At 56.8% G+C, this 109,691-nt stretch carries 118 protein-coding genes, 2 tRNA genes and 4 pseudogenes (2 of these 124 cut by a window edge); 68 read left to right on the forward strand and 56 right to left on the reverse strand.

What is annotated here, in order from left to right:
- Both AC0V61_RS06280 and AC0V61_RS06285 read right to left on the reverse strand, forming a co-directional pair.
- A protein-coding gene (locus AC0V61_RS06280) for a [protein-PII] uridylyltransferase (protein WP_486156413.1) crosses the window boundary here: on the reverse strand, positions 1 to 1,922 show its 5' portion. Its footprint begins 850 nt before the window's first position; the window shows 1,922 of its 2,772 coding nt (coding positions 1-1,922); it begins with the start codon at positions 1,920 to 1,922; its stop codon lies off the left edge, out of view.
- 33 nt (positions 1,923 to 1,955) lie between these two features.
- The gene (locus tag AC0V61_RS06285) at positions 1,956 to 3,671 is read right to left on the reverse strand and encodes a class I adenylate-forming enzyme family protein (protein ID WP_486156414.1); all 1,716 of its coding nucleotides are present in this window, start codon (positions 3,669 to 3,671) and stop codon (positions 1,956 to 1,958) included.
- Between the two features lie 253 nt (positions 3,672 to 3,924).
- Between AC0V61_RS06285 and lgt the strand changes: the two genes are divergently transcribed.
- From lgt to AC0V61_RS06300, 3 genes are read left to right on the forward strand one after another with little or no spacing between them, the layout of a single operon-like run.
- Positions 3,925 to 4,836 (forward strand): prolipoprotein diacylglyceryl transferase, encoded by a 912-nt coding sequence (lgt, locus tag AC0V61_RS06290; RefSeq protein ID WP_486156415.1) that lies wholly within the window; start codon positions 3,925 to 3,927, stop codon positions 4,834 to 4,836.
- Positions 4,737 to 6,977 carry a class I SAM-dependent methyltransferase gene (locus AC0V61_RS06295; RefSeq protein WP_486156416.1) on the forward strand — a complete coding sequence of 747 codons (2,241 nt, stop codon included), beginning with the start codon at positions 4,737 to 4,739 and terminating at the stop codon, positions 6,975 to 6,977. The genes lgt and AC0V61_RS06295 overlap by 100 nt, the downstream gene beginning before the upstream one ends.
- Before the next feature lie 56 nt (positions 6,978 to 7,033).
- A complete protein-coding gene (locus AC0V61_RS06300) occupies positions 7,034 to 7,465 on the forward strand; it encodes a DUF2147 domain-containing protein (protein WP_486156417.1) in 432 nt (143 codons plus the stop codon).
- Here the strand turns inward: AC0V61_RS06300 and AC0V61_RS06305 are convergent.
- From AC0V61_RS06305 to AC0V61_RS06315, 3 genes are read right to left on the reverse strand one after another with little or no spacing between them, the layout of a single operon-like run.
- Entirely contained in the window at positions 7,462 to 9,000 is a 1,539-nt protein-coding gene (locus AC0V61_RS06305) for an ABC transporter permease/substrate-binding protein (protein ID WP_486156418.1), read from the reverse strand. The two genes, AC0V61_RS06300 and AC0V61_RS06305, sit on opposite strands and share 4 nt — an antisense overlap.
- Positions 9,000 to 9,770, reverse strand: coding sequence for an ATP-binding cassette domain-containing protein (locus AC0V61_RS06310; RefSeq protein WP_486156419.1), 771 nt, complete (start codon positions 9,768 to 9,770; stop codon positions 9,000 to 9,002). The genes AC0V61_RS06305 and AC0V61_RS06310 overlap by 1 nt, the downstream gene beginning before the upstream one ends.
- Before the next feature lie 46 nt (positions 9,771 to 9,816).
- Positions 9,817 to 10,275, reverse strand: a complete 459-nt coding sequence (locus AC0V61_RS06315; protein ID WP_486156420.1) for a hypothetical protein — start codon at positions 10,273 to 10,275, stop codon at positions 9,817 to 9,819.
- 158 nt (positions 10,276 to 10,433) lie between these two features.
- Between AC0V61_RS06315 and AC0V61_RS06320 the strand changes: the two genes are divergently transcribed.
- The 4 genes from AC0V61_RS06320 to AC0V61_RS06335 are packed head-to-tail and all read left to right on the forward strand — an operon-like array spanning position 10,434 to position 12,741.
- The gene (locus AC0V61_RS06320) at positions 10,434 to 11,603 is read left to right on the forward strand and encodes an isovaleryl-CoA dehydrogenase (protein WP_486156421.1); all 1,170 of its coding nucleotides are present in this window, start codon (positions 10,434 to 10,436) and stop codon (positions 11,601 to 11,603) included.
- Between the two features lie 27 nt (positions 11,604 to 11,630).
- Entirely contained in the window at positions 11,631 to 12,056 is a 426-nt protein-coding gene (locus AC0V61_RS06325) for a hypothetical protein (RefSeq protein ID WP_486156422.1), read from the forward strand.
- Positions 12,053 to 12,370 (forward strand): DUF1330 domain-containing protein, encoded by a 318-nt coding sequence (locus tag AC0V61_RS06330; protein WP_486156423.1) that lies wholly within the window; start codon positions 12,053 to 12,055, stop codon positions 12,368 to 12,370. The genes AC0V61_RS06325 and AC0V61_RS06330 overlap by 4 nt, the downstream gene beginning before the upstream one ends.
- Complete coding sequence (locus AC0V61_RS06335) at positions 12,370 to 12,741, forward strand: hypothetical protein (protein WP_486156424.1); 372 nt, start codon at positions 12,370 to 12,372, stop codon at positions 12,739 to 12,741. Before AC0V61_RS06330 ends, AC0V61_RS06335 begins: the two co-directional genes overlap by 1 nt.
- On the opposite strand, the gene AC0V61_RS06340 is transcribed toward AC0V61_RS06335, so the two are convergent.
- Positions 12,738 to 13,556, reverse strand: coding sequence for a hypothetical protein (locus tag AC0V61_RS06340; RefSeq protein ID WP_486156425.1), 819 nt, complete (start codon positions 13,554 to 13,556; stop codon positions 12,738 to 12,740). The two genes, AC0V61_RS06335 and AC0V61_RS06340, sit on opposite strands and share 4 nt — an antisense overlap.
- Before the next feature lie 65 nt (positions 13,557 to 13,621).
- Between AC0V61_RS06340 and AC0V61_RS06345 the strand changes: the two genes are divergently transcribed.
- The 4 genes from AC0V61_RS06345 to AC0V61_RS06360 all read left to right on the forward strand — a co-directional run bounded on the left by AC0V61_RS06345 (position 13,622) and on the right by AC0V61_RS06360 (position 17,234).
- Complete coding sequence (locus tag AC0V61_RS06345) at positions 13,622 to 15,229, forward strand: carboxyl transferase domain-containing protein (RefSeq protein ID WP_486156426.1); 1,608 nt, start codon at positions 13,622 to 13,624, stop codon at positions 15,227 to 15,229.
- A gap of 4 nt (positions 15,230 to 15,233) precedes the next feature.
- On the forward strand, positions 15,234 to 15,608 hold the full coding sequence (locus AC0V61_RS06350; RefSeq protein ID WP_486156427.1) for a hypothetical protein: 375 nt from the start codon (positions 15,234 to 15,236) through the stop codon (positions 15,606 to 15,608).
- 214 nt (positions 15,609 to 15,822) lie between these two features.
- The gene (locus AC0V61_RS06355) at positions 15,823 to 16,452 is read left to right on the forward strand and encodes a lysophospholipid acyltransferase family protein (RefSeq protein WP_486156428.1); all 630 of its coding nucleotides are present in this window, start codon (positions 15,823 to 15,825) and stop codon (positions 16,450 to 16,452) included.
- Positions 16,453 to 16,592: 140 nt separating this feature from the next.
- Positions 16,593 to 17,234, forward strand: coding sequence for a hypothetical protein (locus AC0V61_RS06360; protein ID WP_486156429.1), 642 nt, complete (start codon positions 16,593 to 16,595; stop codon positions 17,232 to 17,234).
- Positions 17,235 to 17,240: 6 nt separating this feature from the next.
- On the opposite strand, the gene AC0V61_RS06365 is transcribed toward AC0V61_RS06360, so the two are convergent.
- The 5 genes from AC0V61_RS06365 to AC0V61_RS06385 all read right to left on the reverse strand — a co-directional run bounded on the left by AC0V61_RS06365 (position 17,241) and on the right by AC0V61_RS06385 (position 23,838).
- Positions 17,241 to 18,032 carry a M50 family metallopeptidase gene (locus AC0V61_RS06365; RefSeq protein ID WP_486156430.1) on the reverse strand — a complete coding sequence of 264 codons (792 nt, stop codon included), beginning with the start codon at positions 18,030 to 18,032 and terminating at the stop codon, positions 17,241 to 17,243.
- 3 nt (positions 18,033 to 18,035) lie between these two features.
- Entirely contained in the window at positions 18,036 to 19,238 is a 1,203-nt protein-coding gene (locus AC0V61_RS06370; RefSeq protein ID WP_486156431.1) for an AI-2E family transporter, read from the reverse strand.
- A 79-nt stretch (positions 19,239 to 19,317) separates the two neighbouring features.
- Entirely contained in the window at positions 19,318 to 20,142 is an 825-nt protein-coding gene (locus AC0V61_RS06375) for an FkbM family methyltransferase (protein ID WP_486156432.1), read from the reverse strand.
- Positions 20,143 to 20,172: 30 nt separating this feature from the next.
- Positions 20,173 to 22,740 (reverse strand): DNA topoisomerase (ATP-hydrolyzing) subunit B, encoded by a 2,568-nt coding sequence (gene gyrB, locus AC0V61_RS06380; RefSeq protein ID WP_486156433.1) that lies wholly within the window; start codon positions 22,738 to 22,740, stop codon positions 20,173 to 20,175.
- A gap of 84 nt (positions 22,741 to 22,824) precedes the next feature.
- Positions 22,825 to 23,838 carry a PIG-L family deacetylase gene (locus AC0V61_RS06385; protein ID WP_486156434.1) on the reverse strand — a complete coding sequence of 338 codons (1,014 nt, stop codon included), beginning with the start codon at positions 23,836 to 23,838 and terminating at the stop codon, positions 22,825 to 22,827.
- A gap of 154 nt (positions 23,839 to 23,992) precedes the next feature.
- Between AC0V61_RS06385 and AC0V61_RS06390 the strand changes: the two are divergent.
- The 5 genes and pseudogenes from AC0V61_RS06390 to AC0V61_RS06410 all read left to right on the forward strand — a co-directional run bounded on the left by AC0V61_RS06390 (position 23,993) and on the right by AC0V61_RS06410 (position 30,028).
- Positions 23,993 to 25,557: pseudogene (locus AC0V61_RS06390) on the forward strand (class I adenylate-forming enzyme family protein).
- Between the two features lie 1,008 nt (positions 25,558 to 26,565).
- Positions 26,566 to 28,140, forward strand: coding sequence for a glutamine-hydrolyzing GMP synthase (gene guaA, locus AC0V61_RS06395; protein ID WP_486156435.1), 1,575 nt, complete (start codon positions 26,566 to 26,568; stop codon positions 28,138 to 28,140).
- Positions 28,141 to 28,254: 114 nt separating this feature from the next.
- Positions 28,255 to 28,872, forward strand: coding sequence for a YceI family protein (locus tag AC0V61_RS06400; RefSeq protein ID WP_486156436.1), 618 nt, complete (start codon positions 28,255 to 28,257; stop codon positions 28,870 to 28,872).
- Between the two features lie 18 nt (positions 28,873 to 28,890).
- Complete coding sequence (locus AC0V61_RS06405) at positions 28,891 to 29,340, forward strand: hypothetical protein (protein ID WP_486156437.1); 450 nt, start codon at positions 28,891 to 28,893, stop codon at positions 29,338 to 29,340.
- The gene (locus AC0V61_RS06410) at positions 29,330 to 30,028 is read left to right on the forward strand and encodes an endonuclease III domain-containing protein (RefSeq protein ID WP_486156438.1); all 699 of its coding nucleotides are present in this window, start codon (positions 29,330 to 29,332) and stop codon (positions 30,026 to 30,028) included. The genes AC0V61_RS06405 and AC0V61_RS06410 overlap by 11 nt, the downstream gene beginning before the upstream one ends.
- A 2-nt stretch (positions 30,029 to 30,030) precedes the next feature.
- Here the strand turns inward: AC0V61_RS06410 and gloA are convergent, their stop codons facing one another.
- Genes gloA through AC0V61_RS06425 form a run of 3 tightly spaced genes read right to left on the reverse strand, consistent with a single transcriptional unit; the run spans position 30,031 to position 32,030 of the window.
- Positions 30,031 to 30,519, reverse strand: coding sequence for a lactoylglutathione lyase (gene gloA, locus AC0V61_RS06415; RefSeq protein WP_486156439.1), 489 nt, complete (start codon positions 30,517 to 30,519; stop codon positions 30,031 to 30,033).
- Between the two features lie 58 nt (positions 30,520 to 30,577).
- Positions 30,578 to 31,543, reverse strand: coding sequence for an oxidoreductase (locus AC0V61_RS06420; protein ID WP_486156440.1), 966 nt, complete (start codon positions 31,541 to 31,543; stop codon positions 30,578 to 30,580).
- A gap of 10 nt (positions 31,544 to 31,553) precedes the next feature.
- Positions 31,554 to 32,030, reverse strand: a complete 477-nt coding sequence (locus AC0V61_RS06425) for a hypothetical protein (RefSeq protein ID WP_486156441.1) — start codon at positions 32,028 to 32,030, stop codon at positions 31,554 to 31,556.
- A 90-nt stretch (positions 32,031 to 32,120) separates the two neighbouring features.
- Here AC0V61_RS06425 and AC0V61_RS06430 point away from each other — a divergent pair, with 90 nt between their 5' ends.
- The gene (locus AC0V61_RS06430) at positions 32,121 to 33,146 is read left to right on the forward strand and encodes an NAD(P)H-dependent flavin oxidoreductase (RefSeq protein WP_486159467.1); all 1,026 of its coding nucleotides are present in this window, start codon (positions 32,121 to 32,123) and stop codon (positions 33,144 to 33,146) included.
- A 609-nt stretch (positions 33,147 to 33,755) separates the two neighbouring features.
- On the opposite strand, the gene AC0V61_RS06435 is transcribed toward AC0V61_RS06430, so the two are convergent.
- The 3 genes from AC0V61_RS06435 to AC0V61_RS06445 all read right to left on the reverse strand — a co-directional run bounded on the left by AC0V61_RS06435 (position 33,756) and on the right by AC0V61_RS06445 (position 35,139).
- Positions 33,756 to 34,205, reverse strand: coding sequence for a hypothetical protein (locus tag AC0V61_RS06435; protein WP_486156442.1), 450 nt, complete (start codon positions 34,203 to 34,205; stop codon positions 33,756 to 33,758).
- Between the two features lie 102 nt (positions 34,206 to 34,307).
- Positions 34,308 to 34,853, reverse strand: a complete 546-nt coding sequence (locus AC0V61_RS06440) for a DUF4402 domain-containing protein (protein ID WP_486156443.1) — start codon at positions 34,851 to 34,853, stop codon at positions 34,308 to 34,310.
- A 79-nt stretch (positions 34,854 to 34,932) separates the two neighbouring features.
- Positions 34,933 to 35,139 (reverse strand): zinc-finger domain-containing protein, encoded by a 207-nt coding sequence (locus AC0V61_RS06445; RefSeq protein WP_486156444.1) that lies wholly within the window; start codon positions 35,137 to 35,139, stop codon positions 34,933 to 34,935.
- 148 nt (positions 35,140 to 35,287) lie between these two features.
- Between AC0V61_RS06445 and AC0V61_RS06450 the strand changes: the two genes are divergently transcribed.
- The 5 genes from AC0V61_RS06450 to AC0V61_RS06470 all read left to right on the forward strand — a co-directional run bounded on the left by AC0V61_RS06450 (position 35,288) and on the right by AC0V61_RS06470 (position 40,995).
- Complete coding sequence (locus AC0V61_RS06450; RefSeq protein ID WP_486156445.1) at positions 35,288 to 36,238, forward strand: ABC transporter ATP-binding protein; 951 nt, start codon at positions 35,288 to 35,290, stop codon at positions 36,236 to 36,238.
- A gap of 425 nt (positions 36,239 to 36,663) precedes the next feature.
- Positions 36,664 to 38,277, forward strand: a complete 1,614-nt coding sequence (nadB, locus tag AC0V61_RS06455) for an L-aspartate oxidase (protein WP_486156446.1) — start codon at positions 36,664 to 36,666, stop codon at positions 38,275 to 38,277.
- An 89-nt stretch (positions 38,278 to 38,366) separates the two neighbouring features.
- On the forward strand, positions 38,367 to 39,305 hold the full coding sequence (locus AC0V61_RS06460) for a TraB/GumN family protein (RefSeq protein WP_486156447.1): 939 nt from the start codon (positions 38,367 to 38,369) through the stop codon (positions 39,303 to 39,305).
- Positions 39,306 to 39,309: 4 nt separating this feature from the next.
- The gene (locus tag AC0V61_RS06465) at positions 39,310 to 40,065 is read left to right on the forward strand and encodes a hypothetical protein (protein ID WP_486156448.1); all 756 of its coding nucleotides are present in this window, start codon (positions 39,310 to 39,312) and stop codon (positions 40,063 to 40,065) included.
- A gap of 15 nt (positions 40,066 to 40,080) precedes the next feature.
- Positions 40,081 to 40,995 carry an alpha/beta fold hydrolase gene (locus tag AC0V61_RS06470; RefSeq protein ID WP_486156449.1) on the forward strand — a complete coding sequence of 305 codons (915 nt, stop codon included), beginning with the start codon at positions 40,081 to 40,083 and terminating at the stop codon, positions 40,993 to 40,995.
- On the opposite strand, the gene AC0V61_RS06475 is transcribed toward AC0V61_RS06470, so the two are convergent.
- Complete coding sequence (locus tag AC0V61_RS06475; protein ID WP_486156450.1) at positions 40,992 to 41,267, reverse strand: hypothetical protein; 276 nt, start codon at positions 41,265 to 41,267, stop codon at positions 40,992 to 40,994. The genes AC0V61_RS06470 and AC0V61_RS06475 overlap by 4 nt on opposite strands.
- A gap of 506 nt (positions 41,268 to 41,773) precedes the next feature.
- Between AC0V61_RS06475 and AC0V61_RS06480 the strand changes: the two genes are divergently transcribed.
- The 4 genes from AC0V61_RS06480 (at position 41,774) to AC0V61_RS06495 (ending at position 44,880) form a co-directional block, all read left to right on the forward strand.
- Positions 41,774 to 43,780 carry a ribonucleoside-diphosphate reductase subunit alpha gene (locus tag AC0V61_RS06480; protein WP_486156451.1) on the forward strand — a complete coding sequence of 669 codons (2,007 nt, stop codon included), beginning with the start codon at positions 41,774 to 41,776 and terminating at the stop codon, positions 43,778 to 43,780.
- Positions 43,781 to 43,947: 167 nt separating this feature from the next.
- The gene (locus AC0V61_RS06485) at positions 43,948 to 44,319 is read left to right on the forward strand and encodes a PilZ domain-containing protein (RefSeq protein WP_486156452.1); all 372 of its coding nucleotides are present in this window, start codon (positions 43,948 to 43,950) and stop codon (positions 44,317 to 44,319) included.
- Between the two features lie 78 nt (positions 44,320 to 44,397).
- A complete protein-coding gene (locus tag AC0V61_RS06490; protein ID WP_486156453.1) occupies positions 44,398 to 44,583 on the forward strand; it encodes a hypothetical protein in 186 nt (61 codons plus the stop codon).
- A gap of 9 nt (positions 44,584 to 44,592) precedes the next feature.
- Positions 44,593 to 44,880 carry a hypothetical protein gene (locus AC0V61_RS06495; protein WP_486156454.1) on the forward strand — a complete coding sequence of 96 codons (288 nt, stop codon included), beginning with the start codon at positions 44,593 to 44,595 and terminating at the stop codon, positions 44,878 to 44,880.
- A gap of 6 nt (positions 44,881 to 44,886) precedes the next feature.
- On the opposite strand, the gene AC0V61_RS06500 is transcribed toward AC0V61_RS06495, so the two are convergent.
- From AC0V61_RS06500 to AC0V61_RS06515, 4 genes are all read right to left on the reverse strand, one after another.
- The gene (locus AC0V61_RS06500) at positions 44,887 to 45,846 is read right to left on the reverse strand and encodes a phosphatidate cytidylyltransferase (RefSeq protein ID WP_486156455.1); all 960 of its coding nucleotides are present in this window, start codon (positions 45,844 to 45,846) and stop codon (positions 44,887 to 44,889) included.
- Positions 45,843 to 46,454, reverse strand: a complete 612-nt coding sequence (locus AC0V61_RS06505; RefSeq protein ID WP_486156456.1) for a lysophospholipid acyltransferase family protein — start codon at positions 46,452 to 46,454, stop codon at positions 45,843 to 45,845. The genes AC0V61_RS06500 and AC0V61_RS06505 overlap by 4 nt, the downstream gene beginning before the upstream one ends.
- Positions 46,451 to 47,107 (reverse strand): CDP-alcohol phosphatidyltransferase family protein, encoded by a 657-nt coding sequence (locus AC0V61_RS06510; protein WP_486156457.1) that lies wholly within the window; start codon positions 47,105 to 47,107, stop codon positions 46,451 to 46,453. Before AC0V61_RS06510 ends, AC0V61_RS06505 begins: the two co-directional genes overlap by 4 nt.
- Positions 47,108 to 47,252: 145 nt before the next feature.
- The gene (locus tag AC0V61_RS06515) at positions 47,253 to 47,819 is read right to left on the reverse strand and encodes a hypothetical protein (RefSeq protein ID WP_486156458.1); all 567 of its coding nucleotides are present in this window, start codon (positions 47,817 to 47,819) and stop codon (positions 47,253 to 47,255) included.
- Positions 47,820 to 48,103: 284 nt separating this feature from the next.
- On the opposite strand from AC0V61_RS06515, the gene AC0V61_RS06520 reads away from it, so the two are divergent.
- A complete protein-coding gene (locus AC0V61_RS06520) occupies positions 48,104 to 49,144 on the forward strand; it encodes a ribonucleotide-diphosphate reductase subunit beta (RefSeq protein WP_486156459.1) in 1,041 nt (346 codons plus the stop codon).
- Positions 49,145 to 49,284: 140 nt separating this feature from the next.
- Positions 49,285 to 49,923 carry a hypothetical protein gene (locus tag AC0V61_RS06525; RefSeq protein ID WP_486156460.1) on the forward strand — a complete coding sequence of 213 codons (639 nt, stop codon included), beginning with the start codon at positions 49,285 to 49,287 and terminating at the stop codon, positions 49,921 to 49,923.
- Positions 49,924 to 50,316: 393 nt separating this feature from the next.
- Here the strand turns inward: AC0V61_RS06525 and AC0V61_RS06530 are convergent, their stop codons facing one another.
- The 5 genes from AC0V61_RS06530 to AC0V61_RS06550 form a co-directional block, all read right to left on the reverse strand.
- Positions 50,317 to 50,709 carry an endonuclease domain-containing protein gene (locus AC0V61_RS06530; protein ID WP_486156461.1) on the reverse strand — a complete coding sequence of 131 codons (393 nt, stop codon included), beginning with the start codon at positions 50,707 to 50,709 and terminating at the stop codon, positions 50,317 to 50,319.
- Between the two features lie 242 nt (positions 50,710 to 50,951).
- Positions 50,952 to 51,647, reverse strand: a complete 696-nt coding sequence (locus AC0V61_RS06535; protein ID WP_486156462.1) for a hypothetical protein — start codon at positions 51,645 to 51,647, stop codon at positions 50,952 to 50,954.
- Positions 51,648 to 51,814: 167 nt separating this feature from the next.
- Positions 51,815 to 52,180, reverse strand: coding sequence for a DUF4870 family protein (locus AC0V61_RS06540; RefSeq protein WP_486156463.1), 366 nt, complete (start codon positions 52,178 to 52,180; stop codon positions 51,815 to 51,817).
- 95 nt (positions 52,181 to 52,275) lie between these two features.
- Positions 52,276 to 52,842, reverse strand: a complete 567-nt coding sequence (locus AC0V61_RS06545) for a thermonuclease family protein (RefSeq protein WP_486156464.1) — start codon at positions 52,840 to 52,842, stop codon at positions 52,276 to 52,278.
- Between the two features lie 95 nt (positions 52,843 to 52,937).
- Positions 52,938 to 53,279, reverse strand: coding sequence for a BufA1 family periplasmic bufferin-type metallophore (locus tag AC0V61_RS06550; RefSeq protein ID WP_486156465.1), 342 nt, complete (start codon positions 53,277 to 53,279; stop codon positions 52,938 to 52,940).
- 217 nt (positions 53,280 to 53,496) lie between these two features.
- Between AC0V61_RS06550 and argB the strand changes: the two genes are divergently transcribed.
- From argB to AC0V61_RS06580, 6 genes and pseudogenes are all read left to right on the forward strand, one after another.
- Positions 53,497 to 54,402 (forward strand): acetylglutamate kinase, encoded by a 906-nt coding sequence (gene argB / locus AC0V61_RS06555; RefSeq protein WP_486156466.1) that lies wholly within the window; start codon positions 53,497 to 53,499, stop codon positions 54,400 to 54,402.
- A 134-nt stretch (positions 54,403 to 54,536) separates the two neighbouring features.
- Positions 54,537 to 54,830, forward strand: a complete 294-nt coding sequence (locus AC0V61_RS06560) for a YggT family protein (RefSeq protein WP_486156467.1) — start codon at positions 54,537 to 54,539, stop codon at positions 54,828 to 54,830.
- Positions 54,827 to 55,719: pseudogene (gene folD / locus AC0V61_RS06565) on the forward strand (bifunctional methylenetetrahydrofolate dehydrogenase/methenyltetrahydrofolate cyclohydrolase FolD). The gene AC0V61_RS06560 and the pseudogene folD overlap by 4 nt, the downstream one beginning before the upstream one ends.
- Before the next feature lie 31 nt (positions 55,720 to 55,750).
- Positions 55,751 to 56,524: a hypothetical protein gene (locus tag AC0V61_RS06570; protein ID WP_486156468.1), complete on the forward strand. Its 774-nt coding sequence runs from the start codon at positions 55,751 to 55,753 to the stop codon at positions 56,522 to 56,524.
- Positions 56,525 to 56,540: 16 nt separating this feature from the next.
- The gene (locus AC0V61_RS06575) at positions 56,541 to 57,167 is read left to right on the forward strand and encodes a MarC family protein (protein WP_486159469.1); all 627 of its coding nucleotides are present in this window, start codon (positions 56,541 to 56,543) and stop codon (positions 57,165 to 57,167) included.
- A gap of 57 nt (positions 57,168 to 57,224) precedes the next feature.
- On the forward strand, positions 57,225 to 58,289 hold the full coding sequence (locus AC0V61_RS06580; protein ID WP_486156469.1) for a serine hydrolase domain-containing protein: 1,065 nt from the start codon (positions 57,225 to 57,227) through the stop codon (positions 58,287 to 58,289).
- A gap of 5 nt (positions 58,290 to 58,294) precedes the next feature.
- On the opposite strand, the gene AC0V61_RS06585 is transcribed toward AC0V61_RS06580, so the two are convergent.
- Positions 58,295 to 58,906: an LON peptidase substrate-binding domain-containing protein gene (locus AC0V61_RS06585; protein WP_486156470.1), complete on the reverse strand. Its 612-nt coding sequence runs from the start codon at positions 58,904 to 58,906 to the stop codon at positions 58,295 to 58,297.
- Between the two features lie 11 nt (positions 58,907 to 58,917).
- Positions 58,918 to 59,843, reverse strand: a pseudogene (locus tag AC0V61_RS06590) (tetratricopeptide repeat protein).
- A gap of 244 nt (positions 59,844 to 60,087) precedes the next feature.
- Here AC0V61_RS06590 and AC0V61_RS06595 point away from each other — a divergent pair.
- Positions 60,088 to 60,162: transfer RNA gene (locus tag AC0V61_RS06595), tRNA-Gly, on the forward strand.
- Positions 60,163 to 60,239: 77 nt separating this feature from the next.
- Here the strand turns inward: AC0V61_RS06595 and AC0V61_RS06600 are convergent.
- Positions 60,240 to 60,680, reverse strand: a complete 441-nt coding sequence (locus AC0V61_RS06600; RefSeq protein WP_486156471.1) for a MerR family transcriptional regulator — start codon at positions 60,678 to 60,680, stop codon at positions 60,240 to 60,242.
- Positions 60,681 to 60,763: 83 nt separating this feature from the next.
- Here AC0V61_RS06600 and AC0V61_RS06605 point away from each other — a divergent pair, with 83 nt between their 5' ends.
- Genes AC0V61_RS06605 through AC0V61_RS06615 form a run of 3 tightly spaced genes read left to right on the forward strand, consistent with a single transcriptional unit; the run spans position 60,764 to position 62,097 of the window.
- On the forward strand, positions 60,764 to 61,405 hold the full coding sequence (locus AC0V61_RS06605) for a cation efflux transmembrane domain-containing protein (RefSeq protein ID WP_486156472.1): 642 nt from the start codon (positions 60,764 to 60,766) through the stop codon (positions 61,403 to 61,405).
- A gap of 1 nt (position 61,406) precedes the next feature.
- Positions 61,407 to 61,769 carry a DUF3703 domain-containing protein gene (locus AC0V61_RS06610; RefSeq protein ID WP_486156473.1) on the forward strand — a complete coding sequence of 121 codons (363 nt, stop codon included), beginning with the start codon at positions 61,407 to 61,409 and terminating at the stop codon, positions 61,767 to 61,769.
- Positions 61,687 to 62,097: a hypothetical protein gene (locus tag AC0V61_RS06615; protein WP_486156474.1), complete on the forward strand. Its 411-nt coding sequence runs from the start codon at positions 61,687 to 61,689 to the stop codon at positions 62,095 to 62,097. The genes AC0V61_RS06610 and AC0V61_RS06615 overlap by 83 nt, the downstream gene beginning before the upstream one ends.
- 85 nt (positions 62,098 to 62,182) lie before the next feature.
- On the opposite strand, the gene AC0V61_RS06620 is transcribed toward AC0V61_RS06615, so the two are convergent.
- Positions 62,183 to 62,259 (reverse strand) — tRNA-Arg (locus tag AC0V61_RS06620).
- Positions 62,260 to 62,461: 202 nt separating this feature from the next.
- On the opposite strand from AC0V61_RS06620, the gene AC0V61_RS06625 reads away from it, so the two are divergent.
- The 15 genes from AC0V61_RS06625 to AC0V61_RS06695 all read left to right on the forward strand — a co-directional run bounded on the left by AC0V61_RS06625 (position 62,462) and on the right by AC0V61_RS06695 (position 75,696).
- Positions 62,462 to 62,839 (forward strand): hypothetical protein, encoded by a 378-nt coding sequence (locus AC0V61_RS06625; RefSeq protein ID WP_486156475.1) that lies wholly within the window; start codon positions 62,462 to 62,464, stop codon positions 62,837 to 62,839.
- A gap of 47 nt (positions 62,840 to 62,886) precedes the next feature.
- The gene (locus AC0V61_RS06630) at positions 62,887 to 63,393 is read left to right on the forward strand and encodes an MmcB family DNA repair protein (RefSeq protein ID WP_486156476.1); all 507 of its coding nucleotides are present in this window, start codon (positions 62,887 to 62,889) and stop codon (positions 63,391 to 63,393) included.
- A 111-nt stretch (positions 63,394 to 63,504) separates the two neighbouring features.
- Positions 63,505 to 64,215, forward strand: a complete 711-nt coding sequence (locus AC0V61_RS06635) for a sterol desaturase family protein (protein ID WP_486156477.1) — start codon at positions 63,505 to 63,507, stop codon at positions 64,213 to 64,215.
- Positions 64,212 to 64,649: a DUF2141 domain-containing protein gene (locus AC0V61_RS06640; RefSeq protein ID WP_486156478.1), complete on the forward strand. Its 438-nt coding sequence runs from the start codon at positions 64,212 to 64,214 to the stop codon at positions 64,647 to 64,649. The genes AC0V61_RS06635 and AC0V61_RS06640 overlap by 4 nt, the downstream gene beginning before the upstream one ends.
- Positions 64,650 to 64,783: 134 nt before the next feature.
- Complete coding sequence (locus tag AC0V61_RS06645; protein ID WP_486156479.1) at positions 64,784 to 66,583, forward strand: PAS domain-containing protein; 1,800 nt, start codon at positions 64,784 to 64,786, stop codon at positions 66,581 to 66,583.
- Positions 66,584 to 66,676: 93 nt separating this feature from the next.
- Complete coding sequence (locus tag AC0V61_RS06650; protein ID WP_486156480.1) at positions 66,677 to 67,636, forward strand: alpha/beta hydrolase; 960 nt, start codon at positions 66,677 to 66,679, stop codon at positions 67,634 to 67,636.
- A 46-nt stretch (positions 67,637 to 67,682) separates the two neighbouring features.
- On the forward strand, positions 67,683 to 69,050 hold the full coding sequence (locus AC0V61_RS06655; RefSeq protein WP_486156481.1) for a M48 family metalloprotease: 1,368 nt from the start codon (positions 67,683 to 67,685) through the stop codon (positions 69,048 to 69,050).
- A 10-nt stretch (positions 69,051 to 69,060) separates the two neighbouring features.
- Positions 69,061 to 69,780, forward strand: a complete 720-nt coding sequence (locus AC0V61_RS06660; RefSeq protein ID WP_486156482.1) for a DsbA family protein — start codon at positions 69,061 to 69,063, stop codon at positions 69,778 to 69,780.
- Positions 69,781 to 69,845: 65 nt separating this feature from the next.
- The gene (locus AC0V61_RS06665) at positions 69,846 to 70,790 is read left to right on the forward strand and encodes a M48 family metalloprotease (RefSeq protein ID WP_486156483.1); all 945 of its coding nucleotides are present in this window, start codon (positions 69,846 to 69,848) and stop codon (positions 70,788 to 70,790) included.
- A gap of 156 nt (positions 70,791 to 70,946) precedes the next feature.
- Positions 70,947 to 72,164, forward strand: coding sequence for a sensor histidine kinase (locus AC0V61_RS06670; RefSeq protein WP_486159471.1), 1,218 nt, complete (start codon positions 70,947 to 70,949; stop codon positions 72,162 to 72,164).
- Position 72,165: 1 nt separating this feature from the next.
- Complete coding sequence (locus AC0V61_RS06675) at positions 72,166 to 72,966, forward strand: LytR/AlgR family response regulator transcription factor (RefSeq protein ID WP_486156484.1); 801 nt, start codon at positions 72,166 to 72,168, stop codon at positions 72,964 to 72,966.
- 57 nt (positions 72,967 to 73,023) lie between these two features.
- Positions 73,024 to 73,890, forward strand: coding sequence for a carboxylating nicotinate-nucleotide diphosphorylase (gene nadC, locus AC0V61_RS06680; protein WP_486156485.1), 867 nt, complete (start codon positions 73,024 to 73,026; stop codon positions 73,888 to 73,890).
- Complete coding sequence (locus AC0V61_RS06685; RefSeq protein WP_486156486.1) at positions 73,887 to 74,321, forward strand: hypothetical protein; 435 nt, start codon at positions 73,887 to 73,889, stop codon at positions 74,319 to 74,321. Before nadC ends, AC0V61_RS06685 begins: the two co-directional genes overlap by 4 nt.
- Positions 74,318 to 75,055, forward strand: a complete 738-nt coding sequence (locus AC0V61_RS06690; RefSeq protein ID WP_486156487.1) for a ribonuclease T2 family protein — start codon at positions 74,318 to 74,320, stop codon at positions 75,053 to 75,055. Before AC0V61_RS06685 ends, AC0V61_RS06690 begins: the two co-directional genes overlap by 4 nt.
- 86 nt (positions 75,056 to 75,141) lie before the next feature.
- Positions 75,142 to 75,696: a hypothetical protein gene (locus AC0V61_RS06695; protein WP_486156488.1), complete on the forward strand. Its 555-nt coding sequence runs from the start codon at positions 75,142 to 75,144 to the stop codon at positions 75,694 to 75,696.
- Here AC0V61_RS06695 and AC0V61_RS06700 read toward each other — a convergent pair.
- Positions 75,693 to 76,220 (reverse strand): nucleoside deaminase, encoded by a 528-nt coding sequence (locus tag AC0V61_RS06700; protein ID WP_486156489.1) that lies wholly within the window; start codon positions 76,218 to 76,220, stop codon positions 75,693 to 75,695. The genes AC0V61_RS06695 and AC0V61_RS06700 overlap by 4 nt on opposite strands.
- Before the next feature lie 150 nt (positions 76,221 to 76,370).
- Here AC0V61_RS06700 and rpmB point away from each other — a divergent pair, with 150 nt between their 5' ends.
- Positions 76,371 to 76,658, forward strand: coding sequence for a 50S ribosomal protein L28 (gene rpmB, locus AC0V61_RS06705; protein WP_486156490.1), 288 nt, complete (start codon positions 76,371 to 76,373; stop codon positions 76,656 to 76,658).
- Positions 76,659 to 76,725: 67 nt separating this feature from the next.
- On the opposite strand, the gene AC0V61_RS06710 is transcribed toward rpmB, so the two are convergent.
- Genes AC0V61_RS06710 through xseA form a run of 4 tightly spaced genes read right to left on the reverse strand, consistent with a single transcriptional unit; the run spans position 76,726 to position 80,408 of the window.
- Complete coding sequence (locus AC0V61_RS06710) at positions 76,726 to 77,688, reverse strand: esterase-like activity of phytase family protein (RefSeq protein WP_486156491.1); 963 nt, start codon at positions 77,686 to 77,688, stop codon at positions 76,726 to 76,728.
- Positions 77,689 to 77,707: 19 nt separating this feature from the next.
- Positions 77,708 to 78,664 (reverse strand): M23 family metallopeptidase, encoded by a 957-nt coding sequence (locus AC0V61_RS06715; protein WP_486156492.1) that lies wholly within the window; start codon positions 78,662 to 78,664, stop codon positions 77,708 to 77,710.
- A 14-nt stretch (positions 78,665 to 78,678) separates the two neighbouring features.
- Positions 78,679 to 78,882, reverse strand: coding sequence for a DUF2093 domain-containing protein (locus tag AC0V61_RS06720; RefSeq protein ID WP_486156493.1), 204 nt, complete (start codon positions 78,880 to 78,882; stop codon positions 78,679 to 78,681).
- A 23-nt stretch (positions 78,883 to 78,905) separates the two neighbouring features.
- Positions 78,906 to 80,408: an exodeoxyribonuclease VII large subunit gene (gene xseA, locus AC0V61_RS06725; protein WP_486156494.1), complete on the reverse strand. Its 1,503-nt coding sequence runs from the start codon at positions 80,406 to 80,408 to the stop codon at positions 78,906 to 78,908.
- Between xseA and purD the strand changes: the two genes are divergently transcribed.
- Together purD and AC0V61_RS06735 are read left to right on the forward strand one after the other, a co-directional pair.
- A complete protein-coding gene (gene purD, locus AC0V61_RS06730; protein ID WP_486156495.1) occupies positions 80,407 to 81,675 on the forward strand; it encodes a phosphoribosylamine--glycine ligase in 1,269 nt (422 codons plus the stop codon). The two genes, xseA and purD, sit on opposite strands and share 2 nt — an antisense overlap.
- A gap of 55 nt (positions 81,676 to 81,730) precedes the next feature.
- Positions 81,731 to 82,084 carry a c-type cytochrome gene (locus AC0V61_RS06735; RefSeq protein ID WP_486156496.1) on the forward strand — a complete coding sequence of 118 codons (354 nt, stop codon included), beginning with the start codon at positions 81,731 to 81,733 and terminating at the stop codon, positions 82,082 to 82,084.
- A gap of 316 nt (positions 82,085 to 82,400) precedes the next feature.
- Here AC0V61_RS06735 and AC0V61_RS06740 read toward each other — a convergent pair whose 3' ends face one another.
- Positions 82,401 to 83,414, reverse strand: coding sequence for an adenosine kinase (locus AC0V61_RS06740; protein ID WP_486156497.1), 1,014 nt, complete (start codon positions 83,412 to 83,414; stop codon positions 82,401 to 82,403).
- A 188-nt stretch (positions 83,415 to 83,602) separates the two neighbouring features.
- Here AC0V61_RS06740 and AC0V61_RS06745 point away from each other — a divergent pair, with 188 nt between their 5' ends.
- From AC0V61_RS06745 to AC0V61_RS06755, 3 genes are all read left to right on the forward strand, one after another.
- Complete coding sequence (locus AC0V61_RS06745) at positions 83,603 to 84,295, forward strand: EI24 domain-containing protein (protein ID WP_486156498.1); 693 nt, start codon at positions 83,603 to 83,605, stop codon at positions 84,293 to 84,295.
- Entirely contained in the window at positions 84,295 to 84,702 is a 408-nt protein-coding gene (locus tag AC0V61_RS06750) for a hypothetical protein (RefSeq protein ID WP_486156499.1), read from the forward strand. The genes AC0V61_RS06745 and AC0V61_RS06750 overlap by 1 nt, the downstream gene beginning before the upstream one ends.
- Before the next feature lie 67 nt (positions 84,703 to 84,769).
- Positions 84,770 to 85,738, forward strand: coding sequence for a hypothetical protein (locus tag AC0V61_RS06755; protein WP_486156500.1), 969 nt, complete (start codon positions 84,770 to 84,772; stop codon positions 85,736 to 85,738).
- 29 nt (positions 85,739 to 85,767) lie between these two features.
- On the opposite strand, the gene AC0V61_RS06760 is transcribed toward AC0V61_RS06755, so the two are convergent.
- From AC0V61_RS06760 to AC0V61_RS06810, 11 genes are all read right to left on the reverse strand, one after another.
- Complete coding sequence (locus AC0V61_RS06760) at positions 85,768 to 86,130, reverse strand: HesB/IscA family protein (protein WP_486156501.1); 363 nt, start codon at positions 86,128 to 86,130, stop codon at positions 85,768 to 85,770.
- Positions 86,130 to 86,591 (reverse strand): SUF system Fe-S cluster assembly protein, encoded by a 462-nt coding sequence (locus AC0V61_RS06765; RefSeq protein ID WP_486156502.1) that lies wholly within the window; start codon positions 86,589 to 86,591, stop codon positions 86,130 to 86,132. Before AC0V61_RS06765 ends, AC0V61_RS06760 begins: the two co-directional genes overlap by 1 nt.
- Positions 86,592 to 86,598: 7 nt before the next feature.
- Positions 86,599 to 87,846: an aminotransferase class V-fold PLP-dependent enzyme gene (locus AC0V61_RS06770; protein WP_486156503.1), complete on the reverse strand. Its 1,248-nt coding sequence runs from the start codon at positions 87,844 to 87,846 to the stop codon at positions 86,599 to 86,601.
- Positions 87,816 to 88,244 carry a hypothetical protein gene (locus AC0V61_RS06775; protein WP_486156504.1) on the reverse strand — a complete coding sequence of 143 codons (429 nt, stop codon included), beginning with the start codon at positions 88,242 to 88,244 and terminating at the stop codon, positions 87,816 to 87,818. The genes AC0V61_RS06770 and AC0V61_RS06775 overlap by 31 nt, the downstream gene beginning before the upstream one ends.
- Positions 88,241 to 88,996 carry a SufD family Fe-S cluster assembly protein gene (locus AC0V61_RS06780; protein WP_486156505.1) on the reverse strand — a complete coding sequence of 252 codons (756 nt, stop codon included), beginning with the start codon at positions 88,994 to 88,996 and terminating at the stop codon, positions 88,241 to 88,243. Before AC0V61_RS06780 ends, AC0V61_RS06775 begins: the two co-directional genes overlap by 4 nt.
- Positions 88,993 to 89,757 carry a Fe-S cluster assembly ATPase SufC gene (sufC, locus tag AC0V61_RS06785; RefSeq protein ID WP_486156506.1) on the reverse strand — a complete coding sequence of 255 codons (765 nt, stop codon included), beginning with the start codon at positions 89,755 to 89,757 and terminating at the stop codon, positions 88,993 to 88,995. The genes AC0V61_RS06780 and sufC overlap by 4 nt, the downstream gene beginning before the upstream one ends.
- A 133-nt stretch (positions 89,758 to 89,890) precedes the next feature.
- Positions 89,891 to 90,448, reverse strand: a complete 558-nt coding sequence (locus AC0V61_RS06790; RefSeq protein ID WP_486156507.1) for an endonuclease domain-containing protein — start codon at positions 90,446 to 90,448, stop codon at positions 89,891 to 89,893.
- Positions 90,445 to 90,624, reverse strand: a complete 180-nt coding sequence (locus tag AC0V61_RS06795; RefSeq protein WP_486156508.1) for a hypothetical protein — start codon at positions 90,622 to 90,624, stop codon at positions 90,445 to 90,447. The genes AC0V61_RS06790 and AC0V61_RS06795 overlap by 4 nt, the downstream gene beginning before the upstream one ends.
- Positions 90,624 to 92,114, reverse strand: coding sequence for a Fe-S cluster assembly protein SufB (gene sufB / locus AC0V61_RS06800; RefSeq protein WP_486156509.1), 1,491 nt, complete (start codon positions 92,112 to 92,114; stop codon positions 90,624 to 90,626). The genes AC0V61_RS06795 and sufB overlap by 1 nt, the downstream gene beginning before the upstream one ends.
- Positions 92,111 to 92,557, reverse strand: a complete 447-nt coding sequence (locus AC0V61_RS06805) for an SUF system Fe-S cluster assembly regulator (RefSeq protein ID WP_486156510.1) — start codon at positions 92,555 to 92,557, stop codon at positions 92,111 to 92,113. Before AC0V61_RS06805 ends, sufB begins: the two co-directional genes overlap by 4 nt.
- 91 nt (positions 92,558 to 92,648) lie before the next feature.
- Positions 92,649 to 93,632: a helix-turn-helix domain-containing protein gene (locus AC0V61_RS06810; protein WP_486156511.1), complete on the reverse strand. Its 984-nt coding sequence runs from the start codon at positions 93,630 to 93,632 to the stop codon at positions 92,649 to 92,651.
- A gap of 198 nt (positions 93,633 to 93,830) precedes the next feature.
- Here AC0V61_RS06810 and AC0V61_RS06815 point away from each other — a divergent pair, with 198 nt between their 5' ends.
- The 3 genes from AC0V61_RS06815 to AC0V61_RS06825 all read left to right on the forward strand — a co-directional run bounded on the left by AC0V61_RS06815 (position 93,831) and on the right by AC0V61_RS06825 (position 98,663).
- Complete coding sequence (locus AC0V61_RS06815; RefSeq protein ID WP_486156512.1) at positions 93,831 to 94,898, forward strand: quinone-dependent dihydroorotate dehydrogenase; 1,068 nt, start codon at positions 93,831 to 93,833, stop codon at positions 94,896 to 94,898.
- Positions 94,899 to 94,908: 10 nt separating this feature from the next.
- On the forward strand, positions 94,909 to 96,672 hold the full coding sequence (gene ggt / locus AC0V61_RS06820; protein ID WP_486156513.1) for a gamma-glutamyltransferase: 1,764 nt from the start codon (positions 94,909 to 94,911) through the stop codon (positions 96,670 to 96,672).
- A gap of 161 nt (positions 96,673 to 96,833) precedes the next feature.
- A complete protein-coding gene (locus tag AC0V61_RS06825; protein ID WP_486159473.1) occupies positions 96,834 to 98,663 on the forward strand; it encodes an AMP-dependent synthetase/ligase in 1,830 nt (609 codons plus the stop codon).
- A gap of 409 nt (positions 98,664 to 99,072) precedes the next feature.
- Here the strand turns inward: AC0V61_RS06825 and AC0V61_RS06830 are convergent, their stop codons facing one another.
- Positions 99,073 to 99,603 carry a hypothetical protein gene (locus tag AC0V61_RS06830; protein ID WP_486156514.1) on the reverse strand — a complete coding sequence of 177 codons (531 nt, stop codon included), beginning with the start codon at positions 99,601 to 99,603 and terminating at the stop codon, positions 99,073 to 99,075.
- Positions 99,604 to 99,701: 98 nt separating this feature from the next.
- Positions 99,702 to 100,681 (reverse strand): annotated as a pseudogene (thiS, locus tag AC0V61_RS06835) (sulfur carrier protein ThiS).
- A gap of 28 nt (positions 100,682 to 100,709) precedes the next feature.
- Here thiS and AC0V61_RS06840 point away from each other — a divergent pair.
- The 4 genes from AC0V61_RS06840 (at position 100,710) to rpsI (ending at position 103,356) form a co-directional block, all read left to right on the forward strand.
- The gene (locus tag AC0V61_RS06840) at positions 100,710 to 101,840 is read left to right on the forward strand and encodes a COX15/CtaA family protein (RefSeq protein ID WP_486156515.1); all 1,131 of its coding nucleotides are present in this window, start codon (positions 100,710 to 100,712) and stop codon (positions 101,838 to 101,840) included.
- Positions 101,837 to 102,163, forward strand: coding sequence for a divalent-cation tolerance protein CutA (gene cutA / locus AC0V61_RS06845; RefSeq protein WP_486156516.1), 327 nt, complete (start codon positions 101,837 to 101,839; stop codon positions 102,161 to 102,163). Before AC0V61_RS06840 ends, cutA begins: the two co-directional genes overlap by 4 nt.
- 195 nt (positions 102,164 to 102,358) lie before the next feature.
- Positions 102,359 to 102,838, forward strand: a complete 480-nt coding sequence (gene rplM, locus AC0V61_RS06850) for a 50S ribosomal protein L13 (RefSeq protein WP_486156517.1) — start codon at positions 102,359 to 102,361, stop codon at positions 102,836 to 102,838.
- The gene (gene rpsI, locus AC0V61_RS06855; RefSeq protein ID WP_486156518.1) at positions 102,838 to 103,356 is read left to right on the forward strand and encodes a 30S ribosomal protein S9; all 519 of its coding nucleotides are present in this window, start codon (positions 102,838 to 102,840) and stop codon (positions 103,354 to 103,356) included. The genes rplM and rpsI overlap by 1 nt, the downstream gene beginning before the upstream one ends.
- A gap of 76 nt (positions 103,357 to 103,432) precedes the next feature.
- Here rpsI and AC0V61_RS06860 read toward each other — a convergent pair whose 3' ends face one another.
- From AC0V61_RS06860 to AC0V61_RS06870, 3 genes are all read right to left on the reverse strand, one after another.
- Complete coding sequence (locus AC0V61_RS06860; protein WP_486156519.1) at positions 103,433 to 103,630, reverse strand: hypothetical protein; 198 nt, start codon at positions 103,628 to 103,630, stop codon at positions 103,433 to 103,435.
- A 147-nt stretch (positions 103,631 to 103,777) separates the two neighbouring features.
- Positions 103,778 to 104,521, reverse strand: coding sequence for a metallophosphoesterase family protein (locus AC0V61_RS06865; protein WP_486156520.1), 744 nt, complete (start codon positions 104,519 to 104,521; stop codon positions 103,778 to 103,780).
- Between the two features lie 52 nt (positions 104,522 to 104,573).
- Positions 104,574 to 104,717, reverse strand: a complete 144-nt coding sequence (locus AC0V61_RS06870; protein WP_486156521.1) for a hypothetical protein — start codon at positions 104,715 to 104,717, stop codon at positions 104,574 to 104,576.
- 370 nt (positions 104,718 to 105,087) lie between these two features.
- Here AC0V61_RS06870 and AC0V61_RS06875 point away from each other — a divergent pair, with 370 nt between their 5' ends.
- A complete protein-coding gene (locus AC0V61_RS06875) occupies positions 105,088 to 105,408 on the forward strand; it encodes a UrcA family protein (protein ID WP_486156522.1) in 321 nt (106 codons plus the stop codon).
- Positions 105,409 to 105,621: 213 nt separating this feature from the next.
- On the opposite strand, the gene AC0V61_RS06880 is transcribed toward AC0V61_RS06875, so the two are convergent.
- The 3 genes from AC0V61_RS06880 to fumC form a co-directional block, all read right to left on the reverse strand.
- Complete coding sequence (locus AC0V61_RS06880) at positions 105,622 to 106,395, reverse strand: LytR/AlgR family response regulator transcription factor (protein WP_486156523.1); 774 nt, start codon at positions 106,393 to 106,395, stop codon at positions 105,622 to 105,624.
- 3 nt (positions 106,396 to 106,398) lie between these two features.
- On the reverse strand, positions 106,399 to 107,658 hold the full coding sequence (locus AC0V61_RS06885) for a sensor histidine kinase (RefSeq protein ID WP_486156524.1): 1,260 nt from the start codon (positions 107,656 to 107,658) through the stop codon (positions 106,399 to 106,401).
- Between the two features lie 130 nt (positions 107,659 to 107,788).
- A complete protein-coding gene (gene fumC, locus AC0V61_RS06890; protein WP_486156525.1) occupies positions 107,789 to 109,249 on the reverse strand; it encodes a class II fumarate hydratase in 1,461 nt (486 codons plus the stop codon).
- A gap of 218 nt (positions 109,250 to 109,467) precedes the next feature.
- On the opposite strand from fumC, the gene AC0V61_RS06895 reads away from it, so the two are divergent.
- Positions 109,468 to 109,691: the 5' portion of a protein-L-isoaspartate O-methyltransferase family protein gene (locus AC0V61_RS06895; protein ID WP_486156526.1), read on the forward strand. The gene runs 406 nt beyond the window's last position; 224 of the gene's 630 nt are visible here — the first part of the coding sequence; its start codon is at positions 109,468 to 109,470; its stop codon lies off the right edge, out of view.

Genomic DNA, 109,691 nt, shown 5'->3' on the forward strand with positions numbered 1-109,691 from the left:
TCACCCAGAAGCTGTCCCTTCCAGCTGTTCCAAGTGCCGGGGCCCACTGCGCGAATATCAACGCAGGTCAGGATCGAGAGGTTGCGAAGGCGCTCCACCGATTTCACCTCGCCCACAAAATCCTCAATAGTTTTGGGATCGGTGAGGTCGCGTTTCTGCGCTGTTGAACTCATCAGCAAGTGTTGCAAGATCAGCCAAGAGACAAGCTCCGTTTCTTTCTCATCGAGGCCAAAACGCGGGCACAGCTTGTGCGCGATCTCAGCGCCGATAACCGAATGATCGCCCCCGCGCCCCTTGCCAATATCATGCAGCAGCACCGCCACATAAAGCGCACGGCGCGAGCTAATTTTGTGGATTTGCTCGCTCGCGCGCGGGTGGTCGGCTTTAAGGAGGCCGCGCTCAATCTGGCTTAAGAGACCAATCGCGCGGATCGTGTGCTCATCGACTGTATAGTGGTGGTACATGTCGAACTGCATTTGAGCGTTCACACGGCCAAAATCAGGCACAAAGCGCCCAAAGACGCCCGCCTCATTCATCCACCTCAGCGCGCTTTCGGGGTCCTTGCGACCGCCAAGCAAGTCGAGGAACAGAGCGTTGGCGCGTGGGTCGTTTTTGACACTTTTGTCGATCAATTTTTGATCGCGGTCTGCCTGACGCATGGTTTCAGGGTGGATTTCCACCCCTTGTGCCTCAGCAATCTGGAAAATTTCGATGAGGCGCACAGGGTCTTCTTTGAACCAGGTGTCGCTTGGCGCTTTGATCCGGCCGGCCTCAATCACATAGCCTTTGTGCATACGCGGCTTTGAGGCAAACCCTGCAAAGAAACCGCTGCCCACGCGTTTCTTGGCGAGCTTTGTGTCGAGGTGCGAGAGGAAGACGCCAGTGAGGTTGCCCACCCGTTTGGCTTGCAGGAAATAATACTGCATGAACCGCTCAACCGCGCTTTTGCCGGTGCGGTCTGCAAAGTTCATCGCTTCGGCCACTTGGCGCTGTAGATCGAAGGTCAGGCGATCCTCAGCGCGTCCCGTGATCGAATGCATATGGCAGCGTACAGCAAGCAAGAACCCTTCAGCGCGGCGAAAGCTGCGATATTCCGCCTTTGTAAAAAGCCCCACATCGACAAGCTCAGAGGCGCTTTCGACGCGGTGCATGAATTTGCCGATCCAATAGAGCGTTTGGAGGTCGCGAAGCCCCCCTTTGCCCTCTTTCACATTGGGTTCGACCACATAGCGGCTGTCGCCCATGCGTTTGTGGCGCGCATTGCGCTCTTCCAATTTGGCTGCATGAAAGGCGCGCTCATTGCCTTTGACAACCTCTTGCCAAAAGCGCTGGCGCAGTTCCTCATATACGCCTTGATCGCCCCAGATTAAGCGCGATTCAAGGAGGGCAGTACGGATCGTTAAATCCTCTTTCGCCATGCGCATGGTGTCGCCAACAGTGCGGCTGGAGTGCCCAACCTTAAGGCCCAAATCCCATAGGAGATAAAGCATCGCCTCGATCACCTGCTCGCACCAGGGCGCGCGCTTCATTGGCGTGATAAAGGCGATATCGACGTCGGAATGCGGCGCCATTTCCGCGCGGCCATACCCGCCCACCGCCAGCACGGCGAGACGTTCAGCCACCGTGCGATTGGCGATGGGAAATACATGTTCGACCACATAATCGTGGATCACGCGGATGAGCTGATCGGTGAGAAATGCATAGCCAAGCGTGATCTCATGGCCTGCCGATGGTTTTTCTTTAAGCCGTCGTTCAAGCTCTTCATGACCCGCCTCAAGCGCGGCCTTTAATTCAGCCAGAACATGCGGGCGCGCCTTGTCACCATGGCTCTGCGCAAAATCATTGACCGCGCCGGTCAGAGCCCGACGGTTGATGATTGCGCGTTGGCGGGGAACGCGGTTAGGCAAAGCCCAATCGGTCATAGCGCTCCCCTCATGTAGATGCGCAGGCGATCCTCAAGCAGCGACTTGCTCAGTGTAGTGCGCGCGCAAGGTTTTCTTGTCGATCTTCTGCGTTCCAAGACGGGGGAGTGCTTCATTGACGACCCAGATATGCTCTTCCAAGGGAACCTTGAAGGGGGCAATGTTGGAAAGCAAAAATTCCCTAAGCTCGCCCGCGCTCAACGCATCGCGGCCTTCTTTCACATTGAAGACACACGCGGGCACTTCGCCCATTCGTTCATCGGGCAGGCCAAAGACCGAGCATTCGGCCACATCGCTGTGCGCGTAAATGGCATCTTCGACCTCGATGCAGGTGATGTTTTCACCACCCCGGATGATGATGTCCTTCTTACGGTCGACGATGTAGAGGTAGCCATCTTCGTCGAGATAGCCGAGGTCGCCGGTGCGGAAGAATTGGTCTTTGGTGAAGGCCGCCTCAGTCGCTTCATCATTGCGCCAATAGCCTTTGAAATTGGCAACCGTGCGGATGCACACCTCGCCAACGCCGCCTTGAGCGACCGCGTTGCCGTCATCATCAAGGATGCCGACTTCAACCAGCGGCTGCGAGGCTTTACCCGTGGAATTGGGCTTTGCCAGGTAGTTTTCATTGAAATTGCCACAGCCGACCGCGTTTGTTTCAGTGAGGCCATAGCCCAGAAGCGGGAAACCACCGGGCAGCGCCTCTTTGATGCGCGTCACATGCTCCACCGGACGCGGCGCGCCGCCAGCGGCAAAACTCTTACATGCGGAAAGGTCATACTGCCCAAGGTCAGGGTGCATCGCGATCTCATAGCTCATCAGCGGAACGCCGACGAAATATGTGACCTTCTCATCATGCATCAATTGGATCGCCCGCAGCGCATCCCATTTGGGCATAAGGACAAGCTTACGCGCAATCGCAAAGGATTGGAGATACAGCGGTATAGCGCCCGTTACGTGGAACAGCGGCACAGCGACGAGAGCGCAAGGCTGCGCGCTCATATCTTCGCCCTTACTCTCCATCAGAACCTTGGCCATCGCGCTTTGCGCAACATAGCTCATGACGCCCTGAACAACGCCGCGGTGATCGGAATAGGCGCCTTTGGAATTGCCCGTTGAACCTGAGGTATAGAGGATCGTCGCCAGATCATCGGGACCAAGCTGCCCCAGCATCGCCATCGCGGCAGAGGTCTCGAAGCTCTCCGGAGCCTTCCATACGTTCGCCAAGCCCTCATGCGGCGCGCTATGCTCCATCATGACCAGCTTTGCCGAATGGTCGGTGCCCTCAAGGCGTGCGGCGCGGCCGGCATCGGCCAGAACGATCTTACATTCCGCCAGACGGATACCATAAGCCAACTCATCGCCTGACCAGAAACCGTTGAGCAAAGTCACACAGCCGCCCGCCATCGCAATGCCCATATAAGCGATCATCCAATTGGCCGAGTTGCGCGCAGCAATCCCGATGCGGTCGCCTTTTTCAACGCCGTGGTCTTTGACGAGACTTTCGGTAACACAAACGGCCGCCTGGTAAGTCTCACCAAAAGTCAGCCGCAGGTCGCCATCGACGATGAAGGGCACGTCTTTGTGCTCTTGGCAAAAGTGGGCGAAGTAATGCGCCAGGCTCGGAGGAGATGTTGTGAATTGCGGCATCGCGGTGCCATCGCGCTCAAAAGGCGTTGTATGAAACGGCTGACCCTCTTTGGTCATCTCCACCATGATGGCGTCAAGGGCATTGTCCAGCTCAGTGGCCATGCGGTTCTCTCTCCTCACTTCGCCTGCGTTAGTGCAGGCGCTTATTACTCAGCGCCTATGTGTCCGGCTTGGTTCACCTGAACAATAGGCCAAATGGCTAGTGGGCCATGATGCTCGATCAACGGTTTTGCGCAAAGCCCTTTTTCATAGAGCCTTTTTCATAGGGCCCTTTTCGTAAAGGGTATGCTGTGCCAAAAGCCGCTCAAACGTGCGCGCCAGAACGGCACGCTGATATCTCTAAGAGGTTCCATTCGTGCTGTCACTACTTGCTGCAACCGCTGGCGGCGCTGATCCGATTTATTGGTCTGATCTGGGCATGTCGCCCTATCTGTTTGAGATCGGCTCGTTCCAGCTACGATATTATTCGCTCGCTTACCTGTTGGGCGTGATCTTTGCCTATTGGCACACGTCAAAAGCGATCAAGACACCCGGCGCACCCATGGCGCAGCGGCACGCAGATGATTTGTTCTTCTATTGCACGCTCGGCGTGATCCTTGGCGGGCGGCTTGGTTATGCAGCATTTTACACCGGCGGCAGCACCGGAATACCATCGGCATTCACCGATTTTTCAGGCGAGGGCATCGTCAGCTGGAAGCTTTTGCGCATGTGGGATGGCGGTATGAGCTTTCACGGCGGCGTGCTTGGTGTGCTTGCGGCAATCGCTTGGGTGACTTGGCGCGAAAAGCTCAATTTCCTTCGTGTGTTTGACTATGTTGTCGTCAGCATTCCCATGGGCATGCTGCTTGGTCGGCTTGCCAATTTCAACAATGGCGAGCTGTGGGGGCGTGCTGGTGATGTGCCTTGGGCAATGATCTTCCCTGATCCGCGTGCGGGCGAAATCGCGCGTCACCCAAGCCAACTCTATCAGGCAGGCCTCGAAGGGCTGCTTTTGCTTATCGTGCTTCTGCTGCTTTTCTGGAAGACCCGTGCCCGGTTCCGGCCCGGTCTTTTGGTAGGGGTTTTCACCTTCGGCATGGGCTGCGCGCGTTTCTTCAACGAATTTTTTCGTGAACCAGATGCACAATTGGCTGACTTGGTGCGACAAACCGGTCTATCAATGGGGCAATGGCTAAGCATACCCATGATACTGACTGGATTGATTGTCGTGATCTTCGCGCTGATGAGGCCGCCCGTGGGCTCAGGGATGGCAGCGAAACCGGCCTAGGCGTAATAACGCTTCACACGCACCGTGCGAGCGAACTGCGATTGATTGAACCGGGCGATGCTGATGTGGCCGCCCCGGTGGTGAACGCGCTGCCTGCTGCTGAAAATCCAGCGAAGAAGCCCGCCAAACAGACACCCGCTCCAAAGGCCAAACCTCCCGTCGACGACGAGGCGGCCGCGCTCGCCAAGGCTCTGAAAGAGGAAGAAGACGCCCGCATCGCGGAAGAAACAGCGCTTGCCGCCAAAGCGATGGCAAAGGCGAAGGCGAAGAAAGAGGCCGCTGAGAAGCGGCGTCTTGAGGCTGAAGAGCAGGCGGCGCGAGAGGCAGAGGAGAAGGCCCAGAAGAAGGCAGCAATCGAAGCGGAACGTCTAGCTAAAGAAGAGGCTGAGCGTAAGGCACGCGAGGCGGCGAAGGCTGAAGCGGAGCGGAAGGCCAAAGAAGAGGCTGAGGCTAAACTCAAAGCGGAAGCGGAAGCGAAGGCCAAGCTTGAGGCGGAAGAGAAAGCCATCGCGCAAGCTGAAGAGAAGGCGCGCAAAGAAGCCGCCCGCAAGGCGAAAGAGAAGGCCGAAACCGAAGCGCGGGCACTAGCGGAGGCCAAAGCCAAGCAGGAAGCGGAAGAAAAGGCGCTCGCCGAGGCTGAGGCGAAAGCTCAGGAAGAAGCGGCGCGTAAAGCCAAGGAGGAGGCCGAAGCCAAGGCAAAAGCTGCCGCGGAAGAGAAAGCTCGCAAAGAGGCGGAGCGTAAGGCCAAGGCTGAGGCCAAGGCTAAGGCTGAAGCCGAGGCAAAGGCCAAACGAGAGGCTGAAAAGAAGGCCAAATTGGAGGCCGAGAAGAAAGCCAAGGCGGAAGCTGCGGCTAAGGCTAAAGCAGAGGCGGAAGCCAAGAAGAAGCGCGAAGCCGAAGAGAAGGCGCGCTTAGAGGCTGAGAAAAAAGCCAAGGCCGAGGCAGAGCGCAAGGCCAAGCAAGAGGCAGAGCGTAAAGCAAAAGCCGAGGCGGCTGCCAAGAAGAAGGCCGAGGCTGAAGCTAAGAAAAAGGCACTCGCCGAGAAAAAGGCGCGCGAGAAAGCCGAGGCAAGAGCGCTCGCCGAAGCGGTGGATAAGGCCAAGACCCTTGGCAAAACCTTCCGCCGCCTTATCCGTGAGACCGGCCCGATTAGCCTCGCGCACTACATGGCTGAGAGCAATGCGCGCTATTACACCAGCCGCGATCCCCTGGGCGAAGAAGGCGACTTCATCACGGCGCCCGAAGTGAGCCAGATGTTTGGCGAGCTTATTGGCCTGTGGTTCGCCGATCTCTGGGTCAAGATGGGTGCACGCAAACACATCCACTTTGTCGAGCTTGGCCCCGGTCGCGGGACCCTTGCGCAAGACGCTTTGCGCACCGCGGCCCGTTATGATTTTGCGCCCGTTTTGCACTTTGTTGAAACCTCACCGGCGCTGCGAAAAATCCAACGCCAAGCTTTCCCCGATGTGATCCATCACGATGACCTATCGACGCTACCCGATGACGCCCCGCTTTTGATTGTCGGCAACGAATTTTTTGACGCCCTTCCCGTCCATCAACTGATCCGTTCTGCCAATGGTTGGCATGAACGTATGGTGGGATTGGAAGATGATAAATTCGTCTTTGTAGCTGGCGACAAGCCGATGGATGCTATCGTCCCAAAGAGCTGGAAAAGCGCGCCGCAGGGCACAATGATTGAGACAAGCGCTGCAGCATCGACCCTTATGGGAGAGATTGCTGAGCGCCTCAAAAACCAAGGCGGCGCTGCGCTCATCATCGATTACGGTCCATTTGAAGCGCGCTCGGGCTCTACTCTTCAGGCGTTAAAGGCCCATCAAAAGGTCGATGTGTTTGATCATCCAGGACAGGCCGATCTTACCGCGCATGTTGATTTTGAGATGCTCAAAGATGTTGCCGATGCGAGGGGCGCGGACGTGATGGGTGTGCAGATGCAGGGCGAGTGGCTGCGCCAAATGGGTATTGATGTGCGCATGGAAGCGCTCCAGCGGCAGAACCCCGGCGAAGCAGATAAGGTCAAGCGCCAATATGACCGGCTCGTTGATGATGGCCAGATGGGGGCTTTGTTCAAAGTTCTTGGCGTTTGCGGGCGTCGCTGGCCCGACGGTGTTGGCTTCGACTAACCGTAACTTTTGGGGCTGCGCGCGCGTAACCTTTACTCACCCCGAGGAGAGCCAGCATGACTAAGCACACTATTTTGAAACTCGCGCTGGCTGTTTCAGCCGTTCTCGCACTGCCCGCGCAAGCTCTTGCCGCAGACTCAATCAATGGACGCTGGGTCACCGAGGACCGCGATGCCGTGGTTGAGATCAAGCAATGCGGAAGTGTCATATGCGGGCGGATTGCGCGATTCCTGATCACTCCGCCCGATGGCGCAGATCAGCGCGACATCAACAATCCGGATGCAAACTTGCGCAAACGCAAGCTCCTTGGCCTCCCGATCCTCACACAGTTTCGTCAGGATGACGATGAGTGGAAGGGTCAGATTTATGATCCCAATCGCGGGCGTACCTTCCGCTCTGCCATCCAGCGAGTGAATGCCAACACCCTCAAAGTGAAGGGCTGTGTGAGCTTTATTTGCCAGACACAAACATGGAAGCGCGAGCGTTAGAGGCCGATCTTCTCAGCCAATTCTTGTGCCGCGTCCTTGGGCGAGAGCTTGCCCTCTCCTTCGCGGTCCACGGCGTAATTTGCCTCGCGCATGTCCTCGACAGAAATCGCTCCGATTAGTGGCGCAAGGACTGCCGCAATATCCTCGTCCTGAGCAATGCGCGGGCTCATCATCAGCATGGCGTCATAGCTGGGCAGAGCCTCGCGCGGGTCTTCGAGAACCACCAAATTGTCCGCTGCAATCCGCCCGTCCGATGTGTAAGCGCTGATCGCATCGGCCTCGCCTGATTGAAGCGCATTATACATGAAGGTGGGTGAGAAATTGCGGGTCTCGCCTACGCGCAGACCATAAGCCTCGCGCACAGCAATCCATTCGGGCCGCTCGAAAAATTCAGGGTCCCCGCCAAGGGTCAGCTGCGGGGCGACCGCGACCATATCCTCAAGGCTGGTGATGCCCAGTTCAGCCGAACGGTCGGCACGCATCGCAAAGGCATAGGCATTCTCGAAACCTAGCCGTCCCAGAACGCGCACGCCGGTGTTTTCGCGCTCCCATTTGACGATGGTTTCATACATCGCCTCGCGCCCCGGATTGTCGGTCCGCTCCAACTCATTGGTCCAGATGGTGCCGGTGTAATCAACCGAGATATCGATGTTGGACGAGGCGACGGCGCTGTGCACCACAGCCGAGCCGAGGCCATCGCGGTACGCCACGGAATAACCCGCTTCCTCAAGCTGCGCACCGATGAGTTGCGCAAGGATATATTGCTCCGAGAATTGCTTGGAGGCGATGATGATCGTGTCGTCATCCTCTCCGCCCCCTTGCGCGACAAACGCGGCGCCAAGGCCCAGCGCGACCGCTGCAAGCCCGGCTCCCCATTGCCATTTTTTACGGTTTGCAAAGCCTCGTTCGATCAAGCCAAGCAGCGCATCAACCACCAGCGCCAGCCCTGCGCTCGCGATACATCCCGCCACGACAAGCGCCCAGTTTTGCGTCTGTAGGCCGGCAAAAATAGGATCGCCAAGGCTGGGTTGCCCGATGGTGGTCGACAGCGTCGCTGCACCAATTGTCCAAACGCTTGCTGTGCGGATACCGGCCATCACAAAGGGCGCGGCTAACGGTGCTTCGACAAGCCGCAATTTTTGCCATCCAGTCATGCCAACGCCGTCAGCAGCTTCAAGAATTTGCGGATCGAGATTAGCCTGCGCGGTGACAGCGTTTCTAAGGATCGGGAGCAGCGCATAAAGCGCCAGTGCAAGGAGGGCAGGGAGGAAGCCGAGCGTTGGCAAATCCTCTCCGAATACGGCGCGAAGGCTCAGCAGAATGGGGAAGAACAGAGCCAAGAGAGCAAGCGCTGGAATGGTCTGCACAAGGCTCGCAAAACCAAGTGCGACGCGCGAGACCGTGGGCGAACGGCTCGCCCAAATCGCCAACGGCAATGCCACCAAAATGCCAAGCCCGATAGCCGAAGCCGCCAGCACAATGTGAGCGGCAAATTTGTCGCCAAGGCCGAGCAGAATTTCGAAAATCTCGCTCATCAGGAGGTCTCTTCCATATGAGCAAGGCGCTCAGCCTGTTCACGCGGGACCGCGACTAGGCTTTGCGCGATCTCTCCGCCCTCCCCTACAAGAAGCGCGCGCGGCGTCTCGTCTGCAACGAGTTCGCCGTGGCTCATGACCAGCACTCGGTCAGCCAGAAGCAGCGCCTCGGCCATATCATGCGTCACCATCACCGTGGTGAGGCCGAGTTTCCCATGCAACTCGCGCACCTTCTCACCCAAGGCATCGCGGGTGATCGGGTCAAGCGCGCCGAAGGGCTCATCCATGATCAGGATCTCGGGATCATTCGCAAGCGCCCTTGCAACCCCCACCCTCTGACGCTGCCCGCCGGATAGCTCATCGGGCATACGGGACGCCATTTCCGGTTCCAATTCGACCAGTTCAAGCAGCTCTTCAATGCGCGCTTGCGGCAGTGTCTCACCTGCCAGCCGGGGGCCGATAGCGATGTTCTCACCCACCCTCATATGTGGAAAGAGGCCGATGCCTTGGAACACATAGCCCACACGGCGCCTAAGCTGCGCTTGGGGCACGCTCGTCACATCTTCGCCCGCAAACAGCACACGCCCGCCGGTCGGTTCCACAAGCGTATTGACCATCTTGAGCAGCGTCGATTTGCCAGAGCCCGATGAGCCCACGAGCGCGACAAAACTGCCTGCCTCGATATCAAGAGTGACACCGCCCACAGCAACCACCTCGCCGTAACGACGCACCGCCGCTTCAAAGCGGATCAGCGCGTTTTGAGCGCCCATTTCTGATGAATTCGCGACGATGTTGTGCCCCTACCCTCAGCTTGGCTTAGCTGCTCTCACCTGTGTCATCGTCCAAAAGCGGCGGCGCGGTGTAGGTGATTTGCTTGATCTCAACCCGTTTTCCACCAGCGCTGGTCAAGATGGTTGAGCCATCGTCTTCAAGCTTACCGTTGGTCCAGCAATCACCGCGCCTTGTATCAGGAGTGAGACACAATGAGCCATCGGCGCGTGCCTCCCAGCTGCCAGTATCAGCCGCCGTGCCGTTGCGAAAATCGCGATATAGCCCGTCTGCGTCAAGAAATGTGGTTTGCACCGAACCATCGCTACCCACGCTCAGCCACGCGGTTTCGGCCACTAAAAGCGCTTCATTCTCACTTTCGTCTGCTTCCTGTGTGGCCTGAGTATCAGGCGGGCTTTCGGCATCGCCACTGTCCTGTGCACATCCAGCCATGAGCGGGATTGCGAGTAATGAGAATAATGGGCGTGAATGCTTCAGAAAATTCATAATGAGGACAGCCTAGAGTGCAATTGGCCCATGTCCAAGTTTCTTTGAGCTAAGCTCTGCGCTATTCAATGGCTTCAACAGCGCGAGCGTGATTGGCCATCCACACAAACATTGCTAAGGCGCGCAACAAATGAAAACTCGTATCTAAGAGGGATACCATGCGAGCGACCCCTGATTTCGATTTCCAGCTTGGCGAAAGCGCCGAAATGATCCGTGAGAGCGTCGGTCGGTTTGTAGACGAGCAGCTCATGCCGCTGGGCGACAAAATCGACCGCGAAGACCACTTCCCGCGCGATGAAGTGTGGAAGGCCATGGGCGACCTTGGCATGCACGGGATTACCGTCGATGAGGAAGACGGCGGGCTAGGCCTCGGCTATATCGAGCATGTGATCGCGGTTGAGGAAGTCGCGCGGGCGAGCGCTTCTCTATCGCTGTCCTACGGCGCGCACTCCAACCTTTGCATCAACCAAATCCGCCGCTGGGCCAACCCTGAGCAAAAGGCGAAGTACCTTCCCAAGCTTATCAGCGGGGAGCATGTGGGCTCGCTTGCTATGTCGGAAGCGGGCGCGGGGTCGGATGTGGTTTCGATGAAATTGAAGGCTGACGCTGTGCAGGGCGGCTACATCCTCAACGGCACCAAATTCTGGATCACCAACGCGACCGAGGCGGACACGCTTGTGGTCTACGCCAAGACGGATGGGACAGCGGGCTCACGCGGGATCACCGCGTTTCTGATCGAGAAGGGCATGCCCGGTTTCTCCATCGGCCAGAAGATCGAAAAAGTCGGCATGCGAGGCTCTCCTACCGCAGAGCTCGTCTTCGACAATTGCGAGGTGCCCGAGGAAAACATCATGGGCCCGCTAAACGGCGGCGTAGGCGTTCTGATGAGCGGCCTTGATTATGAGCGCGTGGTGCTCGCCGGGCTCTCGATCGGCATCATGCAAGCCTGCCTCGACACGGTCATCCCTTACGTTCGCGAGCGCAAACAGTTCGGCAAACCCATCGGTTCGTTCCAGCTGATGCAGGGCAAGATCGCCGATATGTATGTCGCGCTCCAGACCGCGCGCGCCTATGTCTATGCGGTCGCCAAAGCGTGCGATGCGAACCAAACCACCCGCTTCGATGCCGCCGGAGCCATCCTTTACGCGAGTGAAAACTCGTTCAAGGTTGCCGCCGAAGCAGTGCAGGCTCTTGGAGGCGCAGGCTACACCACTGACTGGCCGGTGGAACGCTATATGCGCGATGCAAAGCTGCTGGATATTGGTGCTGGGACTAATGAGATCCGCCGGATGCTGATCGGGCGGGAGCTTATCGGGGCTGGGGGATAATCCAGTTTGGAAGGAGGAAATTAGCAAATGACCGAAAGACCAGATGGATCGCAGGCGACGGCAGTCGGATGGGCGCTGATTGGTGTCGGGGTGTTAGCGGTCTTTGTCGCCGCTGGTGCTGAAACTTTTGAGGGAATGGTGTGGGGGGCTTTGGTCGCGAACCTTGGAATAGGCTTGGGTATTCTTCTTCTTTCTTTGGGCTATCTTGTAAAGGCCATCTGGTTCTTGCCAGGTCGCGAGATTGAGACCGCGCAACCTCAACAAGAGCAGGTCGGCCAAGATGGGGATGACGGCTTCCATTTTTGCGACTGGTGCCACCTCGGACTGTATGCCCCCGACGTAGCTTGTTCGAGACAAAGCGAAGAGCAGATATTGGCCGATGTTGAAGGTAAAGACTCAATTCAAGCGGCTTGTCAGCATGAGCTGAAAAAACGAGGGATGCTCAGCGAATGACCACGCCCGTTTACATGATCAGCCGCATGACCATCCATGATCGGTCCGAATACGACAAATATGAAGAGCGCTTCATGGACATCTTCAAAAAGTTCGAAGGCAAGCTCCTGAGCGTGGATGAGGAGCCGCAAGTGGTCGCTGGCGAATGGAACGCCACCCGCAGTGTGCTGATCGAATTCCCCGATAAACCCAAGCTCTTCGCATGGCTCACCTCGCCTGAGTATCAAGAGATCGGCAAGTTCCGCGATGCGGGCAGCACGGCTGAAGCGATTATCGTTGAGGGCCGCGACCCCGAAGCTGCGCTTGGCAGTTGATGCCAGCGATTGCCAAAATCATCTGGACTTTGGGTTTTGTCATCGGGACGATCACCCATTCGCTCGACATCTTCCACCTCGGCTGGCTGCCCTATGATTTCAGGCCGCTCCCGTGGAATATCTACTGGACCTCGCTCACTTTCCTCGACCCGCTGGCGGCTGTTCTTATCTGGGCGCGTGAGCGGTGGGGGGTATGGCTCGGCATGGCGATCATGGCCTCCAACGTTCTTGTGAACGGGTACACCTACCTCATCGGCTTTGAAGATTTCGCCTTCTCGCTTACCCTTCAAAGCCTGTTCGCCGCATTTGTCTTTTTCGCTGCTTACGAGCACTTTCGTGGCGGCAAAAGCGTCGACTATTTAAAGAGCTAACCCTTTGGCTGGCGATCGAACGCAGGTGCCCAGTCAAGGGGCTGGGTTTGCGCGTGGATTTCGCCCGGTGTGAGTACGCGGGCAGGCAGATCAAAGCGCTCCGGATCAACCTCCACATTGGACAACTTGGACAACTCCAGCGATCCGAGTTTGATCGGTGTGCTTTGCGCAATGAGCTCCCGGACTTCCTCGTTAAAAAGCCCGACGGTCCCGAACACTTCGAGCAACATCATCGCCCTTAAAGTGCCAAATTCACTCTTAAGCAGCGTTCCAAACGCCGCGCCGATTGGCCGAAGTTCTGTGTCTTTTGAAAGAACAAGCTCAGGCGTGCGCGATTGACTTTCATCGGTAGCGGCCCCTTCTTCTTCGGGACCGTAGAGCTCTTCATCCCATTCATATTCTGGTTGAGGAGAGTCATACCCTATGCCGGACCACTGCCCGACAACGGTCTTGCCCGTTTCCTCAAGCTCCTGAAAACTGAAAGTGTCGAAAACGTCCAAGGAAATACCTCCTGCTTGCCCTTCAACGGCAAGCACTTCCTCAAGATCGCTCAGCTTTTCAGCATAGGGCCCATCGATGCCGCGATAGATGCGATAGGGCTCTCCATCTTTGATGAGAAAGTACCCTGAGGTGCCTGTGATATGGAGCCTTGCGTCACCCGCGACATTAACTTCGATAGTCATCGCAAAGTCGAGCTTGGTTTCGTACTCATCCGCAGACTGTGTCTCATAAAGTGCGGAGACATCCGCCCTCGCTGGAAAGCTTGAGAAGACCAAGAATAAGAAGGCAAAATTGCGCAGAACTGTGGTGTTCATGGGATGGCTCTCCTATCGCCTTGCCTTTTGTTGTGACAAGGATAGGGCAAGCGCAAGGAGAAACCATGACTGCCCCTGTTCTCACCACCAAGCTTGATGGCGAAGCGCCCGAAGCCAAGGCTCGCGCTGAGCACAACAAATCGCTCGCCAGTGACCTGCGCGAAGCCGTTGCCAAGGCATCCCTTGGTGGGCCTGAGCGTAGCCGCGAGCGGCATGTGTCGCGGGGCAAATTGCTCCCACGAGAACGCGTGGAGCGGCTGCTCGATCCGGGCTCGCCCTTCCTTGAGATCGGCCAGCTTGCAGCGAACGGCATGTATGAGGGCGATGTAAACGCGGCCTCCATCATCTGCGGCATTGGGCGTGTCTCAGGTCGTCAGGTGATGATCGTGTGCAATGACGCGACGGTGAAGGGCGGCACGTACTATCCCCTCACGGTGAAGAAGCATCTTCGCGCGCAAGAGATCGCGATGGAGAACCGTCTACCGTGCATCTATCTGGTGGACTCCGGCGGGGCGAACCTGCCGCACCAAGCCGAGGTCTTCCCCGACCGCGATCACTTTGGACGTATCTTCTTTAATCAGGCGAATATGAGTGCCCTTGGCATTCCGCAGATTGCCTGTGTGATGGGCTCTTGCACGGCTGGCGGGGCCTATGTTCCTGCCATGTCGGATGAGACGGTGATAGTCCGCAATCAAGGCACGATCTTCCTCGCAGGCCCTCCGCTGGTGAAGGCAGCGACGGGCGAGGAAATCACCGCCGAGGACCTTGGCGGCGGAGACCTACACGCCAAGAAATCCGGCGTGGTCGATCACCTCGCTGAGAATGACGAACACGCGCTCACCATTGTGCGGGATATCGTCTCGCAGCTGGGCGCGAACACAGGCGCTGCCAAGGACATCGCGCTTAAAGACCCGCGCCCGCCCAAGTTTGATGCTGACGATCTTTATGCGATTGTGCCCGACGATGTGCGCGCGCCTTACGATGTGAAAGAGGTGATCGCGCGGCTGGTCGACGGCTCCGAGTTCCACGAATTCAAAGCGCATTATGGCTCGACGCTGGTTTGCGGCTTTGCGCATATCTGGGGGATGCCGGTCGGAATTATCGCCAATAACGGCGTGCTGTTTCCCGAAAGCGCCCAGAAAGGCGCGCACTTTATCGAGCTGGCGTGCCAGCGCCGGATACCGCTCCTATTCCTGCAAAATATCAGCGGCTTTATGGTCGGCGGCAAATATGAGGCGGAAGGGATCGCCAAGCACGGCGCAAAGCTCGTAACCGCTGTTGCCACCGCTACCGTGCCCAAGATCACCGTGGTCATCGGCGGCAGCTTTGGCGCTGGCAATTACGGCATGGCGGGCAGAGCCTACTCCCCGCGCTTCCTCTTCACCTGGCCCAATGCGCGCATTTCGGTGATGGGCGGGGAGCAAGCCGCATCCGTGCTAGCCACCGTCCACCGTGACGCGGACAAATGGAGCGAGGAAGAGGCGGAAGAGTTCAAAGCCCCGATCCGCCAGAAGTATGAAGACGAAGGCAACCCCTACTACGCCACCGCTAGACTATGGGATGACGGGGTGATTGATCCGGCGCAGACGAGGGATGTGCTGGGGCTTGCTTTTGCGGCGACGCTGGAGGCTCCGATTGCGGATCGGCCGGCGTTTGGTGTGTTTAGGATGTGATGGGATGATCGAAGGATCAATAGCCGTTGTACTCCTTGCTGTCGGTTACTTTTTCTATCGTTCGGCGGATCAGAAATCCAAGCTTTCTCATATTCATTGGGTAGTGATTGGGATTCGAGCACGGCGCGACTTTATGGAGAAAGTTGGCAGACGAGAGGACGCCGAACGGCTCGCTTTGGTTGCGGATAAAATAGGTCTGGCGAGTGTGCGCTACAGCGATAAGACGCCCAGCGATAATTCGACCAAGCGGCGTTATTGTGAGGCTCTTCTGCTAGTCAGCTCGGACGAATTCCTCTCGAAACTTGGCCTTTCCGCTGGTTCCGTCGCATTTCTGCCCACGAAAAATGCCCTGATGTGGTTGGCCGGCAAATATAGCTAATTAGCGATAAAGTCCTGTCGCCTCCTTCGTCACCCTGAACTTGTTTCAGGGTCCATCTAAGCCACCATCTCCGATCCCGATTGCGATATGGATCCTGAAACAAGTTCAGGATGACGGTGGTGCGGAGCGCGCTCAAACCGCCCCAACTAAATCCCCCTCGCATTCCGCAGCGTAACTGCTAGTCTCCCACCCGGATGAGAGAGGAAACCCGCGTTTGAAACACAACGAAACCCGTAATGTCGGCCTGCTGTCGCGCGCCGTGAACCGGATCATTCTGTTCTTCTACAGTTGGATGGGTTGGCGGATCGAAGAGCGCTTCCCCAAGGACGTGAAGAAGTGCGTCATCGCCGGCGCACCGCATACCTCGAACTGGGACTTCGTCTTTTTCGCAGGGGCCACCAAGGAAGAGAGGGTGCAGCCCAACTTCATGGGAAAGCACACGCTTTTTAAAGGGATCATGCGCAATTTCATGCTCGATATGGGCGGCATTTCTGTCGACCGGCGCGCGGCGGGTGGCACCATTCAGCAGCTGAAAGACGAGTATGATGCGCGCTCTGAACTCAACCTCGTGATCGCTTGCGAAGGTACTCGCAATTCGGATGGCAAGTGGAAATCAGGCTTTTACAATATCGCCAAAGCCGCTGGCGTCCCCATCGTCCTTGCCTATGCCGACAATGACAAACGCACCATCGGGTTTAGCCCGCCTATGATGCCAACAGGCAATTATGGCGAAGATTTGCTCAAGATCGCTGAGTGGTTCCGCTCCAAAATACCTGATCTCGACCGGTATAAAGTGCTGGAACAACAGGCAAAAGACATCATCTCCGGCAAGAACGAATTCTAACTAGGCAGGCGCGGAACCAACGCCGCCTTCGATCTTTTCATAAATGCAATGCCGCGTCGCACCATTTTTGTGAAGATATGCCTTTAAGCCAGCCCATTCGCACCCTATCTAGGCCCCAATTCAGGAGGCCTTCCTTTTCCATGCCTTTGAGCGAAGATACCCGTCAGAGTGAGCGCAAGCGCATAGCCGCCATGGTGCTCGACCTTATTCGAGAGCGCGGCGCGGAAATCGGCTTTAACGTCGCCCACACCGAAAGTGGCCTTTCGCGCAGCCGGTTTGAGTGGGTCTTTGCGGACTATGATGACCTGATTGATGCGATTGCCTCGATTTGGCTCGCCGATCACATGCAAGTGATGGAAGAGGTCGTCGCAGGCGACCTTCCCTCCAACCGCAAGCTTTATGAATTCGTCCGTCAGCGCTTTGTGATCTCGCGTCAGCGGTTCAGGGATGATCCTCAGTTTTTCACCATGGTGTGTGAGATGGGAGCGGCCAATTTCGAGAAGGTGCGCTCTTACGTGGACCTTGCCGATCATTACCTTTGCCAGATTATCGTTGAGGCGCAGGCCGATGGCTATTTGGCAGGGCTCGAAATCGACGAAGCCTTGTCACTCATCAACCAGATGCTTTCCATTTACATGATCCCCGATGCGATTGTGCAGTTGGGCGATAAGCTTACCGAAGATAAGCTTGCCCGCATCATCGACACGATCTTTATCGGCCTTTCCGCAGAAGCCGGAGAGCAAGCCAAGGGCGTCAACACGATCCGCATCGCCGCCTCTTGAGGGCGCTTAGCGGTCGTGGTCAGATGTCCGCTTGAACTGCAGCACATTGGCGGGAAGTTTCGTCCCTGTGGAAAGTCGGCGTTTCTCATTGAGCGCGTATTTGAGGCTAGCGCCCACCATTGCAGCTGACGTCAGCAGAATGAGGCTCGCCCATACCCAATGCGGTAACCACAGGGCGGCTTCGATCTGCCCTGTGTCCGAAAGGATGGTCTGTCCGCCGATGGTCACGCTTTCCGTGAAGAAATATCGATAATCACTGAGCATGCTCATCGCTCCAAGAAGGCCGATAAACTGCAAGGTAAAGCGATTGAGCCCCGGCGATCCCTTCCAAGCGACGATCGACAAGGTGAGCGCAATCAGCGGAAGCACCGCAAAGCCCACGGTGGACCGGACATAGAGGATGACCGATGCGAAAATCGCGATTGCGGTGCCCCAAAGAACGGGCCGCCACAATTTTTGGTGAGCGCTCGCAGCGATCAGCGCCGCACCAATGAAAGTGGGCGCCAGGGGGCCGCCTGCGGAAATTGCGGCGCGTAAGAATGGGGAGGCGTCGGTGGCCACATGACTTTGTGCAAGGCCAGAGCCATCAGCGTAAATCAAAAGCCGCTCAAAACTCTGCCCCAAAACCAGCGCGGTCAGCCCATGGCCCATCTCATGAAACCAAGTGGTGAGGATCGTGAAAGGATAGGCAAGGTAATTACCAAAGGGGAGCGCGGGCAAAGCAAGTACAACAAACCCTGCAAGGATCAAACGCCCAACCTCTTCCGCCTGACTGCCTGGTTTGACCATAGAGCGCATGGCCTACGCCGCCTCTTGCGGCTTGTCAGTTTGGTCCAGACTTGTGTCGGACAGCCTCTCAATCGCCTCGATCTCCTCGTCGGTGCGCGCTTTGCCATCTGGGCCAACGCGCATCCGATACTTCGCCGCCGCCTCTTCATCCTCTGCACGCTGTTCTTGCAGGATGGACCAACTCGCTAAGAACATGCCCGCCACCAGCGGACCCAGAACGATGCCGGAAAAGCCAGCTAGCGAAATGCCACCAAGGGTCGTGATCAAGATAATCCAGTCGGGTATCCCCGTGTCGCGGCCCACCAAAATGGGGCGAAGCACATTGTCGACGCTGGAGATGATGATGAAACCTGCCCCGAGCACAAAGACACCTTGCCACACCTCGCCTGCAATAAGCAGCCATATGCCAGCTGGAACCCAAACCAGAGCTGTGCCGACGGCTGGGATCAGAGCGAGAATGGCCATGACCACGCCGAGCAAGAGCGCAGAAGGCACTCCCGCAATCGCCAACACAATGCCCCCGATGGTCCCTTGCACAATGCCAACAACGCCCGATCCCTTGATCACTGCGCGCACCACGCCAAGGAAACGTTCTCCCAATCGATCGGCGATTTCGCGGTCAATTGGGGCCGAGTGAAGGATAGTCTCCCCCATGCGTGAACCATCGCGCAACAGGAAGAAAAGGACATAAAGGCCAATCGAAAAGCTAAGAATGAAGCCGAGCGCACCGCTTCCGATGGTGAGCGCTTGGCTCGCAATAATCCCCGCGCTTTCGCCGAGAATCTCCTGAAGGCGGTCCTGAATGGCTGAAAAGTCGGAAAAACCATTTTCAGCCGCAAAGTTCTGCACCTCGGTCGGCAGCACTGCGTACGTTTCATTGACCCACGCGCCAACATCAATGGGGTCTGCCTGCAGTCTATTTACAAGCTTAATCGCTTCATTGAGGACAACCGACCCGATCCATAGAGCCGGTAAGAGCACGGCTACAAAGATGATCAACAGCGTCAGGGCTGCGGCGAAGTTTCGGCGCCCGCGTGTTTTGATCAGGGACCATTTGTAGAGCGGCTGAAACATGATCGCCGCAAGCGTCGCCCACATAAGCGGCCCGATAAACGGCCATGAGACCCACACAAGCAGGATCGAAACCGCTGCCAGGATGAGCAAGAAGCTCCAGTGTTCAAGCGTGGAGGTGTCGTGGGGTTCGGCTTTTGACATATTTACACGATGTCGGGGCAAAAGGGCTAAACATCAAGAGCGGGTTTGACGCAATATGACCAAGGTGTTGTCTATCGGACTAGCGCTGCAACACCAAGAGCTGGTCTATATGGCCAGGCTTGGCGAGAATTTCACCTTTGCTTACCGGAACGACGCCGCGCCACGGATGGATTGTCCCAAGGGTAAGGCCTTGGTGCACAAACAGATCGATAAAAGCACCCGCGTCGTCGTATCGATCAGGCGTGAACTCTAAAATAATTGTAAGCGGACGCGGATTGGCGAGCCGTTTTTCCATCCCAGCCCAAACACCTTGTTCAGCGCCTTCGACATCGATTTTGATAAAGTCGCAGTCGGCCAATGGGGCAAGATCATCAAAGCGAGCCGTGGGCACTTCGATCTTCTCATGATTTTGCATGGGGGTTAGCGTTGCGTTCATCGGGCGCGAGGGATCGATGTATAAATCGAGCTTGCCGGTTTGGTCGCTGAGCGCGATTTCGTGAACGGTTGTGCGAGGTGCAAAGCCATTAATCTCGACCGAATTGCGAAGCAGCTTTGCGATATGGGGGTTTGGCTCAAACGCGTGGACGCTTCCTTGCGCGCCGACCCGGTCTGACATCAGCATGGTGAAGTATCCAAGGTTTGCCCCCAGATCGATGGCTTTCATACCCGCTTTGACGAGCCGGGCCATAACCTCCGTGTGGGCCATCTCCCAGTATCCGTCGCAGATGATGTGGGGCGTGAACGCCACGTCGCGCGTATCGAGATAAATCTTATAGCGGCCCAATGCACGGGCAAGGGTTGTATGGTTGCCAAGATAGGCGTTCTGGCAAGCATCCCGGATCAGGGCTTGGTTGCCTTTGCGGCGAATGGGCTTGAGCCTATCAAGGTTGAATGGCTTTCTCATAGAGGCTGTCTCAATGAGGGCCCACCGTGATCAGACGTCCAAATTTGCGACGCTCAGGGCATTGTCCTGAATAAACTCGCGCCGAGGCTCAACCACATCGCCCATCAGGCGCGTAAAGATCTCATCGGTCACGTCAGCATCTTCGACTTTGACCTGCAAGAGCACGCGGTTTTCCGGGTCAAGCGTGGTTTCCCAAAGCTGTTCCGGGTTCATCTCGCCAAGACCTTTGTAGCGGCTGATCGAGAGGCCTTTGCGCCCTGCTGCAAACACCGCTTCGAGCAATTGGCTGGGCCGGGTGATTGCATCTTCGGCGAGAATCGCGGGTTCGTCGCCATCTTGGCCACCATCTTCATCGCTTGGCGCTTCCGCCTCTGGCTCGGCCGCATCGCCTGCCTTGGTGAGGCGAACGGCGCTTTCGTAAGCGTCGGCCTGATCGGCGACGATAGAGTGGAGCTTGTGCGCCTCGGTGCTGGTGAGGAAGCGGCCTTCGATTTCGTGCACATCGGTAACACCGCGCCACAGTCGCGAAAATTGTACGGTTCCGCTTTCCAGCATCCGAACGCTCCAACGCGCGTCTTGGTCGCCCGCCTCAAGCTGGGAAGCGGTGGCCTCTAGGCCCTTCATGCGCTCCGCATCAGAAAGCGCAGGATCGAGAGCGCCGCAAAGCGCCATTTGCTCAACGATGCCGCTGTCATACCGGCGCGGGACAAAGGCGAGCATGTTTTTCAGGCGCAGCGCCCCATCGACAAGATTGCGCAAATCTTCGCCCGAACGCGCGCCGCCCGACGTTTCCAGAATGCGCCCTTGGAGGCCTGCATCAACCAAATAGCGGTCAAGGGCCCCTTCGTCTTTGACGTAAACCTCGCTCTTACCCTTAGCGACTTTGAACAAAGGCGGCTGTGCGATGTAGAGGTGCCCGGCCTTGATGATCTCAGGCATCTGGCGGTGGAAGAAGGTGAGCAAAAGCGTGCGGATGTGCGCCCCGTCGACATCAGCGTCGGTCATGATCACAATCTTGTGATAGCGCAGTTTCTCAAGGTCGAATTCATCGCGAATACCGGTTCCCATCGCCTGGATGAGAGTGCCGACTTCTTTGGAAGAGATAATCCGGTCAAATCGCGCGCGTTCGACGTTGAGGATTTTACCCTTAAGGGGGAGGATCGCCTGATACTGGCTGTCTCGCCCACCTTTGGCTGAACCACCAGCCGAGTCACCCTCGACCAGGAAGATTTCCGCTTTGGTCGCATCACGCTCACGGCAGTCGGAGAGTTTGCCGGGAAGCGAGGCGACGCTCATCGCGCCCTTACGGCTCATCTCACGGGCGCGCTTGGCGGCTTCGCGAGCGGCAGCAGCATCGATAATCTTTTGAATGATCGCGCGCGCATCAGCTGGATTTTCTTCCAGCCATTCGGTCATCTTCTCGCCCATCAGCGATTCCAAAGGCTGACGCACCTCAGAGGAGACCAGCTTATCCTTGGTTTGCGAGGAGAATTTGGGATCGGGCAGCTTCACGCTGACGATCGCGGTAAGCCCTTCGCGCATGTCCTCGCCAGACAGCGAGACTTTCTCTTTCTTGAGCAGCCCCTCGCGGTCGGCATAGCCGTTTAGCGTGCGGGTCAGAGCCGCGCGGAAGGCAGCGAGGTGCGTGCCGCCATCGCGCTGAGGGATGTTGTTGGTGAAGGTGAGGACGTTTTCGTAATAGCTGTCGTTCCATTCCAGAGCGACATCAATGCCAATCCCGTCCTTCTCCGCCGAAACGGAGATCGGCTCAGAAATCAGCGCATCTTTGTTGCGGTCAAGATATCTGACGAAGGCCGCAATCCCGCCCTCGTAATAGAGGTCATGCTCAATCACTTCCTCGTGGCGTTTATCGCGCAGTAGAATGCGAACGCCCGAATTCAGGAAAGCAAGCTCGCGGTAGCGGTGCTCCAGCTTTTCAAAATCGTATTCGGTGACGTTTTTGAAGGTGTCGTTCGAGTGGTGGAACGTGACGCGCGTGCCTTTTTTGAAGCCGTTCTCGTCCGGGTTCTGCTCCACCTTGGGCGCAGGCCCCTTTACCTCAAGCGAGTTCACCGCATCGCCATGCTCAAAGCGCATCCAATGCTCTTTGCCCTCACGCCAGATCATCAGCTCGAGCCATTCGGACAAAGCGTTCACAACCGACACACCCACACCGTGGAGACCGCCCGAGACCTTGTAAGCGTTGTCGTCGGAGGTGTTTTCAAACTTACCGCCCGCATGAAGCTGCGTCATAATGACTTCGGCCGCTGAAACGCCCTCTTCCTTGTGCATGCCCACCGGGATGCCTCGGCCATTGTCTTCAACAGAGACGCTGCCGTCGGGGTTCAATTCGATCAAAACGAGGTCGCAGTGCCCCGCCAATGCCTCATCAATGGCGTTGTCTGAAACCTCAAACACCATGTGGTGCAGACCCGATCCATCATCAGTGTCGCCAATATACATGCCCGGCCGTTTGCGCACCGCATCAAGGCCCTTGAGAACCTTAATAGAATCAGCACCATACTCACCCATTTGCTTTTCAGGAGTGCTGTCGGGTTTTGAGGTGTCTTGCGGCTCGTTTGATGAGTTCTCTACCATGCCAAATATATAGGCATTCAGACCGCGAAACCCAAGCTGCGGAGGCCCCTTACTGGAGCTTTTCCACTATGCAGAAGCCTAGATCTATCTTTGGCGCGCAAAGGCGAGGCGAAACGCCACTTGTCCACGCCAGACCCGCTCATGCAGCATGCCTGCCAGCACCTGTCTAACATCGGCGTTGAGCTGGCTCTCATAACAGCCCACAGCGGCGATCGTGGCATTAAGATCGGGCACTTCATAAGCTATGCGGTCGGTTACCAAAGTGGGATGAGTTCGCGCCCAAGCTTCAAAGCCGGGCACCTGCGATCGAGCGCCCTCATCACCGTCTTGACCCTCGTCTGGGAAAGCGGCGTAAAGAAGATCGGGCCGCCCAGGACCCATGGCTTGCACCACTTGGGTGACAGCGCTGCTCGTCATGCGGTGGTCTGCATGGCCATATCCGCCATCGGGGCCCCATGTCATGACAACCGTGGGTTTATGGAGCGCGATCAGACCTGCAATTCGCTCACCCATATCGCGCATGGTCGCCTCGGTGTTGCGCGCCTCATCAGCCAAAGCGCCATCCGCAAACCCCCAGAAAATCGGTTCTTCAAGGCCCAAGGCAAAAGCAGCGCACCGCGCTTCATTTTCCCGCAATTGTGCAAGCTGTGCGCCCTTATCAAGGCCGCTGTTGCCCGGGCCTGCATCACCGCTGGTCGCAAAGACCAATATGACTTCCCCGTTTTCTCTCGCAATTCTTGCCAAAACCGGGGCCAAGATCAGCTCGTCGTCGGGGTGCGAAACAATGACGAGGGCAGAAGGGACATTGGGATCCACCGCGAGGCTTGGGGCCGTCTCTTCGCCATTTTGGTTCTCTTGCGGCACCAGGACTTGCGGCACCAGGACATCAGGCCGATTGCCGGGCAAAATCCTTGTGACGACTTGCCCGTCTTCGAGAACTTCTTGCCCGCCTACAATGGTTGCGTCTTGATCGCTTTGCGCCAAAGCGGGCACGCTAACGGCAAGCCCTACGCCCAGCACAAGTGATTTGTATATCTTGGGCCAAGCCCCCGATATTTCGATTGCCATTGCGGTTGCCACTACGGTTGCGATTGCCATTGAATTCTCCTCACCCTGGCGGCACCAAAGCCTTAGCTATCGCTCTTGCGAGAATTGCGTAAAGAAATGCACACCAAGCGCCTCGCTTATTTTTGAAGGTGTTTCTTACAAGAACTTGCTGATGCTGCTGCGGGCCCTATTGTCCTTCGTCATTATGCTTGACGATGCAAAACAGGTTATCAACGCCGCGCTTAACGAGCCATTCGGTTCTTTTCCGGAGATTTTGCGCAAATGGGCACGAGCCCAACCCGATGCCATCGCAATCGTCGATGACACCCGAGATGTCGCATGGGCAGAGCTGATCGGAGAGGTCGAGAGACTGGCTGCGCGCCTTATTGAGACAGGGCTGGAGAAAGGCCAATCAGTGGCCATCCTGGGCACAAGCAGCGTCAACTATGCGTTGGTCTTTTTGGCAGCTGTGCGCGCAGGCGGGGTCGCTGCACCGCTAACGACAAGCGCCTCACCCGAACAGCTTGAAGGCATGGCAAAGGATTCAGGTGCACGTCATTTGTTCATTGATGCAGGTAAGGCGGCGGAATTGGGCGCTGATTTTATGTCAGAGATGGTCCGCGTGCCGCTCGAAGAGATCGGCACATGGATGGCGCCTGCGGGAAGCCTTGCCCCTGATTTTGAGCCTCAGCCCGGCGATCCCTTCAACATTATCTATTCCAGCGGCACGACCGGTGTCCCTAAGGGTATAGTCCACTCGCATAAGATGCGCTGGCTACAGTTTGGTTCGACGGCGGTGTCATATCTGGATGCCGGCATTCCAGTTCGGTCACTCGCCTCAACGCCGCTCTATTCGAACACAACGATGGTGGGGTTTTTGCCCGTCCTGCTTGCAGGCGGCACCGTGCGGGTGATGGGCAAGTTCGATTGCGCACGCTGGCTGGCTCATGCACAAAGTGACGCCGCGACGATCACCATGTTGGTGCCGGTGCAATACCAACGTCTCATGGATTTCCCCCAGTTTGACGATCACGATTTGTCATCGCTGATCCTGAAATACTGCACCTCGGCCCCATTTTCCGCAGAGCTTAAACGCGAAGTGTTAAAGCGGATGCCAGGGGGCCTTATCGAGATTTACTCGATGACAGAAGGCGGCGTCGTGTGCCTTCTCCAAGCCCATGAGTTCCCCAACAAACTCCATACCGTCGGACGGCCGGCCCCTGGAAGCGAGCTCAAAGTGCTTGATGGTGACGACAATGAAGTGCCACCCGGTACACCGGGCAACCTCATTGGACGCTCTCACACCATGATGAGCGGCTATAAAAACCGCCCCGACAAAACCAGCGAAGCGCAATATGTTGACGCCGATGGAGGTGTTTGGATGCGGATGGGCGATATCGCGCGCGTCGATGAAGACGGTTTTGTCGAACTTGTTGGCCGCGCCAAAGATATGATCATTTCAGGCGGCTTTAACATTTATCCCAGCGATCTCGAAGCAGAGCTTGAGCGCGAGGATGACGTGTTGGAAGCAGCTGTCGTGGGTGTTCCATCGCGCGCTTGGGGCGAGACACCGGTTGGCTTTGTGGTGTTAGGCAGGGGGCTCGCGCCACCGGGGACATTCTTGCGAGCGTGAACGCGCGGCTTGGCAAGACACAGCGTCTTTCGGCACTGTTTGCAATCGAAGAAATGCCGCGTAGCCATATCGGCAAACTTTTGAAAAGCGAATTGCGCGACATCGCAGCGGCCAAGATCGAAGACGGCGCGACTTAATCTGAAACCTAAAAGGCCGGGCCATTTCTCTGCGGAAAAAGCCCGGCCGAATTAGATTAAACGATCAAAGCATTGAAAGTCGCACCGCTAAGAGCAAGCGCGAAAACCATAGCGACCGCGTTGTGTGCAAAGCTACGCATATCTTGGGTTCCTGGGCGGGGGCTAGAGGGGAGAGGGGCCCGCCTTCGCGACATATATAGTGCATGACGCGAAACAATATAACGCGAACCCCGATTGGAATACCTACGCACACTGATAGATTTTCTCGGTGGGGCGACAGGCGGAGGTTCGCGCCTAAAAAGATTGGAGACGCGGCCACCATTGGGAGAGGGAGAGAGTGGTGGCCGCGTCTCGCTAGCACACGGGTTGACCTCAAAGGGCCATCCGTCTGCAGCGCCGCCTCGATCGTCAGACCTTATGATCCCAGCGCCTCGGGAGAAGCGCTTACAGGTCTAAGCCGATCAAAAGCTAGCAGCCTCAGCGTATGGGTTACGCTGTTTAAGTGGTATCCGGATCCCAGGGGTGAGGTGCTGGAAGCCACCTAACCTGTCACAGTTACCACACATACGGCCACCAACCATTTGGCGGGCAGGCTGATGAAGTCGGTTCGGGGAAACCAAGGGCTTCATCATCAGCACCGAACCAGTTTGGAGAGAGAAGAGACTGGCTCACCGGCGCTGCACCCCAATTGGCGTTCGATTGTATGAAACACAAATGACAAAATCGTCAAAGAGATTGCGTTTTTTGCAATTTGCTGGCCGTGACAGCCGCCCTGATGCCGCAATGCAGCGTGGGCATTAAGTCGAATTTGCGACATTCCGACACGAATGTGCTGCACTGCAGCAGTGAATTAATGCGCCTGCGAACAGTGTGGGCGGTGTTCGAAATTACGCACCAATGACCAAAACGGACGCCGCCTGTTCTCAGCCCCCCTTGCTGTAGATAGGACAAGCTCTTCGCAATGAGCCCGCTGGACAGTATGCCGCGCACTGACGTAACGCGCGATCCATGCAAGCAGACCATCTCCCAGATTCGATCCTCATCGTCGATTTCGGCAGCCAAGTGACACAGCTCATCGCACGCCGCGTGCGCGAGGCGGGCGTCTATTCGGAAATAGCGCCCTTTAGCATGGCTGAAGACGCGTTTCGCCGGATGAACCCAAAGGGCATTATCTTGTCAGGCTCTCCTGCAAGTGTGCCCGACGAAGACAGCCCGCGCGCACCGCAGAGTTTCTTCGAGGCAGGCATCCCCATCCTTGGCATTTGTTACGGCCAACAGGTCATGAGCCACCAACTGGGCGGCGAAGTGCGTCCGGGCCACGAAACGGGGGAGGGCGGCGAATTTGGCCGTGCCTATCTCACCGTAACCAGCGAGTGCGCTTTATTCGATGGACTTTGGAAAGAGGGCGAACGCCACCAGGTTTGGATGAGCCACGGGGACAAGGTCACCGAGTTCGCTCCCGGATTTGAAATCGTTGCAACTTCGGATGGCGCACCATTTGCGGTCATCGCCGATGAGAAGCGCAAGTTCTATGGCACGCAGTTCCACCCGGAGGTGGTCCACACACCCGATGGTGGCAAACTGCTTGCCAACTTCGTGCGCCATGTCTGCGGCCTTAAGGGCGATTGGACCATGGCTGAATTTCGCAAAACGAAGATCGAGGAAATCCGCGCGCAGGTCGGTTCTGGCCGAGTGATTTGCGGGCTGTCCGGCGGGGTCGATAGCGCCGTCGCAGCCGTCCTAATCCACGAGGCGATCGGCGATCAACTAACCTGCGTTTACGTCGATCATGGCCTGATGCGCCTCAACGAAACTGAGCAAGTCGTCTCTCTGTTCCGTGACCATTACAATATTCCGCTTGTCGCCGTGGATGCCGAGGAAACCTTCCTTGCCGGCCTGTCCGGCGTCACCGACCCTGAGAAAAAGCGCAAGTTCATTGGCGCAGCGTTCATCGATCTGTTCGAGGCGGAAGCCAAGAAAGTTGGCGGCGCGGACTTCTTGGCACAGGGCACCCTTTATCCTGACGTTATCGAAAGCGTCAGCTTCACCGGCGGCCCGAGCGTGACTATCAAGAGCCACCACAATGTTGGAGGCTTGCCAGAGCGCATGAATATGCAACTGGTTGAGCCTTTGCGTGAACTCTTCAAAGATGAGGTGCGCGATCTTGGCCGCGAGTTGGGGCTGCCGGAAGCTTTCGTGGGCCGTCACCCCTTCCCCGGCCCCGGCCTTGCGATCCGCATTCCAGGCGAGGTCACCAAAGAACGCTGCGATATCCTGCGCAAGGCTGATGCGATCTACCTTGAAGAAATCCGCAATGCTGGGCTTTATGATGCCATCTGGCAGGCCTTTGCGGTCCTTCTCCCCGTCAAGACCGTGGGCGTGATGGGCGATGGCCGCACCTATGACAGCGTTTGCGGTCTTCGTGCGGTGACCAGCACCGATGGTATGACAGCAGATGTCTACCCCTTCGATGCAAGCTTCCTGACACAAGTTGCAACCCGGATTGTAAACGAGGTTCAGGGGATTAACCGCGTTGTCTATGACTATACGTCCAAACCGCCGGGCACGATTGAATGGGAATGATTGCACGCATGCAATCGAATTTCCTCACCAGACTGTGCTGAAAACACCATTTATCATATGACTGAGGTCTTGTTATTACATCTGGACCGAAACAGACCCAAAGGACAATTCGATATGCGCCGCCCTCTTTTGACCATTAGCATTGCAGCCATGACCGTCTTGGCCACCGCCGCTTGCTCCGGTGCGCCGGCACAGGCGCCTTCGGTTACCGGCAGCGAATGGACCCTCGATAGCGATGCGTCCGAGTTATCCTATGTATCGGTCAAGCAAGGCGAAATCGCGGAGGTCAACACATTCGAGAAGCTGTCAGGCTCGGTGAGCGAAGATGGCTTGGCCGCGATTGAGATCGATCTGGCTTCTGTTTCCACGCTCGTCGACATTCGTGATGAACGCATGCGCGATATCTTTTTCGTTGTGGCTGACAACCCCACAGCGACGGTGACAGCTCAAGTTGACCCTGCGGCATTCGAAGCGCTTGGCGTTGGCGAAAGCTTGCAAACCACTCTTGATACGACGGTCTCACTCAAGGGTGCTGAGGCGTCTTTTGACGCCGAGGTAACGGTCACCAGAGCGGGCGAAGATCGCATCTTGGCTGTGACTGATAAGCCTGTGGTGGTCTATGCCAGCGCGCTTGAGCTGACCGATGGATTGGCGCAGTTGCAGGAGATTGCTGGACTTGATTCCATCACGCCCGCTGTACCGGTGAGTTTTTCAATCGCGTTTGAGCGATAGGATCACGCCACCCGCCAAATGAGTGGACCTCCTCGAAATCTGGAATACAGCGAAGAACGCTCGTTTGAGGGCTCGAAATATGCCGTCCTGACGATTTGGATCCTGTTTGGAGCATGGCGCGTTGCGGTCGCGATCGATAAAGCATCTCAAGGGTGGGAATTCTTCTGGCTTCCCTTCGAATGGGTGGTGATCCAACTCACTGTTGCTTTATTGATCATGCCCTTTGGCATTTTGCATGACTGGCTGTTTGATAATGACCATTATGAGCGCTGGAAATCGGTCTTAGGCGGCGTTGTGATAGCGTTTGGCTATGGCTGGTTTCTTCTGGTTATGGATCTATTTGGCATGGGCGAGAACGGAGCCTTTGGCATACCCTTTGTGAATTTCGCCATCCTTTGCGTTTCCGGCGCTATTGCCGGGACATACGCCCATAAGGTCTGGTTTCCGGCAGCTCACGATGCAGCTTGACCTTGGCAGCGACCATCGTACGGATGTTCTGCGCCGCTCTCAAAAGGCGCTCATCGCTCGCTTTGGCCGGATTGTTCGACCTGCTGACAAACGCCGGGGCCCGGAGTGGGTGCTGGTCCACGGCGTTATCGGAGCGCAAACAAAAACTGCCGCCTCAAATGCTTCCACGGACGGCTTGTTGGCCGAATTCGGTTCTTGGGAGGCGGTTGCAGAGCTTTCAGAAGAGGCTTTGGAAGAGCGGCTCCAGCGCCAGAGCTTTCCTTTTGTTGCGGCAAAGCGCCTAAAAGCTTGTCTGCAAACAATCATCGCCCAGAGGGGCACAGTAAGCCTTACCCACCTCTCCAATCTCCCGCTTGAAGAGGCCATGGCTTGGCTCGAGATGTTGCCAGGTGTTGCGCGCAAAAATTCCGCAGGGGTTATGAACGCGAGCACCTTCGACCGCAAAGCTATGGTCATCGACGGACACCACCGCAGGATCATGCAGCGTATGGGAATTGTCCCGCCAAAGGCAGATACGGCGAAAACCTATGACGCGCTTATGCCGATTGTCCCGTCAGAGTGGTCGGCCGCCGATATGGACGAGCACCATTTGCTGCTGAAAAAGCTGGGTCAGACCTTTTGCAGGCCTCGTGCACCTCTGTGTGATGGGTGCCCAACTCGCAGGGACTGCGCGACCGGCAAGGCCTAGCCTCACATCCCCGCCATCATCTTGGCGCTCAGGATCTCGACCCAATATCCATCGGGGTCTTTGATAAAGGCAATGTGCCTCATTGCGCCGTCTTCGGGGCGTTTTTGATATTCGACGCCTGCCTCATCAAAATGCGCAATCGCCGCTTCAAAATCGGGTACATCAAGCGCGATATGGCCAAAACCGCGGGGCTCTGCATTCCCATCGTGATAGACTGCGCCCTCTTCTTCCTCAGTGCCCCAATTGTGAGTGAGTTCCAGCACCCCTTGGCGTGAGAAGACGTATTGCATAGCCTCTTTAGGGTCTTCGGGAACCTCGTCCTCGCTATCGATGAAGCCGAGGAAGTAGAGCGAGAATTCTGCCATCTCGACGTCGACCTTACGCAGCAATGTCATGCCAAGCACACCGCAATAAAACGCAAGGGCCGCATCCGGGTCCTTGATCCGCAACATTGTGTGGTTGAGAGTAAAGCCGTGAGGGTTAGCAGCCATTGGGGAGGGTCCTTTGGGTCAGTAATTACAGTCAGGCAGATGGTTCTTTGAAAGAGCCCTACGCCGAAAACGTTACGCCTGTCAGCTCTTGCGATTTCGTCCAAAGATTGCCCGCAAGCTCTTCATCGCGAATGTGCGGAAAGACCCCTGACCCCGCCGGTGTGTTTTCATCCGCCATGGCGCCTACATTGCAATTCTCACAATACACGCCGCCCATGCCTTCAAGCAAAGGCGAGACAGCGCACCAAACGCTGGTCGATGCGCCCTCTTCGGTCGATTTGAAGGCTTCATGCGTGTTGCCCTCGTCATCGTACCAGCCCATCGCTTTTTGCTCATCCATCGTGAGGTGGCGCTGCAGCGGGGTTGCGATGCCGCCAGGATGCACGGCAAAAGCGCGGACACCGTGCGGTGCGCCAAGCTTATCCAAGTGTAGGGCAAACAAAGCATTTGCGCTCTTGGCCGCGCCATAGGCGGGCCATTTCGCATATTCGCGCGCATTCCAGTTAAGATCATCCAGATCGAGCCCGTTTAAGCGGTGCCCTATCGAGGACAAGCACACGACGCGTGCCCCATCGGCTCTTTTCAGCAAAGGCCAGAGCCTTTCAGTAAGCTGAAAATGCCCGAGGTGATTGGTCGCAAACTGCATCTCAAACCCGCGCGCATCGCGCATCAGCGGGCTTGCCATGATGGCGGCATTGTTGATGAGAATATCCAGCCTTGTGAAGTGTTCGGCTACGCTGACAGCAAAGGCATCTATCGAGGCAGGATCGGACAAATCCAGCGATAGGATAATGATCTCGCCTTCCATATCGGAAAGGATGTCGCGTGCTTGGGCAGGCCGCCTTGCCCCGACAATCACGCTCGCCCCTGCGCCAGCCAAAGCGCGCACCGTCTCAGTTCCAATGCCTGAATAACCGCCAGTCACCAAAACACGCTTGCCCGTAAGATCGATGCCTTCGACCACTTCACGCGCGGTGGAACGGTATCCAAAAGGCGAGGCGATCGGGGTCTGGGGCGATACCAAGTGCACTCTCCTAAAAGCTCTTTGCAGGCAACGTGCCGGGCCAATGCAGAATGCGCTGTTGCACAAACGCGCCAGCAAATGGGGCTAAGGCCACAGGAACACCAGCCACAGCAAATGTCCCAAGATCAAGCGGCTCTCCCGCCAGTTGGAACGGCACAAGCGTGCCCATCACCAATGTCAGGGCAACCAAAAGCCCAGTGGCTGGTCCTTGCCACCAAGCAGGCGGTGTGAAGCGCAACATCAGTCGGCCCCAAGCCGTACCAAGCGGGGCAACCACCAGAAAGCTGACGAGAGATGCCGCAAACAGGCCAATAGTGAGAAAGAAGCCAAGAAATACAAATGCATCACGGAGCCCGCCAGACGGGCTGGTCAATCCCACAAGCACGGCGATCAGACAGATACCTACCGCGTATACCAACCCTGTTGCAGCAAGGCTCGCGACAAAAAGGTCGGTTGATTTGGGCTTTGCAATCACTGCTTTGGTCATCTGCCTCTCCTCATCATCACAAGACTTGCCGTTACGTCGCGCTGCGTCACCTCGTCGACTGTCAAAAAGCATGCTTGCACTGGAGCCTATATTGGGCTTTTTGCCAAGGCAAATAGCAAACCACACGGGAAGGATACGCATATGAAAACCGCCATCACCGAAATGTTTGGCATTGAGCATCCGATTATCCAAGGCGGCATGCACTATGTCGGTTTTGCCGAGATGGCAGCGGCTGTTTCCAATGCAGGCGGACTTGGCATCATCACCGGGCTCACTCAAGGGACCCCTGAAAAGCTCGCTAATGAAATTGCGCGTTGCAAGGAAATGACCGACAAGCCGTTTGGCGTGAACCTTACCTTTCTGCCCAGCCTTACCCCGCCCGATTATCCCGGCCTTGTTAAAGTCATCATCGAAGGCGGCGTCAAAGTGGTCGAGACCGCAGGCCGCAACCCGCAAGAAGTGCTGCCGGCGCTTAAAGATGCTGGGATCAAGGTCATCCACAAATGCACCAGCGTGCGCCACTCTTTGAAAGCGCAGGCCATCGGCTGCGACGCGGTGAGCGTTGATGGTTTTGAGTGCGGCGGGCACCCGGGCGAAGACGATGTTCCCAACTTCATCCTCCTGCCGCGCGCAGCAGACGAGCTGGAAATCCCGTTTGTTTCGTCCGGCGGCATGGCCGATGGTCGCAGCCTCGTGGCATCGCTTGCCATGGGTGCGCAGGGCATGAACATGGGCACGCGTTTTATCGCTACCAAAGAGGCCCCGGTTCATGAAAATGTGAAGCGCGCCATTGTCGAGGCGAGCGAGCTCGATACGCGCCTTGTGATGCGCCCGCTTCGCAACACTGAGCGCGTTTTGAACAATGCCGGGGTTGAGCGTCTTTTGCAGAAGGAAAAAGACTTGGGCGATACCCTGACTATCCAAGACATCTTGCCAGAGGTTGCGGGCGTCTACCCCTCGATCATGCAAGACGGTGAAATGGACAAAGGCGCGTGGAGCTGCGGGATGGTTGCAGGCCTCATCAACGATATCCCAACCTGTCAGGAGCTGATCGACAGCATCATGAGCGAGGCCGAGACAATCCTTGGTCGCATGAACAGCATGCAGGCCGCGTAAGCTCAAGGGTTTCGATGATACGTTAGGAAGCGGGCAGGTCGGTGCATCGGCATCAGGACCTGCCCGATTCTGTAGCCTTACTGAGTCACATTGCGTAATCACTGACCATTCGAGTCTCTGCTGATCGTGGGACTACGTAGCCTTGCGGATTCGCAGGCGCATTTTTTGCGGTACGCCCCCTTCATCCAGCGCAAACAAGCGCCTGCAAGGAGGTTGCACAATGGCGGCATTCACTATCGCAAGCCTCTGGCTTTTTTCCCTTGTGGGCACTGGCTTGGCAGGCTGGATCGCTGGGAGGCAATCGCGCACTAGTCCCCGCACAGCTCAGCATGGGCAAACGCAAGCGCCATTTAAGCATGCACTGAAACGCAGCGAATTGGCTAAACCGGCAAAGCCCCGCTCAAAACGCCCGCATATCTTTGACGATATGCCCCCGGTTGAAACTGTGAGAGCGCAGGCAAGAGCGATCCGTCTGCAAGCCGCCGTCTGGGACAAGCCTGGTGCGCAGTACCCGCTTTCAGAAGTCGACTGCCGGCAAAGGGATGAAGCCCCAGGGGCGCCCCCAAGGAGGAAGCCAAACGCAGGCCGATGTCTGCCGGTTACACCGGGTTATGAAGCGTCTTCTTCCACCCGAGTGTAAGGCACAAACTTGTCGAACTGCACCCCGCCGGTGAAAAACCCGCTAAACCGGTCAACCGTTGTGATGAAGTCCAAACGGCACAGCTGCGTGCTTCCAAATCGGCGGATCACCAGAACGTCATCGTCATCAATATCACCCGGGTCCCGGGTGCGCTGCACATAGATTGTGCGCCCACGCCCGTAGACATAGGCCGTATCATCAATTGTACGCATCCGATTGTTTCGAAAATCGCGGATGCAATCTTGTGGTTCACCAGCAACGCGGCCCTCAAGCATCTCTGCAAGCTCCGCTTCGCCTTTGGTCATATCTTCTGCAGCTTCGTCAGAACTTTCTTGCGCAGCAAGTGTAGATGCGCCCAAGAGCGCTAGCGCAGCAAGACCTGATGAGAGACCCAAATGGGGTTTGAATGTCCGAATCATAACAATCTCCTCTAAGCCCTCGGCTCTTGAATGCGAGCCAATCGCTGAACATGGGCTGACCAGACGGCCTGGCTTGAGAAGTTTATAACGCGAGCTCGCAAGTCACTCATATTCGAGCGTGACCGTAAATTCCCCCTCGTATGTGCCGGGGATTGTGTTTGCTGGCACTTGCAGGCGGCCTGCAATCGTGAAGAAGAAAAACCCATCGGGGTTCGCAATCCGGAAACGGCGAGGATTGGTATTGATGATGATGGGAGGGCGGCTTCCGATCAGCAGCGTATCCATCAAGAGGGTCTGGGTGCCACCATTACGCGTTAAGATGTACGACGTTGCGTCAACATTGATTAAAACGGTCTGATTAAATGCGCCAAAACCTGCGAAACGCGCAGGCTGCTGCGTCCCATCAACCTGAACAATACCGCCGGTTGTCGCGATATTCCCGGCCGAATCCATCACCACAACACCGTCCGTATTGCCTGGGAAAACGGTGCCGAACGTAAGGTCGAGTTCTTTTTGAAAGCTCAACGGTGTGACGAGAAACGCCTGTGCGTCGCTGGGTTCCACCTCTTGCGCATGCACGCCGCTTGGCATCGCCATGAAGGCGAAGAGGGCGCTCAAAAGCACAGTGATTTTTGTCCAACTTTGCATCAAATTTGGCCTAACCGTCTTCGAAGGGAGAGGATTAGAGACCAAATCTTAAATTAGTTTGAAATGTCAGCGGGCTGAATCAGCCGTCAGCAGGGCCACCGCGCAAAACAAAGCGCCTATCGCAATAGCCGCAATCGACAAATCCGGTCTCATCGATTTCCATGTAGACCAAGGGATGTCCAAGGGCCGCCGGGCGATAGTTTTTGCCCCCGCGGATGGAGCTTGCCCCGTCGCACGAAACGCGGCGGGTATCGACTGTGATGATTTCTTGCGCTGTGATTGTCATGGCAGGCGGGAGATTACTGCGGGCGCCGACGCATTTCAATGGGTAGGTCACCCTATTTGAACGGGCCTGACAAATGACCCGTTTTTGACAGCGTTCGAAAGCGAAAGACCCCTTGCAGCTGCGCGCCCTATCTTTATGGCGTTACCCCATGAAACCACCTGCAATCAGCATCAACAACCTCGTGAAACGCTACGCACCGCCAAAAGGTGCAAAAGGCGCAGATGCAGAAGGAAAACTTGCTCTTAATGGGGTGAGCTTTGATGTGCCTGAGGGCTCGATCTTCGGCCTGCTTGGCCCAAATGGTGCTGGCAAGTCCACGCTGATCAATACGCTTGCAGGCCTGGTGAACAAAACCAGTGGCACCGCTGAAATCTGGGGCTTTGATATCGACACGCAGCGCCGCAATGCGAGCCGCGCGATCGGGATTGTGCCTCAGGAAATCGTGTTCGACCCGTTCTTCACTCCCTATGAAGTGCTTGAAAATCAGGGCGGCTTTTACGGGATCGGCAAAGGCGACCGTCGCAGCGAGGAGCTGCTTGAAGCTGTGCGGCTCGCCGACAAGCGCAACGCTTATGCGCGAACGCTTTCAGGGGGCATGAAAAGGCGGCTTTTGGTGGCAAAAGCCATGGTGCATTCCCCGCCCATTCTGGTGCTTGATGAGCCGACCGCCGGGGTTGATGTGGAGCTGCGCCGTCAGCTTTGGGATTTGGTGCAAGAGCTCAACAATGAAGGCGTCACCATCGTTCTTACCACGCACTATCTTGAGGAGGCTGAGGAGCTTTGCGACGAGATTGCGATCATCAATCACGGCGAGCTTATCGCGCATAAGCCAACGCGCGAGCTTGTCGATATGGCGCGCGAGAAAATCGTCGAGGTGACAGTTGCAAATGACCTCACAGTCGCACCCACCCATGAGGCGTTTCATAAGGTTGAACTCATGGGAGAGCGCGGGGTTGAGATCACCTATGACAAGGATGAGATGAACGCCGGCCAAGTGCTGGGCATCTTGCAAGCACAAGGTCTCACGATTGAAGACGTCACCACCCGCGAAGCAGACCTTGAGGACGTCTTTGTGCAACTTACCGCGAGCAGTGCCTAAGCCCTCACCCTAGACCGGGAGCGCGCGCCAATTTCTGCGTGAGATGTGCTCAATCTTCGCGCCGCAATATCGGCATCTGCCATAATAACTCCTCCCATCCCATCGCACTCGGTTGTGGTTGGGCTTGTGGTGACCAAACAGGCAGGAAACGGGTGACATCATCGACATGGAAAATCTCCACTGTGAACGATCCCACACCCCTCGCCTAAGCCACGCAGTGAGATTTGCGTGGTTAAAGGATAGTAACGGCATGTTAGTGCTGCATAAGTCGGATGGGGCTTAGCCAGCTTCCCCTAGGTGTATCAATAAGATGCTTTGGAACCGCCCCATCACTAGCTCCCGGTTAAAACATGGCAATGATCGCCATGTTTACGTGCATCACACCAGACTTGCTAACACTTGGCAGGGACGCCAAAGCGTTTCCTATGGCTGAACGCACTGACATTAGCGATGCGCCTAGAAGCGCATACGACGTGATTATCATCGGCTCCGGAGCGGCGGGGCTGACCGCAGCGTTGGAGCTTGCCACGCGGCTGCGCGTGCTTGTGTTGGCTAAGGGCTCGCTCACCGGCGGCTCTACCGCATGGGCGCAAGGCGGGATTGCAGCGGTCCTGGACGCCGGTGACACATTCGAAAACCATGTCCGCGATACGATGGTCGCAGGCGCTGGTCTCAACGACCGCGAGGCGGTGGAATTCGTCATCGAGCGCGCGCCTGAGAGCATTGACCGGCTGGTGGAACTTGGCGTGCCGTTCAATAAGGATTCGGGTGATCTGCACCTGACACGCGAAGGCGGGCACTCGCATCGCCGGATTGTCCATGTCGATGATGCGACCGGATGGGCCGTTCAAGAGGCGCTTCTGAACGCGGCGAAGGCGAACCCCAATATCACCATGCTGGGCGGGCGCACCGCGATTGATCTTATCACCGACCGGAACCGGGAGCGGTATTCGGGCGGGGGGCATGTCTGGGGCGTTTATGCGCTCAACGAGAGCACCGGCTGGGTCGAGCGACACGTTGCGCGTGCAACGATCTTAGCCGCAGGCGGCGCTGGCCGAGTGTACCAATTCTCGACTGCCCCGCGCGGCGCGACCGGTGACGGTATTGCAATGGCATGGCGGGCAGGCGCGCGGGTTTCCAATATGGAGATGATGCAATTCCACCCCACGTGCCTTTATAATCTTGAAGTCAAAAACTTCCTCATCACAGAGGCCGTGCGCGGCGAAGGCGGGCATTTGAAGCACCCTGAGACAGGCGCGCGCTTTATGACCGAATATGACGCGGACCGGATGGAACTGGCGCCCCGCGATGTGGTCGCGCGCGCAATTGACGATCAGATCAAGCGGTATGGCCTCGACTATGTGCACCTTGATATCAGCCACCAGCCGCCTGAATTTGTGCGTGAGCACTTCCCGACGATCCATGAGAAGCTTTCAGGCCTTGGCATTGATATGACCAAAGAGCCTATCCCTGTGGTCCCCGCGCAGCACTACACCTGTGGTGGGATCGTGGTGGACTTGTTTGCGCGCACCGACCTCCCCGGCCTTTGGGCAGCGGGCGAGTGCACCGAAAGCGGGCTCCACGGTGCGAACCGCCTTGCGTCCAACAGTCTGCTTGAATGCTTTGTCTTTGGCGAAGCGGCTGCTTCGGATATCCTCACCATGTGGGATGAACTGCCTGATCCCCCTGCCATCCTCCCATGGGATGAAAGCCGTGTGTCGGATTCGGACGAGCAGGTCGTGATCAAGCAAAACTGGACCGAAATCCGCCGCTTTATGTGGAACTATGTCGGCATTGTTCGCACCACCAAGCGCCTGGAGCGCGCCGCCAATCGCATTGCTCTCCTGCGCCAAGAGGTTGAGGAATATTACGGCAGTTTTGTTGTCACGACCGACCTCATTGAGCTGCGGAACCTCTTGCAATCCGCCGAGCTGATCGTGCAATCCGCGCTGCGCCGTAAAGAGAGCCGGGGGCTGCATTATACGCTCGATTATCCGGAGCTGAAGACGTCCGTGAGAGATACGGTGTTGGTGCCTTAAACCCAGCCCGCGCTCAATGTCATCCCCGCAAAAAGAGGGGACCCGGGCGGTTCATTGGCGATGCAGACGCGAGGCACTACATGGTCGCCATGCGCAAAATTCCCCTACTGGCTTTTCTAGCGATTACAGCCTCCGTCCCGCTCACCGCCCAAGAACCCACGACCCAGAACACCATCGTCGTCACCGCTCAGCGTTCTGGTGCGCCCATGTGGACGATTGACACCGATACAGGCACTGTCATCCTTGTTGGCGAAATTCGCGCAGTGCCCAAATCGACGCCATGGTTTCCGGACCGCTTGGAGGAAGCCACCAAAGAAGCCGACCGTGTCATCCTGCGCGCAGCGCCAAAATTCTCGCCCGGTGATGCCTTCCGGCTGATTTTCAGCGGAGGCAAATTCACAAAACTGCCCAATAAGACGGTGGCGGCTGAATATCTCAGCGCAGAGCAACGCGCCCGCCTTGCTGCGCTCGAAGCCGAATATGACATCGATTACGATCGCCGCTCGTTCCTGATGACAAGCTTTGACCTGCTCGCCCGCCGTCTCGATTTCGATGACGACACGGTCAAAGACGCGACCGACATCGTGAAGAAGGCCGCAAACAAAGCTGATGTGCCCATCACCCGGCCCGAACGTTTCCGGGGCGAAGACCTGCTCGACAATCTCGCCGACGCTCCGCCTGAAAGTCATATCCCGTGCCTTGAGGCGGCGATGGGCGCGACCGAAGCGGGACAACCGATCATCGAAAAACGCGGCGATGACTGGCGCAGCTTCGATATCCCTGCGGTTATGGACAACCCGCTGGAAATCGCGCTTGGGACTTGTTGGCCATGGGCAGATGATGACCTTGGCGATGAAATTCGCGGACAATGGGTGAACATGATCTCTGAAGCTTCACAGGAGAGCGGCGTCACGCTTGCCGTGGTGCCCTTGCGCGTGTTGGCGGAACCGGAGGGCGTGCTCGATCAGCTGGAGGCCAAGGATTTCCTTATCGGTGGGCCTGAATGGCGCGGAAAAATGGGAGGGTAGCCGGTTGAACAAGTTGATCGCCCTTTGCGGCGCCGTTTTGGGCCTCGTTTTTGCGCCGCCAGCCAAAGCGACACCGGAAACTTTCATCCAAATCAATGAGGAAGCTTTCGGCATCAGCCAAGACGAGCTCTTCGTCCTTCGCACCACCTTCGACAATATGGGCTCTTATTATGAGACGCGGCTCGAAACCTTTCTCGTGGCCATTTCCCTCACGACTGCGGAACAGACCACGTGGCACATCAGCTCGGCGACAATCACCACCCAGTTTAGCGAAGACGGCGATGATGAGACGCAGAAGCTTGAGTATCTGCCCACCGCACGAAAGGCCGATCCCTTTGCGATTTTGGCCGAGCGTGAGGGGGTACTGTGGCAGTCTCTTGCAAGTCGCCGCCCCAAGGTGCAGCCCCGGCCTCAGGAATCTGGTCCCGATGCCATCATGTTCGCCTATCCCCAGCTTACCGATTTCGTCGTCACCAAAGAGGCGGCACAAATATACAGGCAAAGCGCTATCCGCCAGCTTGCCGCCGATATCCCCGATTACCCGCGCAACCGGCAGATGACGACGCGTGAGTATATCTCAGAGCGCCTCGCGCACTCAAAGCCCTGCGAATATGCATTTGGCGGTGTAGGGAACACGCCGCTTGAGCCGCAGCCGGTCTATCTCGTTAGGATGACATGCGTGGATGAGGATGGGCTGGAGCCAACAAGCCTGCTTGTTTTGGGCGAAGAAGTGTTGGTATCAGCGAACGCACAAGAATAATCGTGCGGAGTAAATATGCCCACCATCACTACGCCCAACACCGGGATTGAGCTTTTTTACGACGAGCATGGTGATCCTGCCCATGAGACGATCCTTCTGGTGATGGGGCTGGGGGCGCAGATGACCTTGTGGCCTGATGAGCTGGTGGAAGCACTCGTGGGCCATGGTTTCCGGGTTATCCGCTATGACAACCGCGATATTGGTCTGTCGCAAAAATTCGAAGGGGCCTCAGCGCCAAGCCCTGCATGGCAGGTCATCCGCAAGCGCATCGGGTGGCCGGCAAAGGTCCCGTATACGCTGGAAAGCATGGCGGATGATGCGGTGGGCCTTCTGACAGCTCTCGGCATTGATAAGGCGCATGTGGTGGGCGCGAGCATGGGCGGGATGATTGCTCAGCTGGTTGCCATCAATCACCCCGATAGGCTGCTCTCGCTCACCTCGATCATGTCGACAACCGGCAACAGCTCGCTGCCGATGGCAGAGAAGCAAGCGATGGAAGCACTGGTCGCAAAGCCCAAGTCACTCGACGAGGAAGATTTGGTGATCCACGGTTTCAACATCGCGAAGAACATCGGTTCACCCGGCTATCCGCCGGATCCTGAACGCGTGCGTGAACGGACGATCAAATCGGTCCGCCGCAGCGTGTACCCGCCCGGCCTCCCGCGCCAGCTCGCCGCAATCATCGATGATGGGTGCCGCCGTTCGCGCCTTGGATCGGTCACTGCTCCTACACTGGTGCTCCATGGTGAGGACGATCCGCTTGTAAAGCTTGCAGGCGGCGAAGACACCGCCAAGCATATTGCAGGTGCAAAGCTGGTGACGTTCCCTGGATGGGGCCACGATCTTCCGCTTGAGCTTATCGAGCCACTGGCAGCTGAGGTCGCTAGCCACGCGCGGTCGGTTAGTGAGAAAGCGCGCGAGGCGGCTTAGTCGCCCGGGAGCTCGTCTTGCTTTTCGGCGGATTTGAGTTTTTCGCGGTGGTTTGTGATCACCGGATGCGCAAAGCCCCACCACACAGTGTTCCAAATCGCTGAGGACACCCAGAAGTTTCGGTCAGTGACGTAGGGGATTTCCGGGAAAGGGAAAAACGGCATCCACGAGGCGGTCGAAAAAACGAACCACGCACCGCTAATGTAATTGATCGCGCGCTCGTGCCGATCGGCGAATGTGATTGCCGCTGTCAGTATTCGATCCACACTCATGACCCCTGCGTTGGTTCCCGCAACATTATTGCAAGCCCTTGTGCGAAAGATTCAAGGATTGATTCACATGATTCAATCACCAAATTTTTCTTCACAGATTCAGTTTGGGGCTTGCGCAACTCGCGACTCAAGCTTTTCCCGCGCGTCGCTGCACTGCAACATAAGCGTCTCATCGGATGTGGTGCAATATGATGGTTAATTGGGCGTTGACCCGATTCCGCTTCTGATTCATCATCTAGGGGTCTGGTTCGCTTGGGACCCCCAAATTGTAGTGCGCCTTCTCGTTTCTAAGGCTCGATGTCGAGGAAATGAACGGGGAAGGAGTCTCTGATTTGTGGGTTAAAGCGGGCTGATGTGGACAGCTTAATGGGAAATCTTGTGCATGCGCACAGGGATAGATTGGGCAAAAGCTGTTGGCGGTGAAATGAAGAACAGAATCGGAACATTGGCCATAGTGCTGTATAAGCAGGCCCGCCCGATTCGACGTGACGTAAAATGGGGCAATGATGGAATTTAAAGCAGGTGACGAAGTGCTGAGCGATGCTGAAACAAGTGACGCGGCCCACACTGAAGAGAAAGCGCAAAAGGCGGTTGCAATGGAAAAAGCAGATGCAGGCAGCGATGCCCTAATCGCAGAGAAAAGCGCTGAGGCGCTGGGCAATGCTGTGGCAACAGCGGCCAAGGCAAATGTTGATGAAAGCAAGAAGGTCAATGACCGCCGGTTCGATGTCCAGATCGACGAATCGCGCGATGCGAACCTGACGGAATTCGGCAAAGAAACGCTGACCGATCGTTATCTCCTGCCGGGAGAGAAGTATCAGGATCTGTTTGCGCGTGTCGCGGATGCCTATGCTGACGATGCTGAGCACGCGCAGCGCCTGTATGATTATATCTCGAACCTGTGGTTTATGCCTGCGACCCCAGTTCTTTCAAACGGTGGCACCAGCCGGGGTCTGCCGATCTCGTGCTATCTCAACTCAGTGAGCGACAGCCTTGAGGGCATCGTCAACACCTGGAATGAGAACGTGTGGCTTGCTTCAAAAGGCGGCGGCATTGGCACCTATTGGGGCAATGTGCGCGGCATTGGTGAGCCGGTTGGCCTTAACGGCAAGACCAGCGGCATCGTGCCTTTTGTGCGCGTTATGGACTCGCTTACTCTCGCAATTTCGCAAGGTTCGCTGCGCCGCGGTTCGGCGGCGTGTTATCTCGATGTGTCGCACCCTGAGATTGAGGAATTCCTCGAAATCCGCAAACCCTCGGGCGACTTCAACCGTAAGGCGCTGAACCTGCACCACGGCGTGCTTCTCACCGATGAGTTTATGGAAGCGGTGCGCGATGGGGCTGAGTTCGAGCTCAAATCCCCCAAAACACAAGAAGTGCGCGGCAAGGTTGATGCGCGCTCACTGTTCCAGAAACTGGTCGAAACCCGCCTTGCAACCGGCGAGCCCTACATCGTGTTCAACGACACGGTGAACCGCATGATGCCAAAGCACCACCGCGATCTGGGGCTGAAAGTCTCCACCTCGAACCTGTGCTCTGAAATCACGCTGCCAACCGGTATCGACCACCTTGGCAATGACCGCACGGCTGTGTGCTGCCTCTCATCGCTCAACCTTGAGAAATGGGATGAGTGGAATGGCGACAAGCAATTCATCGAAGACGTGATGCGCATGCTCGACAACGTCCTCCAAGACTATATCGACCGCGCACCTGATGAGATGGCCCGCGCAAAGTATTCCGCTGAGCGTGAGCGTTCAGTTGGCCTTGGTGTGATGGGCTTCCACTCCTTCCTGCAATCGAAGGGGCTTGGCTTTGAGAGCGCAATGGCAAAAGCCATGAACCTCAAAATGTTCAAGCACATCCAAGCCAAGGCCTCGGAAGCCTCGATGCTTCTTGCACAAGAGCGCGGACCATGCCCTGATGCAGCAGATATGGGCGCGATGGAGCGGTTCTCGTGCAAAATGGCAATCGCGCCAACCGCGTCGATTTCGATCATTTGCGGCGGCACCAGCGCTTGCATCGAGCCGATCCCGGCGAACATCTACACCCACAAGACGCTCTCGGGCTCCTTCATCGTCAAGAACCCATATCTTGAGAAACTGCTCGATAAGAAGAGCAAGAACTCGGCCAATGTGTGGAACTCAATCCTTGAGAAAGGTGGCAGCGTTCAACACCTTGATTTCCTCAGCGATGAGGAAAAGGCGAGCTTCAAAACCAGCTTTGAGATTGATCAGCGCTGGCTGCTCGAATTTGCAGCGGACCGCTCGCCATATGTCGATCAGGCTCAGTCGCTGAACCTCTTCATCCCGGCAGACGTCGATAAGTGGGACCTCATGATGCTGCACTTCCAAGCGTGGGAGAAAGGCATCAAGTCGCTCTATTATCTCCGCTCAAAATCAGTCCAACGCGCAGGCTTTGCTGGCGGCGTTGAGGCGGACAATACAGCAGATGCGGCGAAATTTGAGCTTTCCGCCGAGCAGACCGACTATGAGGAATGCTTGAGCTGCCAGTAACCAAACGCTCGTAACCCCCTTGAGGGCAAGGCAATTTCTATCCCCCGCCGGGCATTTAGTCCGAGCGGGGGTTTTCTTTAACTTCTTCTCAGCCGTCATTCGGCAAACTTGTGTTAACTCCTGATAGCTAACGTCACAAAATGTATCGTAGCCACAGAGAGCGAAACATGCGTGCGTTGATCAAAAAGGACATCATCACGAGGGGTTCTGAGCGAGTTCCCTCTCGTGCGAAAGGGACCTGCAAGACAGATCGCGGGTATCAGTGGGATGTTTCTTTCCAAGACCTATCGAGTGGGGGCTGCCGCGTCGATGACCCTAATGGCGGAATGGGTCTTGGCGCCTTTGTCAGCCTTATCATCGCAGGCACCGGGCCTCACAAGGCTGAAGTCGCATGGCGTCAAGGCGACCGTGTTGGTCTTGAGTTCATGCGCCCCCTTCCCCCGCGCGTGTTCAAGCATTTGGCAGCCGAGGAATGGCAGCTAGCCAGCGAAGCGCTAGACACAGACAGTACAAACTATCCCATCCGCCGCATGTGCTAAGCGCTGTACGAGGCGGTTGCCGCTCGCACTAGACGGCAAAATGTGTCAAACCTTCGTTCAAGAGGATCGGAGGGATCAATGACACCGGAAATCTGGGTAGGGATTGGCGGCACAATTGTGCTGTTGGCTTTTATCATCAACGGAGTGCGGCTTTCGCGCGGGCCTGAGGGTCACGCGGCGAACGCGGGCCGATTGCACACGGTAATGGGCGGGATTGCGCTTCCGTTCATGTGGCTTGCGGTGGTTGCCGCTGCCAATATGTGAGGCGGGACTGTGCGCGCGGCCCGTGTCCTTATCGCTCTAACGCTCGCATTTGCGGTTTCAGCCTGCGCAAGCCAGATCGATGCAGGGGTAAGCGCTGACCCGGAAGCGCCAGGATTTCTCTGGGGGCTTTGGCATGGGTTTATTTTCCCATACAGCTTTATAGGCTCGGTCTTTAACCCCGACATTGCGATCTATGCCGTACCCAATTCTGGGGGCTGGTATGACTTTGGGTTCTTTCTTGGCCTGACCGTTCTTGGTGGTGGTAGCTTTTTCGGTGCAAAGCGGCGCGCGGATTAAAACGCCTCAAGGCACAAAGAAGTAATGAACGAGGTGGAAGAAGACAGGCGCCGAAAAGCTCACCGAATCCATCCGGTCAAGCGCGCCGCCGTGCCCTTCGATCATCGTGCCCCAGTCTTTTGCGCCAAGCGAGCGTTTCACCGCTGAGAGCACCAGACCCCCGGCAAATCCAGCGAGCACAATGGTGAGCGCAAGGAGCGCTGCCTCCCAAGGGGCAAAGGGCGTGATCCAGAACAATGCAGCGCCAATGGCGGCAGCGGACAGACCTCCTCCGATGAGGCCCTCCCATGTCTTTGCCGGGCTCACCCGGGGGGCGACCTTGTGTTTGCCAAAAAGCTTGCCGAACACATATTGCAGGACGTCCGAGATCTGCACCACGGTGATGAGGAAGAAGAGAAGCAGGAAGTTGTTCGTGTATCCCGGAATGTCGAGCAGCAACAGCGCGGGCGCATGGCTGATGCAATAGACACCCAGCATCATGCCCCATTGGATCTTGGCAGAGCGCGCGAGGAAGTCTTGGGTCTCGCCTTTGAGCACCGCAAGCAGCGGGAGCAGCAAGAAGGCCCAGACCGGGATTAGGATCGAGAAAAGCGACTGCCAGTCTGTAAATATCAGCCAATATTGCAGCGGGATAAAGAGGTAGAAGGCGGCAACGGTTGCGGTGTGATCTTCGGCCCTCGTTGGCGTCAGCGACAAAAATTCGCGCAGCACAAAGAAGCTGGTGAGCGCGAAGAGCACGATGGTGACCCCCTTCCCAAACACAAAGGCAACCGCGAAAATCGCGATCATGAACCACCAGGCTTTGATGCGTTGGTTTAAGTTTTGGACCGTTGCAATGCCGCCCTCACTGCGCACGCGCTTTGATAGGACGAAACCCACAGATGAGGCGAAGGCGAGAAGCACAAAAACCCCGCCAAACAGCGTCGCCATAGTTGGGTCGATGGTGAGATTTAGGTCCGGCATCATGCGTCCTCTCCCGCTAGCGTCAGGATCGCCTTTTGCGCTCGCGCGAGAAATGCAGCTTTGTCTTCACCCTCTTCCAGCCGAAGCGGCTCGCCGAAATGCGCGGTCGAGCTGATCGGGGCGGGCAGGATTGCGCCTTTGGGAAATGCGCGCGCGAGGTTGGTGAGGTAAACGGGCACAAGCTCGGCCTCAGGAAAATCCTGCGCCAAATGATAGAGCCCTGACTTAAACGTCCCCGGAAGCGCCTCGGCTCGGCGTGTGCCCTCGGGGAAGATGATCAGCGACCTGCCTTGCTCAAGCACTTCACACAAGGGTGCGAGCGGGTTTTTGCTGCCGCTGCGCTCAACCAGCACGGCGTTCAAAACTTTGAGCGCAACAAAGCGTTGCACCGCCCCGCCGCCCCAATAGTCGGCTGCAGCGACAGGATGCGTCGTCTCACGCAGATATCCGGGCAATGCGCCGCACATAATGATCGTGTCCATATGGCTTGCGTGATTGGCGAAATAGATGCGCTGCTTGGTGGATGGCTCACACCCGGCCCAGCGCGCCTGCCCGCCGACAAGCAATTTGGCCGCGCCGAACAGCGCCTCGCCAACCAAACGCGCGATCATTCGCCCGCTTCCTCGACGCGCAGGAGATTTGCGATGCGGTGCAGGCGAATGGCGCAGGTAAGGACGCTGCCAACAACGATAAGCCAGAGCGCCACCAAAACGATCTCAGAGCCTGAAATCACAAAGCTTCCAACGGCACTGCCATGCCAGAAGAAGGCCGCAACTGCCGCCACGGTGAGCACAAACATCCTATGTTGCTTTGCCATTGGCCCGACAAAGTCCTGCTCAAACCCCAGCGATCCACCAAGCGCGCGGATATAGGCCGTCCCAAAAGCCAGAACGGTCGCGCCATATCCCAGCTCCGGCGACCCGCAGGCATACCCCGCCCCAATCAACAAAAGCGCATCCTCAATCCGGTCGGGAAACTCATTGTAGAGCGCGCCCGTCGCAGAGGATTTGCCCTCCTCCACCGCCACCAGCCCGTCGAGCATATTGGCAAGCAGCCGCAGCTGTATCCCCAGCGCCGCGCCAAGCCAGAGCCAACGGCTCCCTTGTGGCGCTTGGATAAACGCCCAAGCGCCCGCAGCGGCAAACCCAATCCCGATCACCGAAATCGCATTGGGAGTAAGGCCCACCGTCGCCAAGCCCTTAGCCAGGCCCCTCGCCCATCCTGCGCTGCGCGTGGCAAGCGGGCGCCTGTTTTGCGTTGTCATTTGGTGTGATCCCCTCACCGTTTCGTCAGTGATATCAGGGTCAGCTTACCGCGTGAGGCGATTAAACAAAAGCTTGTGCCAAAAAGAAAAAGCCGCCCTGCACCATTGGTGCGGACGGCCTCTTCATACCGGGTGGGGAGCGGATTTACTTCGACAGATCGTCGCTGTTTCGCTCTGCCGGGTTCCAGTCCTTTTCAAGGATAGGCTCTACAAGTCCGCCGCCTTTGAGGCCAAACGCGGTGTCGGCGGCGCTCGGCTCGGGGCCTTCTTGCAAGCTGTATGGCTCGGCGCGCTTGTTCATACCTTGCGCATCAGCGCTCATATTCGTCGTCACTTGAGCACCACTGTCCGACGAGGTCTCGCCATCATCACTCAGACCATAGGCGTCTTTCGCCTTATCCAGCAGGTCGCTCATCGTGTTCGATCCGGGCAAAAGCGATGCCATCAGTTCGCCGGGCGTCTTCGTGCCAAGGTTCACAAAGCGCGGGGCCTTGTCCACTTCCGCGTTCACTTCCGGCGCCGTGGCTCCCACTTTAAGCTCGGTGCGCTCCAGCGTGCCGATCACGCTGTCTGGCGCATCATCACTGCGATAAATCGGTTCTTGCGGGCCGGTGCGATCAGGCTCCATCGCGTTGCCGCTTTGGGTGAGCGTAATGTTGCGGCTGTCGCCTGTGGGGAATGGGCCTTTGATCGGATTGTCGTCGAGTGCCATGGAATTGCTCCTGTGGTTTGTGTTTCACATGCGCCGCGAGTTTCGGGGAAAGCGGCGCGGGGTTCACGTGACGTATGGGTAGGAGCGCCCAATGGTTCCGAAATCGCTAGACTGGGAAAAGCGCAAAAAAATTCTACGCAGAGTTACGAGGTCTTCCCTCAGGCCGACTCGGTTCGACTCAGAATATGCACGGTTTATCCCCGGCGAATCATACATGCTTGCCTTCGGAATCGTACTTCGTTCACCTATATAGGTCAGCTACCTCAAACACAGGGATCCACTACATGTCGTTGCTCGAAGCCCGTAACACCTACAAGCCGTTCCAATACCCTTGGGCTTACGAGTTCTGGAAACGCCAGCAACAGATCCACTGGATGCCCGAAGAAGTGCCTCTGGGTGAGGATTGCCGCGACTGGGCGCAAAACCTCACCGAATCAGAGCGCAACCTGCTCACGCAAATCTTCCGCTTCTTCACGCAGGCCGATGTTGAGGTGCAGGATTGCTATCACGACAAATATGGCCGCGTGTTCAAGCCGACCGAGATCAAGATGATGCTCGCCGCGTTTTCCAATATGGAGACGGTGCACATCGCGGCCTACTCGCACCTGCTCGACACCATCGGCATGCCTGAGAGTGAGTACAGCGCCTTCCTCGATTATGAGGAAATGGCCGACAAGCACAATTACATGCACCAGTTCAGCGTCGACACCGATGAGGATATTGCCCGCACGCTCGCCATGTTTGGCGGGTTCACCGAAGGGCTTCAGCTGTTTGCGTCTTTCGCCATGCTGATGAACTTCCCGCGCCACAATAAGATGAAAGGCATGGGGCAGATCGTTTCGTGGTCTGTGCGCGATGAGACGCTGCACTGCGAAGGCATCATCAAGATGTTCCACACCTTCGTGGCAGAGCGCGACTGCCTGACCAAGGCCGTCAAAGAAGACATTATCGACATCTGTCAAAAGACCGTGCGTCTTGAAGATGCGTTTATCGACCTCGCCTTCGAGATGGGCCCGGTTGAGGGTATGACGGCGAAGGACATCAAGAAATACATCCGCTACATCGCCGACTGGCGTCTGGGTCAGCTGAACCTGCAACCGATCTACATGATCGACGAGCACCCGCTGCCCTGGCTCTCACCCCTGCTTAACGGTGTCGAGCACGCCAACTTCTTCGAAACCCGCGCAACCGAATATTCGAAAGGCGCCACTAAAGGCGACTGGAACGATGTGTGGTCGAGCTTTGATAATCGCCAGAAGGCTAAGGCTGCGAATGAGGAAGAGGTCGTGAGCGACGGGCCGGATATGTTTGAAGCGGCGGAGTGAATACTCAAATTTCCTGAAATGTCTGGGCAGAGAGACTTTTGTCTTTCTGCCCTTTTTCTTATCTTCGCTCAAATCATTGGCTGCCAAGAGCGCGCTCCGAAAGGCTCCTAGGCGATCAGTTTATTGTGAGGAGGGCGAAGATGAATAACTATCGAAGCAATGAGTGGGTGAAATTGGGGGAACGTCGTGCTGCTCGCAAGTTGAAGGCGGCTTTACGCGGTGATCACCCTCTAGCGCGGATTGACAAACGTCAATGCCACACTTGGATGCGCGAGGACTGTGCTCAATATGACACCGCGAGAGAGGCGCGCGAGGATAGCCTCATTGGTGTCGTCATTCAAATAGCCTCAGCTGCTTTGCTCGCTATCCCTGGTCTTATCTTTGGAGTTTCAAAACAGTTCCCCAACTTTTCCGAGGCTCCTTTTATCCATTTGGGTTTAGCAGGGTTCTTCTTGAGTCTGCTCTTGGCAATGGGTGAGCAATTGCTTTCGTCAAATGCCTATAGCCGTAGAAGGGATATTGCGATCCGTTACTATCAAAAGTTGAGTACAAAAGTATCTGATCCAACATTTGCATTTTGGACAAGAGTGTGCAGGTATTCTGCTTATGGACTATTTGTGATTTCACTTGCCGTGTCTGCAATTGCGATCAGCTTGTACGAGGATACTAGCAATGCCGAACAACGACCCGCCGCCGCCACCACCTCCCCCACCACCGCCACCTCCCCCACCACCGCCACCTCCCCCGCCGCCACCGCCGCCGCCGCCGCGGATCGATGAAGGGTATACGAAGCGATCAGATCCACGAGACATTCTACCACCGCCTGACGACTAAGAAGGAGTTGGTGGCTGCTCCAACTCAGTTTGTTGAATGAACGCCCCTCCCGCTTGCGGGAGGGGTTAGGGGTGGGCTTGGCTTGGTCGGAGACCTCGGGAAATTGCCAACCTTCCTGCAAGATAATCAGCCCACCCCGTTGCGACTAGCGGCCCTTCGACAAGCTCAGGACTCGCAAGTTTCACTGCCGCTGGCCCTGCGGGCCGTCTTCGACTCCCGGTGAACGGGAGGGGTGAAGGAGAGAAGTGCCCACTTTGCTGCGACAGGATCGGCCCACCCCGTGCGACTAAGCAGCAAGCTGCTAAGTCTTCCGACCCTCCCGCAAGCGGGAGGGTTTTTTATAGGGCGCGCATTTCTTCGATCTTCGAACGAATTGCTGTGATCACGCCTTCGATGTTGTCGCGCACCTCGGAGTTGGTGAAACGTAGCACTTCGTAGCCTTCGGCCTCCATCCAATGATCGCGCGCAACATACCGCTCAAGCGCAACATCGAGGCTGTGGCCGTCTAGTTCGATCACCAGCTTGAGTTCTCGGCACAGGAAATCGGCATAGTACGGCCCGACCGGCATTTGGCGGCTGAACTTTGCGCCTTGCTGGCTGCGGGAGAGGTGTTCCCACAGGGCGCGCTCAGCCGGTGTGGCTTCGCGGCGTAGGGTGCGGGCGCGTTTGGTGTTGCGTGAGTGCCAGCTGGGCATGTTGGGATGTTGGCCCACCTGCTGGGATTTGCCCACCCCCAACCCCTCCCGCAAGCGGGAGGGGAGTAAGAGGCACACCTTTCCTACAACACGCCTCGCCCGCTAGACTTGGCGGCATGACGTGCACCGTTCTTGCCCTCTTTTTGCTTCCTGTAATCCATCATTGGAGAGGCAAACGGTTTTCTGCCCCAGGATAGTGTGCCAAGTGTGCCAAACTTTGCGGATTTTCGCTCGTTTTCAGATGCTTGGTGGAATTTCAACTCCAACAGGGTCTGCAGCTACTCATGACCCCAAGCAGGCGGAGGTGCCTCGACCTCTTCGCTAAGGTCAAACTCCACCCGGAACAGGCGGTCCTCGGGCGCGCCGCCTTCGACGGTGCGTTTGAGTTGGTAGACATATTTGCCATCCTGCGTGCCAGCCGGGTCAACCTCAACCGACCACACATTGGTGACGGAGGCCTCGTAACCCTGCTCGCCAAACATATCGATGGAGAACTGATCAACCGGGAAGCTCTGCACACGCGCGGTGCCATCGTCAGAGGTGTCGCCGCCGTACTGGGTGAGCTTGTCTTCAAAGCCATCCTTGTGGCGGTGGTCATGCTTCAAGCGCAGGCCAAGCTGCGTTTCGCCCTCACCGCTCATATGGGGCACAGCCAACCGCGTGATCACCCAAGTGCGCGAGCGGTCCCACTCGGGTTCACCTGCGTCATTGGGCAGCTCCACATGAAAAGGCACAGCGATCCGCTCGTCCGAACACTCAGACACATGCATGACCATGGGGGCCCCTACAAAATCCGCATCCGCCGCGTCGTCGCTTACGAGGCTCCCGGCATAGGCCTTGCCGCAGTGGCTCGACAACGCTTGCCAAAACTCGTCCTGCGCGGATGGGATTGCGGGCGGTTCGGTCTCAGCAGTGCAAGCCGATAGGATGAGCGGAGCGCTAAGGAGCAACGCAAGCTTTGAGGTGTGCTTCATGAGAAGCGCTATAGGGGCAAGGCCCGCGCTTTCCTACTGCTGCTTGCCGATAGTAAAGAAGCGGGATGCAACCCGTGATTGCCCTTCCCGCTTCCGTGCCCTTCGCAAAGGGTTTGCACCCGTCCAGATTTCGCCCCCTGGACAGTGTGCCAAGTGTGCCAAACGCCTCAGAAAAGAAGCGTGCCGGGGTCTGGCATAGGCTGTTGTTTCTGGGCTTTGAGGAGGCTGAGCACGCTGCGAACGATGATCCAGATGATGATCAATGGGAACAGGAATGCGCCTATCACGACCACGGTGAGGACCCCGGCGATGATGAAGGCGAGGAAGCCAAACCAGAAGGTACGGATGAGATAGGTGAAATGCGAGGCTGCCCAGCTCTCTTTGTTGTCGCCTTGCCAAACATGGGCAAGCACGATGCCAACAATACCGGTGATGCCGATTACAAAGCTGGCAAGATAGCAGATTGCGATGATGGTGGGCTGGTTAAAGTCGAAACCGCTGTTGGCGTTTCCGGTGTTTGTTGGCTCGTTCATGGCTGATCCCCCTTGATGGCCGTTTCGTTGTGCTGGCACTCTACGCATTGGTACAAGGTGGGCAAGCCTTTCCTTGTCACTGGGTTTGAGCACGATCAGCCATCACACCAATCAGGCGGCGGCTCACCCCAGCCTCTGTGTGCTGCAAGGCCGCTTGTGATCATGACTTGGGCAAGGGCTTCATATTCACCGCCGCCCAAGCCTCGCCGGGCAGCGCGCAGCTCTCGTCCGTATTTGTCACGCGGTGGGCTATCACTCCCGTTCCATTCAAACGAAGCCTCGTTGAGCCACTCTCGAAGTTTGGTCTTTGCAGCCAATGCCAACTGTTGTTCGGCCTCGCATTCACTGTTGAGTTCCGGGGCATCAAAGCCGGTAAAACGGATGCGGCGTTGCTGTGTTCCGCTTCCGATGAGCACTGTATCCCCATCAAGCACGCAGCCATCCTGGCGTGTGCCCTCACCGCAAATGGCAAACCGGTCGGTCACTTGGACCCAACCTTGTTCTTGCACGATGGGCCTAGCGATGAACCACCAGGCGAGCATGACGACAAGGGCAAGGGCAGGGACCCGCCACAAGACCCACCATTGGAAGACGCCCATCCCCAAAACCGATGGGGGTTTGCGGGGGCGCCGAAAGCGCGTTTTGGTTGGTCGTTTTGGCATGCGTCTAGTGCAGGCTAGCAGCCTAATGCGCGAGCACAAAAGAAAGCCGCCCGGTCGAACCGAGCGGCTTTCAAAATTGACTAATTGCGCTGCGATCAGCCGATGTTTGTCGTCTCTTCGAGAGAGCCAAAAGTGCCATCTGGGCGCTCTGTTGTCTCACAAGTGCCAGCATCAACATAAGCCCATGCGTTGCCTTGATAGTCGATTACCGATGTACCCGCACAGCTTGTGCCAGGACCAGCCTCGCAACCATTTTTACCAGCGAGCGAAATGCCGTAGCACTTCTCTTTTTCGCCGCCGCCAGAAGCAGCCAGAGCTTCGGCTTCGGTGTTTGCCGCGCCTTCTGAAGCAGGAGCTTCGGCGCCGCCTGAACAGGCCGCTGCCAGACCGGCTGCTGCAGCAAGGGCGATTGATCCTTTGAAACGTGTGGTATTCATGACTTTCCTCCATCCATCATTGAAGCTGGGCCCAAGTGTTGGCCCCAATTCATTCCCCGATTCGGATGGAAACAGCATTTGGTTACAAAGGAAAGGGCAAACTTTGAAAAATCCTTGTTTTTCGCCCTATAATTACGAGCTTGAGCGCGTGCTTTCCTCCAGCTCTTTATCCCGCTAAGCGCCCAATCAGATAAACGGGAAGAAAAGAGAAACCACCATGGGCACCCCGCTGACGCAAAATGCTGCACCCGATCTTGCTAAGGCCGAGGTGCTGATTGAGGCGCTTCCTTATTTTCAGCGCTATGCCGGGCGCACTTTCGTTGTGAAATATGGCGGTCATGCCATGGGCGATCCCGAAGCTGCGCGCGATTTTGCCGAGGACATCGTCTTGTTGCAGGCGGTTGGGATCAACCCCGTCGTCGTACATGGCGGAGGCCCGCAGATCGGCGACATGTTGTCGCGGCTCGGAGTTGAAAGCACCTTTGTTGACGGCCTGAGGGTTACCGATGAGGCAACGGCAAAAGTGGCCGAAATGGTGCTCTCAGGCGCCATCAACAAAGAACTCGTCGGTTGGCTTAGCAGTGCTGGCGGGAAGGCGCTTGGTCTGTCTGGGAAGGACGGCGGCCTTGTGTCCGCACGCAAAGTTACACGTACGACCAGAGACCCAGAGAGCCTGATCGAGAGCGTCGTGGACCTTGGCTTTGTAGGCGAGCCTGCTCATGTAGATACAGCCGTCATCGACACAGCGGTTGCCGCCGGCATGATCCCTGTAATCGCGCCGATTGCAGGTGGCGAGGACGGCGCGACCTACAACATCAACGCCGACACCATGGCCGGAGCAATCGCGGCAGCCCTTGGGGCTGCGCGATTGTTCCTTCTAACCGATGTCGCAGGGGTGCTGGGCAGCGATGGCGAGCTCCTCACTGATTTGCGGCCCGATGATATTGCGCAGCTAAAGGACGAGGGCGTCGTCAAAGGCGGTATGGTGCCCAAACTGGAAACTTGCGTCACCGCAGTCGAATCCGGTTGCGAGGCAGCGGTCGTGCTCGATGGGCGCGTGCCTCATGCGATGCTGCTTGAATTCTTCACCGCTAGCGGGGCAGGTACACTGGTGCAGGCGTAACCAAGGCGCTAAAGAACATCCCAAGGAAAATCCGAGGCTAGAAAAAGGCGTATTAGTCGGGTAATACGCTGGCTAAGGGACTCTAACAGCGCCTTGCCCACCGCGGGCGCTTGAAAAAAGGTACGACAAACAACATGCAAGGACTCGTTGCAGTTTATCAGATCATCGAGCTGTTGGTGAATGTCTTCGTGATGCTCATCATCGTTCAGTTCGTGATCGGCCTCCTTTTCACCTTCAATGTGGTGAACACGTCCAATCAGTTTTTGATGCAAGTGTATGAATCGATTAATCGTTTGCTCGATCCGATTTTGCGCCCGATCCGAAACATCATGCCACAGACAGGGGCGCTTGATCTTTCTCCATTAGTTGTGATTGTTGGCGCACAGGTCGTTTTGATCGTGCTCCGAAACATCCTGCTCGCAGCATGAGCGCCATCCGAATTGACGGCAAAGCCTTTGCCGCCTCGTTAAGAGAACGCGTTGGCAATCATGCGCTCGATTTTGCGGGCTCTGCTGGGCGTAAACCCGGCTTGGCCGTTGTGCTTGTAGGAGAAGATCCTGCAAGCCAGGTCTATGTCGGTTCCAAAGGTAAGGCGACCTTGGCTGCCAATATGGAAAGCTTCGAGCATCGCCTGCCAGCAGACACAAGCGAGGACGCTTTGCTCGCGCTGGTTGAGCAGCTCAATGAGGACGAAAGCGTCGACGGCATCCTAGTGCAACTGCCGCTGCCCGATCACCTTGATGAGCAGTCAATCATCGCCTCGATCAGCCCGGACAAAGACGTTGATGGATTCCATGTGATCAATGCAGGGCGACTTAGCGTTGGACAATCCGGCTTTGTGCCCTGCACCCCGCTTGGTTGCATGATGCTTTTGACCGATCGCTTGGGCGATCTTTCCGGCCTTGAGGCCGTGGTGATTGGTCGCTCCAACATCGTGGGCAAGCCCATGGCGCAGCTTCTGGTCGACGCCAACGCTACCGTTACGATAGCTCACAGCCGGACCAAGGATTTGGCAAGCGTCGTTAAGCGCGCAGACATTGTCGTTGCCGCAGTAGGTCGCCCCAACATGATCGGCAAAGATTGGCTCAAACCCGGTGCGACCGTCATAGATGTGGGCATCAACCGCCTCCCCCTGAACCAGGTAAGGAAAAAGGCAAGCTTGTGGGCGATGTCGCCTATGACGAGGCGAGCCAGGTTGCCGGTGCGATCACGCCGGTTCCAGGCGGTGTCGGGCCAATGACGATTGCCGTTTTGTTGAGAAACACATTGGTCGCAGCCCATCGCAATGCAGGGCTGCCGGTGCCAGAAGGCATTTGATTGCTTGGGCAGTACACAACGGAGAAGTTGAATGACACGCGCGTTGACCATCGGCATTCTTGCCAGCCTCGCAGTGTCGCTTGCCGCGTGTGCAAGCGGGCCTCAACGCGGGCCTTCCAACAAGGTCATTGAACGCGTGCTCGCCAAAGCGCCCGGCAAGGCTCAGCCCAGTAACGTTGTTGCCACTGAGATCGCTTATGCGAGAGCGGCCAAGGAACAAGGCTATGCTGATGCAGCGCTCGCTTATGCAGCGCCGGGTGCCCAAATCCACCTTCGCAATGGCGTGGTCCCGATCGAAGTCATCGCTCAGCCGCTTGAAGATGCAGGCCTTGAAAGCCAATGGGCGCCGCGCGTCATAGTGCAATCTTGCGATGGATCACTTGCCCTTAGCCAAGGGCGTTTTGTCGAAGGCGAGGGCAAGGTTGGCAATTACGTCACCACTTGGGTGAGGCAGGCAGATGGCGAGTTCAAGTGGACCTATGACGTTGCAGGTCTCGACAATCCTCAGCCCGAGCGCAAACGGCGACCGCAAATCGCAGACGATGCGATCGTGGTGACCGCCCTAGACCTCATCGAAGGCCTGATCGCAAGCTGTCCGCGCAAAGGAGAGACCTTGCCGCCTGCCCCCGCTATTCCAGCGAGCACGGGCGGCGCATCCGCCATGCAGATTTCACGCGACGGGACCTTGCGCTGGCGCTGGGAGCACCGCGAGGGCAATATGAAATATGTGACGGCTGACTATTACTTCGAGGGCAAATGGGTGACCGCCATCGAAGAAACGCTTGCATCTGCGCCTGGAGAGTGATCAAGGGCCGCAAATGCTGCCTGAACTCTTCATTTCTGCTTTCGTCACCTTGTTTGTGGTGATCGATCCGCCCGGATGCGCGCCGATCTACGCAGGCCTCACAAAGGAGGCATCCCCCGCACAAGCTCGCAACATGGCACTGCGCGCAGTGTGTATTGCGGCGGTGATCTTGATGATCTTTGCTTTTTTCGGCGAAGCTCTGCTTGGCGCCTTGCATATCAAACTCGACAGCTTCCGCATCGCAGGCGGCTTGATGCTGTTCTGGATCGCGTTCGAAATGGTGTTCGAAAAACGCACCAAACGCCGCGAAGATAGGGCGGATAAAATCAATGCCGACCCAGAGGTTGAGGACGTATCCGTCTTCCCCATGGCGATGCCAATGCTTGCAGGTCCAGGCGCGATTGCTGCCGTGATGCTGTTGATGAACGAGGCAGAGACGACGGCTGAGACGATTGAGGTGTTTGCAGCGCTCGGATCGGTCCTGCTCCTTACCGCTCTTGCATTGGTTGCCGCAGGGCCATTGATCCGGCTGCTGGGCGACAAGGTGGAGGCAGTGGTCACACGGCTCTTGGGTGTCCTATTGGCAGCGCTGGCCGCACAATATGTGATTGATGGGATCAAAGGGAACTTTGGCATCGTTTAAGGTTCATCGTGCGTTTCAATAGCGCCCGTTAGCCAAAACCTTGCAGGAGGGAAGGCTATGCGGTTCTGGAGTAGGGTTTGCGCGGGCCTCGCGTTTGTCTTTCTAAGCGCGCCTGCATCGGCTCAGCCCATCCCTGACCTTACCCTTGAAGAGCTAGAGACACGTATCGAAGCAGGCGAGCTTGGCAAGGTTCGCAGCTTGGCGCTCGAAGTGCGAGGACAGCTTGTTTACCGCAAGCGCTTTGGCAAGGGAGAACTTGGTGACCGGGTGGACATCAGATCCGCTGGCAAGTCGATCACCGCCCTAGCGGTGGGCGCTGCGATTGCAGATGGCGACTTACCGGGATTGCGCGTTCCTGTTTGGCCTTATCTTGGGTCTGAGCGCGGTGCGCCGTTCGATCGCATCACTGTGCAGGATCTCATGAACATGTCATCCGCCCTCGATTGCAATGATTGGGAGCGCAGGTCCCCGGGCCAAGAAGAGCGCATGTACAAAAAACGGGTGTGGCGCGATTTTGCGCTGGGTCTGCCGGCGCGCGAATATACCCGTGATGCGAGGGGCGTGGGTCCTTTCTCATACTGCACAGCAGGCGTGTTCCTGCTCGGGCAAGTGGTTGAAAAAGCGGTTGGTGAGAGGTTTGACCTTTATGTGCAACGCCGCCTCTTCGACCCGCTCGGCATTGATGGAGCAGACTGGAAAACCTCCAAAAGCGGCGAAATTCAGTCAGGCGGGCAGCTTACCATTTCTGATGAAGCATTGCTCAAAATCGGGAGACTGGTGCTGGACGGGGGCAGATATAATGGCGAGCAAGTCGTCCCCAAGAAATGGTCGCAAGGACTGTTGGAACCGGTGCACCAACTGGGCGAGCATGTCCATTATGGCAATCTGTGGTGGTATTCCGCAATCCGTTCCCAGCGGGGCTTCGAAGGAGCCGCCATGATGAAAGGCAATGGCGGCAATATCATCGCACTCGTGCCCGGCTTGGACGCAGTGCTCATTGTGCAAAGCGCGAATTACAACCGCAAGGGCGCCGAACGCAATTCCTTCATTGCTCTTACCACTATGCTGCGAACCGTGCCTGCGCCTCCTCCGGTGATAGAGGCTGTTACGCAAGGTCAATAACAGCGCTATTGCAGGGTTGTAATTTCGTCAGTGCCATCGCTGCGGCCGAAGAATTGCATCAATTGAACCAGCAACTCACAGCGATCTGAGAGCGTATTGGCCTCAAGCAAAGCCTGCTTTGATGCCGGATCAAACGGAGCAATTTGCGAGACACCATTGATGAGCGACATATCATCAAGGTTCTTCACCGAGTCCCAATCAACGCTGTAACCTTGCGCATCGGCAAATTCGCGCGCTTCTTGTTCAAAGCCGCCGCGCTGAGCGAAGCTGAGCGTCTCGTCTTCATCATCCTCAATAAACTCAGCCTCAACCTGCCGGAATGCGGTGGCGACATCCATTTCATGCAGCACTTTGAAGCGTGATTGGCCCTCAAGAATGAGGTTATAGCGGCCATCATCCATTGCCTCGATCTCGCCGATGCGCCCAACACATCCGATCGAATAAAGCGGTGCGCCGTCGATTGGGCGCTGGGGTTGGATCATACCGATACGCCGATCACGCACCAGAGCATCGCCAACAAGCGCGCGATATCGCGGCTCAAAGATATGCAAGGGCAACTGCAAACCGGGAAAGAGAACGGCGCCAGTTAAAGGAAAGATTGAGAGGCGTGTGGGCATGAGATCAACGCTTACCCAAAGAGGATCTTGGACAAGCGACGACGGGTGGCAACCACCCATTCGTCTTCAAGGCCGGTAGCCTCAAAAATTTTAAGCAGCTTCTCGCGTGCTGCCCCCTCATTCCATTCGCGGTCCATCTTCACCATGGCGAGCAAGGTATCAGCCGCCTCGTCGCGCTCCCCGGCGGCAAAGGCTGCATCAGCGAATGTGAGCTGCGCATCCATATCATCGGGGTTGGCACTTGCTGCTTGGCGAAGGCCGGAGAGCTCGGCGTCATCGACTGAGTTCGAAGCCAGTTCCAGCGCACTGCGGGCCGCTGCAATAGCGGGATCGCCTGCAAGTTTCTCGTCGGCCTCTACCGCCGCCAACACTTGAGCCGCCTCCTCGGTCTGACCCAAAGCCACCATTGCTTTGATAAGACCGGCAGGAGCTGCAGGATTGTCGCCTGCAAATTCGGCCACTTGCGAGAAGATACCCGCTGCACGCTGCGCATCACCCTCGCTAAGCGCCGCCTCACCCATTGCAAGGAATTGCTCAATCTCTTCAGGCGAAGGCCCCTGAGGCGCGCCATCAGCTGCTCCTCCTCGATGGGAAGCTGTCCCAGCAATTGGTCGAGCATCTGGCTAAGCTGGCTTTCGGTGCGCGCCTGCGTCAAATCTGCGACCGGTTGTCCTTGGAACAAGGCATAGACCGTCGGGATCGACTTCACCTGAAACTGGGCGGCGATAAATTTGTCTTCATCGACGTTAATCTTTGCCAGCACGACGCCTTTTTCGGCGTAATCGGCGGCAACCTTTTCGATCACCGGGGTGAGCGCCTTGCACGGCCCACACCACTCCGCCCAGAAGTCAACAATGACCAGCTTGGTCATGCTGGGCTCAACCACCTCCTTGCGGAAGCGATCGACAGCTTTTTGTTCTTCGATATTCAGTCCCATGCTGGCCAAGGGAATGCTCCTGTCATTTGTCGCCGAACTTTTACGGCTGAGTGATTCTTGCCTTTAATATGGGGCGTTTTGTGCACCTTTGAAGGTTGCCAGGGCCGCTGGCTAGTCGGGCAATACGAATAAGAGAACATTTTTGCGCGTTTTTGGGGTTGCAGCGTTTCGTCCCCGCTGTTACTTGCGCCGCCTCTCCGGCACAGAAGCGCTGTTTTCAGCAATCTGTGTGAGACGTCAGTGAGCGGGCGTAGCTCAGGGGTAGAGCACAACCTTGCCAAGGTTGGGGTCGGGCGTTCGAATCGCCTCGCCCGCTCCATTATTTCAATGACTTGCGGCATGGCCCGGTCATTTCCATAAAAAGAAGATGAAAAACGGCTTGTGGCTTTGGCCTTGCTAGAGCCCCTCAATCTTCACATGCCGGTCCGCTTCACACAGACCGTGATCGCCAAGGGCCTCTATCACTTTGCATTCTGCGACCGATCCGCCGCTGCATGCTTCTGCAATACGTTCGAGTTCCCCTTCAAGAGCCTGAAGTTGCGAGATTCTCTGTTTGACCAAGACTAGCTGCCTCTCCGCAATCTGGTTGGCCGTTGAACAATCCATCTCTGGCGTGGCTTGAAGATGGAGCATGTCTCGAATCGCATCCAAAGGAAAGCCGAGAAAGCGAGAGTGCTTGATGAAGCCAATGCGCTTGATGTCGCTTTCCAGATACAACCTTCTTCCACCCGAGCTTCGCTCCGGTTCGGCAATCAATCCAACCTTCTCATAGTAACGGATCGTCGTGATTTTCACGCCTGATTGCTTCGAAAGCTCACCGATAGACAAAGATTGCATAGAGTTATAACTTTCCGCTTGCTTCTACAGTCACTGTAGCTCGTATCAACCTGCCTGTCATCACGACTCAAGGGAAAAGAGCAATGTCAGGCTGCTGCGAAGAGAAAGTGTTTGATGGGCTGTCGCCCGCCTACAAGCGCGCCTTGATTGCGGTTATCGCGATCAATGCAACAATGTTTGTTGTCGAAATGTGGGCTGGCATCACTTCTGGCTCGCAAGCGCTAAAAGCGGATGCGTTGGACTTTGCAGGCGATGCGGCGACTTATACGCTTAGCTTGGCTGTCATCGGCGCATCTGTTCGGACAAGAGCGATGGCCTCGCTTGCGAAGAGCGGATCGTTAGCGATCATCGCTGTCGCTGTGCTGGCCATGACCGCATTGCGATTTGCGGAAGGTGTGCCTCCCCAAGCGCAGACTATGAGCCTCGTCGCTTTACTCGCGCTGGCGGCCAACGTCGCGAGTGTCATCATCCTGCTCAAGTGGCGCGATGGCGACAGCAATGTCCGCTCGGTTTGGTTGTGTTCGCGCAATGACGCGATTGGCAATGTTGCTGTAATCGCGGCTGGCTTTCTTGTTGCCGCAACCGCGAGCGCTTTGCCGGACCTGCTCGTGGCGCTTCTGCTGGCAGGACTGTTTCTGCGATCATCTGTTTCCATCGCTCGGCAAGCATTTGCGGAACTGCGTTCAGGCGAGGCGCAACCCGCGTGCGCGAACGAAGGACAATGAGATGACACATAGCCAGAACAGCCGCATCAAGTCGTTCCTGCAAGACCAATATCGCAGTGCGCGCAGTGCTGAAAATGCTGGCAAGATCGAAGACGCTTGGGATCACTTGGAGCGAGCGCATATCGTCGCCCAAGGTATGTTCGCACCCCACCTCTATTCGCATTGGCGGATGCTCACATTGGCTGCGAAGACTGCGGCACGGGCTACTAGACGGCACCTATTCCGCGCTCCTGAGCGAGACATACGAAGGGACGCGGCGTCAACGCGAGCAGCTACGACGCATGACGTCAGAGCTAATTGGCAAGTACATCTTCGCCATCAGCGTGAATCCGGACACGAAGGCCAGCAAGGCAGTCGTATTTGACGCTGATCGCCTCGATGAGGTGCAAATTCTTAAACAAATCACCCGCGATTTTATCATCGCAAACCCGACCCTTGCCGCCCAGCAGCGCGGACAAGAAAAGATGATCACGAAGCTGTTCGAGGCTATCTGGGACGGCTATGATGACAGCTTGGGATACCCCCGGTTTCTCCCCGTGCGCTTACAGTATCTAAGCGAAATACCAGGAACGACACGAGCCCGATTCGTAGCAGACTGCATCGCCTCATTGTCAGAAACTGAAGCCGTCGCGCTTCACGCACGACTATGCGGACATACGACTGGCTCCGTCCTCGACCCTATCGTCCGCTAGGCAAACGCTCGGAACAGGAGTTCCCCTGCCGTTTCCCCGGATACACTAGCCACAGTAGGCGGAGGGTCAAAATCCTTGGAAAAGCTGGCGCACCCGAGAGGATTCGAACCTCTGGCCTCTGCCTTCGGAGGGCAGCGCTCTATCCAGCTGAGCTACGGGTGCCTTGTCCGGGCGCTTTTCGGCGACAGGGCCGGATTGTGCAAGTGCCTTTGACCGCTTCCCTTTGAAAGGAAGGGGCGCGATTAGCAAGGGGGCAGCGCAAGAGCTAGCAATTATTGTCGCCAATCTAATGCCAGCATCTCTCATATTCCCACGAGGGCAAAGATTAACTTTTCGGCAAGCGCCTTGGGAGTAGGTCCTTGGTATGGCCACGACGTCGCCCCACCCCCGCTCCCTGCATCCTGAGCACGCTGATGCTCTTGGCGATCCGCTGCAACAGCGCTGGCGGGTCCTGCATGAGATGTCACAAGAGATTGCCCAGCTAGCCGACTTGGCCCCCGAGCCCGAGCAGGCTGCGGTCTCGCGCTTTGATGCAGCTCTGGCCGCTTCCAATTTGAGAACGCTGGAATTGGTAGGGCAAGGGCTTGAGGATATGGAACTGCTGCTTGAGATGGGGCTTACCGCTCTTAAAGAAGTTGCAGCGCGCGGACAGCCGACCAATGTTCCTGCGCTTGCTTTATGGCGGGAATTTTATCTCGCCCGTGAGAGCATGCTTGAGATTATAGAACCGGCCGCAGCCTAACCATCTGGGTGCTTGACCATGTTCGCATTATGTTCCATCATTCTTAGATGGAAAGTGATGCTGCAATTCTCGAAAACGACCCGTCCAAAAGTTTAAAGCCCTGCGCCAAAGATGTGGCGCGCGGGATTAAGCGCTTGTTTGCACGCAATGATATCTGGTGTGTCGAAGAGATGGCGTTGAAGAACAATCGCCGCGCGGACCTTATGGGAATTGATGCGCGAGGGTCTATCATCATTGTCGAAATCAAGGTCGCTCGCGGTGATCTTTTAGGTGACACCAAATGGCCCGATTACCTCGACTTTTGCGATCGTTTCTTTTGGGGCGTTCCCCCTAATCTTGATCCAAGCCCGCTTGAGGGGGAAGCCTATAGCCCAGAGCGTTGCGGGGTGATTGTCGCTGATGGCTATGATGCGGAGATCGTTCGCCAGGCACCGCTTGAACCGCTTGCTCCTGCTCGGCGTAAAGCTCAAGTCGAAAGGCTGGCGCGCATTGCGATGCGGCGAAACACCGCGCTCATTGATCCCAGTTGCACCGATTTGCAGAGTGCTGGATAGGCTGCTGAATTCATACCTCTTGTGAGATGCCAGGGATATCCTTCATAAGGTGAGGGTATGGTTCCTGCTGACACCCCCGTTTGGCTCGCATTTCTTATCGTTGGCCTGGCCATGAGCATAATGGTCGCGCTCCGCTATTTTCTCAGCAGCGGCATGTTCGCTTGGATGACGGCGCGCGTCCGGCCCGGGCTTTACACAAATCAGCGCGCCCAAATTTATAGCGAAATGCGATATTCACTGGTCGCCGCGGTCATTTACGGCGTTCCGGCAGGCGCGGTCTTCTGGCTCTGGCGGCACCATGATTATGCGCTGATTTACACCGATTGGAACGCCTATCCCGCACTCTATCTGCCGTTATCGGTGCTGGTCTATTTGTTTGTGCAGGACACCTGGTTTTATTGGACACACCGCGCAATGCACCATTGGCCGAGCCTCTTTCGCCTTGCCCATAAAGTCCACCATGACAGCAAGCCGCCAACCGCTTGGACCGCCATGAGCTTTCATCCGATTGAGAGCGTAAGCGGGGCGATTGTCATCCCTGTACTTGTGTTCCTTGTGCCCATTCACTTAGCCATGCTTGGCATTGTTCTCACAATTGCGACCGTTATGGGCGTGGTCAATCATATGGGGTGGGAGATTTTTCCAAGGCGCTTTGTTCATTCCCCGTTTGGCAGCTTAGTGATAACGGCAAGCCATCACGAGAGGCATCACGAGGAATATCGATGCAATTTTGGCCTGTACTTCCGTTTCTGGGACAAACTCTGCGGAACCGACCGCGGTTTATCGCGCCGCCTCGATCGGCGCGCGCAGGACGCGGTGTGAAACGTTTGGGGCTCGCTATCATGGGCGGCGCTCTTGTCGCAGCATCGGCTCCTGCAAGCGCGGGCACGGTCACAATCACCGTTACTGATCTTCGCAACACCAAAGGGGTGGTGCGCGCCTGTATGACCACGAAAGAAAGCATTTTCCCCAAATGCCGGCGTGATCCAAGCTCACATCGCACCGTTGTCAAAGCGGCCAATACGATCACTATCCGGTTTGAAGATGTAAAACCGGGCGAGTATGCCATTGCGCTTTTGCACGATGAGAATGAGGATGGGAAAGCCAACCGTGTTCTGGGCATGGCGCCCAAAGAGGGGTATGGCTTTTCGCGCGATGCTCCTGTTCGCATGGCTCCGCCTGATTGGGATGATGCCGTGTTTAGCGTCGGGTCAGCGTCTCAAAAGCTTACGATCAAAATGCGATATTTCCTTTAGTATGCTGCCTTGCGTGTCCGCTATCGCAGGGCGTGCAGCGTCAAAGTTTTCTCTCCACGCTTAACGAGATGTTTACCACGTAAAGCCAAAGCTTACCCAAAGCTTGATTTAGTTTGGGGGCAATAGGCCTGATCATGGATACTCTTCGTGGACCTTTTGAAAGCGGCACACCCGCCGAGGACACACCCGATTGGGGTGCGAGCGAAGATTTGCGTGAGGACAATGCGCGTGAGGACAATGCGCGTGAGGACAATGCGCGCGAGGAAGATACCATGCGCGAGCTTCCTCCTCAGGCCATCGGTCAGGACGAACGCCGCATGCAAGTGCGCGCCTACAACCACTGGGCGAGCTTGCTGGGTGAGGCGACCTTCCCGTCAATCGAGGAACTTGATCCAGAAAACCTGACGGATTTCGGCCCCAACTCAGTGCTGCTCGACTTTTCGAAAGGCATCGAGGACCCGGGCGTACAATTCCTTGGCGACAAGCTTGCCGATGAATGCGGAACCCAAAGCGCACTAATCAAGCATCTGTCCGATGTGCCCCCGCGCTCTCTTTTGAGCCGGATCACTGACCACTACATGCAAATTCTTGCCAATCAGGCACCGATTGGATTTGAGGCCGAATTCGTGAATGAACGCGGTGCATCCGTGCTCTATCGCGGTATCCTGCTGCCGTTTTCAAGCGATGATGAGACAATTGATTTCATCTACGGCGTTATCAATTGGAAAGAGATGGCAGATGCAGCGACCGCTGATGAACTTCTGCTCGCGATTGATCAGGCGATTGATGAAAAGCTTGCATCCTCACAGCAAGAGGAAGCCGATGAGCCGCAAAAACACCATGCAGCGCCAGTGACCGACTGGGCGGATTCGCCCGTTCAAGAAAGCGGACCGCAACCCTACGCGCCGATTGAGGCGGATCTTTGGGGTGATGACGAAGAAGCCGAAGAGCTCGTCTCTTCAGACAGCGTTAGCAATGACAATGTTGCAAGCCTGTCGGATGCAACCGGCTTTGAGAGCGAGGGATCTGACCTTCCTGCTCCTGATTTTGGCCAATTCGAACTCGATGACCCTGAAGTCGACGCCTATGGCGAAGAGATCGACGAGGACGAAGAGGAGCGCGAAAACGGTGAAGGCTCAACCGGCTACAGCTTTGCCTCACTGACCGACTACATCGAAGTGCCTGCCAAAAAGGCGGTCGACCTTGATGCTGATCGTTTCGATCCGGACGACTATCAGGTCGATGAAAGCGCGCTAGAGGCGTCGGCAGATGAGACAGAGGTAGGCAAGCAAGACGCTGCACAAGAGGTCACCGAGGATGTCGATCCAGATGCCGGCCTTCACGATTGTCTAGCGTCAGCACGCGAACTTGCGCAAAACGCCCGCGTTTCCGAAGATCGCAGCCGTCATGCGCTTTATGCAGCGGTTGGTCGTGCCTACGATGTATCACTTGCCGCTAAAGATGAGCCGGAAGCCTTCAACGCTCTTATCGAAGACAGCGGCCTGACCGCCCAAGAGCGTGCGCCGATGACCCCGGTGGTCAAGCTCGTATTCGGCGCGGACTATGACAAAACGCGGCTTACCGAATATGCCGCCGTTCTGACCCATGCGCACCGCTTGAACCTTGAACGTGGCAGCCTTGGCGAGTTTCTCAGCCAGGCAGAAGGCGGTCTTAAAGCCGTTGTCGCCAGCGAACGTCGCCTACGCCGCGAAGAAGCGGGCCAAGTCGTCGAAGATGAAGGCGATGTGCGCGCAAGGCTGGCCAAGAAACTGCGCGAACTTGATGCGCTGATGTTCGATGCACTCTCATCAGAGGGCCCCGAGTTCTCGCTTGTCATGGTGCGCCGTGATGGTGAAGGCAATGTCGCAATGATCGGCGAAGTTTGCGATGATGTGGCTTTGATCGAACGAGTGGGCAAGAAGCTCGTCGGCTAAACGCCGTTTGCAGATAAATTGATTGGATTTGGCTGGGTCGAGGCACATTTCGTGTCTTTACGCAGGCCCATTCTCGCCTCAAAGAGCGCGGGCATGAACACGCAAACGCAAACGCCCGCCAAAAATCGCAAACCCAAAGGACGCTTACGGATCATGGCCTGGACCATAGGCATTCTTTTGGCCGTCATCGTCATCGGAGCAATCGGTCTACAAGTCGCAATCTCGCGCGATGGCCCGCAGGTTTTGAGCGTGGTTGACCGCGTCACCGGCGGATCAGGCGGTGCTGAACTCAAGGCAAAAATTGCGACCGGCGATCATCCTGATCAAAAGCTTCTCGTATGGGCTCCTGAGAAAAGCGCATCAGATGGCTCTCTTAAACCTGTCTTGATGTTCGTCCACGGCGGCAGCTGGAATTCAGGTGATCCGGAAAGCTATGATTTCGTAGGCCGAGCCTTTGTCGATCAAGGGTTCGTTGTCGTTCTTTCCGGCTATCGCCTCGGCGAGGCTGGCAAATACCCCGGCATGATTGAAGACACAGCGCGCGCCTTTGCGTGGGTTCACAGCGAGATTGCAGGTTACGGCGGAGACCCGCAAAATATTGTAATCGCAGGGCATTCTGCTGGCGCTTACAATATGATGATGATCGCGCTTGAGGACCGATGGTTAGCCCCCCATGCCCTTAGCGCTGACAATATCAAAGGCGTTGTCGGATTATCAGGTCCATACGACTTTCTCCCGCTGGAATCAGACAGCACCAAAGCAGCCTTTGGTCATGCCGCTGATCTGGAGGCCACTCAGCCGATCAATTATGTGAACCGCAATGCACCGCCCATGCTGCTCATTCACGGACAGAAAGACACCACAGTGGGTGTGTTCCATTCGCGCAATATCAATAGTTTGCTTGAGGAGGCACAGGTCACTTCGGCACTCGAGCTTTACCCGGAAATGAACCACACAGATCCGCTCATCTCAATCGCAGCCCCATGGCGATCCGGGCGCGATATCGTGCGAAAAATCGCCGAATTTGCGCATGAGCGGACAGCTGCTGAATAAAACTTCAGTTCCCGTTCAGGCCCAAAGGCGTTAGCACTGGGGCTCCATGCACCTGACCCGATCTTTTCCGCTCGCGATTCTTGCGCTTGCCGCAACGTTTGCTTTGTCACTCCAACCCGTGGCGGCGCAATCAATCCTGCGCGATGCCGAAACCGAGGCGCTCCTTCGCGATATGTCTCGTCCGCTCATCGAAGCCTCTGAGCTTGAGCCTGAAAATGTCGAGATTGTCCTGATCAACGACCCGTCGATCAACGCTTTTGTTGCCGGTGGTCAGGTCGTTTACGTGCACGCGGGCCTTTTGAACGCGGCTGATACCGCCAATGAGGTGCAAGGCGTCATCGCGCATGAGCTTGGCCACATCACCGCCGGGCACGTCGTGCGCTTTGGCGAGCGAACCAAGGGCGCGCAAGGGATCTCCATCCTCTCGCTTATTCTGGGTGTCGGCGCGGCTTTAGCTGGCGCAGGCGATGCTGCTCTTGGCGCGATTATGGCGGGTCAACAGGCAGCCACGGGCAATTTTCTCGCCTTTAACCGCAACCAAGAGGCCGCAACCGACCAAGCAGGCGCGCGTTATTTGTCTGGAGCGGGCATCTCGGGGCGCGGCATGATTAGCTTTTTTGAAAAGCTCAGAAATTTCGAGATTCGCCGCGGCTATAGTCAATCCGATGACGCAGCATACCGGCGCACGCACCCCCTGTCAGGTGACCGGATCCAGTTCCTTCGCGTACAACTTACCGAAGATGCAGCATGGGACGCGCCTGACGATCAAGAGCTTCAAGCGCGCTTCCTGGCCGTGCGCGCAAAGCTTTATGGTTATCTTGCGCAGCCCAAGCGCACCTTACAACAATATCCAGAAAGCGACCAAAGCACGCCTGCGCGCTATGCCCGCGCTTACGCCTTCCACAAAGATGCGCAGGTTGAGAAAGCCTTGGCAGAGGCGGATAAATTGCTCGCTCTGGATGCTCAAAACCCCTATTTTCTTGAGCTTAAGGGCCAAATCCTGCTCGAATCAGGGCGTCCACAAGAAGCGCTCGCACCGCTTCGCCGGGCAACTGAATTGACGCTCAACCAGCCGCTGATTGCGGGCATGTTCGGACACGCTCTCATCGCCACTGAAGAAAAGAGCAATTACGACGAGGCGGAAAAGGTCCTGAGAGCAGCCGTCGCAAAGGATCGCTTCAATCCGTTTGCATGGTATCAATTGGGTGTTGTCTATGCAGAGCGCGGCGATATTCCCCGCGCCAAACTTGCCAGCGCAGAGCAACAGATCATGCGCCGCAATTATCCAGAGGCCCTGCGCAATGCACAAGATGCCGAAGCGGGCCTGCCGGTGGGTTCGCCTGACTGGATCCGTGCACAAGATGTCGGCCTTCAAGCGCGCGCAGAACTGGAACAGCTTCGCGACAGCCGCTAAGCCGCTTTACATGAACGACACCTCATCGACACCGGCCCCCTTTCGCCAAGCGCTGTTGACCGGGCTTCTTGCGCTCACCTTTGGTTTTTTAGGGGCAGCGCTTTGGTCCTACACCGGGCTCGCCGATAACCGCACACGCGCCTACCTCATGGACAATCCCAGCATCTTGCAAGATGTGGCAGAGGCGCTTGCTGCTGAAGATGCACGCGAACGTTTGGCCTCGATCAAGGGTGAGCTTTACACCCCCTTCCCCGGCGCGGTCATGGGCAATCCTGTTGGCACAAAGGTCCTTGTCGAGTTCACCGATTACAACTGCCCCTATTGCGCGAGCAGCTTCGAGGATGTGACGCGCCTTGTCGCACAAGACCCTGAACTTAAAGTCATAATGCGCGAATGGCCGATCTTCGAGGGCAGCGAGGTGGCCGCCCGTATGGCTCTCGCCGCTGCCAAACAAGGGCGCTATCAGGCGTTCCATTCCGCCCTTTTCCAACGCGGCGATACCAGCCCCGAAGGGGTGGAAGCAGCCGCTGAGGCGATTGGCCTTAACATGGAGCAAGCGCGCGCCGATGCGATGAGCGACGAGGTCTCAGTAGAGCTTGTGCGCAACCTAACCTTTGCGCAATCGCTCGGCTTTAGCGGGACGCCTGCTTTTGTGACCGGGGACACTTTGATGCCCGGCGCAGTCGGCGTTGACCGATTGAGAGAGGCGCTCGCCAGCGCTGGCAATTAACAGTGCAGCTTGGCGGGGTCCGGCCTGGAAAACTGTTGGCGCAGATATTGGGGTGTGCGGTCTTTTTGAGCGCAAATGCACAGGCCGATGATTGGGATCCCACCAGCATCACCTCGCCGCCGACCTCAATTGCTTATTACCAAGCTTACGATCAGCGACTTCAGGATGTTGGCTGGCGTTTGATCCGCGCCAATGCTGAATTTTGCGATCATACAGTCGCATCGATTGGGCTCCAACTTCAGGATGTGACCACTTTTGGGGATCCCGACCTCGCCCGCCAGGCCCTGCAACTCTCCGGAGATTTTGCAGTGGCGACCGCTGCGAAAGGCTCACCGGCGCATGCAAGCGGAGCGCTTAAGCAAAATCGGGAGATCACGCATCTTGGGGATGTGGACCTCAATGCCCTCCCGATTGACGGTAAGCAAAAATGGGCAAGGCTCAAACGCGCGCATGATGTGCTTGACCAATTGCTCTTGGCAGGTGAGCCGCTTTCGATCCAATTTGCAGATGGCGAAAAGGTTAGTGTTGCACCGGTCACTGTGTGCGCTGCGCGTTTTGAACTTGCTGCTGATGCGGAAAAACTCGTTGCTAATGATGAACGCGTGTTGATTGGGATCAAGTCAGAGGCGTTCGGCTACACCCAAGATGTATTTGCCGCAGGCCTCGCCCACGAACTCGCTCATACGATCTTCAAACACTATGGCTTGCACCAACGTCTCGGGCGAAAGTTCTCGCGGGTTCGCATGACCGAAAAAGAGGCTGATCGCTTAATGCCATGGCTGTTGAGCAATGCAGGCTATGATCCGCAGGCTGCCTCAGTTTTCTTCCGTGACTATCGCCCTGCAAGCGGAAGCTTCCTGTTCCTTCGCGGCTCTCATCCAAAATGGCGTGAGCGAAAGGGCTGGGTCGAGGCTGAAACTGCGATTATTGCGCCGCTTAAACACAGCGAAGGCAAGGCCGATTGGCGCAAGCATTTTCGAAGAGAGATCAATCCGGACAGCGGGCGCTAGGCTGGGCTGGCAACAAATCTGGCAACAAGGCTGGGCACCGGGGTTGCGGCAGGGTTGCGGCAGGGTTGCGGCAGGCGGTTGCAGCTTTGCGTTCATCTGTGCAGCGCCCATCCTTAATGGCTGCGGGCGATGAAAATTTGCGCTACACTGCTGGCCATGTCGATGGTGAAACTCCAGCCTGCGCCCTTCTTTGCGAGCAAAAACCGCGCCTTCTGGAACCTCCAGCTTGCCGGTTGGGGCGGCTATTTCCTCCTCCGCAGCGTTGTTGCTATTGCCAATGATCAGCCGCTCGATCTGCTCATTGTCCTGTTAGTCACGACAATAACCGGCTTCACGATCACCCTGATCCTGTCTGTAATGTACCGCCAATTGATCGACCGTCAGCCGGTGGTGACATGGGGCGGGACTGCCATTGTCTTGACCGCAGCGGTGCTGGTTCACTCCTTTATCGAGGCATGGCTGCAAGGGGTATACCAAGGCTCTTTGACAGAGACGAGCCTTGCCCAGCGCATGATTGGTTTGAGCTTTATCCCGCTTGCGCTTTTGGGCGGGTGGAGCGCACTGTATTACGCGATCAATTACTTCCTGCGCGTCGAAGAACAAACCGACCGATTGCAACGCTTGGAAGCGCAGGCAACGGCGGCGCAGCTGGCGATGCTACGGTATCAGCTAAACCCCCATTTTCTGTTCAACACACTGAATTCCATCAGCACTTTGGTGCTTTTGAAACAGACAGAGCCTGCCAATGCAATGCTGACACGCCTATCGGGCTTTTTGCGCCATACGCTTATCGCTGAGCCAGGAAGCAAGGTAACTCTCGCCCAGGAAATTGAGACGCTTGGGCTCTATCTCGATATTGAACGCATGCGGTTTGAGGAGCGTTTGCGCACGCATTTCGACATTGAGGAAGCGGCGCTGACAGCCATGCTCCCTGCAATGTTGCTTCAACCCTTGGTTGAAAATGCGATCAAATATGCGGTTAGCCCGCAGGAAGAAGGCGCTCGCATTTCGCTGACAGGGCGCGTGGTGGGTCAGCGCCTTAGGATTGCGGTCGAAGACACTGGGCCGGGCGCTGTGGCGACGTCGCGCATGGCCACGCAAGACCGGCTTGAAGCGCCACGCCCCGGCGAGCCTGTCTCAACAGGTGTTGGGCTTGTCAACATTCAGAACCGCCTTGCGCAAGGCTATGGTGATGACCACCTATTTGAAACGCGATCACAGCCGGGCGGCGGCTTCACCGTGCTGATCGAGATCCCTTACGAACCCGCCGCAGACACTTCCCCGCCCACATTCGACACCGCCTCCCCCCGCAAAGCCGAGGCGGCCGACAATGTGATCAACCTCAATTCACAGCGCGCCATTGGAAACTCGTGATATGACCATTCGCACTATCCTCGTCGACGATGAAAAACTCGCCATTCAGGGTCTGCAATTGCGGCTCCAGCCACATGAAGATGTTGAGATTATCGACACCTGCTCAAACGGGCGCGAGGCGATCCGCAAGATCAAGACAGAAAAGCCGGATCTGGTCTTTCTCGACATTCAAATGCCAGGATTTGATGGCTTTAGCGTCGTCAAAGGTGTGATGGAAATCGAGCCGCCGCTCTTTGTATTCGTCACCGCCTATGAAGAACACGCCATCCGCGCCTTTGAGGCCAATGCGGTGAATTATCTGATGAAGCCGGTGGACGAAGACAAGCTCGCCGACACCATCGAACGCGTGCGCCAACGCTTGGCTGAGAAGAAATCGGCAGAGGATGCCGAGCAATTGCTGGACGTTCTGGCAGAAGTCGCGCCCGATCGCGCGGCAGACTTCAACTGCGAGGCCTCTGCGGAGAACACTGACCGGTTTGAAAAACTCATCAATGTGAAAGACCGCGGCCAGATTTTCCGCGTCGAAGTTGGCTCGATCGAACACATTGAGGCGGCCGGTGACTATATGTGCATCTACACCGGCGACAATTCGCTGATCCTGCGCGAGACGATGAAGGATCTTGAACGCCGCCTTGACCCGCGCAAATTCCAGCGCGTGCACCGCTCCACAATCGTCAACCTCGACCAAGTGCGTCAGGTCAAACCGCACACCAATGGCGAATGCTTCTTGGTGCTCGATTCAGGCGCCGAGGTAAAGGTGAGCCGGTCGTACCGCGATGTGGTGGCTCGTTTCGTCCATTGATGTTTGTGTTCGCCCGGTCGGGCTTGCGGACCTTGTGGGTCCGTTTATGGGTAAGACATGACTTTTGCTTTGCCCGGTTTCGACCTCGATACATTCATCCGCGAAACGCTTGCTGAGGACCTTGGCGTTGGCCTTCCCGGCGGCGGCAAGGACGTCACCAGCGAGAGCGTCATCCCAGCCGACGCGCGCTTTTCCGGCGTTATGGACAGCCGCGATGCGGTTGTGGTGGCAGGTCTCCCGCTGGCAGAGGCGTTTTTCCGGCATCTTGACCCCGCTTGCGTGATCGAGGCGCTGGTGAGCGACGGCGATGCGGTCGCGGCTGGTACGGACCTGATGCGCCTTGAAGGCAATGCCCGCGCGCTCCTGACCGCTGAACGCAGCGCGCTTAACATCGTCCAGCACCTCTCCGGCATCGCCACGATGACGCGCGAATATGTGACGGCCATGCGAGAGGGTAGCGCGACCTGCACCCTGCTCGACACCCGCAAGACCCTGCCCGGCCTTCGCGTGCTGGAGAAATATGCGACCGTCCAAGGCGGCGCGCAGAACCACCGCATGGGGCTCTATGACGCAGCGATGATCAAGGACAACCACGTCGCGGTTGCAGGCTCGGTAGGCGAAGCGGTGCGGCGCGCGAGGGTGGCAGGGGTCTCCCCCATTATCTGCGAAGTGGACCGCTTGGACCAAATTGAGCCCGCGCTAGAGGCAGGCGCAGACCACCTGCTGCTCGACAATATGTCGCCTGAGACGCTGAAAGAGGCGGTCGCAATGGTCGCAGGCCGCGCGAAAACTGAGGCGAGCGGCGGGATCAACCTTGATACAATTGCTGCCAAGGCGGCAAGCGGAGTGGATTATACTTCGGTGGGAAGGCTCACACAAAGCGCGCCCGCCGCGGACGTTGGGCTGGATTTTGAGCCGATATGAAGATGGTCAAAGGCTCAAGGCCTGCTGCAATTCACGGCTTTGCATTGATTGTTTCAGTGCTCGGACTTGCTTCGCTGCTCGATGATCTGCGGCACATCGATGATCTCGTGGAGATTCTCGCGTTTGACATCCCGTCAATCGCTTGGAACCGCGATCTAGCCATAGTCGTATCCTCCGCAATATTCACAATCGTCATGATCCCAGTTGTCGCAGTCTGGTGTTTTGCAAGCCGCATCGCACGCATATTGATCACCGTGATGATTATCCCTTCTGCCCTCCAATTGCTCGGAGCTCTTTGGATCGCGGCCACGAGAAGTGAGTTTGTAGGCGATGTCATTGTGTCGAGCTCGTTGCTCGTTGTCGCTGTTGCCCTTCTTTACACGCCGCCTGCGTCTCACTGGCTCAGTGTTTCGAAGAAAGCCAAAGCATGAGACGTAAAGCTAAAGGCTTGCTAAGCCAGATTGCCTCGTCGCTTACGCTCCTCGCAATGACGGTTGGAGTTGCAAGCCAAGCCCAAGCCCAAGCCTACCAATGCCGCGCACCGCAGGTGTCTTCGGTGCCGCAAATCTCGCCTGACCAACGCCCCCGCGTGGTGCCGGTCACAGGCTACACCCTTGCGCTCAGCTGGTCGCCGGCCTTCTGCCGAACGCGCCAAGATAACCGTTCCCACCGCGTCCAATGCTCAGGCGACAATGGCCGCTTTGGCTTCGTCGTGCATGGCCTGTGGCCGCAAGGGTCGCGGACATGGCCGCAGTGGTGCGGGAGCTCCAACCGCCTCACGCCTGCCCAAGTGCGCCAAAACATGTGTATGATGCCCTCTGCCCGCCTGATTGCGCGGCAATGGGCAAAGCACGGCTCCTGCATGGTCAAAAAGCCCGAGACCTATCTCGCGGTCACTAATGTCCTGTGGGAGAGCCTTCGGATCCCGGACTACGACCGGATCAGCCGCGAGGAGGGCCTCACCGCTGGCCGCATTCGCCAAGCCTTTGCCGATGCCAATGGCCGCATGTGGCAGGCGAGCCATGTCGGCGTGAAACTCAACCGCGATGGTTGGCTCGAAGAACTGCGCCTTTGCTACAACAAACGTTTCCGCCCGACGCGATGTGATGATCGCAGGTTTGGCGCAAGAGATGATCGGGCAGCCAAGATCTGGCGCGGTCTGTAAGCCTCACTCTCAACAAATTTGCCAAAATTTGGAACGCTTCGCTCCTGCATTCCTAAGTCCCGGGAATGTTTGAAAAGGAGCCCCATATGAAACTCGCTATTAGAACCACTCTCATCTCAGCAATCGCTCTGACGGCAGCCGCTTGTGGCTCCGAGGCCTCGCAAGGCGACGATATTGTGGCACCTAAAATGGCAGATGAAAGCGCCGCAGCGAATGACGAGGTGGACCTACCTTCCATGGCGCAGCTTGATGAGACCGCGCTCGAAAATTTCGATACAATGGACGTCAGAGCAGTGAAGAACGAGTACGAGAGCAATCTGGAAGCGGCGCAGGCCGAGCTTCGCGACGAAACCGATACGAAGGCGGACGCCCTTACACCTGCGTTTGCGCCCGAACTCGAGGAACTGGACTTTGCGACCCTCGACGTAAGTGACGATGGGAAGCTGTCTGTCGCAGAATATGCGATCTGGGCTCTGCCAGCCGAGATCGATGGATCAGACGAGACCTATGAGCTTAAACCCTATCTCACGAATTATGAGGTCAACAAAGTGGGCTCAGCGTTCTTCTATTTTGACGACAATGGCGACAAATTCCTGTCCAGGAATGAGTTTGCCCAAGCGCGCGACTATATGGCGGGCTAATATCTATCAGCCCAATTCTCTGATATCCTGACAGAAAAGCCGGTGATCAGAAATAGGTCACCGCTTTTTTTGAAGAACGTGCGCAACAATTCGGCAGCCTCGTCCTCACCCATGCCGGTGTAGACCTCAGGCTTGTGCATGCATTGCTTGTGTTCAAACACCCGCGAGCCATGTTCAACACCGCCGCCTTTGGGGTCGCTTGCGCCGTAATAAAGGCGGGCAACCCGTGCGTGAGAAATGGCTCCGGCACACATCACGCAGGGCTCCAACGTCACGTACATATCGCAGCCCGTCAGCCGATCATCGCCCAGCACCTCTGACGCCATACGGATCGCTCGCATCTCGGCATGGCCCGTGGGATCGGGCGGAGAGCGGGTCGCATTGGCGGCGACAGCCACCACCTCGCCATCCTTGACGATCACCGCGCCCACAGGCACTTCGCCAGCCGCACCCGCTTCGCGGGCTGCATCCAGCGCGGTGCGCATAGCTTGGGGAAGCGGCCAGGTTGTTTCTTGGGCGGTCATCTGGCTCCACGCGCTAACTCGGCGACACGCACGAATCAATTGACGATTCGCAAGTGGCCCGCTATGCGCCGCGCTTTCCGGGACGCCCTTTGCGTAAGGGCCGCCTTAAAGGCGAGGGTTCCCGTCACTATAAACGAGACGAGATTTATCATGTCGCGCATTTGCGAACTCACTGGCAAGGGCCGCCAGGTTGGCAACAACGTCAGCCACGCCAACAACAAAACCAAGCGCGTTTTTCTGCCTAACCTGCAGAACGTGACTTTGATGAGCGAAAAGCTCGAGCGCAGCTTCAAATTCCGCGTGTCGACCCACGGTCTTCGCTCGGTTGAGCACAATGGCGGCCTCGACAACTGGCTCCTCAAAACCAAAGACGAGAAGCTTTCCTCGCGCGCACAAAAAGTGAAGCGTGAACTTAAGAAGCTGGCAAAAGCCGCTTAATTTCGCTTCGGCGATGAGATGAGAACAAAGGCGCAGCGCGGTCTAAGCGTTAGCGCCTTTTTCTCGTTCAGCTTCCGACAGGAGCGTAGGTTAGCTTTGCAACCAGAGTGCGCTGCATTGCAGCCACATTATCATCAGAGATAATCCAGACCGTCACTGACCCGTCCTCCCCGGCGCGAACCGTCAGCCCTTCATAGTTTTCAGGGGGCAAAACGCCCTCAAAATCGAATAGCACTTGCGGCGCTATGGCCGCATCCGCACCGGGCTGCGGCGCATCCATTATCGCAAGTTTTCCTGCAAATGGCGGGTAATTGCCCCAATCCACATCGCGCATGAGGAAGAGCACACGGCCATCGGGCATTTGCGCCATATCGGTAACAGCAAAGCCAGCCGCTGGACTTTGAAAGGGAACGATTTTGGGGGAGCCGCCTTCGACCGGATCGCTATCAAAGATCAGTGCCTCATCTCGCCCTTCTGGCAGGATCAAGAAACGCCCATCGGAAAGACGCTCCATCGCCTCTAACCCCGAATTGGAATACCAATCCTCAACAAGCCCCTCAAAGATGCGCACTTCCTCAGGCTCGGTTCGGTAGGAAAAGCGGTGGATCGCATGGGTGTTCTCATAACCCACCCAATAATCGCCCTTGGACGCGGGGTCGCGCGTGACCGATTCGATATCCCAAAGCAGCGGGTAAAGCGCAGGGTCATCATAGGGGAGACCCGCTATTTTGCGCTCGTCCGGCGTTTCCTCTGCCCTGTCAGGCTCAACAAAGGTGAAAAGAAAGCCCCGGTCTGAAAACGCTCGCAGACGCCCGCCGCCAAGGGTTAAAAGGCCCGAAAAGCCGCCAAAGCGCAATGTCGGCTCGGTTGAGTAATGCCACACACCCTCGACGCTCCAACCCGGAACACCCGTCTCGGATGCGCCCGCGACTTGCTCAAGCTCTATGCTCTTTGGGTTCTCTTTGACAACCGGGGTGCGCAACCAAGTGCCGGGCGCAACCATCGCTGCAAGCGTTAGCGCCGCGATCACCCTCAATGCCCTTGCCACGTTAGTTCATAGGCCCTGCAAGAAGGATCGGATCAAAACGCGCATCATGCCATTTGAGGCCCCAGTGAAGGTGCGGCCCGGTAGAGCGGCCTGTGGAACCAATATCGCCAATATGCTGGCCTTGGCGCACGATATCGCCCTCTTTCACATGGATGCGGTGGCAGTGGAGGAATGCGCTGTTGAGACCATTACCGTGATCGATCATCAAAAGGCCGCCTTCAAGGCTAAAGCCCGTCCGCGCAAGGATCACCACGCCGTCAGCCGGAGCCACAAAAGGCGTGCCCGTAGGCTTGGCGATATCAATGCCTGAGTGATAGCTCCCCGGTTCGCCGCGATAGATGCGCTGGCGACCAAAACGTCCCGAAATGCGGCCCGTCACCGGCCAAATGAAATCTTGGCGCCACCCTTGCGCGCCCGTCTTCTTGGCGCGCGCTGCAACAATCGCATTGTATTCTGGCTCGCGCTGCTTCCAATAGGCTTCGGGATTGCGAAGCGCGCGCTTGGCGACATTGACCCGCTCAATCTGCCAGTCGCGAGGCGACACCGCGAGGGTTTCTGTGACGGTGCGCCCATCAGCCAGCGTGGCGGTAAGAGAAACTGTTGCTGCGCTATCGCGATCAAAGGCTGCAAAGAACAATCCACCCTCGGCAAGACCAACTGGCTGTTCATCGAGGGTCAGGCTGACACTGCCAGAAGGCGCTCGACCCCGGATAAAGCCGCCTTGGGTAAGCTCCCCTGCATCAAACAGGAAATCGGGCTGATAGGGCTCTTCGGGGTTGGGCTCTTGCAACACCGGCTCCGCTGCAACCACCGGCGCTGCTTGTGGCTCGGAAGCTGGAGCGGTTTGTGCGACAGGTTCAAGAGCCGCTTCTGGGGCAACAGGTGTCGCCGCCTCAGTCCCCGTACAGCTTACAAGGCTGAGCAACCCAAGCCCTGTGATAAGGCCGAATGCGCGCATAACTTGCCTCGCCCCTATTCCTGACCAAGCAAGCGGCGCGTGGCGATTTCAGGCGTGGCGTAGGCCTCCTGATGCTCAGCGCTCCAATACCGCAGCTCTTCCAAGGGGATTACCGCGCCGGAAACAGCGCAAATGACATGGTGGCCGGGGCGCAAAACGCGGAAACCGGAGGGGCCATAATGGAGTTTGGCGGTTTTATCGCCTGAGGACATTAACATAGGCGCGAGCATAGCACGGGTGGCTAACCGAATAAATCGTCTTGAGCAGGGTTTGGCTTAGATGGCTTTGCTTTGCGCTTTCCGGGTGCCGGTGCCAGCGGGGGTGAGGGCGCAGCGGATTGGGCTGGCGGCGGAGCATCGCCCACACCAACACTGAGCTTGCCGTCCTTGAACTCAAGGCTGAGCACGTTGTGTGTGCGGGCGTCCTGCTGCGTTGTCACCACGCCGCCATCATCGCTGCGAACAATGGCATATCCTCGCTCTAGCGGTTTATTCGGATGCAGCTGTTCCACCAGCCGCGTGAGCGCGTTCAAACGCTGTTGTCGTTCTGCAATGGGACGTTCAACGAGAGCGGGGCTAAGACGGACACGGGCAAGCCGGTCTTTGCGGCCTTCCAATGCTTGGTTGAGTAATCTTGGATTGAGGCGCGCGGCTGTTCCCGCCAGTTTCTCGCGCCCCTGCCCTGCCCGGTCGCGCAAACCCCGGCGAAGGCGTTCTGACAGATCGTCGAGCTTTTGCGCTTGCGGCTGCAACAGCGCTTCGATTTTAGGCATTCGGCGCACGCGCGCCTCGAGCCTTTCGCGTCCCAGCTCTAAAGGCCGATGCACGGCGCGGCGTTGGCGATTGGCGAAGTCGGCAATCGTTGCCTCAAGGTCCACCCGCACTGGCACTGCCATCTCGGCAGCAGCGGTTGGCGTGGGTGCACGTTGATCGGCGGCGTAGTCGGCAAGAGTGGTGTCAGTCTCATGGCCGACGGCTGAGATCACGGGGATGGAGCATTCGGCGATGGCACGGACAACGATCTCCTCGTTGAAACCCCACAAGTCTTCAATCGAACCGCCGCCACGCGCCACAATAACCACATCGGGGCGCGCGACAGGACCACCCGGAGCGATCTCAGAAAACCCTCGAATGGCCCCTGCCACCTGTTCAGCTGCGCCCTGCCCTTGCACCAGCACTGGCCACACCAGCACATGGCTTGGGAAACGGTCGGCGAGGCGGTGGAGAATATCGCGGATCACGCTGCCCGTTGGAGACGTCACAACGCCAATAGTCCGCGGAAGGAATGGGAGGCGGCGCTTGCGTTCGCGGGCAAACAACCCTTCCGATTCAAGCCTTGCGCGGGTCTTCTCAAGCAGCGCCAGCAAAGCGCCCTCGCCCGCAATCTCAAGGCTATCCATCACGATCTGATATTTGGAGCGCCCCGGATACGTGGTGAGCTTACCCGTCGCGATCACCTCCAGCCCATCTTCGGGCACAAAGGCCAGACGCCCCGCATTCCCGCGCCACATCACGCCATCAAGTACGGCTTTATCGTCTTTAAGCGCGCAATACATATGGCCAGACGCGGCGCGTTTAACGCCTGATAGCTCGCCGCGAAGCCGCACATAGCCAAAGCGATCCTCCACCGTGCGCTTTAAGCTTTGCGAAATCTCGCTGATTGTCAGCGGTTCGGCATTGTCGCCCTGCCTACTGCGCGCTAGCAGGCCAGAATTGTCGTCATTGGAAGAGGGGCTGCGAGCCATGAATATCCTGTTGATCGGGTCGGGTGGCCGCGAACATGCTCTAGCCTGGAAGCTCGCGCAATCCCCGTCTTGTACGAAGCTCTACGCCGCCCCCGGAAATCCGGGCATTGCCGAGGAAGCGGAGCTGGTGACGCTTGATGTGAGCGATCACATGGCGGTGGTGGAGTTTTGTAAAGCGAAGACAATCGGCCTCCTCGTGATCGGCCCTGAGGCTCCGCTTGTCGATGGCCTTGCCGATAGCCTCGCCGCCAGTATCCCGGCTTTCGGACCATCTGCCAAGGCCGCGCAATTGGAAGGTTCCAAAGGCTTTACCAAAGACCTGTGCGCGAGGGCCAATATCCCCACCGGCGGCTATGTCCGCACGCACTCCCTAGGCGAGGCTGTAGAAGCGCTTTCCAAATTCACCGCACCCTATGTGCTCAAGGCCGACGGGTTGGCCGCAGGCAAGGGCGTAGTGATCGCTCCCACCCTTGAAGAGGCAGAGGCCGCGCTTGCCGATATGTTCGATGGCGCGTTTGGAGAGGCTGGCGCGCAGGTGGTGATCGAGGAATTCCTCGAAGGCGAGGAGGCGAGCTTCTTTGCCATCACGGACGGTGTGAGCGTGCTCCCCTTCGGCACAGCGCAAGACCACAAGCAGGTGGGCGAAGGCGATGTTGGCCCCAACACCGGCGGCATGGGCGCTTACTCGCCTGCGCCTGTGTTGACCCAAGAGTTGCAACAACGCGTTCTCACCGAGATCATCCAGCCCACGGTGGACGCGATGCGCGGCGAGGGAATGCCCTATTCCGGCGTGCTCTACGCAGGCCTCATGCTAACCGCGACCGGGCCGCAGCTGATCGAATACAACTGCCGCTTTGGCGACCCCGAATGCCAAGTGCTGATGGCGCGCTTCCAAGGCGATTTGGCCGCGGTGATGCTAGCCTGCGCCAAGGGCGAGTTGGCGAGCGCCGAGGCAAGCTTTGCGGAGGAAACCGCGCTCACTGTGGTGATGTGCGCTCGTGGCTACCCCGGCACACCAGAAAAAGGCGGCTCGATTGACTTGGGCTCAGCGCAAGAGGGCGGCGCTAAGGTCTTCCATGCGGGCACCAAACTGGTGGACGATGGGCTCGTCGCCAACGGAGGCCGCGTCCTCAATGTGACGGCAAGCGGCGCGAATGTGACCGAGGCGAAAGCGGCGGCCTATGAGGCGGTTGGGAAGGTGGACTTTGCGAGCGGCTTCTACCGCAGCGATATCGGCTGGAAAGAGGTGGCGAGAGAGGCCAATTGAGCCGGAATTGATCTGGATCAACGACGCCTGCTCCGGCGCAGCGCAAAAAGGGAGCATGACCTACAGCCCCTTATTCCTCGCTCCCATTGCCGCAGGATCAGCGCTCGTAATTAGTGCTTGCGTGACAACTGATGCACCACCCCCTCCTGATCCGCCTGCCTTTGTCGAGGCGGCTTGCGGGGGATGCCATTCTATCGAACCACCCTTCCTCTCCCCTAACGCAGGTGCGCCCAGCTTTGAAGCGGTCGCCAATCGACCCGGCGTAACGCGGGCAACGATCAAAGCATGGCTCAGAAACGCACACAATTACCCCGAGCAAATGGACTTCGACCTTACGCGCGAAAGGGTCGATGAGGTTGCGGACTATATGATCACGCTAAGGCGCAAGGACTACGTGCCGGTGGAGTGATACATCCTATCCGTCACCTCGGCAAAGGCCGGGGGCCAGCGTGCTTAGCCGCAAAAGAAGAAGCTGGATCGTGGATCAAGTCCGGGATGACGACGGGCGCGATAGGGTGACTGTTTTCCTACTTCGCACCCGCCAGCTACCGTGCGTGGATGCCCCGGCAAATCCCCTCAATCCCACTCGCGCTCTCATCGAGAAAAGCGATCAAAGCACGCGCCAATAATCGAATGGATTTCAACCCTTGTACAGTGTGCCAAGTGTGCCAAACTTCCTACAAGCTCAGCTCAAAGGGGGAGGTAAGCCAGACTTCACCCTGCAATTACAGGCTCTTCTCCATCAGCGCCTTCATATCGGTCTCGGGACGCGGGCCGTAGTGGCTGATCACCTCTGCCGCCGCAATCGCGCCGCGTTTGAGGCACGTCTCGAGCTTCTCACCGCGGGCAAAGCCGGCGAGGAAACCGGCGGCAAATTGATCGCCTGCACCAGTGGTGTCGACGACCTTTGCAACCGGCGCAGCGGCGACGACGGCGCGCTCGCCATAGGCGCTGGCAACGGCTCCCTTAGCGCCCTTAGTGGCCACGAGGACGGGAACATTGGCGGCGACTTGGTCAAAGCCGGTGTCGAAGTCCTCTTCACCCGTCAGGGTCGCAAGCTCGCTCTCATTGACGAAGAGGATGTCGATCAGCCCCTCTTCGATCATGCTACGAAAGTCATCGCCGTGACGATCAATAACAAAGCTTTCAGACGCGGTGAAGGCCACTTTGCGGCCAGCCTCGCGCGCAACGCCCATCGCGCGGCGCATGGCGTTGCGCGGCTCTTCGGGGTCCCACAAATAGCCCTCAAGATAGAGGATGGCAGCGCTTGCGATCAGGTCCTCGTTCAGGGCAGACGCAGGCAAGAACTGGCTGGAGCCAAGGTCGGTGTTCATCGTACGCTCGCCGTCGGGCGTCACGAAGATAAGGCAGCGGCCGGTTGGCGGGTTCGCAGGCGTTCCGTCAGTGGGGCGAGGCGCGGTATCGAAATCGATGCCGGTGGCGCGCATGTCGTGGGCAAAGACTTTTCCGAACTGGTCCTCGGCAACCTGGCCAACGAAAGCACACTGGATGTCGAGCGCTGCGAGCCCGGCAAGCGTGTTAGCCGCCGAGCCGCCCGACTTCTCCGTCGCCGGACCCATGGCATCATACAGACGATCAGCACCCGCTGGATCAACAAGGGTCATGCCGCCGCGGTTAAGGCCCAGCTCTTCGATATCCTCTTCTTTGCAAGAAGCGATGATGTCGACGATGGCGTTGCCAATGGCGATCACGTCATAGCGCGGAGTGGTGTCTGACACGGGAGCGTGGTCCTTGGATGAATTGAGGAGAATGTGGTGTGGCCGCGCCTAGCGGGAAGCAACACGCAGGCCAAGCACAAATGGGCCAAGCATAAATGGGTCAAGCATAAACGGGAGACACGCAAAGGGGGTGATAGTGCAGTCTGGTGGTTTGACTAGGTGAACAGATGGAAGCAACGGTTGGGTCTATGAACGCGGTGATCACAGCATTGGCGAAGGGCATGGGCCAGCTCACAGATAAGGCCGTGGTGAAGCTGCTGCTTAAGACAGGCGCCCTGACCATGCTGGTGTTTGTGCTGTTTGGGATCGGACTTTACGCCGTCCTTAGTTGGGCATTGGCCGCGAGCGGAATGGATGAAACCGGCTGGGCGGGCGCTTTTGCAGCAGTGGTGCTAGGCAGCCTTGCCTTCTGGTTCTTGTTCAGAGTGGTGGCACTTGGCGTCTTACAGTTCTTTGCCGATCAAATTGTGATTGCGGTTGAAGAACGCCACTATCCGCAAGCTGCAAGAGCTGCCCGTAAACTGCCCTTCCAACGTGATCTGGCAAATAGCCTGAGAGGGATGGGAAGAGCCCTTTTGTTCAACGCTTTGGCGCTGCCGATTGCCATTATCCTCATGTTCACCGCCATTGGGCCTGCGGTCGTGTTTTTGACTGTAAACGCGGTGCTCTTGGGCCGTGAACTCACCGACATGACATGGTTCAGGCACTGCTCAGAGCCACCTGAGGCCAATCCAGTGCCAGGAATGGAACGGTTCATCCTTGGCGGAGTTATTGCTGTCATCATGGCGGTGCCTTTTGCCAACTTCCTCGCGCCGATCTTGGGGGCGGCTGCAGGCGCGCACTTGACACACAAACATATGGCTAATCGTGAGGGGGTGTAATGGCTCAGCGTCGAACATTTGGCCTCTTAGGGCTTGGCTCACTTTTGATTTCGGCCTGTGCCACAGTGCCTGATACAGCGCCTTCACCCGTCGCTGGCAATAGCTCTCCCATAAGTGTTCGAGCTCCTCAGATCTTGCGCGAAGAAGGCTTGGAAAGCGTTATCGGGAAGCGCGCATCAGCGTTAAATCAACGCTTTGGCAAGGCGCGGATTGACCTGTCAGAGGGTGATGCTCGCAAGTTGCAATTCAGTTCGCAAAACTGTGTGCTCGACATCTTCCTTTACCCTTTAGAGCAAGGGAGCTCACCTATCGCCACTCACGTTGAGGCCCGCATGCGGGTGGGTGGCGGCGAGATTGACCGCGCAAGGTGCATCGATGAAGTGGAACGCGCGTCAAGCGGCGGGTAGTGATTGGTAACCCCGCTTTAAGCACATTGTGGCATTCCTACCCTCGTATCAAAGGGGTACTTATCAAATGACCACGCATTTCTCTGAGCTTGTCAAGGCCGCTGCCGCTGATGGAACCGTCGACCCGCAAGAGGTTCTTGCGCTGCGCCGTCAGGGCTGGGGCGATGGGATTATCGTACGCGAAGAGGCTGAGGCGCTCTTTGCGTTGAACGATACGATTGAAGATCGGGGCCAGGAATGGTGCGACTTCTTCGTCGAAGCGATTGGCGAATACGTGCTCAACGGCACTGAACCCAAGCGCCAGTGCAATGACAAAGAAGCTCGCTGGCTCATTGAACAAGTGGACCGTGATGGTGTCATGGATAGCTTTGTTGAGCTTGAGACTATCGTACGGATCATTGAGCGTGCTGAAAACGTGCCCAGCGTTCTCAAGGATTATGTGATTGAACAGGTTGAGAAAGAGGTTCTAACAGGGACCGGCCCGACCCGGTGTGGCGGCGAGCTATCAGATACACATATTACAGCAACCGAAGCGAAAATCTTGCGCCGTGTTGTATTTGCGAGCGGTGGCTATGGCCCTGCAGCCGTCAGTCGTTTTGAGGCAGAGATGCTGTTCCGCTTGAAAGATGCGACGCTTGCCGATGCAAACGCGCCTGAATGGGAACAATTGTTCCTTGATGGGGTCGAAAACTACCTCAAAGGCTTCACCATGGCGAATGCGCAGCTCAGCCACGACCGCAAACTTGAACTAGAGAACTTCATCGCGGACAATGAAGCCAATGTTGGACGGTTTATGGGCGGTATGGTCCGTGAAGCGCCAGCTGTTGCAGAAGGCTTTGCTAATGTGATGGGCGTAGTCTTCGGTAAGCGCAAAGGCGGGGCGGTATCGGAATATGCAGGCGAAAAGATCGTCGCAGCATCGATTGAGGGCGCACAGGTAACTCAGGCAGAAAAAGACTGGGTCAATGCTATGATCGACGCCGATGGTGAGCTGGATGATCTGGAGCGCAAATTGATCGCACGGATCGCTGAATAATAGCAATGTCCCAAGTGCATTGACCGCACTCAGACCATAAAGCTCTCACCGCAGCCACAAGCCCCTTTGGCATTTGGATTTTCGAAGGTGAAACCAGCGGTAAAGTCGTCCTCAACCCAATCCATGGTTGAGCCAACGAGATAGAGTACGCTTGCGCCGTCAATGTAGAAGATGCCGCCCGGAGTCTCGATCTTTTCGTCGAACTTGGCTTCTTGTGTCACATAGTCAACCGAGTAAGCGAGGCCTGAGCATCCCCGGCGCGGGGTGGAAAGCTTCACCCCAACCGCGTCATCAGGCGCTTGGCTCATAAGATGCGCTATTCGGGCTTCTGCACCTTTGGTAAGGGTCACAGCAGCAGGCAATTTGCGTGTCTTGGTTTGCGTTTCGGTCATCACAACATCCCCAATTCGAGCCGCGCCTCGTCGGACATCTTCTCCGGGCTCCAAGGTGGATCCCAAACCAGATCAACCTCTGCATCGCGGATACCGGGCACGGAGGCTGCACGCAGCTCTACCTCGCCCGGCATAGTCTCTGCCACGGGACAATGCGGCGTAGTCAACGTCATCGTGATCGTCGCGTCGCACTCATCATCCACCTCGACACCGTAAATAAGACCAAGGTCATAGATGTTCACCGGGATCTCAGGATCATAGATTTCCTTAAGTGCATCAACCACGGCTTGCTGAAGGTCACCGCCTGCACCGCCACCGGACGTTTCGGCGGGCTTTTGGTGGAGGAAGCCCTCGAGGTAATCGCGTGCACGCGGCTCTGTGTTGGCCGCAATATCCGGGTCGACCGCGTCTTCAACACGAGCGCGCGGCGGCTTTGTCGATGTATCGCTTGGAGTGCTCATAGCGTTCTCATGCCTTTCCAAAAATCCGGCGTGTGCGCGCAATGCCCTCAAGCAGCGCCGTCACATCCTCATCGGTCGAATATAGCCCAAAGCTGGCGCGCGCCGTAGCAGGCACACCGAGATAATCCATCAACGGCTGTGCGCAATGGTGGCCGGCGCGAATAGCGACATTGGCCTCGTCCAGGATCGTGCCCAGATCATGGGGGTGAATATCGTCGATCGTGAAACTAACGATGCCCGCGCTGCCTGCAGGACCAAAGACGGTCACATCATTCATCGCGATGAGTTCGCGCCGCAAACGTTCGACCAAGCGGGCTTCTTCTGCGTGCATAACGCTAAGCCCAACTTCGCTTACGTAGTCGGCAGCGGCTGCAAAAGCGATAGCCTCCGTAATTGCTGGCGTACCGGCCTCAAAGCGCTGAACACCTGTTCCATAAGTTGTCTTCTCAAAGGTCACACGGTCAATCATCGCCCCGCCGCCTTCCCAGGCTGGCATATCAGTGAGCAGCTGTGCACGCGCCCACAGCGCTCCGATGCCTGTGGGACCATAGAGCTTATGCGCGGAGAACACGTAAAAGTCGCAGTCCAGCGCAGCTACATCAACCGGCATATGCGGCACCGCCTGGCAGCCATCCAAAAGCAGCTTTGCGCCAACCTTATGTGCCATTTTCGCAGCGCGGCTTGCATCAAGGACGCCGCCCAAAACGTTGGAAACATGGGCAAATGCAACAATTTTATGCTGCTCGCAAAGCATCGCTTCAGCAGCGTCCAAATCAATCTGATGGTCATCAGTTAGCGGGGCAACATCGATATGTGCGCCGACTTCTTCAGCCAGCATTTGCCAAGGCACGATGTTGGAGTGATGCTCCAATTGAGAGAGCAGAATGCGATCTCCAGCCTTTAGGTTCGCCCGCCCCCAAGTTTTGGCTACCAGGTTGATCGCCTCGGTCGCACCCCTGGTGAAAACAAGTTCGTCTTCGCTGCCACCGATTAGACCTGCGACACGCCTGCGCGCAGCTTCATAAGCCAGCGTCATATCAGCCGAGCGCGAATACACGCCGCGATGAACGGTCGCATAGTCCTCGCCCAAAGCACGCGCCATCGCCTCGATCACCGCGCGCGGCTTTTGCGAAGTCGCGGCGGTGTCAAGATAATGCCACGCTGCGCCATCCCTGGTCACCAGACCTGGAAAATCCGCGCGAAGCCTAGAAGCAGGTGATGAGGCTATTGTGAGGGACAAACTTCTCTCGTCCATGTGTTTGAATTGGGGCCTTTTTGGCATTTACGACGCAATCCCGCTGCAACAGCTTCCCACGCGCCACTTTCCGCCTTGAGTTCGATGCGCCACTGAACGGCTCGCACAATCGCATTATCGATGTTGTCGACGGTAGCGATCACAACTTTATGCCGTGGATTGCGTGGGTTTCGACCCTCTTCATAGTCTGCATCGCGCGCAGACAGCCCCAGCGTTTGGACGTAAAACTCAACGACATCCTTTGGCTCATCATATGTAATGGCATAGCGTTGTTGCGGTGCAAATTCGCTTGCTGGAAGCGCAACGGCGCTCTCAACATCATCGGCAGCCAACGGCGTTGCCATAAGCGTTAGACAAGTCGCAGGCACCAGCGCCCATGCAAATGTTCTCTTAGTCATAATCTTCCCTCCAATCGTGTGAGCGCAGCGGTGATCAGCCGTTCACGCTCGTCCTCGTCTTCCAGTCCCACGAAAGCATCGCCTATGAATGCCTGAACAAGCAAGCGTTGTGTTTGTTCAGGTGAAAGCCCCCGTGCCGCCATGTAAAAGCGTGCAGCCTCGTCCAATTGGCCAACGGTTGCACCGTGGGCGCATTTTACATCGTCGGCGAAGATTTCGAGTTGTGGCACAGCGTTGGCGCTCGCGCCTGCCTCTAAGAGCAAGCCTTTAAAATCCTGCGCGGCATCGGTTTTTTGAGCATGGCGCGCGACTTTGATCTCGCCGAGGAAATTGCCAGTAGCCTGGTCCCAATGGACTGCCCGGATCGTTTGGTTTGAGGTCGCATCAGGCTCTGCGTGGATAGTTTGCGTCACAAACTCGCGCACCGCCTCGCCGCCGCCGATGGTGACACCGCCGAATTCAAAGTGTGCGCCTTTGCCGAGCGTCACTGCGATCTCGAGCCGGGTGTAGTCAGAGCCAGCGCTGGTCGCGAAGACTTCTGCCCTCGCGCCTTCACCTACGGCTAGTCGCATCCGGGTGACTTCAGGGGAATCGCTGCCGACGGTCAGGCAAATGCGCTTGGTTTCGCCCGCGGCGAGTGCGATATCCTGCCATTCAGCAATGCCAGCCGTGCCGAGCTTTGCGACCGCGTCGATATCGGCATAACGCCACGCTTCATCGCGGCGAGTGGGGAGGGTTGCAGCCTCGCTCATGCGAGAGCCTCTGACATCACCGCGTCATAGCCTTCGTCTTCGAGGCGAAGTGCCAGGTCTGGGCCGCCGGTTTGGACGATGCGGCCATCGGCGAGGATGCTCACCCGGTCGGGCTTCACCACGTCGAGCAGGCGCTGGTAGTGGGTGATGAGGAGCACGCCCTTGTTGCTATCGCGCATGATCGAATTGATGCCCTCGCCCACGATGCGAAGCGCGTCGATATCGAGGCCGGAGTCGGTTTCATCAAGCACAGCGAATTTGGGATCGAGAATGCCCATCTGGACCATTTCAGCGCGCTTTTTCTCACCGCCGGAAAAGCCGACGTTTACCTGCCGCTTGAGCATTTCCATGTCCATTTTGAGGAGCGCGGCTTTTTCTTTGGCGAGTTTCAGGAACTCACCGCCAGAAAGGGGCTCCTCGCCGCGGAACTTGCGCTGAGCATTGAGAGCCTCGCGCAGGAATTGGACGTTGGAGACGCCGGGGATTTCAACCGGATATTGGAAGCCGAGGAACAGGCCTGTGGCGGCGCGCTCATGCGGGTCGAGGTCGAACAGGTCTTGCCCCGCAAATTCAACCGAGCCGCTAGTGACGTCATATCCGGGCTTGCCGCCAAGGACATTGGCGAGCGTCGATTTGCCCGCGCCGTTAGGGCCCATAATCGCGTGAACTTCGCCAGCAGCGACTTCAAGAGAGAGGCCCTTGAGGATCGGCTTAGGCGTATCCTCGCCAACGGTTGCGTGAAGGTCGGTGATCTTAAGCATCAGTGTGTCTCGCTTGATGTTTTGTCGTCACCCCGAACTTGTTTCAGGGTCCATTTCTCTATCTGCTCCGACTGTGCGGGCTGAGGGATGGATGCTGAAACAAGTTCAGCATGACAGGAGAGAGGAGAACGGCTCATCGGCGGCCACCGTCATCGCGATCATCGCGGTCATGTCCACGATTGTCTTTGCGATCGGGCCGAGAGTAATCTTGGTTGGGATTGGCCTCGCGGTGGGCGCGCGCGGCGTCTTTCTTGTCGCCAATGCGAATGCGCATACCGGCGGTGATGCGTTGGAGCACGGCGTCCATATCATCGAGAATATCGGTGGCCTTGATCCGCATTACGCGAATGCCGACGCTCTCAAGGCTCTTGTCCCGGCGTTTCGCCAGCGTCTCGTCCTGATCCTCTTCATCGATCATGATCGCCATGCCGAGGTTGTGGCAGTTGAAGTCGACAATGGCCGAGCCGACAACGGCAAAGCGTTTGAAGGTGTAGCGGCCAAGATCGGCCTCGGCGAACTTCTTGGCGAGCGCCTTGTTCGCAGGGGACGCAAAGCGCCGCATTTCGCGCGCACGGTCGTGAAGCGCATCGAGACGCTTATCCGAAATCTTCCACCCACGGCCCTTTTTGGGCAGCTCGGGGACTTCGGATTCGCTTGTGTCGCGGAGGCCTAGGGTTTTGCGGTCAGTCATGCCGCTTTCATTTCCTTTGAGCGGTAGAAGCGCAACAGTGCGAGATCTGATTCCTGGCCCCCTGTCCCGACGCCAATCTTACCATTAGCTTGAGGTTCTGTTTGGATTGTGATGTCATTTTCAAGCGCCCATTCCTTGATGGCGTTGAGCTCCGACTCTTCGATTATCAGCACCATCACCCCACACTCCCCTCAAGCGAGATCGCCAGCAGCTTCTGCGCTTCCACGGCAAATTCCATCGGCAGCTCTTTCAGCACATCCTTGGCAAAGCCGTTGACGATCAGCGCCACCGCTTCCTCCTCGTCGAGGCCGCGTTGTTGGGCGTAGAACATTTGTTCGTCGGAGATTTTGCTCGTGGTCGCCTCGTGCTCGATCTGAGCGCCGGGGTTCTTCACCTCGATATAGGGCACGGTGTGCGCGCCGCATTCATCGCCCAAGAGCAGCGAGTCACATTGCGTGAAGTTGCGCACGCCTTCCGCCTTTGGCCCCACGCGAACAAGCCCGCGATAGGTGTTGTTGGAATGGCCGGCACTGATCCCCTTGGAAATGATGGTCGAGCGCGAGCCCTTGCCATTGTGGATCATCTTGGTGCCGGTGTCGGCCTGCTGGTAATTGTTGGTGACCGCGACCGAGTAGAACTCGCCCACGCTGTCCTCGCCATTAAGCACGCAGGACGGATACTTCCACGTCACCGCGCTGCCGGTTTCAACCTGCGTCCAGCTGATCTTGGAGCGGTCGCCTTGGCATAGCCCGCGCTTGGTCACGAAATTGTAGATGCCGCCCTTGCCCTCGGCATCGCCGGGATACCAGTTCTGGACGGTCGAATATTTGATCTCCGCATCTTCCATCGCGACCAATTCCACGACGGCTGCGTGGAGCTGGTTTTCATCGCGCATGGGCGCGGTGCAACCTTCGAGATAGGAGACGTATGCACCCTTCTCTGCGATGATCAAAGTGCGCTCAAACTGGCCCGTATTTTCAGCATTGATGCGGAAATAGGTGGAGAGCTCCATCGGGCAGCGCACGCCTTCGGGGATGTACACAAATGTGCCATCGGAGAAGACCGCTGCATTGAGGCAGGCGAAGTAGTTGTCGCGCGTGGGCACAACGCGGCCCAGCCACTTTTTGACCAGCTCAGGATACTCCTTGATCGCCTCAGAGATCGAGCGGAAGATAACGCCTGCACGCATCAACTCTTCGCGGAACGAGGTCGCAACGGAGACAGAGTCGAACACCGCGTCCACGGCGACTTTCTTCGCGCCTTTGACCCCGGCGAGCACCTCTTGCTCGCCCAGCGGAATGCCAAGTTTATCGTAGACGCGCTTAATCTCGGGATCGAGATCGTCGAGCGAATCGAGCTCCACCTTCTTCGTCGGCGCGGCGTAATAATAGGCGTCTTGGTAATCGATCTTGGGATAGCCGACCTTGGCCCAATCGGGCTCTTCCATCTCCTGCCAAAGGCGAAACGCCTTAAGGCGCCAATCGAGCATCCATTCCGGCTCACCCTTTTTGCCAGAGATAAACCGGACCGTGTCCTCGGTGAGGCCCTTCTCGGCAAATTCGGTCTCAATATCCGAGGACCAGCCATGCTCATACTCAGTCGCAGCAGCAGCCGCGTCCTTGGCGTCCTGATCCATTTCTGGTTTTAGGTCGAGATTGTCGGTCATGCCGTAAGCTCTTTTTGTGTTTGCATCTGAGAGGGTTGCTTCGCGGGTTCTTGGCGAAGGTCAGCGAGGGACACCTCAGCCAACGCGCCGCGAAGCTTGGAATTGATGAGCGGCCAGTGCGGTTTCATGTTGCAGCCCGCTTCGTAGTCGCAGTCGCCATGGTCAAGGCAAGCGGTGAGCGCAATCGGCCCCTCCACCGCTTCGACAATGTCTGCAACAGTGATCGCAGCAGCAGGGCGGCCCAATTGCAGACCACCATTTGCCCCGCGCACCGAACGTAGCAATTGCGCTTTGGTCAGCTTCGACACCAGCCGCTGAACGGTTGGCACAGGAAGCCCGGTCTCATTCGCCAGCTCAGCCGCGCTCACCCGCCCGTCCCCGCAATGGGTCGAGGCTTGCACCATCGTGATGATGGCATAGTCGGTGAGATTGGAGAGGCGCATGGGAGCTGAAAAGTGCCTTATTGCGAGCGGTTCTTAAATCGGACTGATTGAGTCGGATTTCAAATACGCGCAAGATGGTCCGATTTCAAGCCTACTCTAATTCGCGCAAGTTTTGGGGCGTAATCATCTCATTGAGAAAGGGTGTATCAGGATTTTGGAGGCGCGAAGGGGTGCGTCCTACAAACAGATTGATCTCACGGATCATATGCGACTGATCAAAAAACGCTTCGGCCAATTGCGCTTCGTATTCGTCAGTCAGCTTGGGAAATGACAAAAGCGCGGCCGCGCGCAAGGCGCGATATTTGCGCGCCAGAGCCTGGGGCGGAAGACCAAAGTAGCGTTCGGTCAATCGCTGAACCTGGCGTTTTGAATAGGCGGCTTTGTCCATCAGCTCATCCAAGTCGGGATTAAGCGATGATCCGAGCCACGTGTTGACGACTTTGATCAGCTCACGGTGACGCGGGTTGATGGGTTTTGCGTGCTTCGCAATATATTCGCCAAGAGCAAGGGCGCACTCACGCCCCGTCTTCTCACCTGAGTGGTAAGCAGCAATCAAATCCATTCCGAGTTTGGCCGCTACACCTCCAAGCACTTCGTGTGCTGGTAGCAGCTTGTCGCAATTCTCACCTGCATGAAGACCAGTAAGAGCAGCCCAGCCAAGCGGAGTGAGCGCCGCTCCGATCGAATGCATGGGCCCTGCAACCTTGATCGGGTGCGCGGTCGATAAAGGCGTCATAACCGCGACCTCGGGGTTTGGATCGCGCCTTCCATTTCGAAAGAGCATTTCCCCTTTGCCATGTGGGAAGAGCGCAAAGTGACCCACAGACGCTGGATGAATGTCGCAAATCTCCGGCTCGTCACAGCGGAAATGATAGAGCGTTGTGACATAGGGGCTTAGGCTTGCAGGTGGTGCAATATAGTCCACCTCAATGAGATCGCTTGCGGTAAGCTCTATCTCAAATTCGGCAACCTGTTCTCCGGGTGAACCGGGGAACCCCTCAAAACCCTCAATCATCTCAATCCCTTCGATGGGGCCTGCGCTAACAGAGGGAGCGGCCAAAAAAAGGGCGACCATCCATCGCAGGAGGCCGCCCATGTGAGTTGAGGAACTCTTTGCATCGCTGCGATGAGCCCTTCGGGTCGCGCATTTGTACTAGCTCGGTCGCTGCAGGATTAATTGTATTGAAGCGACAAGATTTGCATTTTGCGATTTTATCGAGGTGGTGTTTTTTGCTCTCGACAGCATGCAACTTTTGGGGCTTAGCCAAGAGCTATGTTTACCCCATTCAAATTGTTTGATTTGGCACGCCCGGCGATTTTTGCACTCGATTCGGAGACAGGCCACGAGCTCGCGATCAAGGCGCTCAAAGCGGTGCCTTCCACCAAAGCTCCGCCGCGCAAATCTTATGACACTAGGCTTACGACAAGCGTTGCAGGCCTGACCTTTCCCAACCCCGTGGGTGTTGCGGCAGGTTTCGACAAAGATGCGCAGGTTCCTGACGCTCTTTTGGCTTTGGGTTTTGGATTTACAGAAGTTGGCTCAATCACCCCGCGGCCCCAAGCAGGCAACCCCAAGCCGCGCCTGTTTCGGTTGACCGAAGACAAGGGTGTGATCAACCGCATGGGCTTTAACAATGCCGGAGCCGAGGCCGCGCTTGAACGACTGAAAGCGCGTCGGGACCGCGGCGGCTCTGTTGGCATAAACATAGGTGCAAACAAGGATTCAGACGACCGCATTGCGGATTACGCTGAAATGACCCGGCTCATGACGCCTTATGCAAGTTATCTGGCAGTAAACGTCTCTAGCCCGAATACTCCGGGGCTGCGTGCGCTTCAGGATGAGGGCGCTTTGTCAGCTCTGATCGATGGCGTGATCGCCGCGCGCGCTGAAACCGCTGGCAAGACGCCGCCACCAATCTTCCTCAAAGTGGCACCAGATCTGGAACCTGAAGATATCGATGCGATTGCGCGTATCGCCAAGGATAAAGCGCTGGGAGCTCTTATCGTCTCAAACACAACCATATCGCGCGATGGGCTGAAATCGAGGCATGCGGGTGAAACAGGTGGGTTGTCAGGTGCGCCTTTACGGAAGTTGGCTCTTCAGCGCCTTCGCGATTTTTCCAAAGCAACCGGCGGCGAAGTGCCGCTTATCGGAGTGGGTGGCATATCAACCGCCGAGCATGCCTGGGAGCGCATCCGCGCAGGAGCCAGCTTAGTCCAGCTCTATTCCGCCATGGTTTATCACGGCCCAACTCTGGGCGACCAAATTGCACGAGGGCTTTTGCAAATTATGGAACGCGAAGGCGTCTCTAACATTGCGGAGGCGATAGGAAGCGAATAGCACGGGCGCCATGCTGAAACACCTTGCCGCATTATCGCCTATTGCACTGGTTCTTGCCGGTTGCACACAAACCTCGACCTCGGCCTCGCTCGCCAGCACCCCTACGCCGGTCGAAATTCAAAGCAAAGGCGCGGTGAGTAGCGCTGACCCTCGCGCAACCGCTGCGGGAGAGGCAATTTTGGCTAAGGGTGGTTCAGCCACGGACGCTGCAATTGCAGTGATGCTAGCGCTCACCGTCGTCGAACCTCAAAGCTCGGGCATTGGCGGCGGCGGGTTTATGGTCCGTGCAGGCAATGGCACTTTGGTCACATTCGATGGCCGCGAAACAGCGCCTGCGACCGCAACTGCAAACCGGTTTTTGGATGAACAGGGCAAGCGGCTGCCTTTTGAGAAACGGGTGATCTCCGGGCTCAGCGTCGGGGTTCCAGGCAATCTCGCGCTCGCGGCGAAAGCTCATGAGAAATACGGAAAACTGCCTTGGGCAGAGCTTTTTGAGCCCGCAATTGCCCTGGCAAAGGACGGCTTTCTCGTGAACCGGCGGCTTCATGCAAGTCTTAGCGGCCGGCAAAACCGGGCCGGCAAAACCGAAGCTGCCCGTGCTGTGTTCTACGATGATAATGGCAAGGCGCTTGGCGTTGGCGAAACTGTCAAAGTCCCCGAGCTTGCATCAACTTTCGAGCAGCTCGCAGCGCAAGGTGCCTCAGCCTTTTATGACTATAGCGCAGCCGATTTTGCGAGCTATGTTGCCGGAGAAACCCCGCAAGATGGCCTGATAACGCCAAGCGATGTGACAGGCTATGAGGCAAAAGAGCGCGATCCGGTCTGTGCGCGCTATCGCAGCTACAAAGTCTGCGGCATGGGCCCGCCTTCCTCTGGCGGCGTTGCAGTGGGACAGATGCTTGGACAATTGGAGCGCTTTGATGTGGCAGCACTCGGGCCTGAAAGCCCTGAATTCTGGCATATTTTCCTTGAATCGCAGCGCCTCGCATACGCTGATCGCGAACTCTACATTGGCGATGAGGACTTTGTTGCAGTCCCCGTCGAGGGACTCGTTGACCCTGGCTATATCGCCAGCCGCAGCGCCCTGATTGATCCGGGTAAGGCACTTGAGAGGGCGGAAGCCGGTACGCCTCCCGGGGCTCCGCTTGCTCGTGCTGATGGCGATGAGCCGATGGAGCACGGCACAACGCACTTCTCTGTCACAGATGGGGAAGGCAATGCCGTCAGCTACACATCCACCATCGAGGGAGCGTGGGGTTCGGGCCTTTATTGGGGCGGGTTTTATCTGAATAACGAACTCACCGATTTCAGCACAAACGGCGAAGTGGACGGAAGGCCAGTCGCAAACCGGGTCGAAGGGGGCAAGCGCCCGCGTTCGTCCATGGCACCCACGATCGTTTTTGATGAGAAAGGCGAAGTCATTCTAGTCATCGGTGCTGCCGGCGGCCCAACGATCCCGGTGCAAGTGGCGCGCTCTATCATCGGCGTTTTGGATTTTGGAATGAGCGCTGAGGAAGCCCTCGGATTGCCGCTAATTATGGCCTTCGGTCCGGTCGCAATCACCGAAGAAGGCAGCGTCGTCGCTGAAATGGTCGATGACCTCAAAGCGCGAGGCCACAGCCAAATCCGGGTCATTGGACCGCGCGGGAAAACCAATGCCTTGCGCCGTATCGAAGGCGGCTGGGAGGCGGCTGGGGATCCTAGGGTTGCCCCATTGTTGTCCTACAAACCCGACGAACAAATCGATCAGGAAAACGCAGCCGACGCGCCCTGATCAATTGCGTCATCTCTTGTCGCTTGATCACTTGTAGCAGGGGCTGTGATAGCTTAATTCAGGTCATTAGAGAGATCAGCTAAAACGCGCAGCTTGGGATTTACCCAGGCAATTATGGGCGCGGTAATGAGGAGCCACCATCCGTGAATGCCCCCCAAAAGATGCCTGTCATCAATCCCAATGACGATCCCATCCTCCAAGACATCGACCGCGCCAACAATCTGGTCGAACTTTTCCTCAAGCGCGCCGATGAAAAGAGCGATGCGCCCTTTCTGGCGCGCAAAGCCAATGGCGAATGGGTCACCCAAAGCTGGGGCGATGTGGCTAAGGCTGTGTGCTTGCTGGCTGAAAGCTTGGTGCGCATCGGGTTGAAGCCCGGAGACCGCGTAGCGCTCGTCTCGGAGAACCGGCCGGAATGGTGCGTTGCAGACCTTGCGATTATGGCGGCTGGGTGCATTTCTGTGCCCACTTACATCACCAATACTCAGCGTGATCATGCGCACATTCTCGATAATTCCGGCGCGCGCGCTGTGATCGTTTCGAACGAGAAATTGCTTGCGCCATTGGTAGGCGCAATTGGGGAAACTGGCTGCACCGACTTTGTGATCGGCATTGAAGATCTCAAGCGCCATCAGGCGGGCAGTTTTGAATATCACAATTGGGACAACCTTATCGCAGGCGATGCGAAGGCGGCGCGCGTTGCGGTTGATGCGCGAATTGCCAAGATTGGCCGCAATGATACCGCCTGCCTTATCTACACCAGCGGCACCGGCGGCGCCCCGCGCGGCGTGATGCAGCACCACGGCGCGATCCTATGCAATGTCTCGGGCGCTGGCGAAATTCTTATCAGTGATTTCGGCATTACGGACGAGCGCTTCTTGTCCTTCCTTCCGCTAAGCCATGCTTATGAGCACTCTGCTGGACAATACCTGCCCATCGCAGTGGGTGCTGAGATTTACTACGCCGAGGGGCTTGAGAAGCTCGCCTCCAATATCGAGGAAACCCAGCCGACCATCATGGTTGTGGTCCCGCGCCTCTTCGAGGTTCTGCGCACCCGCATTATGAAGCAGGTGGAGAAGCAAGGCCGCGCTGCCAGTTTCATGATGGATAGCGCGATTAAGATCACCGAGAAGGCGCGGCTTGGCAAAAAGCGTCTGCGCGACCGGCCGCTTGATCTTATCGTCGAGAAGGCCCTGCGCCCCAAAATCCGCGCGAAATTTGGCGGACGGCTGAAAGCGATGGTCTCAGGCGGCGCGCCGCTTAACCCCGATGTCGGCAATTTCTTTGCGGCCATGGGTCTCACCATGCTGCAAGGATACGGCCAGACCGAGGCCGGGCCGATCATGAGCTGCAACCGGCCCAAAACGGGCCTTCGCATGGACACCGTTGGTCCGCCAATGCGCGGGGTGGAGATCAAAATCGCTGAGGATGGCGAGATCCTGTGTGCAGGCGAACTCGTCATGCATGGGTATTGGCGCAATGATGCTGAAACCGCGCGAACGGTAAAGGATGGCTGGCTCCACACCGGCGATATTGGCCTTATCGACGAAGGTGGACGCATCAAGATCACCGACCGCAAGAAGGACATGATCGTTAACGACAAAGGCGACAATGTTGCCCCGCAAAAGGTCGAAGGGATGCTGACCCTCCAGCCGGAAATCGCGCAGGCGATGGTGAGCGGCGACAACCGGCCTTATGTTGTGGGTCTGATCGTGCCCGATGCCGAATGGGCGCTTGAATGGGCGCGGGCGAATGATGAGAAATTTGACCTCGCCGCCCTGCAAGACCTGCCTGCGTTTAAAAATGCGGTGCGCGCAGCAGTGGACCGGACGAATAAGGACCTTTCCGTGGTCGAAAAGGTAAAAAGCTTCGCCTTTGCGGACGAGGCTTTCTCTATCGAGAACGAAGAAATGACCCCGAGCATGAAAATCCGCCGGCATAAGATCCGTGATCGCTATCAGACACGGATTGATGGGATGTATCGGAGGTAAACTGACCAGATGAGCGACGCACCCTCAAAGGGGGAACGGATGGAAATCCGAAAGGCGATTGGAAACCGAGCAGTTCCAGGGCCATACATTCCGCCTTACCATCGTGGGCCGCAGTATCTCACAGCTCATGCATGCTTTGACTGCCGAAGTTCATGGAAAATGGCAGAGGAGAGCAATGCTGTCTGTCCCAATTGTGGTGGGACAACCCACTACATGGGTAGAGCGTTCAAGGCTCCCAAGAAGTCTGATGCAGAGCAATGGAAGAAAGTGGAGATGCTATGGCAGGCGGGCTTTCGCTTCTTGACGAACACAAGTTGGCGCGAAGCGGCACCGTATCCAGAGCGCTTACGTGATGTAGCGAGCTTCATTCGGCACAATCGGAGGCATCCGTTCAGAGTACGACGCTAGCTCAAGCCGCCTCAACATCCTCAACATATTCCGGCAGGAAACTCGGCTGACGCTCTGACCATGCAGGGGCTGTGGCTGCGGCTTCGCTCAAGCTTTGCAACAGCACTTTGCGGTGATCTGGGCGGATAAGCGGTAGGGCTGCGGCGGCGCAGAATACGCTTGGCAGATAGGGGCGCACTTCGGCACCTAACAGCCGCTCATAAAGGAAGCGGAAGGCGGAGAAGCTCTCGATCCGTTCTTGGCCAAGGTCAAAGGCAGCGATGCGGATGCATTTGCCAACGAAACGCTCAATCTCACCGATGCCGCCGTCTTGCGGGACAAGATCGCGCAGCGCCTTCAAATCTTGATAAGCCACATACTGCCGGCGGATTGCGACATTCTCGTCCTCTGTCCGGCCCCATAGGCGGAAGGCATCGCAGCGCGAGAGCCCAATATCGAGGCTGCGCTTGATGTAGCGCTGCTCGCGAGGGCCAAAGCCTGCGAATTCGCGCATTTCGCCAATGGTCAAGGTCGAGGTGCTGGCAAGTGTCATTCGTCGTCTCCTGACTTCAGAAAACGGGTGTGACGCCTTATGGTTAATACGTAGTAACCAGAGCGAGCAATTTACAAATTGGTCAGCATATTCGCTTGCTAGATGAGGCCTGCAAGCGGACTGGAGGGGTCCGCATATTTGCGCCGCCCCATACGGCCCGACAAATAAGCCTCGCGCCCGCCTTCGACAGCAAGCTTCATCGCGCGCGCCATGCGGATCGGGTCTTTTGCCTCAGCGATTGCCGTGTTCATTAAGATGCCGTCGCAGCCAAGCTCCATGCCCACCGCTGCATCGGACGCCGTGCCAACGCCTGCATCGACCAATACGGGTACCGAAGCCCCTTCGACGATCAGGCGGATTGTAACTTGGTTTTGAATACCAAGCCCTGAACCAATCGGTGCGCCCAAAGGCATAATGGCAACCGCGCCTGCATCTTCCAATTGTTTGGCCGCAATGGGGTCATCGACACAGTAAACCATCGGCTTGAAGCCTTCTTTGGCGAGCACTTCGGTCGCCTCGAGCGTCTCTTTCATATTGGGGTAGAGCGTGCGCGCTTCGCCCAGCACTTCGAGCTTCACTAGATCCCACCCCCGGCCTCGCGCGCCAGCCGCAAGGTGCGGATCGCATCGTCGGCGTTGAAGCAGCCAGCGGTGTTAGGAAGGTAAGTGGTCTTCTTAGGGTCGATAAAATCGGTGAGCATAGGCGCTTTGGGGTCGGTCACATTGACCCGGCGCACGGCCACTGTGACGATTTCCGCGCCGCTTGCCTCGACGGCGGCCGCGTTTTGTTCAAAGTCTTTGTACTTGCCCGTCCCTACGATCAGGCGCGAGGTGAAGGTGTGGCCTGCTACCGTCCAAGTGTCTTTGTGTTCGCCGCCACCTACAAAGTGCACGATCTCCAGAGTATCGCCGTCCGCCAAGGGTGCATCTTCCAGCGTAGAGCGAGGCACAATCTCCCGGTTGCACTCCACTGCGACTTTGGCGGGCTCCAGCTCAAGCTCGCGCACGAGGCTGGCGATGGTGGTGGCAGAAGTCTGGCGCGGTTCGCCGTTCAGGGTGATGGAAATGGTGTCGCTCATAGAATGTCCCTTAAGCACCTAGAAGGGGGTGCAAGTCTCGCTTGCATCAGATGCCGCCGCATTTTCCGCAATTGCACTTGCTTGCGGCGAGAGCTGCGCACATTTACATGCGCACTATGGCAACCACAGCCCCCTTTCACCTGCGAAGGCAGGATCAGACACCCTCGCACGCCCTCTAGCGCTTGCGCGCTGGCTCGAAGCTGTTGCCGCGCTTGTCGTTCTCATCGTGCTGGTGGGCGGGATTACCCGGCTCACTGAAAGTGGCCTCTCAATTACCCATTGGAGTGTTGTGACAGGCATCCTCCCTCCTCTAACCGAGGCGGGCTGGCTGGCGGAATATGAACTCTACAAGCAGACCGGCGAATATAAGTTCGAAAGTGGGCCTGCCGGAATGGACTTGGACAAGTTCAAGTTCATCTACTTCTGGGAATGGTTCCACCGCATCCTTGGCCGGGTGATTGGGCTCGCCTTCCTCCTGCCAATGGTGTGGTTTTGGGTTCGCGGCAGCATTCCGGAAGGCTACAAGCCGCGCCTTCTTGCCATGTTTGCTCTGATCTGCGGGCAGGGTGCACTTGGCTGGTATATGGTGAATTCAGGGGTTGGGACTGACCTTACCGACGTCAGCCACTTCCGTCTCTCGGCCCACTTGCTCACCGCCCTGTTCCTCCTCGCAGGGCTCGTGTGGACCGCTCGCGACTTACGAAGTGGAACGACTGCCAAGCTCACCACGCCGACAGCTATTGTTGCAGGGGTTCTGTTCATCCAGCTGCTACTTGGCGCGTGGGTGGCGGGCCTTAACGCAGGGCATGCTGCCTATGATTGGCCGCTCATGAATGGGAAGCTCATTCCCGATTTCGACTTCTCAGGCGGGGTTGTCGCGACGCTTACCAACGACCCCTTCCTTCTTCACTGGCTCCACCGCTGGTGGGCTTGGGTTGCAGTCATTGCGCTAGTCTATCTCGGCAGGCGTGTGCGAAAAACCGACAGGGCTGCCTCTATTGCGGTACATAGCGCATTTGGCGTCATGGTTATCCTGGGCATCACCACAGTCCTTACCGAGGTGGAACTGTGGGTGGCAGCTGCGCATCAACTCACAGGCGCTTTGCTCGTCGCCTCGGTTGCCTGGGCGATGCATTCAGATGGTAAGGCAAGGGCGTGAGCGACCACGCTAAGGCCGCTTTGGTCTGGTGCCCCTTCCCTGATGCTGAAACCGCGCGCACTATCGCCGCCATTTTGCTCGAAGAAAAACACATCGCCTGCGCCAATATCCTTCCAGCCATTGAGTCGGTCTTCACTTGGAAGGGCGAGGTATCAAGCGAGACCGAAAGCGCTGTCCTCTTTAAAACAAGCTCTGCGCAATTGGCCCGCCTAACCAAGCGCCTTGAAGAGCTTCACCCTTATGAAACGCCGGCGATTATGGGGTGGTTGGTTGATGAGGCACCTCCCTGCACCACGGAGTGGCTCATTGGCGCTTTGAAATAGCTCCAGAGGCTATGTGGTATTATTTTACCACCCCTGAAACCCCCGGATTTGCTTGACTTGAAGCACCTAAAGCGACAGATGCGCTCCACTTCGGTGTCAGGGTGACCTGCGCATCATACACGATTCGCAACCCAATCCATTTGGAGCGCATCGCAAACAATTTCGATAAACCCTTACTTTAAGGATGCATCAGCCATGAAGGCTATCAGTAGACAGACTGCGTCGGTAAAACCGGCAGAGGTCGAAAAGAAATGGCACATCATCGATGCCGACGGTCTCGTACCAGGCCGCGTTGCTTCGATCATCGCCAATATCCTGCGCGGCAAGCACAAGCCGAGCTACACCCCGCATGTTGATTGCGGCGATCATGTTATCGTCATCAATGCCGACAAAGTTCGCTTCACCGGCAAGAAAAACAGCGACAAAGTCTATTACAAGCACACCGGTCACCCCGGCGGCATCAAGGAAACTACTCCTGAGAAAATTCTTGAGGGCCGTTTTCCTGAGCGCGTGCTTGAAAAAGCTGTTGAGCGCATGATCCCGCGTGGTCCTTTGGGCCGTGCACAAATGCGCGCTCTGCACCTCTACGCCGGCACCGAGCACCCCCACGAAGGCCAAAAGCCGACCGTGCTCGACGTTGCTGCAATGAACCGTAAGAACAAGGTGTCTGCATAATGGCTGATGAAAACAACACCGTCTCCGATCTCGCAGATCTCAAAGACATCGCCGCTGACGCGCCTGCTGCTGACGCGGCTGAAATCGCACAAAACCCGGCCGCACCTTTGCGTGAGCAAGAGCTCGACGCACAAGGCCGCGCCTATGCAACCGGTCGTCGTAAAGACGCAACTGCACGCGTATGGCTCAAGCCCGGCACCGGCAAAATCACCGTGAACGGCAAGGAACAGGAAGTGTATTTCGCACGTCCAACCCTGCGCCTCATCATCAACCAGCCTTTCGCTATCACTGAGCGCGAAGGTCAGTATGATATCGTCGCAACTGTCAAAGGCGGCGGCCTTTCGGGTCAAGCTGGCGCGGTTAAGCACGGCATCAGCCAAGCGCTCACCAAGTACGAGCCTGAGCTTCGCGCGACTGTGAAATCAGCAGGCTTCCTCACCCGCGACAGCCGTGTGGTTGAGCGTAAGAAATACGGCCGCGCGAAAGCCCGTCGTAGCTTCCAGTTCTCGAAGCGTTAAATTCTACGAGACCACGAAAACAAAAAGGCGGCTCCTGCAAAAGGGGCCGCCTTTTTTGTGTCTGATACCCGCACGCTTAACGTTGAAGCAGCATCAAACCCCAGCCAAGCCCACTTCCACAGATGAAGATCGGCCAAGACCAAAAAAAGCGAAAGCCTTCATAGCTAATGGCATAGATCGCTAAACTACCACCACTTGTACCCTGGGAACCGATCACCAAGGCAACGCAGCCGGTCAAAAGGGCACTCATGCCCATCGCCTTCAACACTTCCATCGCTCGCACTCCAACCGGTGTTCGCTTGCTTGCGAACCCACGAACCAAAACCAAGCCACATTATCGGTAGGAAGGCGTTAAGCACGAACCTCCAAGAAAGGTTAAATTTGGTGAGGGCAAGGTTAATGGTGACCCTGGGGCAAACCGCTATCGAAACGCCCTGACTTCCACCGCGATCCTACGACCTTTCTGACAGGTCAAGACATTGTAAGACGGCGGAATTCCCCCGCGCAAACGGGTTGAGAGCGTACCAGCTCCAATCGTATGAGCCTGCCAGCCGTCACCCGTGCGAATCTCATCAAAGGGCCTGTGAATATGGCCTGTCAGGATTGCATCCATCCCCTTTGACGCAAGGTTTGCCAGGGCTTCATCGCCGCGAATGGTCGGATTAGAGGCATCAATTCTTGGCCCATGCAAGGGATGGTGGGCTGTTACAATTATGTGCCGGGGATCATGCTCGTACTTGCTCAAAAGTTTAAGAGTTCGTGCTTCTGCGGATTTTGTCACATGCCCATCTGACCAAGGCCAACGAGCCTGCGATCGCACGGTCGTCTTCAACGCAATGAGCACACAGTCTTCTGTCTCAAATTGGTCAACTGCAACGGCAGACCTAAGCGCGTTGTGACGATCATAAGGTCGGCGGAAACGTTCGGCGAGATTGTAATAGGGCATATCGTGATTGCCCGGATCAATCCAAACGGGCACGTCAAACTGCGCAAACCAGGCCTGTGCCGCGCGGTATTCTTGTTTGGTCGCACGCTGAGTTATGTCGCCAGTGCAAACAAGCGCATCAGGCTTTTCCTCATGCACCGCTTTTGCAACACCTGCGTGTGCCTCACTGTCTTCGACACCGAAGTGAATATCGCTGATGTGAAAGAGGCGCGTGGTCATGAAGGAATTCTCTTGGTTCGGTTGGAGTTGCGCAGCAAGTTCAGGGCTAGACCTATAGCCGCCTACTGAGGATCAGCCACGCTGAAACTGCGTTCAAAACGCTGTATCCGCCGTATGCCCACCCGAGTGTCACCCAACCGTTTGCGACCAAGAGCATCGCTGCAAGCAGGACAAGAAACTCCGCAATTAAAGACAATCTGCCTCCCAGAAGGCGAAGAGGTTCAGGCATTTGCTCAACGAGTGGGTGCCCGCTTTCAAGCACCGCACGGTGCAAAGCAAAGTTCCCGATTCCAAGCAAGAACGTCAAAGCGAGGCCGATGATCACATATTACAATATGGCGTAGACGCTCGTCCATTCAAATAGGTTGTTTGTCCGCAAGACTCCTACGCCGGTCATTTTCGACGCCGCCAATCGACGACTACAAGTGGTTTCGTCGAGCATCAAATGACGTGCGCGGGCCCATATCGTACTTAAAGATCACAGCACGAGGGTTGGCATCCCCAAATTCCGGCCCGAGTTCGGCCCCTTCGAACTCTAACCTGAGTGCTGATGATGGAGAGTAATTATGAAAACCCCCGCAATGAAAACCGTAATTGGTGCAGCAACCCTGGCGCTCGCTTTCACCACAACCCCTGCGCTTGCAAATGGCAGCGACATCGCGACGAAAGATGTTGAATTTGCTGACCTAAATCTCAACACAGAAAAAGGCCAAGCACGCCTCGCTCAGCGCATTGAATCCGCTGCCAAGAGCGTTTGCCGCGTCCATGAACAACAGACAGGCACACGCCTTCGCTCCCCGGAACACACCGCCTGCCTTGCCAACGCGCGTGCCAGCGGAAAAAAGCAGATGGCAGCGATCGTGGCTGATCAACGACGCGGCGGCTAACCTTCGCGCATTTTCCTGTGCTTGTGCGACGAACCCCGACGCGAAGTGCAGACATTGCGGCTCGAACCCTATTCAGTCCCGGGGTTCGGGCCGCTTCTTTTTGTTTCCCGGGTGCGGCTCCTGCGCTCTACCTCGGAGCACCTGCGGGAGCACAATCTTGCTTGCGAGTTTCTTTGAGCCCGACGCAGCGTGTACGATTTGTTGGATTGGCGCCTAGCGCCCGGCCATCGCCTTCACTTTGGAAAGATAAGTGCGCCCGATTCTTAGGGCCTCACCATTTTGCAACTCTGCTGACCACACACCAAGACCATCGTGCCGCAGCCCGCGAATGTTGTCTTTGCGCAGGATTGTGGAACGGTGAATGCGGATGAATTGATCGGGATCAAGCCGCTCTTCGAGGCCAGCAATCGTTTGAAGCAAAAGGTATGATCGCCCGACATCGCCGCTCTCAGCCGGATTTCCAACATGCAAACGGACATAATCGCGCTCGGCATCAATCTGATGCACCTCGCTAACCGCAATCCGCAGCAGCTCAGAGCGATGAGGAACCCATAATTCCTCAAGCCACTTGCTTGCTAAGGCCTTGCGCTCTCCCTTGCGGGCAATCGCTCGTTCAATCGCGCGATCCAGCCGCTCGGATGAGACGGGTTTTAGAACATAATCGATAGCCTCAAGATCAAAGGCTTCCACTGCGAAATGATCGTGGGCAGTTACAAAGATGACGGCCGGCGGATTGTCCTCCTCGGCGAATTTGCGAGCAACACCAAGGCCATCCAGTTCAGGCATAGTCATATCGAGAAGAACAAGATCAGGAGCGAGCTTTTCTGCAAGGCGCAATGCAGCAGCCCCATCGCTTGCCGTTCCAACGACATTGATCGCAGGAAGCTCAGCACAAATCACCTGGATGCGTTCGACCGCCAAGGGCTCGTCATCAACGATCAAAGTGCGAAGTTGAATGTTTGTATCGTCGCTTTCAGCCTGAGCCAAAAATCACCTCTTCACGGACACATTGCCGGGTTGCGAAAGCGGAATACGAATTTCGGTTCGATATCCGCCAGGAATAGGGGTCGAAGTAAAACCGATATCCGATCCAAAGCGCGCTTCCAAGCGGTCGCTTACATTTGCAAGGCCGATCCCAAAGCCATGCGCTGTCCCATCAGGGATCCCTGGGCCATCATCGCTGATCGTTATCACCAACCGGTCAAATTCCTCATGTGCAGCAAGCTTGATAGTGACCGGGCGCTTAACCGCTGAAACGGCGTACTTCACCGAGTTTTCAACCAATGGCTGAAGGATCATGCCGGGCACTCGCGCTTCTTCGAGGCCCTCGGGAAGATCGAATTCGGGCTTCAAACGTTCTGGAAAACGAACCGCTTCGATATCGAGATAGAGTTTTTGTAAGTCAAACTCGTCTTTGAGCGCCACATCGCTTGTGGGCTCATTCGCGAGGCTGTGGCGGTAGAAGCGGCTGATCGTCTGGATCATGCGCTCTGCTTGCTCGGTCTTACTCGTCATCACCAATGCCGACAAAGAATTGAGCGTGTTGAACAGGAAATGCGGGTTCACCTGATAGCGCAAAGATCGCAATTCGGCGGCTTTGGCAGCCGAACGAAACTGCTGTTCGCGCCTTTCGGCAATGCGCGCCTGCGCCCCTGCAAGAAGCGCGAAATAAATCGAGGCCCATGCGAGCAAGAGAAAGTATCGGCCCAATGCAATCTCAATGAGAGAAAGCCAGGAGCCCTGTGTTTCCTGGGCAGAGACGATAAGAAGCGATTCGGACTGCTCAATAGGTTGCGCATCCTCCCGATCGGGCGGCGTCACGTTTGCACCTTCAGGCAGATCAAACAGCAAATTGCCCTTCTCATCAAACCGAAGACCGCGTTCCTCGGCTTCATTTTGCATGATCTGCGTGCGGATATCCTTAAAAACCAGATTGTTGACGTGCCCGATGGCAAAGGCGACCGGCAGGGCAAGCAAGCTTGCAGCACCAATCTTCACCCATATCGGCTGTCGATCCACAAGGCGCAGGAGCGACCACAGCACCATGGTCAGCGCGATCCCTGCAAGCGTCAGAACAAACCGCCGCGCCGCAAGGTCAAGCTGCATATCGTGATCAAAGACATAGCTGCGCAGGGTCAAAAGCGCGAAATATGCGCCCCAGAGCACCACGATTGACACGATGACCGAGCGAAACGGTACGCCGATGGGCGCTTCTTTAGCAGGAGCTTCGGGTGTGCGGCTTAAATCCATATCAGTCGCAGCAAATAGCCGACCTCAAGCAAAAGAGCCAACCGGTCGTCGGCTCCGATGCTCATTTGGTCGAAGACTGCAAGGCGTTGAGCGAGCGTTCAACTTCTAGCAACGTTCACTGCTCGGCGGATTAAGCGCGCGGTTTGATCATCTGGGCGGGCACAACCCACTGCGCAAACTGCTCTTCGGTTAAGAGCTCAAGCTCGAGCGCTGCCTCTTTCAATGTTGTGCCGTCAGCATGCGCTTTTTTCGCAATCTTGGCCGCGTTATCATAGCCGATGTGTGGGTTGAGGGCGGTCACCAACATGAGGCTTTCATTCATCAGCTGATCGATGCGGCCCGTGTTCGCCTCGATGCCAACAACACAATTGTCTGCAAAGCTGCGCGATGCATCGGTGAGAAGACGCAAAGACTGAAGAACATTGTAGATCATGACCGGCTTGAACACATTCAGCTCCAGATGGCCGTGAGAGCCAGCAACGCTAACGGTGGTCGCATTGCCCATGACCTGCGCGCACACCATGGTCAGCGCCTCGCACTGAGTAGGGTTGACCTTACCTGGCATGATGGATGAACCCGGCTCATTGGCAGGAAGTGCGATCTCTCCAAGACCTGAGCGCGGGCCTGATCCCAAAAGTCGAATGTCATTGGCGACTTTCATCAAGCTTACCGCCGTCGAATTGAGCGCGCCTGCAAGCTCGACGAGAGCATCATGCGCAGCCAATGCCTCAAACTTGTTGGGAGCCGTAACAAACGCATGGCCTGTGCTGTCAGCAACATGCGCTGCAAACTTCTCGGCGAAACCAGCTTTCGAATTGATGCCGGTGCCAACAGCTGTCCCACCTTGCGCAAGCTCAAGCACCCTTGGGAGGGCATTTTCAATCCGGGCAATCGAATATTCAACCTGTTTTGCATATCCGGAAAATTCCTGCCCCAGCGTCAGCGGGGTTGCATCCTGCAAATGCGTACGTCCGATTTTGACGATGTCGGCATAAGCGGTCGCCTTGGCATCAAGAGCGGCATGCAGATGCCGAAGCGCGGGGATCAACTGCTCAATTGTCTCGCACCCGGCTGCAATATGCATGGCTGTTGGAAAAGTATCGTTTGAGCTTTGGCCCATATTGCAATGATCATTGGGGTGCACCGGCTCCTTGCCGCCATGCACGCCTGTAAGAATTTGATTTGCCCGGCTGGCAATCACCTCATTGGCGTTCATATTCGACTGAGTGCCAGAGCCTGTCTGCCACACGCTTAACGGGAATTGGTCGGCAAGCGTGCCGTCAATAACCTCATCAGCAGCCGCCACGATCGCATCGCCCAGTTCACTGGAAAGAACACCCAGTTCCATATTGGCTTTAGCGCTCGATTTCTTCTGAATACCAAGAGCTTTTACAAGCGGGGCGGGCATGGTCTCGGTACCGATGGCAAAGTTATAAAGGCTTCGCTGCGACTGAGCGCCCCAATGGGCGTCAACCGGCACGGCAACCTCGCCAAGCGAATCCGTTTCAATCCGGACCTCCCCGGTCGCACCGAAGATCGATCCATCATTATGAACCGCGCGCGGTTCATCGGATTTGTTCATGTCACTCATCGAAACACTCCATTCCCCTGTCGATACTGACAGTTGTTGATCCCATCATGTCGTTATCGAACGATTTCTGATTACGCGAAAGCTCATATGACGCCAAAGTGCGACAGGTCAAAGGGAAGCTCACATGGCATGTTCTATTGACTTGGAAGTCGTTGTTTCAAAGTCTAGGAAAGGTTGACGAGCTGTATTGCGGGACTAATACAGCGCCCTAAAGGACTATGAGCGAAACACCCATGACCCTCGAAGATACACCTAGCACACAGGCAACAGATACATCGGGCGCACGCAAGGCTATGATTGATAGCCAATTGCGCACCAGCGGTGTAAACGAGGAATTTGTCCTTGGCCGTATGAGTGCGGTTCGACGCGAAGACTTTTTGCCTGAAGACAAGGCCAGTCTTGCTTACATCGACCGCTCGGTCGCAATTGGCGCGGATGCGAG

The organism is Erythrobacter sp. JB1-4 (genome assembly GCF_057365025.1).

Bases quoted from the DNA above. Each gene is read 5' to 3' on its own strand.
- AC0V61_RS06285 (WP_486156414.1), bottom strand. From the start codon at position 3,671: ATGGCCACTGAGCTGGACAATGCCCTTGACGCCATCATGGTGGAGATG.
- AC0V61_RS06295 (WP_486156416.1), top strand. From the start codon at position 4,737: ATGGCTAAGCATACCCATGATACTGACTGGATTGATTGTCGTGATCTT.
- AC0V61_RS06300 (WP_486156417.1), top strand. From the start codon at position 7,034: ATGACTAAGCACACTATTTTGAAACTCGCGCTGGCTGTTTCAGCCGTT.
- AC0V61_RS06305 (WP_486156418.1), bottom strand. From the start codon at position 9,000: ATGAGCGAGATTTTCGAAATTCTGCTCGGCCTTGGCGACAAATTTGCC.
- AC0V61_RS06310 (WP_486156419.1), bottom strand. From the start codon at position 9,770: ATGGGCGCTCAAAACGCGCTGATCCGCTTTGAAGCGGCGGTGCGTCGT.
- AC0V61_RS06315 (WP_486156420.1), bottom strand. From the start codon at position 10,275: ATGAATTTTCTGAAGCATTCACGCCCATTATTCTCATTACTCGCAATC.
- AC0V61_RS06320 (WP_486156421.1), top strand. From the start codon at position 10,434: ATGCGAGCGACCCCTGATTTCGATTTCCAGCTTGGCGAAAGCGCCGAA.
- AC0V61_RS06325 (WP_486156422.1), top strand. From the start codon at position 11,631: ATGACCGAAAGACCAGATGGATCGCAGGCGACGGCAGTCGGATGGGCG.
- AC0V61_RS06330 (WP_486156423.1), top strand. From the start codon at position 12,053: ATGACCACGCCCGTTTACATGATCAGCCGCATGACCATCCATGATCGG.
- AC0V61_RS06335 (WP_486156424.1), top strand. From the start codon at position 12,370: ATGCCAGCGATTGCCAAAATCATCTGGACTTTGGGTTTTGTCATCGGG.
- AC0V61_RS06340 (WP_486156425.1), bottom strand. From the start codon at position 13,556: ATGAACACCACAGTTCTGCGCAATTTTGCCTTCTTATTCTTGGTCTTC.
- AC0V61_RS06345 (WP_486156426.1), top strand. From the start codon at position 13,622: ATGACTGCCCCTGTTCTCACCACCAAGCTTGATGGCGAAGCGCCCGAA.
- AC0V61_RS06350 (WP_486156427.1), top strand. From the start codon at position 15,234: ATGATCGAAGGATCAATAGCCGTTGTACTCCTTGCTGTCGGTTACTTT.
- AC0V61_RS06360 (WP_486156429.1), top strand. From the start codon at position 16,593: ATGCCTTTGAGCGAAGATACCCGTCAGAGTGAGCGCAAGCGCATAGCC.
- AC0V61_RS06365 (WP_486156430.1), bottom strand. From the start codon at position 18,032: ATGCGCTCTATGGTCAAACCAGGCAGTCAGGCGGAAGAGGTTGGGCGT.
- AC0V61_RS06370 (WP_486156431.1), bottom strand. From the start codon at position 19,238: ATGTCAAAAGCCGAACCCCACGACACCTCCACGCTTGAACACTGGAGC.
- AC0V61_RS06375 (WP_486156432.1), bottom strand. From the start codon at position 20,142: ATGAGAAAGCCATTCAACCTTGATAGGCTCAAGCCCATTCGCCGCAAA.
- gyrB (WP_486156433.1), bottom strand. From the start codon at position 22,740: ATGGTAGAGAACTCATCAAACGAGCCGCAAGACACCTCAAAACCCGAC.
- AC0V61_RS06385 (WP_486156434.1), bottom strand. From the start codon at position 23,838: ATGGCAATCGCAACCGTAGTGGCAACCGCAATGGCAATCGAAATATCG.
- guaA (WP_486156435.1), top strand. From the start codon at position 26,566: ATGCAAGCAGACCATCTCCCAGATTCGATCCTCATCGTCGATTTCGGC.
- AC0V61_RS06400 (WP_486156436.1), top strand. From the start codon at position 28,255: ATGCGCCGCCCTCTTTTGACCATTAGCATTGCAGCCATGACCGTCTTG.
- AC0V61_RS06405 (WP_486156437.1), top strand. From the start codon at position 28,891: ATGAGTGGACCTCCTCGAAATCTGGAATACAGCGAAGAACGCTCGTTT.
- AC0V61_RS06410 (WP_486156438.1), top strand. From the start codon at position 29,330: ATGCAGCTTGACCTTGGCAGCGACCATCGTACGGATGTTCTGCGCCGC.
- gloA (WP_486156439.1), bottom strand. From the start codon at position 30,519: ATGGCTGCTAACCCTCACGGCTTTACTCTCAACCACACAATGTTGCGG.
- AC0V61_RS06425 (WP_486156441.1), bottom strand. From the start codon at position 32,030: ATGACCAAAGCAGTGATTGCAAAGCCCAAATCAACCGACCTTTTTGTC.
- AC0V61_RS06435 (WP_486156442.1), bottom strand. From the start codon at position 34,205: ATGATTCGGACATTCAAACCCCATTTGGGTCTCTCATCAGGTCTTGCT.
- AC0V61_RS06440 (WP_486156443.1), bottom strand. From the start codon at position 34,853: ATGCAAAGTTGGACAAAAATCACTGTGCTTTTGAGCGCCCTCTTCGCC.
- AC0V61_RS06445 (WP_486156444.1), bottom strand. From the start codon at position 35,139: ATGACAATCACAGCGCAAGAAATCATCACAGTCGATACCCGCCGCGTT.
- AC0V61_RS06450 (WP_486156445.1), top strand. From the start codon at position 35,288: ATGAAACCACCTGCAATCAGCATCAACAACCTCGTGAAACGCTACGCA.
- nadB (WP_486156446.1), top strand. From the start codon at position 36,664: ATGGCTGAACGCACTGACATTAGCGATGCGCCTAGAAGCGCATACGAC.
- AC0V61_RS06460 (WP_486156447.1), top strand. From the start codon at position 38,367: ATGCGCAAAATTCCCCTACTGGCTTTTCTAGCGATTACAGCCTCCGTC.
- AC0V61_RS06470 (WP_486156449.1), top strand. From the start codon at position 40,081: ATGCCCACCATCACTACGCCCAACACCGGGATTGAGCTTTTTTACGAC.
- AC0V61_RS06475 (WP_486156450.1), bottom strand. From the start codon at position 41,267: ATGAGTGTGGATCGAATACTGACAGCGGCAATCACATTCGCCGATCGG.
- AC0V61_RS06480 (WP_486156451.1), top strand. From the start codon at position 41,774: ATGGAATTTAAAGCAGGTGACGAAGTGCTGAGCGATGCTGAAACAAGT.
- AC0V61_RS06485 (WP_486156452.1), top strand. From the start codon at position 43,948: ATGCGTGCGTTGATCAAAAAGGACATCATCACGAGGGGTTCTGAGCGA.
- AC0V61_RS06490 (WP_486156453.1), top strand. From the start codon at position 44,398: ATGACACCGGAAATCTGGGTAGGGATTGGCGGCACAATTGTGCTGTTG.
- AC0V61_RS06500 (WP_486156455.1), bottom strand. From the start codon at position 45,846: ATGATGCCGGACCTAAATCTCACCATCGACCCAACTATGGCGACGCTG.
- AC0V61_RS06505 (WP_486156456.1), bottom strand. From the start codon at position 46,454: ATGATCGCGCGTTTGGTTGGCGAGGCGCTGTTCGGCGCGGCCAAATTG.
- AC0V61_RS06510 (WP_486156457.1), bottom strand. From the start codon at position 47,107: ATGACAACGCAAAACAGGCGCCCGCTTGCCACGCGCAGCGCAGGATGG.
- AC0V61_RS06515 (WP_486156458.1), bottom strand. From the start codon at position 47,819: ATGGCACTCGACGACAATCCGATCAAAGGCCCATTCCCCACAGGCGAC.
- AC0V61_RS06520 (WP_486156459.1), top strand. From the start codon at position 48,104: ATGTCGTTGCTCGAAGCCCGTAACACCTACAAGCCGTTCCAATACCCT.
- AC0V61_RS06525 (WP_486156460.1), top strand. From the start codon at position 49,285: ATGAATAACTATCGAAGCAATGAGTGGGTGAAATTGGGGGAACGTCGT.
- AC0V61_RS06535 (WP_486156462.1), bottom strand. From the start codon at position 51,647: ATGAAGCACACCTCAAAGCTTGCGTTGCTCCTTAGCGCTCCGCTCATC.
- AC0V61_RS06540 (WP_486156463.1), bottom strand. From the start codon at position 52,180: ATGAACGAGCCAACAAACACCGGAAACGCCAACAGCGGTTTCGACTTT.
- AC0V61_RS06545 (WP_486156464.1), bottom strand. From the start codon at position 52,842: ATGCCAAAACGACCAACCAAAACGCGCTTTCGGCGCCCCCGCAAACCC.
- AC0V61_RS06550 (WP_486156465.1), bottom strand. From the start codon at position 53,279: ATGAATACCACACGTTTCAAAGGATCAATCGCCCTTGCTGCAGCAGCC.
- argB (WP_486156466.1), top strand. From the start codon at position 53,497: ATGGGCACCCCGCTGACGCAAAATGCTGCACCCGATCTTGCTAAGGCC.
- AC0V61_RS06560 (WP_486156467.1), top strand. From the start codon at position 54,537: ATGCAAGGACTCGTTGCAGTTTATCAGATCATCGAGCTGTTGGTGAAT.
- AC0V61_RS06570 (WP_486156468.1), top strand. From the start codon at position 55,751: ATGACACGCGCGTTGACCATCGGCATTCTTGCCAGCCTCGCAGTGTCG.
- AC0V61_RS06580 (WP_486156469.1), top strand. From the start codon at position 57,225: ATGCGGTTCTGGAGTAGGGTTTGCGCGGGCCTCGCGTTTGTCTTTCTA.
- AC0V61_RS06585 (WP_486156470.1), bottom strand. From the start codon at position 58,906: ATGCCCACACGCCTCTCAATCTTTCCTTTAACTGGCGCCGTTCTCTTT.
- AC0V61_RS06600 (WP_486156471.1), bottom strand. From the start codon at position 60,680: ATGCAATCTTTGTCTATCGGTGAGCTTTCGAAGCAATCAGGCGTGAAA.
- AC0V61_RS06605 (WP_486156472.1), top strand. From the start codon at position 60,764: ATGTCAGGCTGCTGCGAAGAGAAAGTGTTTGATGGGCTGTCGCCCGCC.
- AC0V61_RS06610 (WP_486156473.1), top strand. From the start codon at position 61,407: ATGACACATAGCCAGAACAGCCGCATCAAGTCGTTCCTGCAAGACCAA.
- AC0V61_RS06615 (WP_486156474.1), top strand. From the start codon at position 61,687: ATGACGTCAGAGCTAATTGGCAAGTACATCTTCGCCATCAGCGTGAAT.
- AC0V61_RS06625 (WP_486156475.1), top strand. From the start codon at position 62,462: ATGGCCACGACGTCGCCCCACCCCCGCTCCCTGCATCCTGAGCACGCT.
- AC0V61_RS06630 (WP_486156476.1), top strand. From the start codon at position 62,887: ATGGAAAGTGATGCTGCAATTCTCGAAAACGACCCGTCCAAAAGTTTA.
- AC0V61_RS06635 (WP_486156477.1), top strand. From the start codon at position 63,505: ATGAGCATAATGGTCGCGCTCCGCTATTTTCTCAGCAGCGGCATGTTC.
- AC0V61_RS06645 (WP_486156479.1), top strand. From the start codon at position 64,784: ATGGATACTCTTCGTGGACCTTTTGAAAGCGGCACACCCGCCGAGGAC.
- AC0V61_RS06650 (WP_486156480.1), top strand. From the start codon at position 66,677: ATGAACACGCAAACGCAAACGCCCGCCAAAAATCGCAAACCCAAAGGA.
- AC0V61_RS06655 (WP_486156481.1), top strand. From the start codon at position 67,683: ATGCACCTGACCCGATCTTTTCCGCTCGCGATTCTTGCGCTTGCCGCA.
- AC0V61_RS06660 (WP_486156482.1), top strand. From the start codon at position 69,061: ATGAACGACACCTCATCGACACCGGCCCCCTTTCGCCAAGCGCTGTTG.
- AC0V61_RS06670 (WP_486159471.1), top strand. From the start codon at position 70,947: ATGTCGATGGTGAAACTCCAGCCTGCGCCCTTCTTTGCGAGCAAAAAC.
- AC0V61_RS06675 (WP_486156484.1), top strand. From the start codon at position 72,166: ATGACCATTCGCACTATCCTCGTCGACGATGAAAAACTCGCCATTCAG.
- nadC (WP_486156485.1), top strand. From the start codon at position 73,024: ATGACTTTTGCTTTGCCCGGTTTCGACCTCGATACATTCATCCGCGAA.
- AC0V61_RS06685 (WP_486156486.1), top strand. From the start codon at position 73,887: ATGAAGATGGTCAAAGGCTCAAGGCCTGCTGCAATTCACGGCTTTGCA.
- AC0V61_RS06690 (WP_486156487.1), top strand. From the start codon at position 74,318: ATGAGACGTAAAGCTAAAGGCTTGCTAAGCCAGATTGCCTCGTCGCTT.
- AC0V61_RS06695 (WP_486156488.1), top strand. From the start codon at position 75,142: ATGAAACTCGCTATTAGAACCACTCTCATCTCAGCAATCGCTCTGACG.
- AC0V61_RS06700 (WP_486156489.1), bottom strand. From the start codon at position 76,220: ATGACCGCCCAAGAAACAACCTGGCCGCTTCCCCAAGCTATGCGCACC.
- rpmB (WP_486156490.1), top strand. From the start codon at position 76,371: ATGTCGCGCATTTGCGAACTCACTGGCAAGGGCCGCCAGGTTGGCAAC.
- AC0V61_RS06715 (WP_486156492.1), bottom strand. From the start codon at position 78,664: ATGCGCGCATTCGGCCTTATCACAGGGCTTGGGTTGCTCAGCCTTGTA.
- AC0V61_RS06720 (WP_486156493.1), bottom strand. From the start codon at position 78,882: ATGTTAATGTCCTCAGGCGATAAAACCGCCAAACTCCATTATGGCCCC.
- purD (WP_486156495.1), top strand. From the start codon at position 80,407: ATGAATATCCTGTTGATCGGGTCGGGTGGCCGCGAACATGCTCTAGCC.
- xseA (WP_486156494.1), bottom strand. From the start codon at position 80,408: ATGGCTCGCAGCCCCTCTTCCAATGACGACAATTCTGGCCTGCTAGCG.
- AC0V61_RS06735 (WP_486156496.1), top strand. From the start codon at position 81,731: ATGACCTACAGCCCCTTATTCCTCGCTCCCATTGCCGCAGGATCAGCG.
- AC0V61_RS06745 (WP_486156498.1), top strand. From the start codon at position 83,603: ATGAACGCGGTGATCACAGCATTGGCGAAGGGCATGGGCCAGCTCACA.
- AC0V61_RS06750 (WP_486156499.1), top strand. From the start codon at position 84,295: ATGGCTCAGCGTCGAACATTTGGCCTCTTAGGGCTTGGCTCACTTTTG.
- AC0V61_RS06755 (WP_486156500.1), top strand. From the start codon at position 84,770: ATGACCACGCATTTCTCTGAGCTTGTCAAGGCCGCTGCCGCTGATGGA.
- AC0V61_RS06760 (WP_486156501.1), bottom strand. From the start codon at position 86,130: ATGACCGAAACGCAAACCAAGACACGCAAATTGCCTGCTGCTGTGACC.
- AC0V61_RS06765 (WP_486156502.1), bottom strand. From the start codon at position 86,591: ATGAGCACTCCAAGCGATACATCGACAAAGCCGCCGCGCGCTCGTGTT.
- AC0V61_RS06770 (WP_486156503.1), bottom strand. From the start codon at position 87,846: ATGGACGAGAGAAGTTTGTCCCTCACAATAGCCTCATCACCTGCTTCT.
- AC0V61_RS06775 (WP_486156504.1), bottom strand. From the start codon at position 88,244: ATGACTAAGAGAACATTTGCATGGGCGCTGGTGCCTGCGACTTGTCTA.
- AC0V61_RS06780 (WP_486156505.1), bottom strand. From the start codon at position 88,996: ATGAGCGAGGCTGCAACCCTCCCCACTCGCCGCGATGAAGCGTGGCGT.
- sufC (WP_486156506.1), bottom strand. From the start codon at position 89,757: ATGCTTAAGATCACCGACCTTCACGCAACCGTTGGCGAGGATACGCCT.
- AC0V61_RS06790 (WP_486156507.1), bottom strand. From the start codon at position 90,448: ATGACTGACCGCAAAACCCTAGGCCTCCGCGACACAAGCGAATCCGAA.
- AC0V61_RS06795 (WP_486156508.1), bottom strand. From the start codon at position 90,624: ATGGTGCTGATAATCGAAGAGTCGGAGCTCAACGCCATCAAGGAATGG.
- sufB (WP_486156509.1), bottom strand. From the start codon at position 92,114: ATGACCGACAATCTCGACCTAAAACCAGAAATGGATCAGGACGCCAAG.
- AC0V61_RS06805 (WP_486156510.1), bottom strand. From the start codon at position 92,557: ATGCGCCTCTCCAATCTCACCGACTATGCCATCATCACGATGGTGCAA.
- AC0V61_RS06810 (WP_486156511.1), bottom strand. From the start codon at position 93,632: ATGGTCGCCCTTTTTTTGGCCGCTCCCTCTGTTAGCGCAGGCCCCATC.
- AC0V61_RS06815 (WP_486156512.1), top strand. From the start codon at position 93,831: ATGTTTACCCCATTCAAATTGTTTGATTTGGCACGCCCGGCGATTTTT.
- ggt (WP_486156513.1), top strand. From the start codon at position 94,909: ATGCTGAAACACCTTGCCGCATTATCGCCTATTGCACTGGTTCTTGCC.
- AC0V61_RS06825 (WP_486159473.1), top strand. From the start codon at position 96,834: ATGCCTGTCATCAATCCCAATGACGATCCCATCCTCCAAGACATCGAC.
- AC0V61_RS06830 (WP_486156514.1), bottom strand. From the start codon at position 99,603: ATGACACTTGCCAGCACCTCGACCTTGACCATTGGCGAAATGCGCGAA.
- rplM (WP_486156517.1), top strand. From the start codon at position 102,359: ATGAAGGCTATCAGTAGACAGACTGCGTCGGTAAAACCGGCAGAGGTC.
- rpsI (WP_486156518.1), top strand. From the start codon at position 102,838: ATGGCTGATGAAAACAACACCGTCTCCGATCTCGCAGATCTCAAAGAC.
- AC0V61_RS06860 (WP_486156519.1), bottom strand. From the start codon at position 103,630: ATGGAAGTGTTGAAGGCGATGGGCATGAGTGCCCTTTTGACCGGCTGC.
- AC0V61_RS06865 (WP_486156520.1), bottom strand. From the start codon at position 104,521: ATGACCACGCGCCTCTTTCACATCAGCGATATTCACTTCGGTGTCGAA.
- AC0V61_RS06875 (WP_486156522.1), top strand. From the start codon at position 105,088: ATGAAAACCCCCGCAATGAAAACCGTAATTGGTGCAGCAACCCTGGCG.
- AC0V61_RS06885 (WP_486156524.1), bottom strand. From the start codon at position 107,658: ATGGATTTAAGCCGCACACCCGAAGCTCCTGCTAAAGAAGCGCCCATC.
- fumC (WP_486156525.1), bottom strand. From the start codon at position 109,249: ATGAGTGACATGAACAAATCCGATGAACCGCGCGCGGTTCATAATGAT.